Here is a 115,343-nt window from a genome sequence, read left to right on the forward strand (position 1 = left end):
AGACGTCCGGACCGGGCACCGAGGGCGGCGACCGTCCGCGGCGTCGTCGACGTCGCCGTGGCGGGCAGACCTCGGGCGGCGCCGAAGGTAACGGCGAGACCGTGAGCAGCACCTCGGAGTAACTGACGGTGCCAAAGCCTGAGCGGCGAACACGGGTCGATCTCGCGGTGGCCGCGGTCATCGTTGTGGTGATCGTCGTTGCAGGCGTTGCCATCTGGTCCACCAGCGCCGTGCGCGGGACCAGCTCGGACCCCGCCCAGAACTCCGCACCTCTTCCGACCTCGGCATCGTCGGTGCCGTCGGGTCTCACCGAGGCCTGGCGCGCTGCCAGCAACGCGACCACAGTGCCCGTTGTGATCGGCCCGGTGGTGGTCACCGGCGACGGTGGGACCGTCATCGGACACGACCCGTCGACGGGACGTGAACTCTGGTCCTACCGCCGTGACCTGCCGCTGTGCGGGGTTGCCGGCTGGCCCGGCTCGGGACGCGACTACGTCATCGCGGTCTATCGCAATGCCCGCGGCTGCAGCGAGGTGACAGCTCTCTACTCCGCCACCGGACAGCGCGCGGCGTCCCGTAGTAGCGACGCCGACAGCACTCTCGACTTCAGCGTCGAGAAGGACTATTTCCTGGCACAGGGCGACACCCGGTTGGAGACGTGGCGCAGCGATCTGGTGCGCACCATCGAATACGGTCGCGTGGACGCACCCGTGAACCCAGGCGCACAACCGCGGTCCGGCTGCGAGTTGCTGTCCAGCGCAATCGGTTCCGGCCGGGTGGCAGTCGTCGAGCGGTGCGGGATCGAACCCGGGTACCGATTGACGGTTCTCGGTGCGACGCTGGACAAAGACGAGAAGCTGGACGAGCAGGGGTCGACGTTGATCACCGCTGATCTCGGTTCACCACCCCGCGTGGTGGCGGTCGGTGCGAACGGCGTGGCCGTGTACGTCTCGTCGCCGAGCCCCATGCTCGAGACCTACGCACTCGACGGCACCCTGCGGGGCCGCACCACCCTGCTGGGGCGTGCGGTGGGTGTCGAGAGCAAGCCGGTCAGTAGCGGCGGGCTCATCACCTTCTGGACCGGCGAGGCCACGCTGGTCCTGGACGCGAGCACGTTGCAAGCCCGGTTCCAGGTACCGGCGACACTGGGGCCCGGCGTGGTGATGGCAGGTTCTCTGCTGCTGCCCAGTGCGTCGGGCATCAGCGAACACAACATCGTCGACGGCCGGCCGATACGGTCGATCCCGGTGCCGCGCAGCGGCTACGGCGGTGGCATCATCACACTCGGCCTGATCGGCGACAACGTCGTCCAGCAATGGGGACCGACGATCTCGGTACTGAAACCCTCCGCGGCCTAGGCCGAGTGGAGATCACTCCGCGTCGATCGTCACCAGGTCGGCTCCCACCTGCCAGTGCTTCCACAGGTTCTCCGCGAGTTCCCGGTAGGCCTCCGACCCCTTGTTCTTGCGACCCCCGAGCACACTGACCCCGGTCGCCGACGCCTCGGCAAAGCGCACCGTGCGCGGGATCGCGGGAGCCAGCACGGGGAGGTCGTACCGATCGGAGACGTCAGCGAGCACATCGCGACTGTGGGTGGTGCGGGCGTCGTACAGGGTCGGCAACGCGCCGAGCAGCGCAAGATCAGGGTTCGTGATCTGCTGGATCTCGGTGACCGTGCGCAGCAGCTGACCGACACCTCGATGCGCAAGCGTCTCGCACTGTAGGGGCACGATCACCTCGTCCGCCGCGGTGAGTCCGTTCAAGGTGAGCACGCCGAGGGACGGCGGGCAGTCGATGATGATCACGTCATAGTCGTCGGCCACCTTTGCCAGCACCCGTTTGAGCGCGTACTCGCGCCCCGGCCGCATCAGCAACAGGGCCTCGGCGCCGGCGAGGTCGATGGTCGCCGGCAGCAACGTCATCTTGTCTTCGGTGTCGAGCAGTACGTCGGCGATCTCCGCTTCGCCGAGCAGCACGTCGTGCACCGAAACGGGCAACTTGTCAGGGTCGTGACCCAACGAAAACGTAAGGCTGCCTTGAGGATCGAGGTCCACGACCAAGACCGACACATCCATCCCCGCCAGCGCCGCCCCCAGCGAGATCACGGTTGTCGTCTTGGCGACGCCACCCTTTTGATTCGCCACGGCAAGTACCTTGCTCATTGCTTGACTCCCTCCGGCCACGCATTTGGAAGAGCTGATCGAGCTTCGCCCTGCTCTGTCTCCGACAGCGCCCACAATTACATGTTCTGTCCGCCGGCCAGGAACAGAAGATGGCTTGCGGTGCCGTCGCAGCCTGTGTTCCCTTGACCCTATGCGCCCACCGAGCAATTTGTCCGCAGAGAACGCTGCGGTTTCGGCAATCCATCGCCTCATCCTCATCCGCCACGGTGAGACGGAGTGGTCGAAGGTGGGAAAGCACACCGGGTCGAGCGATATCGCTCTGACAGAGCTCGGTGAACAGCAGGCCCAGAGCCTGCGGGCGCCACTCGATGAGCTGCTCTTGACCGATCCGCTGGTGCTGTCGTCGCCGAGGCTGCGCGCCCGCCACACCGCCGAATTGGCCGGATTGACCATCACCCGTACGGGCGAGGAGTTCGCCGAGTGGGACTACGGCCGATACGAAGGACTCACCACACCGGAGATCCGCGAGACCGACCCGGGTTGGACGGTATGGAATCGCGGCGGACCCGATGGTGAGTCACCGCAGCAGATGAGTGACCGGATGGACGGTGTGATCGCCGACCTCGTGCAGTACCTGCGCGATCGATCGGTGGTGGTCATCGGCCACGGACACTTCTCGCGGTCGTTGCTCGCACGGTGGATCGGCGCACCGGTCCGATTCGGCGCTCATTTTGCGATGCTGCCCGCATCGCTGGCGGTTCTCGGCTTCGACGGCGAGACCCATCAGATCCAGTCGCTCGGGATCACCGGCTATCGCAGCGCCGATTACGTGGATGCCGGCCGCCCGGCCCATGTGCGAACCGTCACGTGACCGGCCCGGGCGTGTCCTGACCAACCGCCACCCCGATATCGATCTCGGGGAGACACCGAGCGCGGCGCCGCTACCGGCGACGCTTCTTCTTGCGTGACTGCGCGCGCTTTGGCGCCGACTTTTTGTCTGCCACAGCATCTTCCGCGTCGTCGTCTGGACCGTCGATCGCGTATGCGGCAGCGAACCACGTCATCGAGGACGGGCTGAAGAGGAACACCAGTGCCGCCACCAGAGCGATCAGGATCGGCGTACCGAGAACCGGCAGGTCGCTGTCGGTGATCAGCGCAAAGGCGAACGGCAGCAGCAGGACCTGAGCGATGACCGCGATCGCCCTCCCCCATCGCCGGCCCATCAGCAGCGCGAGCCCACCTGCGAAGATGCCGCCGCCGAGGATTGCGAACCACGCTGCGGTGCCGTACCCACTGATCGCCTCCTCTTCGTGGCCCATCAGGCCGCGGACAACGGCGACAATCGCATAGACGATGAAGGCGGCGCCCTCGAGCGCCACGATGGCGCCTGCCCGGCGAACGTTGATCGGAGGAGTTGATTCCGGCACCGGACCAGCCTAGTGGTCCGCGATCGGCCGGACGGTGGAGGATCGCGTCGGCGGTGGATCCCCACATCCCGCTAGGCTCACTTCTCGTGCGCGCGATGCTGATTGTCAATCCCTTCGCCACCTCGACCACCGAGGCGGGGCGGGATGCGCTGGTGGGCACCCTGACTGCGTCACTGCGCCGGCCCGGAGACCACCGGACCCCATTTGTCGAGATCACCGTCGAACACACCACCCACCGAGGACATGCCGGGGAACTGGCGGCGAAGGCTCGGCTCGAGGGTTACGACGTCGTTGTGGTCCACGGCGGCGACGGCAGCGTGAACGAGGTGGTCAACGGCGTCATCGACCCGCCCGGATCGGCTCAGTCGAGCGGCCTGCCCTCACCTGCCGTGGCGGTTGTGCCGGGAGGCAGCGCAAACGTGTTCGCCAGGGCGCTGGGTATCGATCCCGATCCGCTCAAGGCCACCGGCCAGCTCGTGCATCTGCTCGCCGGCGGGGCACGGCGCCGAGTCAGTCTCGGCCACACCGATGACCGCTGGTTTCTGTTCAACGCGGGCCTGGGTCTCGACGCCCAGGTGGTGAAGTCGATCGACGAACAGCGCGTGGCAGGTCACCGGGCCTCCGCCACGAGATATCTGTGGACCGCGGTACGTACTTTCATCGGGGCCGCGGGCGGGCAGCCGACGCTGACCGTCACCCTTCCCGACGCCGAACCTGTAGACGGCGTCCACTATCTGTTCGTCTCCAACTCCCGCCCCTGGACCTATCTGGGCGCGCGGCCCATCGAGACCAATCCGGACACCAGCTTCGATGGACAACTGGGCGTGTTCGCGTCGAGATCGATGAGTCCGCTGCGTAACCTTCCGCTCGCCCGCCAGCTGCTCTCGCGCACGGCACAGCCGAGCGCACGCCACCTGCTCAGGGCCGACGACGTCCCGTCCGTGGTGGTCAGCAGCACGGCACCGATAGACATGCAGATGGACGGCGAATACCTCGGGACGCGTACCGCCCTGACGTTCGGCTGCAGGTCCGGTGCGTTGGAAGTGGTCGCTCCGCCCGAGTGATGTGCCTCTCGTCCGCGTGTTAGCTGATCGTTGGACATCTGTAAAGAGTCCGAGGTCACACCATGTTTGCCTGATAAATCACAGGCAGAACCGTCCGCACAGTAGTACAACGGGAGGTGGACCAATGAAGGCACCCCCTACACAGTGATATTGCACACGTGTTAACGCAACACCATTGACTTCATCTGGATTCGTGAAAGTATTCACAAGCAACAGTGCGGAAACAATAACTACGCACGCATGAACTGACGGTTACGAGCGGCGCGAAGAAGCGCCTGAAGGAGCAGAGGGATGGACTGGCGTCACAACGCAATTTGTCGCGACGAGGACCCGGAGCTGTTCTTCCCGGTGGGAAACAGTGGCCCGGCCATCGCGCAGATTGCTGATGCGAAGCTCGTCTGCAACCGCTGCCCGGTTACAGCTGATTGCCTCACTTGGGCATTGGAGTCCGGACAGGACGCAGGCGTTTGGGGCGGAATGAGCGAAGACGAGCGGCGTGCGCTCAAGCGGCGCAATGCACGCAGTCGCACACGCAGTTCCGTATAGCCCGACCCGGGTGATCACAGCCCACTGATCACCCGACAACAGACAACCCAACCCGGTGGCACCAGCCACCGGGTTTGTGTTGTTTCAGGCTCAAAGGCAAAGAGCGTCAGCGCTTTTCAGCGCAACGGAACGGTGAGCACGGCATCGGTACCACCATCGGTTCCGCTGCGCAGCTCCAACGTGCCGGACAGCTCGATCTGCACCAGCGTGTGCACGATCTGCAGCCCCAGCCGGTCGGACTTCTGCGGATCGAAGTCCGGCGGCAACCCGATCCCGTTGTCGTGCACCGTGATCACGAGTTCGCGGGTGGTGCGGGAGGTCTCGATCAAGACCAGGCCCGATTGTTCGGGCGCGAATCCGTGCTCGACCGCATTCTGGATGAGCTCGGTGAGCACCATCACCATCGGCATCGCGAGGTCACTCTTCACCACACCGATCTTTCCGACCCGGCGCACGACAACGTCACTGCCACCGGACGCCACATCCGCCATCACCGGGACGAGCTGGTCGATGGCGACGTCGAGATCAACCTCCTCATCCACGCTGCCCGAGAGCAATTCGTGAACCAGCGCGATCGAGGCGACCCGGCGCACGGCCTCGCCGAGCGCTTGCCGGGCCTCTTCGTTGGGGGTACGGCGGGCCTGCAGACGCAGCAGCGCCGACACACTTTGGAGGTTGTTCTTCACCCGGTGGTGGATCTCGCGGATGGTTGCGTCTTTACTGATCAAGGCCAGGTCCCGGCGTTTGACCTCGGTGACGTCGCGCACGAGGATCACGGCGCCGACCAGTTCGCCGCGGGGCCGGAGTGGGACAGCGCGGATCAGCACCGTCGCACGGTGCGCGTCCGCCTCGATCCGCATGCCGGCGTGCCCTTCGGCGGCGGCACGCAACATCGCGGCGGCTTCTTCGGATTCGAACGGATCGGTCAGCAGTGACACGGTCACATCGGCGAGGTTGTTGCCGCCGAGCTCGGACGTCCACCCCATCCGGTGATACGCGGACAGTGCGTTGGGACTGGCGTACTGCACGGCGCAGTGTTCGTCGACGCGAATGAAACCGTCGCCGGCACGAGGGGTGGACAGCCCCCGCGGGTTGCCTTCATTTTGCGGGAACGTGCCCTCAGACACCATCTGGCACAAGTCATTTGCGCAGTCCTGGTAGGAGAGCTCCAGCGGTGACGGCAGCCTCGGCTGCGTCAGATTGATGGCCCGGGCGAGCACTCCGACAACTGCTCCCTCGAACCTGACGGGCACCGCTTCACGCCGGATCGCCACCGATCCCACCCACGTCGGATCTTCTTCACGCAAGATACGGCCACTGACCAGTGCACCGAACACCTGAGGATTCTCGTCGACAGTGATCGATGTACCGACCACGTCGGACGGAAAGACGGTGGGCGCCGTGTTGGGACGACACTGGGCGACACAGACCATATGGGTGGTGTCGCCGGACGTACCGTCGTCTGAGGTGTCGTGAGTCCGCTGCGAATGAACCCACATCTGAAGGTCGGCGAACGACAGGTCCGCCAGCAACTGCCACTCGGCGACCACGCGCTGAAGATGGCCACCTGCGGCGCCGGAGAGCTCGGTGTGTTCGGCGAGCAGCTCGGACAGCGTCGACATCAGGACGGACCCCGCTTGTTCGGAGTGTGAGCGGCGCGCGCGTCAGCGTTTGTCGACATCACGACCGCGAGCTCGGCGGTCAGTTGTCGATGACCGCGATGAGGTGTCCGGCCTGGATCACGTCGCCGACATTGACCTTGACCTCGGTCACCGTGCCCGCCTCTTCGGCGAGTACCGGGATCTCCATCTTCATCGACTCCAAGAGGACGATGGTGTCACCGGCTTCCACCACCTGACCAGGGGTGACGACCACTTCGAGAACGCTCGCCACAATCTCTGCCACGACCTCTTCTGCCATGCCGTCCTCCCAAGTTGATGTTCTGCGGTATCAACCTATCGCACGAAGACCGTCCGCGATTCTCGGCGGCGACCCCCTTCGTGTCACAATGGAGCGCTGTCGAAAGGAGACTGTCATGGGAAAAACGTGGACGTAAGAAGCGGGCCCGCAAGAAGAACGCGGCCAACCACGGTAAGCGCCCCAACGCCTGAGCGTTGGGCGCTTCATCGAAGAGTGCCCGAAACAACAATCGATCCACTTATCCGAGGACGATCCGCTTGCACGGCGGACTGTCTTCAGATAAGTGGATCGTTTGCTTGGGGGCTCGTGTGTGGCGGAACTACCCGCGGGTCTCGCGGACGATGACCGTCTTGCGGATCTCCAGGGTCAGGCGTTCGCGCAGGCCTTCTGGCGCCTGATCCCCACCGCATTTGCGGCTCACCAGACTCTTGAGCTGCTTCTCGATCCCGTAGTGCTCGAGGCATGGCGCGCACGAATCGATGTGCGTCTGCAGCCGCGCCCGCGCGTTCTGGTCGCACTCGTTGTCGAGCAGCAGCCAGACATCGGCGATCACCGCCGAACAGTCGAGCCGGTCGTTTTCGTCGATGGCCTCGTCGGCACGCGCGTCGTGTCCCACTCCATCGCCTGCATTCCCGGTACTCATCCGGCAACCTCCTGTTCGTGACCCTTGCGGCCACCGGCCGATCGGCCGCCAGTTCCTCTGTTGAATCCGCGCTCGCGAGCGACGTCGCCGAGCAGGTCGCGCAATTGCTTACGGCCCCGGTGCAATCGCGACATCACGGTCCCGATCGGGGTGTCCATGATCTCGGCGATCTCCTTGTAGGGCAGGCCTTCGACGTCCGCGTAGTACACGGCCATCCGGAAGTCCTCGGGCAGCTCCTGCAGAGCTGCCTTGATGTCGTCGTCCGGGAGGGCGTCGAGCGCCTCGATCTCGGCCGACCGCAGACCGGCCGACGTGTGCTCGGCGGTGGCCGCCAGCTGCCAGTCGGTGATCTCGTCGGTCGGATACTGCGCGGGCTGTCGCTGCTTCTTGCGATAGCCGTTGATGTACGTGTTGGTGAGAATCCGGTACAGCCAGGCCTTCAGGTTGGTCCCGGCACGGAACGACTTGAACGCGGTGAACGCCTTCACATACGTCTCCTGCACCAGATCTTCGGCATCGGCCGGATTACGGGTCATCCGCAGCGCGGCCCCGTACATCTGATCGAGCAACGGCAGAGCGTCGCGCTCGAATCGCGCGTACTGCTCTTCCGGGGTCTCTGGGTGCTCTTCCGGTGTTTCGGCTTCGGTCACGACAATCCCTTCGAGACCTGCGGGAAAATCAGGTCTGTCGAGCAAGCCTACCGACCCGGTATCTGCTGAGTTGCTGTGCACACCACACCTCCTTCGCAGTAAAGAACACCATCACCGCGCACCTTGTTCCGGAAGACGTCAGGTTTCGCCCAGCCTGGGCTTTATCAGTGACTGTCAGGGCACTCTCGTCACGGCAACGGGGTGGCCGGACCGAACACCCATCTCGGGCAGGACAATGGATCCCCATGGCAGCGACTTCGGCATTGCTGGCCCTGCAGACCGCAGGCATCGACCACCGCGTTCACAAATATTCGGCGAGTTCGGACGGGGCCTGGGGTCCTGAGGCCGTCTCGTTCATGACCGACGCGGTGGGCGCCGAACCCGACCAGATATTCAAGACGCTGGTGTTCGATGTGGCCGGCACGCTGGCCGTGGCGGTCATCCCCGTTCCCATGCGGCTCTCGCTCAAGGCCGCCGCTGCCGCCTTGGGGCTGGGCGGCAAAGCATCGATGGCCGAGCCGAAGGACGTCATGCGGGTCACCGGCTACGTCCTGGGCGGGGTGTCACCGATCGGTCAGCGCAGGCCGCTGCCCACCGTCGTCGACGAGACGGCCGAGCTGTGGCCCGTGGTGTTCTGCAGTGGGGGCAAACGCGGCCTCGAGATCGAGCTGTCCCCCGCCGACCTGATCGCCGTCACCGACGCCGTCGTCGCAGACATCACTTCCTGAAGGCGCCGGGACTGCTGAAGCGCCGAGGAACCGTGCTGCGCGGACCCTCAGAGCGGCTGGATCAGATCCGCGCGATTGTTGCGGACGTTGTTCACGTCGGTGGACACCCGGTACGGCACCAGATGCGGCTCGGGCAGGGCTGCCAGCAGGTCTCGGGCCACATCGACCTTGCCGCTCGAGCAATCCAGCCAGTCGTCGCGCATGTCCGGGGTCACGATGACCGGCGTGCGGTCGTGGATGTGGCCCAGCGCATCCGCCGCGGGACGGGTGATCACCGTGGTGGTCCACAACCAGCGGTCCGGATCATCCTTGGCCTTGCCCGGGTCGGGCCACAGTTCGTAGAGGCCCGCGAAACCGAGGATGGGGGTGTCGGGGTCGTGCATGAAGAACGGCAGCTTCTTGCCGTCCTCCCCCTTGGTCCACTCGAAGAAGCCGGCCGCCGGCAAGATGCAGCGGCGTTTCGCGGCGGCCCGTTTGAACGAGGGCTTCTCGGTCAGCGTCTCCGATCGCGCGTTGATCATCCGACTGCCGATGGACGGGTCCTTGGCCCAACTGGGCACCAGTCCCCAGCGCAGTGCCCGCAACTGCCTTTGTACGGCCGGGTCGCCATCGGTGGCATGGACCGACTCCGATCGTCGGAGGGACTGATCGGACTCGGACCGTTCGGCCCGTTCGAGAACGGTCGGGACCGTCGTCGTCGGAGCCACGTTGTAGGACGGAGTGTCGAGTTTGGCCGCGTCCTCGGCGGCCAGAGCAGCGTCGAATGCGGCAACCAGATCTGATGTACTCGCCGTCGTGGCGTATCGCCCACACATGCGGCCCATTATCCCCCCGCGCGAGCGCCGACCGCGGCACTGACGCATGTTCCGGCACACAAGAACACCAGCGCCCCCTCGACAGGTCGAGAGGGCGCCGGTTCGGTCGGTATCAGGCGTTGGCTGCGTCCTGGACGATGGCGATCTGCTTGTTGAGGAGGTCCACCACTGCCGCCTCGTCGGCGCTGCCCCAACTGCCGGCGTCCTCTCCGATGAGCGTCACGTCGACGCTCACGGTGACGCCGTCGACGTAGGCCCCGGTTGACCGAATGGTCAGCGGCAAGGTGTCAGCACCCACGGTTGCGGTGCCGGTGCTCACGACGGTCTTCGCCGGGACGGTGGTGCCCTGGGGGTCTTCGAGCGAGTTCTCCATCTCGGCGACCAACTGCGAACCATCCGGGAGGTCGTCGCGCATGGTCATCGCAGGACAGGACGCGATGTCGTTCTCCAGCTCCTCGAAGGAACCGTCCTGCCCGAGGATGACCTGGGTTTCGATGGTGCTTCCGTCCTCGAGGTCGTACTTGACCTTCGCCCGGTCGAATTGCTTGCTGGCGTCGGTCTCATCGGCGATGTTCGCGCAGCCCGTCGGCGTGACCTCGGGATCGGACTCGTTGTCGGCTTCGATCGCGGCTTTGTCCATGACCACATACGTGCCGCCGCCAGGGAACTCCGACTCGGGGAGCATCAGGTCTTCGGCACGGGCGTCGAGTTCGGCGGCCGTGGGCTCCGAACTCGAGGACGTTTTGCGCGCTCGCGGACGGATCCGCACTGTCCGACGAGTCGTCGGAGCACGCCGAGAGGGTCAAAACGGCTGCGGCACATAGTGCGACGAGCGCGGCGGGGCGAGTTGGGCGAAGGTTCATGGAAAGAACATAGCGGGCAAACGGCCACAAATTCCCGTCTTGTCAGCTATTCGGCAGACCACAATCGCCCGACGGCGCCCCGAGGCCGCCTCAGACCATCGGACCTGCTGCGAAGGCATGAAAGACTGTCTGGGTGAATGCATGGAACGCCCCTCACGCTCCCGCGCCCGTCGACGCCGTTGTCAGCCTCCCCGGCAGCAAGTCGATCACCAACCGGGCGCTGGTGCTGGCGGCACAGGCCGACGGTCCGTCGACACTGACCGGCACACTCCGCAGCCGTGACAGCGACCTGATGCTCGATGCGCTGGCCGAGCTCGGTGTCGGGGTCGACATCGATCCCGACGATCCCGTCACCGTCACCATCACGCCCGCGCCCATGCACAGCGGAAAGATCGATTGTGGGCTGGCCGGCACGGTCATGCGGTTTGTTCCTCCGCTGGCTGCTCAGGCGGACGGCGTCGTGGAGTTCGACGGTGACGAACAGGCCCGCAGCCGGCCGCTGCACACCATCCTCGGGGCACTGCGCGACATCGGTGTCCAGGTCGCGGGCGACTCCCTCCCGTTCACCATCACCGGGACCGGTTCGGTCCGCGGGGGCGAGGTGACCATCGACGCGTCGGCCTCATCGCAGTTCGTCTCGGGCCTGCTGCTCAGTGCGGCCCGCTTCGACAACGGACTCACGATCCTCCACGTCGGTGACCCCGTCCCGTCGACCCCCCACATCACGATGACGATCGACATGCTGACCACAGCCGGTGTCGCTGTGGACGTCTCGACCGCGAACCGTTGGCAGGTGGCGCCAGGCGTGGTCCGCGCCGTCGATTGGCAGATCGAGCCCGACCTGTCGAACGCCGCGGCCTTCCTTGCCGCCGCTGCAGCCACCGGCGGCACGATCTCGGTTCCCCGGTGGCCGGTGACGACCACCCAGCCAGGGGCGGTGATCGTCCAGATCCTCGAGGCGATGGGGTGCCGCAGCCAGAACGAGGAGGGCGTTCTCTCGATCACCGGACCCACTGCGCTGCAAGGAATCTCGTGGGACATGAGCGCCGTCGGCGAACTGACCCCGACCGTCGCCGCACTGTGCGCACTCGCGGAAGGACCCTCGACACTCTCCGGAATCGCCCATCTGAGGGGCCACGAGACCGACCGCCTCGCGGCGTTGACCGCCGAGATCAACCGGCTGGGTGGGCGGTGCAGCGAAACCCCGGACGGTCTTGTCATCGAGCCCAGAACCCTGCACGGCGGGACCTGGCGTGCGTACGCCGATCACCGGATGGCCACTGCAGGCGCTCTTGTCGGTCTGGTCACCGAGGGCGTCTCGGTCGACGACATCGGCACCACCGCCAAGACACTCCCCGACTTCCCGGCGATGTGGGCGAGGATGATCAACGCTTGAGCAAGCGGCAGTACGACGAGACCGATGTCCGGGTACGCCCGGGCCGGGGCACTCGGCCACGCACCAAAACCCGTCCGACACATGAGGATGCCGAGACCGCCATGGTGGTCTCCGTCGATCGCGGACGGTGGGGATGCGTACTCGCCGACGACCCCGACACCAGAGTTGTCTGCATGCGCGCCCGCGAACTCGGCCGTACCCCCATCGTGGTCGGTGACGACGTCTCGGTGGTGGGCGACCTCTCCGGCAAAGCGGACACCCTGGCGCGCATCGTCCGGGTGGCGCCGCGACGAACTGTGTTGCGGCGCACGGCTGATGACACAGACCCGTACGAGCGCATCGTGGTGGCCAACGCCGAGCAACTGCTAATCGTCACCGCCCTCGCCGACCCACCGCCACGCACCGGATTCGTCGAACGAGCCTTGGCCGCAGCCTATGTCGGCGGCCTCACTCCGATACTGTGCCTGACCAAAGGGGACCTGGCCGACCCCGAATCCTTCCGGGCGGCGTTCGCCGACCTCGACTTGCCGGTTCTGATCGCCGGGCGGGACGATCCCATCGAACCCGCGCAGGAACTGTTGCAGGGCAAGCTGACCGCCTTGATCGGGCACAGCGGCGTCGGCAAATCCACGCTTGTGAACAGACTCGTTCCCGACGCCTACCGCGCAACCGCGGTGGTGTCAGGTGTGGGCAAGGGCCGGCACACCTCGACACAGTCGGTGGTGCTGCCGTTACCCGGCGGCGGATGGGTGGTCGACACACCCGGCATCCGCTCGTTCGGGCTCGCCCACATCGGCCCGGAGGACGTCATCAAGGCTTTCGACGACCTGGCCGTCGCCATCGAGGCCTGCCCCCGTGGTTGCACCCACCTCGGTCCGCCCGCGGACCCCGAATGCGCTCTGGACGCGCTCGAGGGCCAGCACCATCGTCGCGCCATGGCTGTGCGCGAACTACTGGCCGCGCTGAGCGTGGCCAACCACTGGGACTAGGCGCGCAACTGCTGTGTGCGGGCCTTGCGCCGTGAACGCGCCTCGGCAAGAGCGGTTTTGAGGCCCTCCCGCTTGTCGGCGGCGAGCCGTCGGCCACTCACCGCAGCGGCGCCACGCAGACCCGCGAACTTCTTCTCCGAGGCGGTTTCCGGCGCATCGTCGGCGGTGTCGACGAGCAGACCGTCGGGCAGCGCGAGCTTGCAGATGGTCCGGAACGTCAACCAGTACTGGTTCGGCAACGATCCCGTGGTGTACGGCAGGTCGTACTTCTCGCACAGCTCGCGGATCCGGACACCGATCTCGGCGTAGCGATTCGACGGCAGATCAGGAAAGAGGTGGTGTTCGATCTGGTAGCAGAGGTTGCCGCTCATGAACGCCATCGCCGGGCCGGCATTGAAGTTGGCGGTGCCGAGCATCTGCCGCAGGTACCACTGGCCGTGCGTCTCGTCGATCAGCGTTTCCTCGTTGAACTTCTCGGCGCCATCAGGGAAGTGACCACAGAAGATGACGAGGTACGCCCAGAAGTTACGAACCAGGTTGGCCGTCAGATTGGCGGAGAGGGTACGACGAGCAGCCTTGCCCGAGAGCAGCGGGAAGATCACATAGTCCTTGGCCAGCTGCTTGGCGACCTTCTTCGAGAAGTCCTTGATCTGCGGGACCGCAATCTCTTTCGGCTTGTTTCCCGCCAGGTACTCCCGGATCTCCAAGTCGTGCAGACCGATTCCCCACTCGAAGGTGGCAGCGAGGAACAAGTTGATGAACGGTTGGGGCAGGTGCTTCCACTGCCACGGTTCGTCGCGCGTCACCCGCAGCACCCGGTAGCCCACGTCGTGATCCATGCCGACCACATTCGTGTACTTGTGATGGATGTAGTTGTGCGAGTGCTTCCAGTGGGTCGAGGCGCACACCATGTCCCACTCCCACGACGTGGAGTGCACCTCCGGGTCGTTCATCCAATCCCATTGGCCGTGCATGACATTGTGGCCGAGTTCCATGTTCTCGATGATCTTGGCGACCGAGAGCATGGCCGTTCCGCCGAGCCACAGCAGCCGGTTGCGGCTTCCCAGCAGTGTCAGCCGACCGCCGACCTCCAGGAATCGCTGTGCGGCGATGGTGCGCCGCAGATACTTGGCATCGCGCTCGCCGCGGTCGGATTCGATCTCGCGTCGCAGTGCATCGAGCTCGTTGCCGAGGGCCTCGACGTCGGCTTCGGTCAGATGCGCATACGCGTTGATGTCAGTGATTGCCATCGCGCCTTGTAACTCCTTGTCGGCGTTGTCCACCGGATGAAGCCGCGTGGACTGGTGGTGTTCCACCATTGTCCACGCCGGGGTTGTCGGGGGCGACCCGGTACGTTCAGGCAGCCCTGACGCCGTCGGTCTGAGTGCGTTTACGGATGGAGATCACCGGTGAACGGCGACCGCGAAGACTGTTGATCGCACTGCGCAATCCACGGCGGCGGCCTGTGGCCGGGTCGATCTCGGCGACGAGTCGCTGCTCGGGATGCGACTTGAAGCGTCGTTCGGACGCCGTTTCAGGTGCGTCGTCGGTGGTCGCCTTGAGGTACTTGTTCGGTAGCGACAGTTTGGCGATGGTGCGCCAGGATTTCGCGTACTGCACCAGGAACGGGCCAGTGGTGTACGGCAGGTCGTACTTCTCGCACAGTTCGCGAACCCGCACGGAGATCTCCGCGAGCCGGTTGCTCGGCAGATCCGGGAACAGGTGGTGCTCGATCTGGTAGCAGAGATTGCCGCTCATGAAGGCGAGGGGCTTGCCCGCATGGAAGTTGGCGCTGCCCAGCATCTGCCGCAAGTACCACTGCGCCTGGGTCTCGTTCTCCATGTCCTGCTTGGTGAACTTCTCGGCTCCATCAGGGAAATGACCGCAGAAGATCACTGCATTGGTCCAGATGTTGCGGATGGTGTTGCCGGCGAGCGTGGCGGTCATCGCCCGTCCCCAGCTCGTCCACGAGCGGTTGGTCGCGCCGGCCAGCGCCGGGTACACGACGTAGTCCTTGCCGATCTGCCGGCCCACCTTGATGCCGACGTCCTTGAGGTCCTTCTTGAACTCGTCGGGGTTGGGGTGTTTGCCCGCGGCGACCCGGCCGAGTTCGAGGTGCTGGACGGCGACGCCGTACTGGAAGAACAGCATGAGGAGCGTGTTGTAGGCCAGGTTGCCCAGGTTGAACGGCTTCCACCGCTGATCCCGGGTCACACGGATCAATCCGTAGCCCACGTCGTCGTCCATCCCCAGCACGTTTGTGTACTTGTGGTGGATGAAGTTGTGCGTGTGCTTCCAGTGGGCGGATGGACCGGTGTTGTCCCATTCCCAGCTGGTCGAATGCACTTCCGGGTCGTTCATCCAGTCCCATTGACCGTGCATCACGTTGTGGCCGAGTTCCATGTTCTCGACGATCTTGGAGACGCCCAGGGCGCCGGCACCGAGTGCCCACAGCTTGCGGTCGCGGGCACCGAACAGCAGCGCGCGGCCCGTCAGCTCCATGCCGCGCTGGAAACGAATCGTGTTGCGGAGGTACTTGGCATCCTTCTCGCCGCGGACGGATTCGATGTCGCGGCGGATCGCGTCGAGTTCCGCGCCGAGCGCTTCGACATCGGCGTCGGTCAGGTGGGCGTACTCGGGGATGTCAGCTATTGCCATCTGAATCAAACCTCTCTTCTCGAGGATTGGGGGGGAGGCCGAACCGGATCGAGAGAGCAACCTACGGGAACGTAACTTACGCAATCGTAGGTTCCGATCCGGAGGCTGTCCAGTGCGGTGAGACTCAGGTCACGCAGGCGCAAATACCCAGAACGCGGCGATCGCGGGCTATAGTTGACGGGTACTCCGCGCCATATGCGCGGAACCGTCGTGGAACTGCTTCCTCGCACCGTCGCACCCGAAGAGATTCGATGCGCATCATGTGCGAGTTGATCAACCCCACCGAGCTTTCACACGGCGATCGTTACTGCCCACCGAATGGTGGCCGAGGTATTCGGCCCTGATCAGCGGCAGTCGCGCCAACCAGCGGTGAATCGAGCTCGGAGCACCGCGTAACACGGAAAACGTGATTTTTTGATGACTTCTGTATCCAGTCCTGCCTCAACCACTTTCGCCGACCTCGGCGTTCCCCCGCGCCTGGTCAAGGTGCTCACCGCCGGCGGCATCACCGCCCCGTTCCCCATCCAGGCCGACACGCTGCCCGACAGTCTCGCCGGTCGCGATGTACTCGGTCGCGGAAAGACCGGTAGTGGCAAGACCCTCGCTTTCGCCATTCCGCTGGTGGCCCGGCTCGCCGAGGGCACCTCGGCCGGTGCCGGCCGACCGCGTGGTCTGATCCTCGCCCCCACCCGTGAGCTCGCCACGCAGATCACCGCAGTGGTGCAGCCCATGGCCGCAGCTCTCGGACTGACCGTGACCACCATTTTCGGTGGCGTGCCCCAGGGCCGTCAGGCCTCCGCTCTGCGCGCCGGTGTCGACATCGTCGTGGCCTGCCCGGGCCGCCTCGAAGACCTCATGCGCCAGCGTCTGGTGCGTCTGGACCGCGTCGAGATCTCCATCCTCGACGAGGCCGATCACATGGCCGACCTGGGCTTCCTCCCCGGCGTCACCCGCATCTTGACCGCGACGCCCGAAGGCGGACAGCGTCTGCTGTTCTCGGCCACGCTCGACAACGGTGTCGACAAACTGGTCAAGCGTTTCCTGAACCAGCCGGTCATGCACTCGGTCGACGAGGCCACCTCGCACGTCTCCGCGATGACCCACCACATCTTCGAGGTCTCCGGACAGGACTCCAAGAAGGGCGTCGTCTTCGCACTCGCCTCAGGACGTGGTCGCCGGATCCTGTTCATGCGCACCAAGCATCAGGCCCGCAAGCTCGCCAAGCAGCTGACCGACGCCGGCATCCCCAGCGTCGACCTTCACGGCAACCTGTCGCAGGGCGCCCGCGATCGCAACCTGCTCGCCTTCTCCAGCGGAAAGGCCCGTGTGCTCGTCGCCACCGACGTCGCGGCACGTGGCGTGCACGTGGACGACGTCGAATTGGTTGTGCACGTGGATCCGCCCACCGAGCACAAGGCATACCTCCACCGTTCGGGCCGCACCGCCCGCGCCGGCAGTGCCGGCGACGTGGTGACCCTGACCCTTCCCGAACAGCGTCGCGACATGTCGCAACTGCTGCGCAAGGCCGCGATCAAGGCCACCCCGATCCGGGTGACCGCCGACTCCGAGCAGCTCAAGACACTGGTCGGCGAACCAGCCGACCTGGTTGCGCCGCCTGCCGTGAGCAACGTCCCGAACCGGACCGCCAAGGCGCCGGGCAGCCGCTCGGCCGGCTCGCGTCGTCCACGCCCCACCGCCAACGGCTCCGCGCCGTATGAGGGTCGTGGCCGTGGACAAAGCGCACGATCCGAAGGTGGCCGCGCCGAGAACGGCCGTACCCGCGGCCACACCGGCCAGGGTGGCAGCCGCCGAAGCAGCACCTCCAGCCGGACCGGCTCCGCACGCTAGAGCCTCTACACGTCCCGACCCCCGATGATGTGCCCTTCTGGCGAACAAACCTCCAGGTGAGTTCCGCCAGAACAGCACATCATCGGGGGTCGGTGCGTTCTACGGGTCAGACCTCGAGAGTGCAATCCCCTGCCGCGACGCTGACGCAGGTCTGAACTCGTTCGCCCTCTACGTGTTCGGCGCCACTGCGCAGGTCTCGTACGCAGCCCTTCTCGAGCATCACCACACAGCTCTGGCAGATACCCATCCGGCAGCCGAACGGCATCTGCACGCCGGCATCCTCGCCGGCCGTCATCAGTGTGGTGGCACCGTCCACGGTCGCCGTCTTGCCGGTACGAGAAAAGGTCACCGTGCCGCCCTCGGCACCGACCTCGCCACGCTCCAACGCGAACCGCTCGATGTGCAGGTGGTCCCGCAGCCCCGCCTGGGTCCACTTGTGGGTCAGCGAATCCAGTAGTGCGGCCGGGCCACAGGCCCAGGTCTGGCGAGACGCCCAATCCGGACACAGAGCGTCGAGACGCTCGATGTCCACCTTGCCCTCGCTGCGGGTGAACTGGATGTGGGCGTCGAGCAGCCCGCCCGCCTGCATCGCTTCGAGTTCCGCGCCGAACATCAGGTCATCCGCCGTGGGCACCGAATGGATCAGTCGCACATCGGTGTGCTGGTGGCGCGACTCCATCGTGCGCAGCATCGACATGATCGGGGTGATGCCGCTACCGGCGGTCACGAACAGCAGCTTCTCGGGCAGGTCGGCGGGAAGGACGAACTCACCCTGAGGCGGCGCGAGCCGGACCACGGTGCCCGGTGCCAGGCCCCGAACCAGGTGCCCGGAGAGGAAACCCTCGGCCATCGCCTTGACGGTGATGGTGACCACCCGGCTACGGGCACCTCCCGAGGTCTGCGGCACCGACGTCAGAGAATACGAACGCCAGGTCCAGCGCCCCTCGACGAGCACCCCGATCCCCATGTACTGGCCCGGAAGGTAATTGAACGAAAAACCCCACCCCGGTTTGATGACGATGGTGGCCGAGTCCGGCGTCTCCGGCCGGACCTCCACGATCTTGCCGCGCAGCTCACGCGCCGACCACAGCGGATTCGCGAGGTGCAGATAGTCGTCCGGCAACAACGGGTGGTGATCCTTGCCGCCACCGCCCGCACGGTGTTAGCCGCCCGGTTGCTGCTGGCGATGCCCCGCACCGGTGCCTCGAAACGTTCTCGCCAACCCATCTGAAGTGCCTCCATTCAACTGCCGCCGTCAATTCTCGGGCGCAAACTTACGCAACCGTAGGTTACGCGTCGAACGGGCGCACAGGGAGGTCGGCGCCGGCGCGCCTAGAGCAGCTCCAGCAGGAACGGAAGCTCTTGCGTTGCATACCAACCCAGGTCGAAATCCTCGACGTCGCCGATCGCCAGCTCGGAGTCCTCGTCGCCGAGGTCGGCCGAGTCCACCAGCCCGACAGCTCGGACCACCTTGTCCTCGGCATCACCACCGTCGATGAGAACCGACGCGATCGCCGAGCGGTCCACCACCGGGGGGACCTTGACCACCGCGACGTCGAGGTCGGGCCGCAGCTTCACCTCGTCGACGTCCGCCGCGATCACCACACGCCGGGAAGGTAGCTGGGCCTGTCCGTCCTCGTCGGACCGATCGTCGTCCTCCGCCGCCAGCAACCGCAGCGACGCCCTGGCCGCTTCACGGATGGCCGCTTCGGCGAGTTCCTCGTCGTCACCGTCGTGGTACGCCTCTCGGAGCGCCGGGGTCAGCGCGAAGGCCGTACCGCCGACCGGCCGGAACTCACCGGACTGGTTGAGCTCGAACAGCATCGACAGTGTGGCGGGCAGATAGATTCTCATGTGACCTTTCTCGAGGGACCGGCACGGGCTCAGCGCGCGCCGGAAAGCAATTCGTCGAACGAGTCGGTGAGGTACTCCGCCATCGCGCCCAGGTCCCACATCACACCGCGATCGGCATTGAGGCCGAAGTAGATCCGGCCGTTGTACGAGGTCAGGCCGACGGCCAGCGCGCGGTTGCGCACCAGGACGGGAACCGGATAGATCGCGAGGATCTCGTTGCCACCAAGATACTGCGCCGCCCTCGGACCCCGGGCGATCGTGATGGGCAGATTGAACGACCGACGCGACAGCGAGGCTGTCGCGCGCGCGCTCATCGCATGGAAGGTCGCCGGCCCGATCTCGGGTATCCAGGGTTCCACGCCCACCGATCCCCGCCGGCCCGACTGCGAGTGCCGTTCGGCCAGCTGCGCGACCTGCGAGAGGCGCACAGCCGGATTGGCTTCTCCCACAGGGAGATCGGTGACAAACCCGTGTAGACCGCCTGCCATCCATTCGGCCGACGTGGCCATGCCACGGGCCTCGATGTCGGCGTCGGACTCCGCCGCGTCGTTGTCGACCGGGTACGCCGAGAGAGGGACCATCGCGCGGATCGTCTCGACCTGGTCGACCGCTTGCTCGCGGGAGAGCAGCCACCGCCGGATGGCCCCCGCGATGGCAGCGAGGATCACGTCGTTGGGTTGGCAGCTGTACCGCTCGGCGATGTCGACGCAGTCCTCGACCGCGAACGAGGCGACCGTGAAACGACGGGTGGGCGCCGTCGCGCCGTTGAGTGGACTCGCGGGCGCGGTGCTGGCCGCCATCTTCATCACCGTCTCCACCCTGCGGGCCGTCGCCGTGACGGCCTGGCCCAACCAGGTCACCTGGTTGGTGGCGGCTCGCACCTGGTCGACCATCTCCCAGGGCCGGGTGATGACGTCGGTGATCGCCCCGACCACCAGCTCGCTGTTGCTCGGCTCCCGGTCGGGAAGCCAGAGGTCTTCGGGCATCTGGGCGGGTTCGCGGGTGTCGTCGACGATGACCTGATTGATCTCGAGCGCTTCGTGCCCGTCGACCAGCGCCCGGTGGGTCTTGGTGAGGATGGCCACCCGGTCGTCTGCGAGGCCCTCCACGAGGTACATCTCCCAGAGCGGCCTACTGCGCTCGAGCGGTCGCGACATCAGGCGCGCCACGAGATCGTGCAGCTGGTCGTCGGCACCGGGGCTCGGCAGTGCCGATCGCCGCACGTGATAGGTGATGTCGAAGTCGCGGTCGTCGACCCATACCGGCCGCGCCAACCCCAGCGTCACCTCGCGGATCTTCTGCCGATATCGGGGTACCAGTTGCAGACGGCACTCGACCGTCGTCAGCAGACTCGCGTAGTCCAGTCCCCCAGGTCGACGTTCCAGGATCAGAAGCGATCCGACCTGCGTGGTGGTGCCGCGCTCATCGAGGTAGTAGTACATCGAGTCCTGGGGCGACAGCCGATTCACAGTTCGATGCTAGCCGTCGGTGGCCGAACGGGCCCACCTGTCCGCCACGCCGGCGTTGCGGCGTCGCGGCAGGCGAGCGCATGGTTGCCGATCATCCGACGGTCACAGCGGTCAGGAGACAGCGCTGCGTTCGGCGGCGTGCTCCCCCCGGTTCGGCTGCGCGCATCACCACCCGGCGGCGCTCCACACGAGCGCCCATCGCGAACACTCTGTCGCCCCGTCCGTAGACGACGGTGATCTCGGCGACGTCCGGCCGGATGCTCTGCGTATGCAGGCGCAGCAACGCCGCAGGCGGGCCACCCCGGTCGGTTCCCGAGGACAGCAGCGTGCGGAACTGGTCGGCGATATGCGGAATTGCCACTGCCGACAACTGCGTCACGGGACGGCGACGATTCATCACCTCGAGCACGAGTTTGATTGCCCCGATGGCGAATTGCCGGATCTCGAGGTCCACACCGTCGGGCACCACGGGTACCGGAGATCGACGGAGCGGCGCCGGCCGGCCGAGTGTGATCACCCGCGGCTTACTTGGATCCACCGGTTCCGGTTCGTATCGAGGTGCAGCGGTCACCCGCAGAAGTGCGCGATCCACGACCTCCGCGGCGGACGAATGGGACTCCCCTGTCGGCCGGGAACATGCGAACGGACCCTCGTGTGCGGGTGAGCTCGACTCTGAGGTCGGGGCGAGCTCCGTGGCCGTCCCGAGCGTTGTTGTTGTCATGGTCCCCCCGGACCCATCGGCACATGACCGGCACTGGTGGCCGGCCCGGTAAACCGGGGAACCCGGATACCAGCAGTACGACGTGCCCTGCGGTATCCGGGTTCCTTTGTCCCGAGAGGTGATGCTGACGGCGACCTCAGATCGCCGTTTGTGTCACCGCTTCTTGCGCGATTTGGCCGGCTTGGGCCCACCTGTCTTGGTGCCTGCGCGTGCGGCAGCGCGCCGCTCCTTGCGCGTGCCGGACGCCTGTCCGTTCGACGAACCGGTCTGGCGGACTGCGGTGCCACCGGTCTCCGACGGACCGCTGTACGTCAGTGCGGCATCGTCAGAGTCGTCGATCCCCTTGGCGCGCAGGGCTGCCGGAGCAGGCTTACGCGCCGGGGCCGGCTGTTCGGTCGGCAAGGGGGCCGGCGCGGTGGGGGCAGCAGGCGCGGCGGGAGCAGCTGGTGCAACCGCGGCAGCCGGTTGCGCAGGTGTCGCCTCGACAGCCACGTTGAACAGGAAGCCGATCGACTCCTCTTTGAGGCCTTCGAGCATGCCGGTGAACATGTCGTAACCCTCGCGCTGGTACTCGACTACGGGATCACGCTGCGCCATCGAGCGCAGGTGGATACCTTCGCGCAGATAGTCCATCTCGTAGAGGTGGTCACGCCACTTGCGGTCGAGGACACTGAGCAGGATGGTCCGCTCGAGCTGGCGCATCGCGTTCTCGCCGGCGATCGACTCGATCTCCTTCTCACGCTTCTCGTACGCAGCATGCGCGTCGGCGATCAGCATGTCGCGAAGTTCCTGCGCGCTGATCTCCTTGCGCTCGCCGAACTCGTTCTCCTCGACCAGTTCCTTGTAGTCGATCTCGATCGGGTACAGCGTCTTGATGGCGGTCCAGAGCTGCTCGAAGTCCCAGTCCTCGACGTACCCCTCGGCCGTGGCGGCATCGACGTAGGCGCCGACGACGTCGTCGATCATGCGCTGGACCTGCTCGCGGTGGTCTTCGCCCTCGAGGATGGTGCGACGCTCGGCATAGATCACCTTGCGCTGCTGGTTCATCACCTCGTCGTACTTGAGGACGTTCTTACGCACCTCGAAGTTCTGCTGCTCGACCTGGGTCTGTGCGCTGCGGATGGCCTTGGTGACCATCTTGGCCTCGATGGGCACGTCGTCCGGGAGGTTGACCCGGTTCATGATCGCCTCGAGGGCTGCGCCGTTGAATCGGCGCATCAGCTCGTCACCGAGCGACAGGTAGAAACGGGATTCGCCGGGATCGCCCTGGCGGCCCGAACGACCACGGAGCTGGTCGTCGATACGGCGGGATTCGTGCCGCTCGGTACCCAGTACGTAGAGCCCGCCGGCTTGCCGGACCTTCTCCGCGTCGTCGGCGACCTCGCTCTTGACGAGCTCGATCATCTCGTCCCACGCGGCCTCGTACTCCTCGGGAGTGTCCACCGGATCCAGCCCCGCCTTGCGCAGGCGGATGTCGGCCAGGATGTCGGGGTTGCCGCCGAGCACGACGTCGGTGCCACGGCCGGCCATGTTGGTGGCCACCGTGACCGCACCGCTGCGGCCGGCCTCGGCGATGATCTGGCTTCCTGCTCGTGGAACTTGGCGTTGAGCACGTTGTGCGGAACGCCGCGCTTTTTGAGCTGCCGGGCGAGGTACTCGGACCGCTCGACACTGGTGGTACCGATCAGAACCGGCTGGCCCTTCTGGTGACGCTCAAGGATGTCGTCGACCACCGCATCGAACTTGGCCTCCTCGGTCTTGTAGATCAGATCCGTCTGATCCACGCGCACCATCGGCTTGTTCGTCGGGATGGGCAGCACACCGAGTTTGTAGATCTGGTCGAGCTCGGCGGCCTCGGTCTGCGCCGTACCCGTCATGCCCGACAACTTGTCGTACATGCGGAAATAGTTCTGCAGCGTGATCGTGGCCAGGGTCTGGTTCTCGGCCTTGATCTCCACCCGCTCTTTGGCCTCGATCGCCTGGTGCAGACCTTCGTTGAAACGCCGACCCTCGAGCACGCGGCCGGTGAACTCGTCGACGATCAGGACCTCGCCGTTGCGGACGATGTAGTCCTTGTCACGCTCGAAGAGTTCCTTGACCTTGAGCGCGTTGTTCAAGTAGCTCACCAGCGGCGAGTTGGCTGCCTCGTACAGGTTGTCGATGCCCAGCTGGTCCTCGACGAACTCGACACCCTCCTCGTGCACACCGATGGTGCGCTTACGGATGTCGACCTCGTAGTGCACGTCCTTCTTGAGCAGCGGCGCGATGCGTGCGAACTCGGCGTACCACTTGCTCGACGAGTCGGCGGGACCGGAGATGATCAGCGGCGTCCTGGCCTCGTCGATGAGGATCGAGTCGACCTCGTCGACGATGGCAAACGGATGCCCGCGCTGCACCAGGTCGTTCAGCGAGTGCGCCATGTTGTCGCGGAGATAGTCGAAACCGAATTCGTTGTTGGTTCCGTAGGTGATGTCGGCGTTGTAGGCCTCGCGGCGCTGATCAGACGTCATCCCGGTCAGGATGACGGCCGTCTCGAGCCCGAGGAAGCGGTGCACACGGCCCATCCACTCGGAGTCACGTTTGGCGAGGTAGTCGTTGACGGTCACCACGTGCACGCCGTCGCCGGCCAACGCATTGAGATAGGCGGGCAACACACAGGTGAGGGTCTTGCCCTCACCGGTCTTCATCTCGGCGATGTTGCCGAAATGAAGGGCAGCGCCGCCCATGATCTGAACGTGGAAGTGTTTCTGCGAGAGCACCCGCCAGGCGGCCTCCCGGGCGACCGCGAACGCCTCCGGCAAGAGATCGTCGAGCGCCTCGCCACCGGCGTAGCGCTCCTTGAACTCGTCGGTCTTGGCCCGCAGCTGCTCGTCGGTCAGCGCCTCGGTCTCGTTGTCGAGCGTCTCCACATGCGAAGCGATGGCATCCAGGCGTTTGACCATCCGGCCTTCGCCGACGCGCAGCAGCTTGTTGAGCACTGGTTTTATCCTCGATCCAATTGACTACACACGAAATCCGACCTGCAGATTCGGAGCAGGTCGGATTCCATGGTAGCCACGGTCAGCGCCATCGCGGTCACGCGAGGCGGATCAGGTGCCTCTCGATGGTCAGGACAGACGGATCAATCCGTAATCGAACGCATGGCGCCGGTACACAACCGTGGGTTTGTCGGTTTCCTTGTCATGGAACAAAAAGAAGTCGTGACCGACCAGTTCCATCTCGTAGAGCGCGTCGTCCACGGTCATCGGAACCGCGTCGTGTTCCTTGATCCGGACGATCTGACCGGGGCCCGCGGCCTCGGGACTGTGGTCGGCCCATCGGTCGTCTTCGACCTCGCCGGCCGGTGCGGCCGCATTGCCGTTCAGGAGCGGATCAGCGGCGGCGGTCGCTTCGGCAACGGAGATCGGGGTGCGCAGACCGTGGTGGACCTTGCGCCGGTCCTTGGTGCGACGCAGACGGGATTGCAGCTTGGTGAGTGCCGCGTCCAGGGCGGCGTAGAAGTTGTCGGCGCAGGCCTCGCCTCGAACCACGGGGCCCTTGCCGCGTGCGGTGATCTCGAGTCGTTGACAGATCTTCGACTGACGGCGGTTGCGTTCGTGGTGCAGTTCCACGTCGAAGCGGAAAATCGTGGGATCGAAACGTTCCACCCGGGAGAGTTTGTCCATCACATGGATGCGGAAGTGGTCGGGGATCTCGACGTTGCGGCCACTGACCTGGACTTCGGCATCAGGTCGCGACGGCGCGTCAGAGGATTCGGTTCGTATGTATATGCCGGGATCAAACGGGTCGTGCGCGGCGGATTCGGGGGCACCTGCGGCTTCGGGGTCGACACTCGCCTGCTTGTCGACGCTGGATTCGGAAACGGCATTCCTGCCGACACTTGTCGTCACTTGCGATACCTCCTGGATCGGTGAACAGGACTTCCGGTACCGCGGCCGCAAGCGACCTGGTACCGGTCTGAATGTTCGGCATCACCTCCCCCCGTCGCCACCGTCGGTGGCCTTGGGTCTGGCAATCAGATCGCACCCCTGACGTTAGTCCGCCCGGCAGGTGTTCGCCACAGTTTCGTCAACAGGTGTTCACCTCCGATGGCGCGCCGCCCGACTTCAAGACCCCTACCACTGCGCCACGAAACATGTTCGGCGACAACGGATGAACGCACGGAAAACCCCGTCACACCGCTGCGATCACGAGCACCAGGTGTACACCGATTCCTGCTCGATCAAGAACCCTGATCGATTCGGCGGCCGTCGCTCCGGTGGTCACCACGTCATCTACCAAGACGACAGCGGTGTCGCCGGCCCTCGCGGTCGCGACCTCCCGGCGGCCACGCCCGCCGATGCCTATCGCGCCGGCCAGGTTCGCGCTGCGGGCAGACGCCGACAGTCCGGCCGAATCCCGGGCCCACGGTGACGTCGTCAGGACCGGGAGGACCACCACCGCCGACCCCAGGTGCGCCGCGGCGGACCGACAGACCGCGGTCACGGGATCGCCACCGCGCCGCCGTGCCGAGAGCTTCCTCGTCGGAGCCGGGATGAGGACCAGGCTCGTGGCCATCGGCAACTCCGACCAACCATCGAGGATCCGGAGTGCGTCGGCGAGCGCCCGTCCCAGCGGCGCGGCGAGATCGACGCGGCCGTGTTCCTTGAGTTCGAGGATCGCCCGGCGGCGCGGCCCGGTGTAGGGACCAACGGCATAGACCGCCACCGGGAGTGGCACACGGGTCTGCACAGCCGTGGGTGCGTCGGCGAGAAGGAGTGCGCACTGCGCACACCAGTTCAGGCCGGGTCGTCCACAGCCGCCACACAGTCGCGGCACCACCAGGTCGGCGAGGGCATCGACCACACGTCTGACCATGCCGCCATCATCGCGGCGACAGCCACTCTCACAACGGCCGCGCCACTGTGTCGGCAGTGGCTGTCCACAGCCCGGTGGTTGTCCACAGCAAGACTCAGTGAGGTAGGACGGGGATTGCGCCCGACCCCATCGTCGGGGTGACCTCACTCCAGTACTGGTCGGGTTCATCGTTGGTGCTCCCGAGCCTGAGCACTCCGCGACTGTCCGCGGCATAGATGGTCGATTGGCCGGCCACCACCGCGGTCACCGGCGGACTGAGGTTGCCGCTCGGCAGCGCCCCGGGTGGCGTGCCGTCGATCCGCAACTGCACCACCGGTCCGTCGGAAGCATTCCTCGCGATCACGAGCATCTCGCTGCTCAACCAGTCGAGCGACACCGCACCCGAGATGTTGAGCGCCGCGGCGCCCTGCGCGTTCGTGAGCACCGGCCTGCCGTCGGCCCGGTCCTCGATGACGGCGAGTACCACCTGACCGTTCACGATCATCGCGGCCCTGGCACCGTCCTGCGACACCTGCAGTTCGGTGATCGGCCCCTGGGCCACCGCCCTGATGGCCGACGAGTCGACCTCCGTCTCGGTGATCTGTCCACCACCGGCACCCTGGGTCACCTGCGTGACCCGGGTTTCGTCGACAACTGCCCACATCGTCTGGTCGTCGCCGGCGAACGACGGCCGGGTGATCATCTCGCCCTCGAGCACCGGGGTGACGGCGGCGCCGTAGTCCCCGACCGCGAGCGCCAGGCGGGGCGCCGGACCCGGCGCAGTATTCTGCGACACCACCGCCACCCGCCTGCCGTTGGCCGAGATGTCGGCTGACAACAGACTGCGCGTCGACCCGAGCGCCCCGGGCACCGGTGTGACCGCATTGTCGGCCACCAGCGACAACGATCCGCCGCGGATGATGTGCAGTCCCATCGGTGAGTCCGGTGCCGGGCTGGGATCGAGCGACTCCACATCGCTGGCCTGCCATCCGCCGGAGTGTCGTTCGTCGAGCGGTGCGCCGTCGGCGTCGATCACGTACGGCCCGGTGATGTCGGACTCGCTGAGCGTCCAGATGATCTGTGCCGCAAGCCGATTACGTTCGGCGTCGCCCACACCGTTGAGCCCGGCGAGATCGAGTCGGATCCCGCCCGTCGGCAGCGACTCGATCGAGCCGTGCAGCGACGACCGGGCCGGGAATTCGTTGGTGACGGCGCCTCGTAGGTCGTCGACCGGTCCGGCGATCAACAGACCGATGAGCTGGTCGGCGAGCTGATCGCCGCCGGAGTACATCCACCGGGGATCGGCCACCAGGTGCTGGTCGTCGGTGCTCGGGTAGTAGAGCACGTGCGGCCGGTACGACGACTCGAACTGTTCGCGGTCCATCACCACCCCGACCGGGAGCGGACCGTCGATGCGCCACTGCCCGTCCACCTTGCGAAGCGACAACCGGGTCTCGATCCGTCCCGAGCTCGGGATCAGTTGGCCGCTCGGCTGTAGTTCACCCGTGTTCTCGCCGTTCACCCGCACCGTGATGGTGTCGTCGGTGCGGTTGTCACTGAGCACGTTGATCTCGTCGAGCAGCAGTGCCCCGCCCTGGTCGTCCCAGGAGTTCGACGCCTCCTGCGTGAGGAACTGACGTGCCGCGAGATGGCCCGATCCCGGCTGCACCGACGCCTTGAGGAAGTCGCGGACCAAGGCCTCGGGGTCCATGTCGGGGCGCGGTGTGGGGACGTTGCGGGTGGGCTGATGCCGTTCGAGCGACCCCAGCGGCTGCGGACTGGAGTTGTTCGGGATCGACACACACGACGACAGCAGGGCCGCCGCAGCGATGATCACCGCCAGTACGATCCCGGTCCGCAGGGTCCTCGATCGCTCATACATGGGTCTGCCCCGAATCCCGGCTGCGTCGCATCGACGGCGGCTTGAGCGGCAGCGGACTGCCGAGCACCTTGTGTCCACGGACCAGCGGAAGCGTGAGCCTGAAACAGGCGCCCTGCCCCGGCTCTCCCCAGGCCTCGAGCCGGCCCTGGTGCAGTCGCGCATCTTCGACGCTGATGGCCAATCCGAGGCCGGTGCCACCCGACCTCCGGAACCGCGAGGGGTCAGACCGCCAGAATCGGTTGAACACCAACTTCTCTTCACCGGGTCGCAGACCGATCCCCTGGTCTCGCACCGTCACGGCGACGGCATCGCCGTCGCTGCGCATCGTCAGCGTCACCGGCCGCTGTTCACCGTGGTCGATGGCGTTGGCCAACAGATTTCGCAGAATACGTTCCACTCGTCGTGGGTCGATCTCCGCGATCACGGGTTCGTCGGGGAGATCGAGGATCAGTTCGGTGTCCGTCTCGTCGGCAAGATGCTGCACCGTCCTCACCGCGGCATCGATGGGGATCGACATGTTCAGCCTGTCGGCGGCGAGTTCCGCCACACCGGCGTCGTGGCGGGAGATCTCGAGCAATTCGCTGAGCAGCGTCTCGAATCGATCGAGCTCTTTGTCCAGGAGTTCTACCGATCGCTTGAGGACCGGCTCGAGCTGTTCGCGACTCTCGTAGAGCACGTCAGCGGCCATTCGCACGGTGGTCAACGGGGTGCGCAGTTCGTGGGAGACATCCGAGGTGAACTGACGCTGCAGACCGCCGAACTCCTCGAGGTGGGTGATCTGCTTCGACAGGCTCTCGGCCATGTCGTTGAAAGACATCGCCAACCTGGCCATGTCGTCCTCGCCGCGCACCGGCATGCGTTCTTTGAGGCGTCCGTCCGCAAACCTCACCGCGATCCTCGACGCCGATCGGACCGGGATCACCACCTGCCGCGACACCAGGATCGCGATGGCCGCGAGGAGCCCGAGCAGAACGATTCCACCGGTGAAGATCGTGCCCCGCACCAGCGAGACGGTGTTCTCCTCATTGGTGAGCGGGAAGACCAGGTACAGCTCGAGGCCGGGGATGTCGGAGTTCGTGGGGCTGCCGATGATGAGCGCGGGACTCTGGTGCCCACTCGACCCCGTCACCGACGAGTATCGGTAGGCGATCTGGCCGCCCTGCACCATCTGGCGCAGGTTCTCCGGGATCTCCCCCACCGGCCCGACGCCTGTCGGTTCGGTGGGTCCGGAGCCTGGTGCGAGCAACACCGTGTCGAAGGTACCCACCACACCCGATGAATCGCCCGAGTCGACATCGCGGTCGGTGAGGATCGATCGGGTCTGACGCAGCCGGTTGACCAGTGAGGTGTTCGGATCGGCGCCGGAGAGGTCGCGTTCCACGGCGACCCGGGTGCGGTCGAGTTCTTCGGTGGCGGCCTGCAACTTGAGGTCGAGCAGCCGATCGGTGATCTGACTGGTCAGGACAAACGCCAGGATGAGGAGGACCACAAAAGACAGAGCGAGCGTGGACACGACAACACGCAGCTGCAGCGAACGCCGCCACAGCTGTCCGACGATCCTTCCGACCGCGCCCACCCGACGCATCCAGGGCCCGAATGAACCATTGATGCGGCGCCGAGGGCGTCCGATCACGGTGGTCCGGCCTTGTAGCCGACCCCCCTCACCGTGAGAACCACTTCTGGGTTTTCCGGATCGTGTTCGACCTTGGCCCGCAGGCGCTGTACGTGCACGTTGACCAGCCTAGTGTCGGCCGGGTGCCGGTAGCCCCACACCTGCTCGAGCAGCACGTCCCGGGTGAACACCTGACGGGGTTTGCGAGCGAGCGCCACCAGGAGATCGAACTCCAGCGGGGTCAGCGAGATGGGCACGCCCTCACGCGTCACCTTGTGCGCGGGAACGTCGATCTCGACCGGGCCGATCGACAGCAATTCGGCGGGTTCGTCTTCCGTACGACGTAGGCGGGCACGCACCCGCGCGACCAGTTCCTTGGGTTTGAACGGCTTGATCATGTAGTCGTCGGCGCCGGATTCGAGCCCGAGGACCACGTCGACGGTGTCCGACTTGGCGGTCAGCATCACGATCGGGACTCCCGAGTCCGCCCGGAGCACCCGGCACACGTCGATCCCGTTCATCCCAGGCAACATCAGGTCCAGCAGCACCAGATCCGGCCGGATCTCGCGGACCGCCGTCAGCGCCTGAGTGCCGTCGCCGACCACAAAAGGCTCGAAACCCTCTCCGCGCAGCACGATGGTGAGCATCTCCGCCAATGCCGCATCATCATCGACAACCAGAATCCTGGGTTTCATCGTCTCATCGTGTCACCGAATGGCCCATATTTGTGGTTGACGCGCCGACCGGCCCATCCCACCGGGCTGCGGCGTTTGGTCGCCGAACGCGGCTACCCTGCAGGAGTGGGCGTATTGATAGCGGTGGAAGGTCTCGACGGCGCCGGCAAACACACGTTGGTCACCGGGCTCGTCAACCGTTGGGCCACACAGGGTTATCGGGTGCAGACGTTGACGTTCCCGAGGTACAGCGAGTCCGTCACCGCCGACATCGCCGCCGAGGCACTGCACGGAGAGCACGGCGATCTGCGTTCGAGCGTGCACGCGATGGCGATCCTGTTCGCCCTCGATCGCCGCGACGCCGCGGAGCATCTGCGAAAGTTGTTGGCTGCCAACGACGCCGTGATCCTCGACCGCTACGTGGCGTCGAACGCCGCCTACAGCGCAGCCCGTTTGGGGCAGGATGCCGATGGCGAAGTGGTGCAGTGGGTGACGACTCTGGAGTTCAGCAGGTTCGGACTACCGGTACCCGATCATCATCTGCTGCTCGACGTTCCGACCGATGTCGCCATCGGCAGGGCCAAGTCGCGCGCCGAACTGGATGCGTCACGCCTCCGCGACCACTACGAGCGCGACCACGAGCTCCAGGAACGCACCGGGCTCGTCTACCGCGCACTCGCCGAGATGGGCTGGATGTCGCCGTGGTCGCGCCTCGGCACCGAGGCAGATCCCGAGCTCGCGGACCGATTGATCGCCATCTAGCGACGACCTCCCCGGGTTGCGCGATAGCCAAGTGCCGACCAGCGATCACAACTCGGTCAAGACACTGCAACGACAGCCGTTATGTCCGCTGCCGCATACCGTCGCATCACTAGCCTCTCGACCAGAGACCTAGGTCGTCCCCGAGGAGCACCCGCGCGGGACGATCCAGGTGGAGGGAGGTCAGCGCATGAGCCTGACGCTGCCCCACCCGACTCAGTACGTACCCGTCCGCACCGCAGCCCTGCTCGCCCTGGTTGTCCTGGTCCTCAACATCGTGCTGGTGTGGTCCGCTCTTGCTCTGCGACCGGCCGCGGCCGGCAACGAGAGCCAGATCCGCGAACTGGTCCACCGGCAGATCGACGCACTCAATCGCCGCGACCCGGCCGCGCTCTCGCTCACGTACTGCGATCAGCAGGGCGTCGTGGCCCACCAGATCGTCCAGGCCCTCGGGCCGCCTGAGCGAGGAGCGCTCATCCGTGTCACCCGCATAGCCGACATCCAGTTCATCGGATCGGACGACAACCAGATGGCAACCGCACACGTGACGCTGGCGTTCGCCGGGCCGACGAACGGGGCCATCTCCGCCCGACCTGCCGAACTCACACACTTCAGTCGCGAACAAACCGGCTGGAAGATGTGCCAACCAAGTGATAGTGAATCACCCATCCATTATCTTTGATTTCACGGAAACCGCCTCTCACTACCATCACATGTCGGCAACGACCCGGCGTGTGGTCGACTCCCCTGTTGGTGGGTGCCGGTATCCCCAGTAATGTTCGAACACAGCAAACCGCCGCTGCGCAAACGCTATTCACCACACACCGAGCTGACACCCCAGCCGCTCCCGAACTCGCCCGGAGGCCCCGATGACGCAACCACCGCAAGGCCCCTACGGCTCGGGCGACAACCAGGGCGACCCTCGTTGGGGTTCCGGCCCGGGCGAACCGACCTGGGGCGGGCAACCGGGGCAGCAGCCGAATTGGGGCCAGCCCGGCGAACCCACCTGGGGCGGTCAGGCCGGACAACAGCCCGGCTGGGGACAACCCTCATCGCCCGGCGGCGGCGGACAACCGCAGTACGAACCGACAAGCGAGTACCGCCCGGGTGAGTACAACTCCGGCCAGTACGGCGGCTACCAGCAGCCGTACGGCGCCACCCCGCCGACACCGGGAGGCGGCCCCGGGGGCCCGGGATACGGCCCGCCCTCCGGGCCGAAGCCGTCGAAGACGCCCTGGATCATCGGGATCGGGATCGCGGCGGCCGTGGTCATCGCCCTGGGGGTTGTGCTGTTCCTGGTTCTCGGCGGCGACGACGACGACCCGAAAGCCTCGCCGACGAGTTCGACAAAGACCTCGGAGACCACCGGATCGTCGGACACCACCGACAGTTCGCAGACGTCGACCGCCGACGCCGAGGAGCAGATCGAGACGGCCGTGCGCGAGTACACGACGGCGTTCACCGCGCGCGACTGGGACGCGGCGATCGCGGTCACCTGTGGCGCCGAGGAGGCGACGATCGAGGACATCCAGGCCAAGGACACCGCCACCGTCGGAATGAAGCTGAACTCGGTCACCGGTATCGATGTCACCGGCGACAGCGCGCAGGCAACCGTGTCATTGACCTTCGTCGACCCGGACAACCAATCCGACCTCGACACCAATCGCTATACCTTCGACATGGAGAACCGCTCCGGGGACTGGCTGATCTGCTCGACCCGAGAAATCTGAGCGGTCCTCGGGAAGGACTCCTTGACCCACCCACCACCGGGCTCGTCGCCCTGGCGTGACCCAGGTCCGTCGGAGCCCTACGGACGGCCCGGCACATACGGTCAGCAGCATCCCGGTCAAGGCGGCTCACAACAGCCCGGCCCACCGAGCGGCCGGCATGGTGCCGGCAACGGACCAGGACAGAACGGTCCATGGCAGGCACCGGGGCGGGGGCAGTCGGCGTCCGCACCTTCCGGTCAATGGAACCCGTCTCCCCCGCCGGCCCAGCCTTTCGGCCAGCCGGCTCCATGGGGATCGCCTCCACCCCCACCTCCACGAGGTTCACACACCGGACTGATCGTCGCCGGAGTCATCGGCATGGTGGTCGTGCTGGCCGTGGCGTTGGCCGCCGTCCTCTCGTTCAACGGCGGCAACGACAGCGACCCGTTCGCAGCACCGTCCTCATCCACCCAGGGCCCGGTCACCACAACCGGCCGACTGGACGGTACGGCCGAGGAAAATGCCGTCCAGGCCGCTGCGGAAAAGCGTGTTCAGCTCATCAACGACCAGGACGCGATCGGGCTGCACGACATGGCCTGCGCCGCGGACTCACGAACCGAGTCCGTGGCCGGGTATCAGCAACTCTTCGACCGCAACGGGTCGATCACCGCCCGCATCGACATCCAGGACGTCACGGTCAGCGGCATCGTCGGCAAGATCGACGGCGTGATGACGATCGAGTCCGAGACAGGCGAGGTGCATTGGGCATTCCGCAACGAAGAGGAGCAGTGGCGCTTCTGCCCCAGCCTGTCCGAGCGTTCCACCGCCGACGAACCAGAAGGCGGCGGGATCATCACCGGCTGACCGCCATCACAGCCCCGACAACAAAAATGGTGGGCCCCGAGGCGATCACTGAGTGATGCCCCTGGACCCACCATTTCGGTGGTCGTTACCTGTTCAGATGTAAATCAGTACCGGTAGTGCTCGGGCTTGTACGGCCCTTCGACATCGACATTGATGTACTCGGCCTGCTCTTTGGTGAGCTTGGTGAGCTTGCCGCCGAGCGCTTCGACGTGAATCTTCGCGACCTTCTCATCGAGGGCCTTCGGGAGCCGGTAAACCTCGTTGTCGTACTCGTCGTTCTTGGTCCACAGTTCGATCTGGGCGATGACCTGGTTCGAGAAGCTGTTGCTCATCACGAACGACGGATGGCCGGTGGCATTACCCAGGTTGAGCAGACGACCCTCGGACAGGACGATGATTGCCTTGCCGTCGGGGAAGATCCACTGGTCGACCTGCGGCTTGATGTTGATCCGGGTCATGTCCTTCGACGCTTCCAGGCCGGCCATGTCGATCTCGTTGTCGAAGTGACCGATGTTGCCGAGGATGGCGTGGTGCTTCATCTGCCTCATGTGCTCAAAGGTGATGATGCCGAGATTGCCGGTGGAGGTGATGATGATGTCGGCGGAGCCGATCGCATCCTCGACCGTGACGACGTCGTATCCGTCCATCAACGCCTGCAGGGCATTGATCGGGTCGATCTCGGTGACTTGCACGCGAGCCCCCTGGCCTGCGAGGGATTCGGCGCAGCCCTTGCCCACGTCGCCGTAGCCGCAGATCAGCACCTTCTTGCCGCCGATCAGGACATCGGTGCCGCGGTTGATGCCGTCGATCAACGAGTGGCGGGTGCCGTACTTGTTGTCGAACTTGCTCTTGGTGACCGAGTCGTTGACGTTGATGGCGGGGAAGGTCAGCTCACCGGCAGCGGCGAACTGGTACAGCCGCAACACACCGGTGGTGGTCTCTTCGGTGACGCCCTGAACCGACTCCGCGATCGCCGACCACTTGCCCTTGTCGGTTTCGAACCGCTCGCGCAGCAGCGCCAGGAACACCTTGTATTCAGCCGAATCGGTGTCGTCGTCGGTGGGTGGCACGGTCCCGGCCTTCTCGAACTGAGCGCCACGCAGCACCAGCATGGTGGCGTCGCCGCCATCGTCGAGGATCATGTTGGCCGGTTCGCCGGGCCAGGTGAGCATCTGCTCGGCAGCCCACCAGTACTCCTCGAGGCTCTCGCCCTTCCACGCGAACACGGGGACGCCCTTGGGCTCGTCCACGGTGCCGTGAGGTCCGACGACGATGGCCGCGGCGGCCTCGTCCTGGGTGGAGAAGATGTTGCAGGAGGCCCAGCGCACTTCGGCGCCGAGAGCCACCAGGGTTTCGATCAGCACAGCGGTCTGCACGGTCATGTGGAGAGACCCGGAGATCCGAGCTCCCTTGAGCGGCAACACATCTGCATATTCGCGTCGGAGTGCCATCAAGCCCGGCATCTCGTGTTCGGCCAGGCCGATCTCTTTACGCCCGTATTCTGCAAGCGAAAGGTCGGCGACCTTGAAGTCGATACCGTTGCGGTTGTCCGCCGTGAGCGAACCGGTCTGGACCGATGTCATTAACCACTCCTCAAGTCCAACTTGGATGATGGGTACCAGGCTAACGGGTGGATGAACCGACTCGGCCCCCGGCTGCGGCATCCACCACCGGCCCAAAGATCTCGGCCAGATCGTCTGCGACGTCGCGGTCGGCCTCGGGAGGCATCGACACATAGCTCAGCGCCATCCGGACGATGGCACGGGCGATCCTCACCGCCGCTGTCTCGTCCGCCTGGACCCAGCTCGTCTGCAACAACACCACCACCCTGGCGCTGGCCTGCGTGATCAACGGCCCCGCATCAGTGGTGATCAGCCGGAGCAAATCCGGTTTCGCCTGCCCGGTGAGCAACGACTGGATGAGTGGGTCCTCGGCCGCAGTCGCGAAGAAGTCCGAGAACCCTTCGGCCAAGGCGACTTTCGCCTCCCCTTCGTGCGCCAGGATCGCGGCTGACACGAGGTCCACGAGTTCGTCGGCCAACCGCAGCGCGTACGCCGAGGCAAGGCCCTGTCGCGAACGGAACTCGTTGTAGACGGTCTGCCTGCTGACCCCGGAGGCCGCCGCAACATCGGCCATGGTGACAGCCGACCAGTCCCGGGTACGCAGGAGATCACGCATCCCGTCGAGCAGGCTGTCCCGCAACAGCTTCTTGCTCGCCTGTGCGAAGGGGGTCTGCGGGGCCGGGACCGAACCGACGTCCGTTGACGCTGTGCCCCGTGGTGCGTGGCGTGCCGACGCCGGCTCGACATGGGGTTCAGACATGCGGTCAGGATATCGGTCGGCGGCAGTGCGCCCGTCGGCCCGTGTGCGCGTGCCCGCGCGCACCGCGACACCGGGCCGCAACGGCACCACCGCATCGGCGGTCAAGACCGGGTTACTTCCTCCATGTAGAAATCGGCCTTGGCGGCACCGCAGTCCGGGCAACTCCAGTCATCCGGGATGTCGTCCCAGCGGGTTCCCGGCGCGATTCCGTCTTCGGGCCAACCCTTTTCCTCGTCGTACTCGAACCCGCATTGCATACAGACGTACAGCTTGTAGTTCATGGTGATGTCCTTGGTGATGAGGTATTTGTCGCGTTGTCATCGGTGATATTCGGCCGTTGCGGTCAGCGCCCAGGGGCTGGTTCGAAGTCGACCTTCTCGCGGACCCCGCAATCGGGGCACGGCCAGTCGTCCGGAACGTCGTTCCACGCTGTGCCCGGCCGGAAACCCTCGCGCGGCGCCCCGGCCGACTCGTCGTAGACGTAGTCGCAGACCGGGCATCGGTACGCGCTCATCGCTGCTTGCTCCCAGCCGCTCGGGCGAGCACCTTCTCCCGTTTGCCGGGTACGACGTTGAGCTTGGTGAGGTCGCCGTCGTAGTGGTCGATCACCCTGTGGTCCATCACCTTGCGCCAGATCGGAGGGAAGTACGCCAGCGTGATCATGCTCGCGTAGCCGCTGGGCAGATTCGGGGCGTCGTCGAAGCTCCGCAGAACCTGGTAACGCCTGGTCGGATTGGCGTGGTGGTCGCTGTGACGCTGCAGGTGATAGAGGAAGATGTTGGTGCAGATGTGGTCGGAGTTCCAGCTGTGCTCGGGTGCCGCGCGTACGTACCGGCCACTCGGAAGCTTCTGGCGCATCAGTCCGTAGTGCTCGAGGTAGTTGACCGTCTCGAGCAGGCTGAACCCGTACACCGCCTGAATCACCATGAAGGGCAATATCTCCCAGCCGAAGATGATCGTCAGCGCACCCCAGAGCACCACTGACATCAGCCAGGCGTTGAGCACGTCGTTGCGGATGTTCCAGACAGAGTGCTCCAGGCGGTTCATCCGGGTGCGTTCGAGCTTCCACGCCGAGGTGAGCGAACCCCAGACGCTGCGTGGCAGGAACGCCCAGAACGTCTCACCGAACTTGGCGCTGGCCGGATCCTCGGGCGTCGCGACACGGACGTGATGGCCCCGGTTGTGCTCGATGTAGAAGTGACCGTAGAACGTCTGCGCGAGAGTGATCTTCGAGAGCCAGCGTTCGAGCGAATCCTTCTTGTGGCCCAGTTCGTGAGCGGTGTTGATGCCGATGCCACCCATGACACCGATCGACAGCGCCACACCGATCTTGGAGATGATCCCCAATCCGCCGTCGACACCCAGCCAGCTCAGATCGCTGGTTGTCCACAGGTGGCAGGCAAAGATCAGGCTTGCGAACTGGAACGGGATGTAGGCGTAGGTGCAATACCGGTAGTACTTGTCGTTTTCCAGTTGCTCCATCAGCTCTTCGGGTGGGTTCTGACCGTCCGGTCCGAAGAAGATGTCGAGGACGGGCAGCAGACCGTAGACGAGCAGGGGTCCGATCCACCACCACACCGGTGACACCGCGCTCCATCCGAGTGCGTTGAAACCGGCGATCAGACCGGCCGCGAGAAACAGTGCCGTCGGGGGGATCAAGCCGAGCAACCACAGGTATCGCTTGCGGTCTCGCCACTCGAGAGACGGCGACACCCCCTGGCCACCTTGTGCCGTGAGATCGGTGCTCATCAACTACCTCCTCGTCGAGTAGAACGTGATGAGTTTGACAATAGCCAGTGTCACGTCGGTTGTCTATACATACGAGGTTATTTGTAAAGTGCCCCAGTTCATAAAAGAGCCCCGGTCGAGAGTCGCACTCTCGGCCGGGGCTCTGTGTGAGTCAGCCGCTAGGGCCGATTCGGCCCCGCCCTCTTCGCTTCCGCGGCCAACGCCGCGTCGCCGACAGCGTCGTCTATCTCGCCACGCTGACGCTTGCCCACCATGGAGTGACGCTGGCTGTAGAGGAAGTAGACCGCTACGCCGATGACCATCCAGATCAGGAACCGGATCCACGTCAGCGCCGACAGGTTCAGCATCAGCCAGAGGCAGGCCACGATTGCCGCTATCGGCAGGATCGGCATCAGGGGCACCTTGAAGCCGCGAGGCAGATCCGGGCGGGTGCGTCGGAGAACGATGACTCCGGCCGCGACCACAACGAAGGCGAACAGCGTGCCGACGTTGACCATCTCCTCGAGCTTCTCGATCGGGAAGAACGCCGCGACAACCGCAACTGCGATGCCCACGATGATCTGGATTCGGGCAGGTGTGCCGAACTTGCTCGTCTTCGACAGCGAGCGCGGCAGGAGTCCATCTCGGGCCATCGCGAACAACACCCGGGACTGACCCAGCATCAGGACCATCACAACGGTTGTCAGTCCGGCCAGGGCACCGATCGAGATCGCCTTCTCTGCCCAGGTGACGCCGTTCTGTCCGAACGCGTACGCCAGGTTCTTCGGTTCGCCGTTGCCCGCCGATGTTGCCAGTTCCTTGTAGCTCAACATGCCGGTCACCACGATCGTGACCAGGATGTACAGCACCGTCACGATGGCCAGGGAACCGAGGATGCCTCGCGGAACGTCCTTCTTCGGATTCTTGGTCTCCTCGGCAGTTGTTGCCACCACGTCGAATCCGATGAACGCGAAGAACACGATCGATGCCGCTGCCAACACGCCGTACCAGCCGTAGCTCGAGTCGCCACCACCGGTGATCAACGAGAAGAGCGTGGAATCAACGGACTTGCCACCCGATTCCGATGGCTGCGACTCCGGGATGAACGGCTTGTAGTTGTCGGCCTTGATGTAGAAGAAGCCCACCACGATGACCAGCAGCACAACCGTCACCTTGATGGCCGTGATCACTGCGCTGAACGTCGACGACAGTTTGGTGCCGAGCACGAGCAGGACGGTGATCACCGAGACGATCACCAACGCACCCCAGTCGACGGTGTGCCCCGCTATTTCCGTTGTGCCACCCGCGAATCCGAAGACCGTGCCGAGATAGCTCGACCACCCCTTCGACACCACCGCGGCGCCGACGGCGAACTCCAGGATGAGGTCCCAGCCGAGGATCCAGGCCAGGAACTCGCCGAAGGTGGCATACCCGAAGGTGTAGGCAGACCCGGCCACCGGAACCGTGGAAGCGAACTCGGCGTAACACAGGGCTGCCAATGCGCACGCCACTGCGGCCATCACAAATGACAGCGAGATCGCCGGTCCGGCCTTGTTACCCGCGGTGGACGCGGTGATCGTGAAGATGCCGGCACCGATGACGACCGATACACCGAAGACCGTGAGGTCCCACCAGGTCAAACTCTTCTTCAGCTGCGAACCGGGTTCTTCGGTGTCAGCCATCGATTGCTCTACGGACTTTGTCCGTGTCAGCGGATTACCCATGCAGGAACTCCCTCACTCGAACGCGGCGTGCCCCAGCGTGCAGCCTGTCTGCAAACTATCGGACGCAACCGGCGTAGATTGCCCAATCCGCCGCGATGCACACGAAGATTCTTACGGCAACGAAATTGGTGGCTCTGAGGCACCCGGTCGATCGGCGTGGTTTGGTCGGCAGCGGTACGGATCGCCGCACCTCTCAACCCGCCTGCCAGCCGCCGAAAACCCGCCGACTCGGGTGGCCGGCGGGTTTCGGGTTGTTCGAGGTGGTCCGACGATCAGCTGAAGTAGCCGGCCGTCCGCTGATCGGCGGCCTGCATGTTGCTCGATGCCTCGGTGACCTTTGACGACAGCGCGGTGAGCAGCGCGCGGGAGTCGGTGAAGCTGGTGTCCCACGACTGCTGCGCGGCGCCATAGGCCTGCGATGCCTGCTGTGACTGCCAGTTCTCGTGCAGCCGGGACACCTCGGACTTCAAGGTGGTGGCGAGGTGTTCGAGCTGGTTGAAGTTGCTGTTGAGCTGAGATGCCAGCTCTTCCATCCGCGGGTAGTTGTACTGGATGATGCTCATGGTTTGTCTGCTTTCTGACTCGATGGAAGTTGGAGCGCTCAGAGCTTGAGCGCGGGTCCGGATCCGGCGACGTTGTTGAAGATGCCGGCGTTGTCCTGGTCGTCGGCGTCGTAGCCGTTGAAGCCGGTCGACAGCGACGTCTTGAGCGTGTCGAGAGCTGTCTGCAACTGTGTCGCCTCGTCCTTCCATGCGGTCACCGCGCCCTGGAAGGCCCCACTCGCGTTGCCTTTCCACAGTGCAAGCGCCTCTTCGGCGTCTGCGGTGATGCGGGCCAGGACGGTGCCCATGTCGTCGACGATGTCCCCCACCGATTTCGTCGAGGCCAACCCGGCCGCGACGTCGAGATCGAGACCGTTGGTTCCGGTGCTCATGATGCTTCCCCTTTTGTGTGTGATTGCCGCGGAATCAGATGACGTCCGCGTGTACAGCGACTGACTCCCGGTCGTCGATCAGCCTCGACGGCCGGGATCTGCTCCCCCTCTCGATTCCCCCCGATCACGGCATCCATCTGCCGGTCGGCAACGTCTCCATCAACAGGTCGGTTGCCTGCGCGATGCGGTGCGGTGTGCCCGCGGACAGCGTCGTCCAGATCCGGCCATCGGGCGACATGGTCGGACTCGCCACGATCCGGCCACGGGCGGTGCCGTACACCGCGACCGCGCCTGACGTTCGTAGATTTCTGCCCGGGCCTGCCTCCCGCGCGATGATCTCGGCATGGCCGACACACGATTCGAATGCCGCCGCGTACCTGGCTGCGTCAGCGTGCGTCGCACCGACGGCGTACAGCGCATCCGCATAGTCCGCCGCCGTGGCCGCGCGATCGAGTCGTTCGCGGAGTTCGGCCGCGGGCGCGCTGATCGACTGCACGTCCGCCGCCGACATCGCCCCGAACTCAGCGGCGATCAGCGACCCGACCTCGCTCGCGTCTACCGTCCCGAGCATCCGGATGGCGAGTCCGTCCGATCGTCGATGTGCCACAACATGTCTGCCGCCGCTCCGGGCCAGACACATACGCGCCGACATCTCGATGCCATATCCCCGGAGTTCCACAACGGCCTCGGGGTTGGCAAGCACGGCCAGCGCGTCCGCCAGCGGCTCGGTCACGCCGGCTGTCGAACAGGCATCTCTGCTCATCATCCCGGCATCCAGCAGCTTTCGTGACGCGGAGGAATGCGCCGCGGCTCGCTCCACTGCGGTGTCGTGAATCGGCGTCACATCGAGCACTGTTGGCCACGTCTGGATATCGAGACGCCTTGCGAGATAATCGATATCGCTGAGGGTCACGTGATACTCCGGTGCGATGTCCTTGATCCACATCGTTGTCATCGTCCTGTGTCCGGGGCACCGAGGACCGCTGGGACCGACGTCGCCGGCGGCAAATCGAGTGCACCCGTGCGGTATCGAGCGTCGATGACCTCGGCTGCCCGCCCCGATTCGTCACCGAACCGACCGGTCGGCTCCTGGGTGACGGCCGCTGCGTCGATACCCGCGCCCTGCGGCGACCGGGCCGCACGTGCCGGCTCCTGGCCGACCGTCGCGAGCGGCGAGACGGGGGGCGCAGGCGTCATCGCAGTTGTCGACCGCTGCGGTGTCGGCTGGCCCGCAACTTCGGCCGCCGCGGACGGAGTTGTGGTACCGGCCAGAACCGTTGTGGCAAAACGCGTCTTCTCACGTGGAGCCTGAGGGGCCAGCGCGAATCCGCCCAGGAGCAGTGGCCCGGGGGATGTCGTCGAGGTGGGCGCCGATACCGGCGCGACATGCGCAGGCGGGCGTGACGTCTGTTCGCCTGCCAGCGCGGTGGACGAGACGACCTCCGTCAGACGCGGCGGAAGCCACGGTTCGGCCAGAGGTGCACTCGCGGCCTCGTACGTGTCCATGACCCGCGCAGCACGCTGCTTCTGGTCGTGCAGAGCGCGTTCGGCATCTGCCGCAACGCCGCCGATCGGCGCGCCCAGGGCGGCACCCACGGTAGCCGCTGTGTCCCGAATACCCTTTGTCACAGCGATCTCAGGCAGATTGGGCATGTTGGCATGAGCAACGGTGGTGGCGGCGCACTGAGCCGTGGCCTTCCCCGCGTTCTCCACGGCGGCCGCGGAAACCTCGGTGAACCAGGTCGCGAAGTGGGCGAGCCTGGCGAACGCGTGGTCGGATGTCGCAGACTCCCAACCGGTTCCGAGGCGCGTCAGTATTGCCGCGTAGTCCAATCCCGCGTCGGCGAGCACCCCCGCGACGCAGCCCCAGGCGAGAGCCGCTTGCGCAGACGGTGTCGCCCCGGCGCCGCCTTCGACGAGATCCGCGGCGAGCCGCTGCGCAGGCCGCGCCTCCCAGACCACCCCCGTGAACCCGGTCACAGCCGGAAAGCCTCCTCGATACTCTCTTCGGCACCGCGGTAGCCGCCGGCCTGAGCCCGCAGCACGGCCGCGATCTTTCGTAGTTCGTTCACCCCGGCCGAGGTGGTTGCCGCGAATTCGGCCCCCACTGCCGTCAGGGTCTGTGCGGCGACGGTCGACACTTCGTCGCGGCCGGCCGGAGCGACGGACAGCGTCGGCAGGTGCTGTGTCAGAGCACTGCCCAACTGATCGGCCAGCCGATCCAGATCTGTTGCCGCGCGCACCAACTCGTCGGGATCGACGTTCAACTGTGATCCGGTCATCGTTTCTCCGTTGTTCATCGGTGTCATATCTCCTGGTCTCTGCCAGACGGTCCCAGGCGCAACCGCACGTCAGGTGAGGACTCCCGGTCCTCGGTCTGCACTTCTCCCAGCACAGGGGGCGCGACGTCCGGGATGTCCCCGATGATCTGAGTCCCGTTGAGCTCGGTGACGAGGTAGTCCGCGGTCTCGTGCTGGTCGTCTGACGCACCGGCTCCGCGACCGGCTCCCATCGCACCCATCGGCGCCATCGGGCTTCCCATCGCAGCCGGAACCACCGTGCTCTGATTGCGATTGTTCGTTGCCGGAAGACCTTCCGGCCCAACGCCGCTCATCAGTCCTGGGGTGGTACGGGCGCTCAGCGCACTGGGTCCGCCACCTCCTGGACCCAGGCCGCCGCCGCCTCCGCCACCACCGCCGCCTAGGCCACCCGCAAGGCCGGCAGGCATGGTTCTCGCGGGATCCATTGATGGATCGGTAGCCGACTTCTTCAGTTGCGCCTCATGGGTTCTGAGCAGTTTAGAGCCCGCCGGACCTGCCATCCCACCGAGCTGCCCGACGCCGGCGACCATGGGCTTGCCGACACTGTCGAGCACCGTGCCGGCGATGGAGAACGGCGATGGACCCGCCATCGGTGCCCCGGTCACGGGCACCGGTTGTCCGTTCACGACCATGTGCCCCGTCGGCGCCAACAGCTCTGCACGCGTGGCCGCTACCACGGCGGTGGCCTCGGCGAGACCATCAGCAGCGGCACCGAGAGCCACTGCCTGTCCCGGAGGAGTCACCAGGAAAGGGGCCGAAGCGGCAATGATGGCAACAGTTTTCGCGATGATGCCCTGAACCAGCGCCAGGCCGGTGCCGACGATCGCCGCGGCACCCTGGGTGTCGGCCGTCATCGTGGTTCCCTGGGCGGACAGAGCGGCCGTATCAGCGCTTGCCTGCACACTTTTGGCTGCGGTGGCAGTGGCCGCCTGGCCCGTCCAGACCTGGTCGAGTGCCTTGAGAGCCCCCGAACCCATGGACATCGACAGGTCGAGGATCTGCGAGAGCCCTTGGAGTATCGCGGTCGGATCGAAGTCCCCACCGCCGAGGTTCCCCGTTCCGAAGCCACCGAGCAGGTCGGTGAGCGGCTTGACGAGGACGTCCAGATCAAGCGGCGGCAGCGGCGGCAGTCCAGGCATCGGCGGAGCTGGCGGAAGTTGCGGAAGACCGGCTATTCCCAGGTCTTTGAGCACCTGACTGACCGGGGTGTCCAGGATGGGGCCCAGCGGACTCGCCTGCAGGAGGTCATTGATGGTGGGGTCGACAGGAGGAGATGAAGCCGGCGGGGCAGGCTCGGATTCGGTCACTGGTCGCGCTTTCTCACAGAGCCGACTGGATGGCTGTGAACTCTCGGCCGGCCCCATCATCGGTGTCCGTGAACTCCGATGCCGTTGCGAGCGCAGCGGCTGCGGTACCCGCATGCACCGCTGCGAGCTGCCCGACCCCGAGCAGGTGGCTGGCCTGGGCCCCGGCGAACGCCAGGAGGAACTCTTGGCCGATCAACCCGAAGACCGGCACCATCTGAGCGATGTTCGCCGCGGCATTGATGGATCCCGCGCTGGCCACGGCAGCGGACATGAGTGCCGCCGTGTCACCGAACGCCTCGATGGCAGCAGGAACAGCAGTGATCTCGGACATCGAACCCCCGTTGATGTGAATGGTGAAGCGTGTACGTGCAGAAGCGGACCGGCCGACGCCGGTCGTGCTGATGACTGCGTCGCGAACTAGGACGCCGACGAATACGGTGTGGTTCCGATCGGCGACCGGGGACGCTCGCCGCCCGGCCGGCTGGCGACGAGCTCGGTGAAGGACTCGTTGAAGTCCTCGAGCACAGCAGCACGCCGCGCAAAAGCGTGAGCGGCAGCGGTGGACGCGGTGGCGACCACGAGATCACCGAGCTCTGTCGCCCCGATGGCGTGCGCGGTGGGGCTGAACCACAAGCCGGTCAGCGCACCGACCCCGTCGACCTCGGCGGTGACACGATCATCGGGTGAGGTCTCCCGAACCGAGATGGCAGCGAGCTTCTCGTTGACCTCGCGGAGTCCGTCGAGCTGCGCCCGCGCCCGCGCCTCGAGTTCGTCCATGGCCGAACTCATACCGACCTCATCCAGCTACCGGGCGCACCGGCGACCGCGTCGTCCTCGTACTCGGCCCGGGCGAGGTCGTCAGGACGCGGCAGGTTCATCGCATCGATGATCTCGCTACTCACCCCACCGGCACGCAGCTCGTCACGCCGCGCGACACCGGCTTTCATCGCGGCCTGCTGACACAGCCTGAGCACCTCGGCGGCCAACAGGCCCGGGTCTTTCCGGAGCTCAGCGGGCTCGATCCTGACCGATGTGGGCAAGCCTGATCGGTGGTCAAAACGGCAATGTTCCCGGTGCGCGAAGTCGCGGCAGCCACGTTCCCCCCCTAGATTTCTTCTCCCCTGTGGTTGCAGATAGTACCCACAAGCGCCGACAACGCCAGTCCAGAACATCCGGTGAACCGCCCGTTGGTCTATAGTCCGTGCAGGCGGTGTGCAAGACAGGGCCGGCGATGTCGTCGGCGCCGTGAGCACGCCGGGGTGCGGGGCAGTTCGGGGAGATCGAAGAACTGTGTCCGGGGGTTCGATCGTGCAACAGGGGGCAGTACTTTGAGTTTCGACAATGCCGACGTGCCGGCAGCTCCGCCGTGGCTGCAAGACGCCGCAGAGGTGGATGTCGCCGCGTTCGGTACGCCCCGAGGCGCCGATCCCGCTGTACCACAGCATGATTCGTCAACCGTACCCGACGCCCGTTTGCAGGAACCGTCGAGCGAACACGTACCGGGCAGGCATGGACAGGCTCCCGCAAGCGCCCCTGAGCCTCCAACAGATGAACGACAATCGACTCAGGACGGGCACCCAACGCCCACGCCGCACAACCGTCCATCGCCGGACATGGTGCCGACAGCAGTTCCGCAGCAACACTTCAGCGCTGCGCATGACGGACCCGCGCCCACGGCATTCGATCCTCTGATGTCACAGAGCAATTCGCCGGCCCCGGCACCACACCCCGGCCCGCCACATTCGGGCCCGCCGCACCATCCCGGTCCGCCCCAGTATCCGACCCCGGATCAGCAGCCCGCCCAGCACTTCGCCACTCCGCCCTTCGTCACCGGACCGGGCCCCGCACCGTCTCAACACTTCTCGACGATGCCGCCACCCCACATCTCGCCACCGCAACCGGCATCGCAGACCGGCCCCGGCCCGGCCCAGCACATGCCTCCCCAGCACCATGCGCCACATAGCTACCCCGGCCCGGCGGGGTTCACACCCCAGCCCCGGGCGTCGGGGCCGGCCACCCTCGACGAGGTGGCGCTGCTCCGCAAGGCACGGCGCGCCCCGGCCAGTGGATGGCGACGCACCGTACACAAGTTGTCTGCAGGCGCCATCAACCCCGGCGAGTCGCCGGATGACCTGATCTACAAGCAACTCCTCGATCGGGTGAACCAGCCGGTGCGCGGCGACTACCGCATAGCGGTTCTCTCCCTCAAGGGCGGCGTCGGGAAGACAACCGCAACAGTCGGTTTGGGATCGACCTTCGCTTCCCTGCGCGGCGATCGCGTGATCGCTGTGGACGCGAACCCCGACCTGGGCACGTTAGCTCAGCGCATTCCGCAGCAGACGCGGTCCACCGTGCGCGACCTGCTCTCCGATGAATCGATCTACCGGTACTCGGATGTGCGGGCCCATACCTCCCAGGCGCCGAGCCGGCTGGAAGTTCTTGCTTCCGAACGTGATCCCGCGGTTGCCGAGGCGTTCAGCGAGACCGATTACCGCGGCGTGATGACGGTCCTGCAGCGGTTCTACAACATCATCATCACCGACTGCGGCACCGGGTTGAGCCACTCGGCGATGAACGGTGTGCTCGACATGGCCAATTCACTCATCCTCGTCACCTCGCCCGCCATCGACGGTGCCCGCAGCGCGGGCGCCACCCTGGACTGGTTGCAGGCGCACGGTTTCGGGCATCTGGTCTCCGGCGCGGTGGTGGTACTCAGCTCGTCGCGCCCAGGGGCCTCCACCATCGACACCGGCCAGCTCAGCGCCCACTTCCTCACCCGTTGTCGCGCCGTGCAGCAGATCCCGTTCGACGACCACCTCGCCGAGGGCGCGGAAGTCGACCTCGATCTTCTCGGCAAGGCAACCCGCAGGGCTTTTGTCGAGTTGGCGGCCACGGTCGCCGAGGACTTCTCGACCACCGCATCGCGACGGGGCGAACCCTTTTACAACTCCTGACCCATCCGGTCGACCAGCGAGGTACGAGAATGAACTATCCCATGCCATACGACGATTCGGGCGTTCCTGATCCATACGGTCCGACGCGGCCGGCGAACCCGTCACAGCCGTGGGATCAGACGCACCATCAGCAGCAGCCGTTCCCGGCGCCGCAGTTCGCTCCGCAACCGTTCTACAACCAGCCGTACGGGCCCGGCTACGGTTTCGGCGGCGATCCGGGCGCGCCGTTCGGTCGTGACCCATTCACCGGAGAACCGTTGTCGGACAAGTCGAAAGCGACGGCCGGCCTGCTGCAGCTTTTTCTGGGAGGCTTCGGCGCCGGCCGCTTTTACCTCGGCTCGAACGCTATCGCCGTCACTCAGCTCATCACGCTGTTCGTCGGTTGGCTGCTGACCCTCGTCCTGGTCGGCTGGCTGGTGCTGTTCGGCCTCGGCATCTGGGTGATCATCGATGCGATCATGATGTTCACCGGCGCGGTGCGAGACCCGCGGGGATTCAAGCTGCGTCCCTGACCATTGGGCGGCCTGAAGGTGCACGGGCGACCCGTGGAAGCGGTCAGTCGCCGCAGCACCCGGCCGGGTCGATCGCCGATCTGACCTCACGGGTCACGGAATTGCGTTCGGCGACTTCCTCATCGGGAGGGTAGTCCACACCGACGAGACTCAGGCCGCACGCCGGTGCAACGGGCACCTCGCTGGAGCGAACCCGTTGTCGGAGTAGTCCGGCGCACCATTCGGGTGTGCGTCGGCCCTCCCCCACCACGGCGACCGCACCCACGAGTGAGCGCACCATCGACCAGCAGAAGGCGTCGGCACTCACCTGGGCCACGAGCACGCCATAGTCGTCACGCACCCATTCGAATCGCTGTAGGTCACGAACGGTGGTCGCCCCCTCACGCCGGCGACAGAAAGCGGCGAAATCGTTCAGACCCACCAGTTCTGCTGATGCCTGCTGCATCCTGTCCACGTTGAGGAGCCGTGTCCATGCCGCCGTGGTGCGGGCAGCCACCGGCTCGGCGCCCCAGGGATCATCGGCCAGCCGGTATTCGTAATGCCGGCGCAGCGCCGAGAACCGGGCGTCGAACTCGGCAGGTGCGGTCTCGACATCCTTCACCCGGACGTCGGGCGGCAACATCTTCGCCAGCCGCCGAACGAGGTTCGCGGGTTCACCGGCGATCGACCTGGTCTGCAACGCCTCGCCGGACACGTCGAAGTGGGCGACCTGACCGGTGGCGTGCACGCCGGCATCGGTGCGTCCGGCGACCGTCAGGGCGACGGGCTCTCGGACGATGGTGGACAATGTCTGCTCCAGAACCCCGCACACCGTGCGCTGTCCGGGTTGCCTGGCCCATCCAGCGAAATCTGTTCCGTCATAACCGATCTGCATACGCAGCCGGACCGGCGAGACGAAATGACGAAGCCCGCCACCGGAAACTCCGGTGACGGGCTCGTCAGACATGTTCTCGCTCAGGCGTCAGAATCTTTCTCGGCCGACTTCTTGTCGTCGGAGCCTTCGGCCTTGCCTTCGTCGACGATCTCGGTGGCGCTCTCCGCGGTCGTCTCCTCGGTGAAGCCCTCGGCGACGGCGTCGGCGTTCTCGACCTGTGCGTCGGTGGCCTCATCCAGGGTGGCCTCGACGACATTGTCGCCTTCGGACACCTCGGCGGGAACCTCGGCGACAGGCTCGGAAGCCTTCTGCTTCGAGGCAGCAGCGCGGGTGGCCCGATCGGCCTCCGACGAAGCCGTCTTCTCCCGAACCAGCTCGATCACTGCCATGGGGGCGTTGTCGCCCTTGCGCGGCAGGGTCTTGATGATGCGGGTGTAGCCACCGTTGCGGTCGGCGAAGAACGGGCCGATCTCCGCGAACAGGGTGTGCACCACGTCCTTGTTGCGAATGTCCTTGAGGACCTCACGACGGTGGGCGAGGTTGCCGGCCTTGGCGTGCGTGATCAGCTTCTCCGCGTACGGACGCAGCCGCTTAGCCTTGGCTTCGGTGGTGGTGATCCGGCCGTGCTCGAAGAGCGAGGTGGCCAGGTTCGCCAGCATCGCTTTCTGGTGCGAAGCCGACCCACCGAGGCGGGTACCTTTGTGGGCTTGGGCATTTCGAACTCCTAGGGTTAACTCTCGGCCTCTCGGCCGTGAGCTGGGTTGCGATTAAAGCTGTTCGGTTTCCGCGAAATCCTCGCCGGCATCGGCATCGGAGAAAGCGGCGTCATCTGACCACGTGCCGGTGGCCACGTCGTATCCGGCCACCTGGGACGGATCGAAGCTGGCCGGGCTGTCCTTGAGTGCCAGGCCGAGTGCGTGCAGCTTGACCTTGACTTCGTCGATCGACTTCTGGCCGAAGTTGCGGATGTCGAGAAGGTCCGACTCGGTGCGGGCCACCAGTTCGCCGACCGTGTGCACTCCCTCGCGCTTGAGGCAGTTGTACGAGCGGACGGTGAGCTCGAGATCCTCGATCGGAAGGCTGAACGATGCGATGTGATCGGCCTCGGCGGGCGAGGGTCCGATCTCGACACCTTCTGCTTCGATGTTCAGCTCACGAGCGAGCCCGAACAGCTCGACGAGGGTTTTGCCGGCCGAGGCCAGCGCATCCCGCGCGGTGATCGAGTTCTTGGTCTCGACGTCCAGGACCAGACGGTCGAAGTCGGTGCGCTGCTCGACGCGGGTGGCCTCCACCTTGTAGGTGACCTTGAGGACCGGCGAGTAGATCGAGTCGACCGGGATACGGCCGATCTCAGCGCCCGAGGCCTTGTTCTGCACGGCCGGGACGTAACCGCGACCGCGCTCGACCACGAGCTCGAGCTCCAGCTTGCCCTTGTCGTTCAGGGTGGCGATGTGCAGATCGGGATTGTGCACGGTGACACCGGCCGGAGGCACGATGTCGGCACCGGTGACTGCACCCGGGCCCTGCTTGCGCACGTACATGGTGACCGGCTCGTCCTCTTCGGAGCTCACGACCAGGCCCTTGAGGTTCAGGATGATGTCGGTGACATCTTCCTTGACCCCGGGAACGGTGGTGAACTCATGCAGCACACCGTCGATGCGGATGCTGGTGACAGCAGCGCCGGGGATCGACGAGAGCAGGGTGCGGCGAAGCGAGTTGCCGAGCGTGTACCCGAAACCCGGCTCGAGCGGCTCGATGACGAACTTCGAGCGATCGCCGGAGATGACCTCTTCGGAGAGTGTGGGTCGCTGTGAAATGAGCATAGATTTTTCCTCCTGTGTGAACGTCCGCTATATGACGCTCGACTGCGACAGCAGACCCTTGTGTCTGTTGCCAGGGGCCGACCAGACGCTGGGCAGGGCGAACCCTGCCCAGCGACGAACGGCGGTTACTTCGAGTAGAACTCGACGATGAGCTGCTCGGTGAGCGGCACATCGATCTGCGCGCGCTCAGGCTCCGAGTGCACCAGGATGCGCAGCGTGTCAGGGACAACCTGCAGCCAGCCCGGCGCCTTGCGATCGGCCTGGATTTCCCGGGCGATCTGGAACGGGGTGGTCTGCAGCGACTTCGGGCGGACATCGATGATGTCGAAGCGAGAGACGCGGTAGCTGGGCACATCGACCTTCACACCGTTGACGGTGAAGTGGCCGTGGCTGACCATCTGACGCGACTGGCGACGCGTGCGGGCCAGGCCTGCGCGGTACACCACGTTGTCGAGACGGGTCTCCAGCATCTTCAGCAACTCGTCACCGGTCTTGCCGTTGCGACGGTTGGCCTCTTCGTAGTAGCGACGGAACTGCTTCTCCATCACTCCATAGGTGAAGCGGGCCTTCTGCTTCTCCTGGAGCTGCAGCAGGTATTCGCTCTCCTTGATCCGCGCGCGGCCGTGCTGGCCGGGCGGGTAAGGGCGACGTTCGAACGCCTGGTCTCCGCCGACGAGGTCGACGCGGAGGCGACGTGATTTACGGGTGACGGGTCCGGTATAACGAGCCATTTTCTAGTTCTCTCTTTCCCGTTAGACCCGGCGCCGCTTGGGCGGGCGGCAACCGTTGTGCGGCTGCGGGGTGACATCGGAAATCGTGCCGACCTCGAGGCCGGCGGCCTGCAGTGAGCGGATCGCGGTCTCACGACCGGAGCCCGGTCCCTTGACGAACACGTCGACCTTCTTGACACCGTGCTCCTGCGCCTTGCGGGCAGCGTTCTCGGCAGCGAGCTGCGCGGCGAACGGGGTGCTCTTACGTGAGCCCTTGAAGCCGACGTGGCCCGAGGATGCCCATGCGATGACGTTCCCGGCGGGGTCGGTGATCGAGACGATGGTGTTGTTGAACGTGCTCTTGATGTGCGCGCTGCCGTGCGGGACGTTCTTCTTCTCGCGACGGCGAGTGCCCTTCTTCGGGCCAGCGCTACGTGACTTAGGAGGCATGGATTACTTCTTCTTCCCGGCGATGGTCTTCTTCGGGCCCTTGCGGGTCCGAGCGTTGGTCTTGGTGCGCTGTCCGCGGACGGGCAGGCCACGACGGTGGCGCAGGCCCTGGTAGCAACCGATTTCGATCTTGCGACGAATATCGGCCTGGACCTCGCGGCGCAGGTCACCTTCGACCTTGACCGAGGCTTCGAGGTACTCACGAAGCTTCAAGACGTCTTCGTCGGTGAGGTCCTTGGCGCGCAGATCCGGGCTGAGCCCAGTGGCGTCGAGGATTTCCTTGGAGGTGGTGCGGCCAACTCCGTAGATGTAGGTCAGTGCGATCTCCAGGCGCTTCTCGCGCGGAAGATCAACACCAGCAACACGTGCCATGTGGCGTTTCCTTTGGTTCTCGGAGGTCTGCTCCCAGTCCGTCCCCTACTCTGCGAGGGGCCCCGGCCTCCGTGCCGGGGGTAGGCGGTCATCCGTTTATGGCCGCTGGTGCTGGAAGGTCTTCTGTCGTGCCTGTATTGAGTTGTGTCGCTCTCACAAGCGATCTCCTACAAGTGCTGATCAGCCCTGGCGCTGCTTGTGGCGCAGGTTTTCGCAGATCACCATGACTCGGCCGTTACGCCGGATCACTTTGCACTTTTCGCAGATCGGCTTGACGCTCGGCTGAACCTTCACGTCAGTGATCTCCTTCAAAGCCTGCGGCGTGGCCCTGGGGCCACGCCTGTCGTTGGTGTTCACACCCGGCGGTACCGGGCATGTTGCACTGGCCCTCTCGCCCGCATCAGCGGGCCGAGGTACCGGTCGATTACTTGTAGCGGTAAACGATGCGGCCGCGGGTCAGGTCATAAGGCGAGAGCTCCACGACCACGCGGTCCTCGGGCAGGATGCGGATATAGTGCTGTCGCATCTTGCCGCTGATATGGGCAAGCACCTTGTGGCCGTTCTCCAGCTCAATGCGGAACATCGCATTGGGCAAGGGTTCGACAACACGGCCCTCGACCTCGATCGCGCCTTCTTTGGCCATAGCCTCCACGATTCTGGTGTGTTGACCACACCTGAACAGTTCTGTTCGGTTACCTTCTTGGCACGCACTTGTCCCGGGCTTTCGAGTCTCAGTTGGCAGGGGACTCGAACGAGCTCTGCGGATCTGGGCACAAAAACAACCCGGCGCGCGGGCGCACCGTTGATCTACATTACGCGTTCGCGCAGCTCAGGACAAATACGCCCAGTTCGAGCCGCTCAGATCCCCGCCGACCGGGCGTTTTCAGCACCTCGCCGCGTCGCCTTTTCGCCCACAAGGGCAGTGGCCCGGATTCCGAAGGCTCACGACGTCACCTCTTGACGGCCATCCCCCATCAGTTTACGGTGACTCCAATCACATCGATTTGAAACGTTTCAAAGACGTTCATCCCCGTCTCATCCGCCGGCTTCCCGGCCGGATGCCCGATCAGCTCAAGGACCCACGATGGCTCCCACCCCGAACACTCATCTCACGGACTCCCGGGCAGGAGACGGACCACCGGCACGCCGGCGAGTGTGTTTCACCATGAACCTGCGACCCGAACGCGTGGACGACTACCTCGCGGCACACGAGCACGTCTGGCCCGAGATGCTCGATGCCCTGCGCGCCGCCGGCTGGCACAACTACTCGCTTTTCCTGCGACGCCGCGACGGACTGGTTGTCGGCTACCTCGAGACCGACGACTTCGACCGTGCGGTGGCCGAGATGGACGCGACTGATGTCAACGCCCGCTGGCAGTCCTCGATGGCCGAGTACTTCACCGACCCCGCCGGTCGCGGACCGGATCAGACGCTCGAACGACTCACCGACTACTTCCACCTCGACTGAGGGGAGATCCCCTGCCCATCCCGTCGCGGCTGCGTCTCATCGGCATCCGCCCGATCGCATCAACCAATTACCCTGCACAAGACTCACCCCACAAGGAGTACCCATGAAATTGGGGGCCAAGAAGACCACGGGATGGAAAGCAACCATCTCCGTGGCCATGTCCAACTACATCGAGGCCGGCTCGATCATCGCGATCGCCACGAGCCTCGGATTCTGGCAAGACGAGTTCGGGATCAGCAACTTCGCGGTCGGCCTTCTCGCCGCGCTGAGCGCCAACGCCTTTGGTGCGGCCGTCGGCGCAGCAATCGGTGGGCCACTGTGTGACCGGTACGGCCGCAAGGCGATCTACACCTACGACCTGCTGCTGTACATGGTCGGTGTGCTCATCGCCGCGTTCGCGATGAACTTCACCATGCTGCTACTGGCATTCGTCGTGACCGGCCTGGCGGTCGGTGCGGGAGTCCCGGCATCGTGGACGTACATCGCCGAACAAGCACCCTCCAATGCGCGAGCCCGCCATGTGGGAACAGCACAGTTGGCGTGGTCCGTCGGGCCACTGATCGGCTTCGCCCTGGCCGCCGCACTGGCGCCGCTGGAGTTGCTGGGTTCGCGGTTGATCTTCCTGCATCTGTTTGTGGTCGCGGCCATCGTCTGGTGGATCCGGCAAGGCCTCGTCGAATCGAAGATCTGGACCGAAGAGGGCCATGACACCACCTCAGACCAGGCACAGCGCGTCAGCGGTGGCAACGGTCTGCGCGGATTGTTCTCGCGCAAGAAGAACATCACGGCACTGCTCGTCCTGATCGGCATCTACGGGTTCTGGAACACCGTGGCGGGCCAGGCGGGCATCTTCATGCCGCGGGTGTACGAGACCGCAGGCCTCGACAGCGAGGTGCAGCAGAACCTGCTACAGGTCCTGGTGTGGGGAATGACCGTTCTGGCAACCTATTTCGGGTTCATGCGCTACGGTGACCGCGTCTCGCAGCGCACGCTGTATGTGGCCGGCGCCGTCCCCGGCATCATCGGATGGGGCGTGTTGGTGTTGTTCACCGACGGCGGTCTGCCCACGCTGCTCATCTTCGCGATCTGCTGGGGCATCTCGAGCGGTATCGGCGCGCAGGCCTTCTACAGCCTCTGGGCCAGCGAGTTGTTCGCCACCCCGTACCGCGCGAGTGCACAAGGCTTCATGTTCTTCGTGGTCCGCACGGCGACCGGGGCACTGAGTTACTTCTTCCCCACCCTGCTCGCTGCCGTCGGACTGGCCTGGGTCGGCCTGTTGCTCGTAACCCTGCTGACCGTCGCCCTCATCATCGGTGCGATCGCCACCCCGAACACCCGCGGCAAGACACTGCAGCAGATCGAGATCGAGCGTTACGGCGAACCCCTCAGTCCGGAACTGGCGAGCGCATCGAACGTGGCTGCGGATCATCCCGTCCCGTCCGAGCCCGCTGACCGACCGGCGCCCGCCTCGGTGCCCACGGGTGGGGGTCTGTAGCGATGGCATCACCTCGACATGCAAATATTGAAACGTTTCAAGAACCCGACGATCGCAAGGACTCCACACCGATGACAGCTGTGAACGCACCCGGGTCCCTCCTGGAGAACCTCGCAATCGAGTTGCCGTCCTGGGCATTCGGGAACTCCGGGACCCGCTTCAAGGTCTTCGGTACGCCGGGCACGCCTCGCACCGTCGAGGAGAAGATCGCCGACGCCGCCGTCGTCAACCGCCTCACCGGGTTGGCACCCTCGGTTGCGCTGCACATCCCCTGGGACATGACCGACGACTTCTCGGCGTTGGGACGGTACGCCGCCGACCACGGCGTGCGGCTCGGCACCATCAACTCGAACACCTTCCAGGACGACGACTACAAGTTCGGCAGCCTCACCCACATCGACAAGACCGTGCGCCAGAAGGCAATCGACCACCACCTGCGATGCATCGAGGTGATGAACCAGACCGGGTCGCGGGACCTCAAGATCTGGCTTGCCGACGGCACCAACTACCCCGGCCAGGGCGACATCCGGGGCCGGCAGGATCGCCTCGCCGAATCGCTGGCAACCATCTACCAGCACATCGGAGAAGATCAGCGACTCGTGCTCGAATACAAGTTCTTCGAGCCGGCGATGTACATGACCGACGTGCCGGACTGGGGTACCTCCTACACGCAGGTCAGTGCTCTCGGCGAGCGAGCGATGGTCTGCCTCGACACCGGGCATCACGCACCCGGCACCAACATCGAGTTCATCGTGGCCCAGTTGCTGCGCCTGGGGAAGCTCGGGTCGTTCGACTTCAACTCGCGTTTCTACGCAGACGACGACCTGATCGTCGGGGCGGCCGACCCGTTCCAGTTGTTCCGCATCATGTGCGAGGTGATCCGCGGCGGCGGTCTCGACGCCGACTCCCCGGTGGCCCTCATGCTCGACCAATGCCACAACGTCGAAGAGAAAATCCCCGGGCAGATCCGCTCCGTACTCAATGTGCAGGAGATGACAGCACGAGCTCTGCTCGTCGACACCGACGCGCTGGCCGCCGCACAAGAAGCGGGAGATGTGTTGGGTGCCAACGGAATAGTGATGGACGCGTTCTACACGGACGTGAGACCGATGCTGGCCCAGTGGCGCACCGAACGTGGACTGCCCGCCGATCCGATGGACGCGTTCGCGGCGTCGGGGTACCGAGAACAGATGGCGACCGAGCGGGCCTCGGGCACCCAGTCGTCCTGGAACGCATGAGACCGAAGGAAACCCGATGACAACAGCAAGCCCGAGTACCAACCCCACCGTCAGCGCGCTGATCAAGCGGTCCAACCGACTCGGTTCCGACCCCAAGAACACCAACTATGCCGGCGGCAACACCTCTGCCAAAGGCACCGACATCGACCCCGTCACCGGCGCCGACGTCGACCTGATGTGGGTCAAGGGATCCGGCGGCGACCTCGGCACCCTGACCGAGAAAGGCCTGGCCGTTCTGCGCCTGGATCGACTCCGGTCCTTGGTCGACGTGTACCCCGGTGTCGAGCGCGAAGACGAGATGGTCGCGGCGTTCGACTACACGCTGCACGGGCGCGGTGGCGCTGCGCCGTCGATCGACACCGCCATGCACGGTCTCGTCGACGCCGCCCATGTCGACCACCTGCATCCCGACTCCGGAATCGCAATCGCGACCGCTGCAGACGGTGAGGCCATCACCAAGCAGATCTACGGCGACCGGGTGATCTGGATCCCGTGGCAGCGACCGGGTTTTCAGCTCGGTCTCGACATCGCCGAACACAAACGTCGCAATCCGCAGGCCATCGGCACCATCCTCGGCGGACACGGCATCACAGCGTGGGGCGAGACGTCCGAGGAGGCCGAGGCGAACTCACTGGAGATCATCAGGGCGGCCGAAGAGTACATCGCCCGCAACGGGCGACCGCAGCCTTTCGGCCCGGCGCTGCGTGGGTTCGGGCCGCTGCCCGACGACAAGAGGCGGGCCAAGGCGGCGGCACTGGCGCCTACACTGCGCGGCCTGGTGAGCACCGACAATCCTCAGGTCGGTCACTTCACGGACACCGATCCCGTCCTCGAATTCCTTTCTGCTGCAGAGCATCCACAGCTGGCAGCTCTCGGCACCTCCTGCCCCGATCACTTCCTGCGCACCAAGGTGAAGCCGATGGTGCTCGACCTGCCTGCCGACGCATCCGTGGACGACTGCATCGCCCGATTGAAGGAGCTGCACGCCGCGTACCGCAAGGACTACACGGCCTACTACGAGCGGCACGCCACACCCGACTCCCCCGCCATGCGCGGTGCCGATCCGGCGATCGTGTTGATCCCCGGGGTCGGGATGTTCAGCTACGGAAAAGACAAACAGACCGCGCGGGTTGCCGGTGAGTTCTACCTCAACGCCATCAACGTGATGCGCGGCGCCGAGGCCATCTCGCACTACCGCCCCATCGACGAGGCCGAGAAGTTCAGGATCGAATACTGGGCGCTGGAAGAGGCCAAGCTGGCCCGGATGCCGAAACCGAAGCCGCTGGCGACACGCATCGCGCTTGTCACCGGGGCAGCTTCGGGTATCGGCAAGGCCATCGCGCAGCGCCTGGCCGCCGAGGGTGCCTGTGTGGTGATCGCCGATCTCGACGCCGACAAGGCACGGGCAGCCGCCGAGGAGATCGGCTCGTCCGACGTGGCAATCGGTATCCGTGCCGACGTCACCGACGAAGAGCAGGTGCAAGCGGCGGTCGACGCGTGTGTGCTGGCCTTCGGAGGTATCGACCTGGTGGTGAACAATGCCGGCCTCTCACTGTCGAAGTCGTTGCTGGACACCACTGCCGCGGACTGGGACCTGCAGCACAACGTGATGGCCCGTGGTTCCTTCCTGGTGTCGAAGGCGGCCGCCAAGGCTCTCATCGAGCAGCAGATGGGCGGTGACATCCTTTACATCTCGTCGAAGAACTCGGTGTTCGCCGGCCCGAACAACATCGCCTACTCGGCGACCAAGGCCGACCAGGCACATCAGGTTCGCCTGCTCGCGGCAGAGCTCGGCGAACACGGCGTGAAGGTGAACGGCATCAACCCCGATGGTGTTGTTCGCGGCTCGGGGATCTTCGCCGGTGGATGGGGCGCCAAACGCGCTGCGGTGTACGGAGTGCCGGAGGAAGAGCTCGGTGAGTTCTACGCGCAGCGCACCTTGCTCAAACGTGAGGTGCTGCCGGAGAACATCGCCAACGCGGCGTTTGTCCTGTGCAGCGCGGACATGTCGCACACGACCGGCCTGCACGTGCCGGTCGACGCCGGTGTGGCGGCGGCCTTCCTGCGATGACGAGGTCAGGGCCGACACGGCAGCTGGTGGCGGTGGATCTCGGCGCCACCAGCGGCCGGGTCATGCTCGCCGAGGTCGGTGGCGGACAGCTGCGCATCGAGCAACTCACCCGCTTCGCCAACGGGCCCCTACCGATCTGGGACGGGACCCGGACGGGCCTGCACTGGGATGTGCCCGGGCTTTTTGCGCACATCCGAGAGGGGCTGGCACTGGCCGCGAGGCGGCGCCCGACCTGACGGGCATCGGGATCGACTCGTGGGCGGTGGACTACGGACTGCTCCGCGATGGACGCCTGCTCGGTCTGCCCTACCACTACCGCGACGACCGATCGTCCGTCGGCACCGAGATCGTGCACAACGCCGTATCGCCGGAGATCCTTTACTCGCGCAACGGCCTTCAGTTCTTGCCGTTCAACACCGTGTACCAGTTGGCCGCGGAGAAGGCGTGCGGCACCCTGGAGTTGGCCGACCACGCACTGCTCATCCCCGACCTCATCGGATACTGGCTGACCGGTCAGATGCGCACCGAGCGCACGAACGCCTCGACAACCGGGCTGCTCGACATCCACGGGCACTGGGACGACGACCTGATGTCGACCCTGGGCGTCCCGACAGACCTGTTCGGTCCGCTGATCGAGCCCGGTTGCGAACTCGGGCAGGTGTTGCCGTCGGTCGGTTCGGGTCTGGGTGTGACAGGGGGTGTGACCGTGAACGCGGTCGCATCCCACGACACCGCGTCGGCTGTCGCCGCTGTACCGATGAATCCCGACAATGCCGCCTACATCTCCTGCGGCACGTGGGGCCTGGTCGGTGTGGAACTGGCCCACCGGGTGGTGGATCAGGCCGCCCGCTCGGCGAACTTCACCAACGAGGTCGGTGCCGATGGTCGTATCCGCTTCCTGCGCAACGTGATGGGTTTGTGGTTGCTCAGCGAATCGGTCCGGCAATGGGAACGCGAGGGCACCGTGATCGACCTCCCCGACCTGATCGACGGGGCCACCTTCGCCCAACCTCCGGCACAAGTCTTCGACACCGACGCCGACGAGTTCCTGACCCCTGGCGACATGCCTTCGCGCATCTCGAGGTGGTACACCCAGCGGGGCCTACCGGCCCCGAACGGGCATGCCGAGATGGTGCGCGCCATCTTGGAGAGTCTGGCCGCCGCTTTTGCCGAACGCGTGCAACAGGCCGCGCAGCTCTCGGCAACCGAGGTACGAACCGTGCACATGGTCGGCGGTGGAGCCCAGAACCGCCTGCTGTGCCAGCTGACCGCCGACCGGCTCGGCCTGCCGGTGCTCGCCGGTCCGGTGGAGGCCACCGCCATCGGCAACGTACTGATCTCGGCTCGCACACAACAACTGATCGGCGCCGATCTCGCCGCTGCTCGCGCGATGGTCGCGGCAGCCTTCCCCCCACAGCAGTATGATCCGCGACCAGCGGCTCTGAGAAAGGCATGACGATGAAGCGGCAGATTCCCAAGCCCCACGACCTCGCCCCCTTGATGCAATTCAAGAAGCCGGAGTTCAACGGCAAGAAGCGACGTCTCGAGGCCGCGCTGACCATCGAGGACCTGCGCGCCATCGCCAAACGCCGGACCCCGCGCGCAGCGTTCGACTACACCGATGGGTCGGCCGAGGCGGAGCTGTCCATCACCCGGGCCCGTCAGGCCTTCGCCGACATCGAGTTCCATCCGGCGATCCTGCGGGACGTGTCCAAGGTCTCCACCGGCTGGGACGTGCTCGGCGGCCCGGTGCAGCTGCCGTTCGGTATCGCACCCACCGGCTTCACCCGGATGATGCAGACCGAAGGCGAGATCGCCGGTGCCCACGCCGCCGCGCGCGCAGGCATCCCGTTCTCGCTGTCCACCATGGGGACTGCATCCATCGAGGATGTGAAGGCCGCGAACCCGCTCGGCCGCAACTGGTTCCAGCTGTACATGTGGAAGGAACGCGAGCGCTCGATGGCGCTTGTCGACCGCGCAGCCAAGGCCGGGTACGACACCCTGCTGGTGACCGTGGACGTACCGGTCGCCGGGGCCCGCCTGCGGGACAAGCGCAACGGGATGTCGATACCGCCGGCCCTGACACCCGGCACCGTCATCAACGCACTGCCCCGCCCCCAATGGTGGATCGACTTCCTGACCACCGAACCGCTGGCCTTCGCGTCCCTGGACCGATGGTCGGGGACGGTCGCGGAACTGCTGGACACGATGTTCGACCCCACGGTCACCTTCGACGACCTGGCCTGGATCCGCGCCCAGTGGCCCGGCAAGCTGGTGGTCAAAGGCATCCAGACGGTGGCCGACGCCAAGGCCGTCGTCGACCTGGGGGTGGACGGGCTGGTGCTGTCCAATCACGGCGGCAGGCAACTCGATCGGGCCCCGATCCCGTTCCACCTGTTGCCCCACGTCGCAGCCGAGGTAGGCCGCGACACCGAGATCATCCTCGACACCGGCATCATGTCGGGCGCGGACATCGTGGCGGCAGTTGCGCTCGGCGCCCGGTTCACCCTCATCGGCCGCGCCTACCTGTACGGCTTGATGGCGGGCGGCGAGGCAGGCGTCAACCGTGCCGTCGACATCCTCGCCGAGCAGATCGAACGCACCATGCGACTGCTCGGTGTCACCTGTCTTGAAGAGCTCAATCCCGGGCACGTCACCCAACTCGTCCGGCTCGCCCCGATGCCCGCACACGCCCCGTCGCCGGAGACGACCCGATAGCCTTTCGGGCAGTACCCGTTCGACCGATCACCCGGTCTGCGGTCCCGTGGGCGATGTCGAAAGGAGCGTACGGCGATGGCGGTGAGCGTTCGCGACGTCGCCGCTGCGGCGGAGGTGTCCGTCGGGACGGTCTCCAACGTCCTCAACGCACCGGAGAAGGTCGCCCCGACCACCGTCGATCGGGTCCATCGAGCCATCGCCGACCTCGGATTCGTCCGCAACGATGCGGCCCGGCAGCTCAAGGCGGGCCGGTCACGGTGTGTCGGGCTGATCGTCCTCGACGTCGGTAACCCGTTCTTCACCGACCTGGCGCGGGCGGCCGAACGCAGGGCCGCCGAGAACCGGCTCACCGTACTCCTCGGGACCTCCGACGATGACCCGGCACGAGAACGCGCATACGTCGAAACCTTTGACGAACAACGCGTTTACGGCGTCCTGGTCTCCCCCGTCGGAGACGACCTGAGCCGTCTCGCCGAGCTCCACCGACGCGGGACCCCGGTGGTCCTGGTGGACCGTCGCGGCGAGGGAAGCCCGTTTTCGTCGGTGGCGGTCGACGATGTCGCCGGGGGCAGACTCGCCTGCGAACATCTCTGCGCCATCGGTCGCCGGCGCATCGCCTTCATCGGCGGACCGGCAGGTCTTCACCAGGTCGCCGACCGGTTGCGCGGGGCACGCGAGGCGGTCGCCGAGGTCCAGGGCGCCCAGCTCGAGGTCATCACGACGGGCGCCTTGAGCGTGCTCGCGGGCCGCGCTGCCGGCGAGGGCATCCGCTCGCGACCGGCGGCCGACCGTCCCGACGCCATCTTCTGCGCCAACGACCTGTTGGCCATCGGCGTACTGCAAGCACTGACGATGCTCGGAGATGTGTCGGTTCCCGGCGACATCGCGCTGATCGGGTACGACGACATCGACTTCGCACAGTCCGCCGTCGTCCCCCTCTCGTCGATCCGTCAGCCCAGTGGTCAGCTCGGGACTCACGCCGTGGATCTGCTGCTCGCCGAGACGGACAGGGCTCCGGGCGCCGGTCCCGAGCACATCCTGTTCCAGCCGGAGCTGGTCGCCCGCGCCTCCACCGTGGGCGCGACACCGAGCGATCAGGCCCTCGACGTCTGACACCGCTGGCGCACGCCCCGCAATCGTGAAACACTCGTTGTCAGATGTGAACGGGGTCACAAGGAGGCAGCGCGTGAAAGAAGAGAAAACCACCTATTGCCGGATCTGCGAACCGCTCTGCGGGATGATCGCCACCGTTGAGGACGGGAAGCTGCTCTCGCTGCGGCCGGACAAGCAGAATCCGTTGTCCAAAGGCTTCGCCTGCCCCAAGGGCATAGCCTTCACGGAGATAGTCAACGATCCCGACCGCGTTCTGCACCCTTTGCGCAAGAATGAGTTCGGCGAGTTCGAAGAGGTTTCCTGGGACACCGCGATGTCCGACATCACCTCTCGCCTCGGCGCGATCCACCGCCGTGACGGTGCCGGCAGCATCGGATGGTATTTCGGCAATCCGGCAACATTCTCCACCGGCCACACACTCTGGGTGGCCAACTTCACGACGCTGCTGGGCACACCGCACGTCTACTCGGCCGGGTCGCAAGACGTCAACAACCGATTCGTGGCGAGTCACTTCCTCTACGGCACCCCGGTTGCCGCACCCATTCCCGACATCAACCGGGTGCAGTTCCTGGTGATCATCGGCGCCAATCCCGTTGTCTCCCACGGCAGTGTGATGAGTTCACCGCGTATCCGTGAAAGCCTGCAGGCCATCACGAACCGCGGTGGACGCGTGCTGGTGATCGACCCTCGCCGCACCGAGACCGCCCGCGAGTTCGAATGGCAGCCGATCGTCCCGGATACCGACGCGCTGCTGCTCCTGTCGCTCCTGCACGTCATGTTCGCCGAGAAGCTCGCCGACGAGGATCAGCTGGCCGAGCAATCCACCGGTCTCGAGTCGATCAAAGAGCTGGCCGCCGGTTTCGCTCCCGAGATGACCGCCGATAGCACAGGCATCGATCCCCAGACCGTGCGCGATCTGGCCCGCACCCTGGTGGTCACCGACCGCGCCGCGATCTATGGCCGGATCGGGACGTCGCTGGGTCGCGCAGGCACCCTCACCACCGCGTTGCTCGACATCGTCAACCTCGTCGCCGGCAACCTCGACGTCGCCGGCGGATCCATGTTCGGCGATCTGGGCATCCCCGGACAACGCCTGGGTGTGGCAGCGCTGCAACATGTCTCGCGGTTCGCGTGGAACGGACGACGCAGCAGGGTCGGCGATCTGCCGCAGGTTCTGGGCACCGCTCCGGCCTCGGTGATGGCCAAGGAGATGCTCACCCCGGGCAAAGGACAACTCAAGGCCCTGTTCGTGAGCGCCGGCAATCCGGTTCTGTCGGTGCCCAACGGCGACGAACTCTCCAAGGCGCTCGACGACCTGGAGTTGATGGTGTCCCTCGACTTCTATCAGAACGAGACCAACGCTCACGCCGACTACATCCTGCCCACCACCACGATGTACGAGCGGTCCGACTTCCTCCTCCCCTTCCAGGCCCTGTTCACCACGCCGTTCAAACAGGCCACCGAAGCCGTCATCCCGCCTCGCGGGGAAGCGCGCGAAGAATGGGAGATCATCAACGAGCTCGTGGCGTCGCTTGCCAAACAGGCACCGCTGTTGGGCGGGCTGCACCTGTTCAACAAGTTCGCCGATCTGGTCGGTAAGCCGTGGACTCCGACGACGCTCTCCGATCTGGTGGTGCGCATCGGGATGGGCGGTGACCGTTTCGGTCTTCGTCGCGGGGGCCTCACCTTCGAGAAGCTGATCAACAAGTTCCCGCACGGCAAGATAGTCGCGGACAATCTCGAGCCCGGCCAGCTGCGCAAGATCGTCACCCATCGAGCGCGCAAGATCCGGCTGGACGCGCCCGAGTTGCTCGCCGAGATCGACCGCCTCGAGCGTGACGCCGACCCCGGCTACCCTCTACGGCTCATCGGCATGCGCGAGATCCGTTCAGAGAACAGCTGGCAGCACAACGCCCCGATGTTGTTGCGCGGAGGCAGGACTCATGCGGCCCGCATGCACCCCACCGATGCCGCCGACCGAGGAATCGCGGAGGGCGAGCTGATCAGTGTCGCCTCGCGGCACGGTCAGATCGCGCTCCCGGTGACGCTGACGGACGACATCAAACAGGGCGTCGTCGCCATCCCACACGGCTGGGGCCACAACGGGAACGGCGGGTGGACCAGAGCGAACGACGCCGCGAGCAACGACCTCGGCACCGGCGGGGTCAACGTCAACAAGCTCATCTCCTCGGACCCCGAGGATCTCGAGCGCCTGGCAGGGATGGCCAACATGACCGGCGTGCCGATCCAGGTTGCCGCCCTCTACCGCACGTCCGACTCCATCCGCGACCGGCTGAGCGCGTCATCGGACATGGTCGCCTCCGGCGAGTAGCGCAGGGCCCGCCCCGAGGTCAGATCAGCTTGGCGAGGTCCTCGACGATGTCACCGTCACCGAGTACGTGCACGGCGACATGGTCGGCTCCCGCCGACAGATGCGCGTCGAGCTGTTCCCGGACCACTTCTGCGGTGCCGTGCGCCACCAGGGCGTCGATCAGCGCATCGCTGCCACCATCAGCGATGTCTGAGTCGGTGAAGCCGAAGCGTTTGAGGTTGTTGGTGTAGTTCTGCAGATGCAGGTACGGCTGGTCGACGAAAGGTCGACCCACCGAACGGGCCAGCGCTGCGTCGTCGGTAAGCACAACCTTGTGCTCAGGTGCCAGAAAACTACCCGGCCCCAGGATCTCCCGCGCGTACGCCGTGTGGGCGGCCGGCACCAGGTACGGGTGCGAACCGAGGGCGCGGTCGCGAGCCAGGCGCAGCATGCGCGGCCCGAGTGCAGCGATCACCCTCCGGTCGACCGGCACTCCACCTTCGTCGAGAACGTCGAGGTATTCGACGAGCGAGTCGTACGGACTGCGATATTCCGCGATCGCCTCGGGGTGGCTCACGCCCACGCCGAGCAGAAACCGACCGGGGAAGTCAGATTCGAGCTCTCTGTACTGCTTCGCGATCTCGGCCGCATCGGTGTTCCAGATCGCAGCGATGCCGGTGGCGACGTGGACCGTCTCCGTGGCAGCCAGGAGCTTGCGCACCGGGGCCAGCGATGTGGGCGAACCACCCAGCCAGATGGTGCCGTACCCGAGCTTCTCGATCTGCCGTGCTTGATCCGGGGAAATCGCCGAGAACCCGGCCCACACCCCATAGTTGCCGAAGTCAGTCATAGCCCGTTCAACCCTGAGCGGTCCGGTGCCATTCCATCGGGTGGTCGGCCGCCCGCTAAGTTGGCCGGGTGAGAGCACTTCTGCAGAGGGTCACCGAAGCGTCGGTCGAGGTCGAAGGTGAGGTGGTCGGCCGGATCGAACCCGGCGATGGTCGCCATGGCCTGGTCGCGCTCATCGGGGTGACGCACACCGATGGCGCCGACGACGCCAGGACCCTCGCCGACAAGATCTGGCGGCTCCGGATTCTCGACGGAGAGAAGTCAGCTGCCGACCTCGGCGCACCAATTCTCGTGATCAGTCAGTTCACCCTGTACGCCAACACTGCCAAGGGACGTCGGCCGTCGTGGAATGCGGCAGCGCCGAGTTCGGTGGCAGAGCCACTCGTGGCAGAGGTGGTCGCAGCGCTGCGGTCGTCGGGTGCCGAGGTGGCGACCGGCCGGTTCGGGGCGCACATGCAGGTCAGCCTGGTCAACGACGGCCCGGTGACCATCATGTTGGAGGTCTGAGACCCGATTTTGGTGGGTTCCGGTGAACCTGACCTGCAGGTTTACCCACCCGAACCCACCACTATGGGATTACGGGCGGACGGTGAGGATGCGAGGACCGTCGGAGGTGACCACAACGGTGTGCTCCCAATGCGAGGCTCGGGTGCCGTCGTTGGTGATGACGGTCCAACCGTCGTCGAGCACGGTGGTTTCCACCGTGCCGAGGGTGAGCATGGGTTCGATCGCGAGCGTGGATCCGATCACCAGCTGCGGGCCCCGGCCCGCCTTGCCCTCGTTCGGCAGGAACGGGTCCAGATGCATCTCGCGTCCGATGCCGTGACCGCCGTATCCGTCCACGATGCCGAAGGTCCGGCCGTAGGTCTTCTCCGCAGCACGGGTGGCCGTCTCGATCGCATGCGAGATGTCGGTGAGCCGGCCGCCGTCGACCATCGCGGCGATACCGGCCTCCATGGCCAGGCGGGTCGCGTCGTTGAGGTCCTGATCTGCCGCCGACAGGTCACCGACCCCGAAGGTCCACGCGGAGTCACCGTGCCAGCCGTCGAGAATCGCACCACAGTCGATGGACACCAGGTCATGCTCGGCGAGCACCACGTCCTTGGACGGGATGCCGTGCACCACAACGTCGTTGACCGACGAACAGATGGAGCCGGTGAACCCGTGGTAGCCGAGGAACGATGGGACGGCCCCGGCCTCGCGGATCACCGTCTCGGCGACCTCGTCCAGTTCCAGGGTGGAGACACCTGCCTTGGCGGCTTCGCGTACGGCGACCAGCGCGCGGCCGACAACCTCACCGGCAGCGGCCATCGCATCCACCTCGCCCGCCGAACGGAACGGAACGGGCTTGGGTCTACGAAACCCCATCAGAACCTACAACTCTCAGATGCTCAGGCGCCGATGGCCCGCAACACGCGCTGGTGTACCTCGTTGACGTCGCCCATGGCGTCGATGGTCTTGACCGTGTCGGCGTAGTACTCGAGCAGCGGCGCCGTCTCCGTGAGGTAGACCTGCATACGGTTGCGGATCACTTCTTCGGTGTCGTCCGCACGTCCGCGAGCCAGCATCCGCTTGACCACAACATCTTCGTCGACGCCGAACGACAGCACCGCATCCAGCTTGGTGTCGAGCTCATCGAGGATGTGTGTGAGCGCATCGGCCTGGTCGGTCGAACGGGGGAAACCGTCGAGGATGAAACCTTTGGCGGCATCCGGCTCGGCAACGCGAGCGCGAACCATGTCGATCGTGATCTCCGACGGCACCAGATTGCCGGCATCAAGATACTTCTTCGCTTCGAGCCCGATCGGGGTGCCCTGCGAGATGTTGGCGCGGAACAGGTCTCCGGTGGAGATGTGCGGGATTCCCAGGCTTTCCGAGATGAGTTCTGCCTGCGTACCCTTGCCGGCGCCGGGCGGGCCGAGAATCACCAGTCTCACTTGAGAAACCCTTCATACTTGCGCTGCATGAGCTGCGAATTGACCTGCTTGACGGTGTCCAACCCGACGCCGACCATGATCAGCACCGCGGTGCCGCCAAACGGGATGTTCTGCACCGATCCCGAATTGCCGATCTCCAGGAAGAGGTTGGGCAACACGGCGATGGTGCCGAGATAGATGGAGCCGGGCAGAGTGATTCGGCTCAGCACGTAGCCGAGGTAGTCCGCCGTTGGCTGACCCGGGCGGATGCCCGGGATGAAGCCGCCGTACTTCTTCATCTCGTCCGCACGCTCTTGTGGGTTGAACGTGATCGCGACATAGAAGTACGTGAAGAAGATGATCATCAAGAAGTAGACGAGGATGTAGACCGGATTGCTCGGGTCCACGAGATACGTCTGGATCTGACGCTGCCACCACGAGGGTTCCTCGGTGGAACTCTGCGTCAGCTGGAGGATCAGGTTCGGCAGGTACAGCAAGGACGACGCGAAGATGACGGGGATGACGCCTGCCTGGTTCACCTTCAACGGGAGGTAGGTGGACGAACCGCCGTACATTTTGCGGCCGACCATCCGCTTGGCATATTGCACCGGGATACGGCGCTGCCCCTGTTCGATGAACACCACGCCGGCGACGATGGCCAGTGCGGCCAGCAACACCAAGAAGAAGACCAGGCCACCACGGGTGTCGAGGATGGTCTTGCCCTCGGACGGGATGCGGGCGGCGATACCGGCGAAGATCATCAGCGACATACCGTTGCCGATGCCACGCTCGGTGATCAATTCACCGAACCACATCACCACGAGCGCGCCCGCAGTCATCACGAGGACGATGATGAACAGCCCGAAGATCGATTGATCCCGAAGGATCTGATCACCGTTCTCACACTCGGGGAGCAGATCGCCACGGTCGGCGAGAGCGACGATGCCGGTGGACTGCAACAAGGCCAGGGCGAGCGTCAGATACCGCGTGTACTGCGTCATCTTCGCCTGGCCGGACTGGCCCTCTTTACGCAGCTGCTCGAAACGTGGGATCACCACGGTCAACAGCTGAACGATGATGCTGGCGGTGATGAACGGCATGATGCCGATGGCGAACACCGACAGCTGGAGCAGGGCTCCACCGGAGAACATGTTGATCAGGGAGTAGATGCCGGCCGAGTCGCCCTGAGACGCCGCGTCCAGACACTGCTGAACCTGCTTATAGTCCACGCCGGGCGACGGAATGGTCGCGCCGAGACGATAAAGAATGATGATTCCCAGTACGAAGAGAATCTTCCGCCTCAGGTCGGGTGTCCTGAAGGCCGATATGACGGCGGAACGCACTAACTCCTCCTGGGCAATGTCGCTCCGGCAGCAGCGTTGCACCGGGCTACAAACAACTCTTGGACTCTAACAGTCACGCGCCGGGGATCCGGCGTGCGACCACTGAAGTGGCGAGCGGCGCGCGCAGTTGCAAACGCGCCGCCCGCCACTGTAGCGAGTCCTGGGTGGTGGGTGATCGACGTCTGCCCTACAGGACAGTCGTGGACCCGCCCGCAGCAGCGATCTTCTCGCTCGCGGACGACGAGAACTTGTTGGCGGAAACCTGCACGGCCACCGACAATTCGCCCTCGCCGAGAACCTTCACCAGCTCGTTCTTGCGAACGGCACCCTTGGCGACCAACTCGTCGACACCCACGGTGCCCCCTTCGGGGAACAGCCGGGCGATGTCACCGATGTTGACAACCTGGTACTCGACCCGGTTGCGGTTCTTGAAACCCTTGAGCTTGGGCAGCCGCATGTGGATGGGCATCTGCCCGCCCTCGAAGCGGGCAGGCACGTTCTTGCGTGCCTTGGTGCCCTTGGTGCCACGTCCCGAGGTCTTACCCTTGGAACCTTCACCGCGACCCAGGCGGGTCTTCTCTGTCTTCGACCCGGGGGCGGGCCGCAGATGATGCAGTTTGATTGTCATGGAACTAAACCTCTTCGACGGTCACGAGGTGCCGGACCGCATTGATCAGGCCGCGGTTCTGGGCATTGTCCTCGCGGGTGACGGTCTTGCGGATGCCCCGGAGTCCGAGGGTCCGCAGGCTGTCACGCTGGTTGCGCTTGGAACCGATGGTGCTCTTCACCTGGGTGATCTTCAGTTCTGCCATTTCACTACGCTCCCTGTCCTGCTCGGGCTCGCAACATACCGGCCGGTGCGACGTCTTCGATTGGCAGGCCACGACGTGCAGCCACCTCTTCGGGACGCTGCAGCAGCTTGAGCGCTGCCACGGTTGCGTGCACGACGTTGATGGCGTTGTCGCTGCCCAGGCTCTTGCCGAGGATGTCGTGGACACCCGCGCACTCGAGCACGGCACGCACCGCGCCACCGGCGATCACACCGGTACCGGGGCTGGCCGGACGGAGCATCACGACTCCGGCCGCAGCCTCACCCTGAACCGGGTGGGTGATGGTCGCGCCGATCATCGGGACGCGGAAGAAGTTCTTACGAGCCTCTTCGACACCCTTCTGGATCGCCGCGGGAACTTCCTTGGCCTTGCCGTAACCGACACCGACCAGGCCGTTGCCGTCACCGACGACCACCAGAGCGGTGAAGGAGAACCGACGTCCACCCTTGACCACCTTGGAGACGCGGTTGATGGCTACGACGCGCTCGAGCTGGTTCTTGTCTTCCCGGCCGCCGCCGCGCTGGTTGTCGCGACGGTCACGGTTGCCGCCGCCACCGCGGCGGTCGCCGCCCGCGTTGTTGGCGTTGGGGTCATTGCTGGTACTTCCGGCGGGTCCGCTTCCGGTACCGCCGTCACGACGCTGACGTCCCGGCATCAGATGGTCCTTCCGTTGCAAGTATTCGTATCAATCATCAGAACTCGAGCCCTCCCTCGCGGGCGGCATCCGCCAGAGCAGCGATACGACCGTGGTAGCCGTGGCCACCGTGGTCGAACACCACGGCCTGCACACCGGCAGCCTTGGCGCGGGCGGCGATCAGTTCGCCGACCTTCTTGCTCTGTGCCGACTTGTCGCCACCGGCACTGCGGACGTCGGCCTCGATGGTCGAGGCTGCGGCCACGGTGTTGCCGGCGAGGTCGTCGACCAGCTGCACGTGGATGTGGCGCGAGGAGCGCTTCACCACGAGCCGCGGCCGTTCGGGAGTGCCGCTGATCTTCTTGCGCAGCCGGAAGTGCCGGCGGGCGTGGAGACACGACGACGGGTGGACACGTCCTTGCCCAGGGGCAGACGCTTGGTCTTCACAGTTTCACTCATGTCACTTACCCGTCTTTCCGACCTTGCGACGGATCTGCTCACCCTCGAAGCGAACGCCCTTGCCCTTGTAGGGGTCCGGACGGCGCAGGCGGCGGATGTTCGCCGAGATCTGTCCGACTTGTTGCTTGTCGATTCCCGAAACCGAGAATTTGGTGGGCGATTCCACCGCGAAGGTGATGCCCTCGGGCGCCTTGATGGGCACCGGGTGGCTGTAACCGAGCGCGAACTCGAGGTCGCTGCCCTTGAGCGCCACGCGGTAACCGACACCGAAGATTTCCATCTTGCGCGTGTAGCCCTCGGTGACACCGGTGACCAGGTTGGCCACCAGGCTGCGGCTCAGGCCGTGCAGTGCACGGTTCCGTCGCTCGTCGTTGGGACGGGTCACCACAACGGTGCCATCTTCGACTGCGACACTGATCGGCTCCGAGATGTCAACTGACAGTTGCCCCTTGGGGCCCTTGACGTTGACGGTCTGGCCGTCGATCTTCACGTCTACTCCGGCCGGGATTGCGACCGGGTTCTTTCCAATACGCGACATTAGTTTTGCCCCTTACCAGACGTACGCGAGGACTTCGCCGCCCACGCCCTGGTTGGCGGCTTGGCGGTCGGTCAGCAGACCCGAGGAAGTGGAGATGATCGCCACGCCCAGGCCGCCGAGCACCTTTGGCAGATTGGTGGACTTCGCGTACACGCGCAGACCCGGCTTGGACACGCGCCGGAGACCGGCGATGCTCCGCTCGCGGGTGGGGCCGTACTTCAGCGTGACGACGAGGTTCTTGCCGACCTCGGCATCTTCGCTGCGGTAGTCCGTGATGTAGCCCTCGCGCTTGAGGATCTCGGCGATGTTGGCCTTGATCTTCGAATGCGGCAGGCTCACCTCATCGTGAAACGCCGAATTGGCGTTGCGCAGACGGGTCAAGAAGTCTGCGATCGGATCAGTCATGGTCATATCAGACCGTCAACCTTTCTCGCGGCGGTTCCCATTCAGCATGCGCATACCGGTTCCGTTGACCTCCAGGCGATCGCCTGGCCGTCGCGGGCCTTGCACGTCACATCGTGGGCCTACTACGAAGTGAGTTACGTGTCCCTGACCGACCGTTGCCGGTCAGGGCAGTTCAGTCCGACTGGCAAGCCAGTCGGGGGTAGTGCTCCCCCGAATGCACGGATGCACTCCGGAGTTTTCAAAGCCGGAAGCCAAGAAAAGTGGTCACCTGGGTGTTTCTGACCGACCGAAGGCACGGGTCAGCCGAGGCAACCGTTCTAGTGTAGGGAACGGCGCTGCTCAGGCCAAATTGTCGGCCTTCTCCTGCGCGGTCGGCACCCTCACGATTCCAGTGTGAATCCGTCGGTCGCGGCTGCGCCGAGCACGTACCTGGAACAATGGCACACACCATGAGAGAACTCGCTCCAGGAGAGAACACCGCGATCCCGTCGCCGCAGATCAGCGTGTCGGTGACCTGCGCATCTCCGGTGAACACGTCGGCGGTCATGCTGGGCCGTGACGGCCGGGTGCGTTCGGACGACGACCTGATCTTCTACAACCAGGCGTCGGGGCCCGGTGTCAGCTACCGCGACGCCGGCGCGTCCGATGTCATCAGCATCGACACCGGCCGGGTGCCGGCCGACATCGAGACGATCGCCATCACCGCCAGTCTCGACGGCAAAGGTCCGACCACCTTCGCCACCGCGGGAACGCTGCGTGCCGAACTGCGCGATGGTGCAGGAGTGCCGTCCGTGTCGTTCACCCCGGCACGTCTGACCACCGAGGCCGCGGTGGTGTGCATGGAGGTGTACCGGCGCGGCGATGCATGGAAGGTGCGGGCCGTCGGCCAGGGGTACGACGACGGACTCGCCGGACTCGCGAAAGCCTTCGGTATCCAGGTCGACGACGATCCGGTGACCACTCCCCCCGCGCCCGACCCCATGCCCTGGCCACCGGCCGGGCAGCCCACCCCGCCCACGCAGCTCCCGGCTGCATCGTCATACGCGCCGGTGCAGCCGGTGTCACAGCCGACGAACTCGCCATCACCCCAGAACCAGGGAGTCCACGCCATGAACAGTGACCTTTTCGCGCCGGCACATGCCGAGGTGTCGGGCACCGGAATCCAGAAGCAGGGCAGCAAGATGTGCCGGGTCGGCATGAACGGCGAGGTGATGGCCCGATCCGGGTCGATGGTTGCCTACCAGGGGGATCTGAAGTTCGAGGCCCTCGGATCCGGGGGTATCGGCCGGGCCATCCGCAACACCCTCACCGGCGAGGGTGTCCCGCTGATGAAGGTCACCGGACGCGGCGATCTGTTCCTTGCCGATGCCGCGAGCGACGTCCATCTGATCGACCTCGACGGCACCGACGGCCTGACCATCAACGGCGCCAACGTCCTCGCCTTCGACTCCACGCTGAGCTATGACGTCAAACGGATGCAGGGCGCAGCCGCACAGAGCAATGCCGGTCTGTTCAACTGCGTCTTCACCGGCCGCGGCCGGATCGCCATCACCACCGACGGCAACCCGGTGGTGCTGACCGTCGATCAGCAGACCTATGCCGACCCGAATGCCGCGGTCGCGTGGTCGTCGAGCTTGCAGACCAGCGTCAAGCGCAACGACTCGTTCAATCTCGGAACCCTGATGGGACGCAGCACCGGCGAGCGATTCACACTCGCGTTCAGCGGCCACGGCTTTGTGGTCGTTCAGCCGTCCGAGCTGCCGCCGGGTGGACTCATCGGCGGGACCGGCGGTGGACAGCAATCGGGTGTCCAGGGCGGGCTCGGCGGGCTTCTCGGCCGCTGATCCCACCACCTTCATCCCCCAACACGGTCACCGAGGGCAAATAGCCCTTCGTCGCCAGTGACGGGGACGTTCCTGGTGCGGATGCGATGGCGGTCGGCCCGGGTGATGGACCGGATGTCGGCGAGGACGTCCTCCCAGCCGTACAGGACGTCGTCGTAGGTGATGCGCATCGTCATCCACCTGTCCAGCAGAGCCTGTCGGTCGCGACGACGATCGTTGCGGTAGTTCTCCAGGCTGGTGTGGTGGCTCTGGCTGTCGCACTCGATGAGCAGTCGGCCCACCCGCATGTCGACTCGGCCGACCCCGACGATCACCGGTTGCACGACCACGGTGAACCCCGCCGCACGAAGTCGCAGGCGCGTGATCGATTCGGTCCCCGACTGAGCTTCTGGTTCGCACTTGTCCATCAGGTTCGAAACCCGTTGTGTCACAGTGCCCATCGCCAATTTGAGCCCGGCGATCGTCAGGCCGCCCGAGTTCAGCGCGGAGTCGCAGACGACAATCCAGTCCTCGGCACTCATACACCGGGCGGCGCAGTCGAGCGCCACCGGAATCGGGTCGACCGCGGTGGTGACCGGCATCGGCCGCCCATGACCCTGACACGACCGGGTGCCGTGCGCTTTGTTGTGTTTACTGGCCCGCACGTGAACACGGTCATAACCCGGGGGCACCCACAGTCCGTGGTGGCGCAGGGCCGACACACAGCTGAGCGCTCCGCCGCGGCGAACAGCCTCGACAACAACGGCATTGGCCGTCTCCGTTGCGTACCAGCCGGTGCGCAGCCTGATCAGCGAACCGTCGCGAACCTGTGTGCGCAGTTGCCACCCGTCCAGCCCCCGCGACTGAAGCTCCGGACGACTGTAGACACCGATCTCCATGGCGATCAGACGCACCAGCAATGTGGACGGCCCCAGCCGCACCAGGATCATCCCCCTGGCCTGCAGTGAAGGGCATATTTCCCTCGGCTGCCACGCAGCGGGCCGATCGTGGTGACTTGTCCGACTCCACTGCTCTAGTGGTCGCAACCGAACGAAGGAGCGAACATGTCCGACCACGCCGCAGCCATCCGAGGACTTCCACGCTGGCACCGCGATCCGCGAGTGAACGCCACCATTTCGAGGATCCGCGCCCACGGCTGGGCCGTCACAGCCGTGAGCGAAGAGTGCGAGTGCAACTCACCCGAGTGCGAGCCGCCCGACTGCTCGTTCGCCTACACAACCGGCCTCGGCCTGCATTCACTACCCGAACTCGTCGTGTACGGGCTCGACGCCAGGACAAGCGGTTCGGTTCTCAACGAGCTCGGCAACGTGCTCCACCGATACGAGTGGACCGACATCGTCGACCAGAGGGTCGACGTGCCATTGCAATCGATCGATGTCCCTGTCCGCCTCATCGAGCTGATCGACAAGGACGATCTGATCATCACAAACGAACTGTTCCCCGATTCGCCTGCGCTGCAGGTCGTTTGGCCGGACGAGTATGGGCAGCACCCGTGGGAGGAGGGTTACGCTCTGCGTCCCGAACATCAGCTGCTCAAGGGTGTCCTCCCGAGCGATGACACCCGACCGCGGGGCCCGCGAGTCATCACCCCACACACCGGACCGAACCGAGCCCAGCGACGTCACACACAGCGACGCAAGAACAGACCTTGACCCGCGCTCCCCACCGACGCGAAAGGCGCCCCACCCGAAGGTGGAGCGCCTTTCGTAAAGCCTGACGGTGAGCCTGGTGGCTACCAGATCACCAGCTGCTCTTCTGCACGCCGGGCAGCTCGCCCGCGTGTGCCATCTCGCGCAAGCAGATTCGGCACAGGCCGAACTTGCGGAACACCGAGTGCGGGCGACCGCAACGGTTGCAGCGGGTGTAGCCACGCACGGCGAACTTGGGCTTCTTGTTGGCCTTGTTGACCAGAGCCTTTTTTGCCATGTCAGTTGTCCTTCACGTTGGGGTCTTTGAACGGGAAGCCGAGCTGACGCAGCAGTGCCCGACCTTCGTCATCGTTGGTCGCGGTGGTGACGACGGTGATGTCCATGCCACGCGGACGGTCGATGTTGTCGATGTTGATCTCGTGGAACATCGACTGCTCGTTGAGACCGAAGGTGTAGTTGCCGTTGCCGTCGAACTGGCGATCGCTCAGGCCACGGAAGTCACGGATACGCGGAAGTGCGATCGACACGAGGCGGTCGAGGAACTCCCACATGCGGTCGCCACGCAGGGTGACGCGGGCGCCGATGGGCATGCCTTCACGCAGCTTGAACTGTGCGATCGACTTGCGGGCCCGACGAACTTCTGGCTTCTGACCGGTGATCAGTTCCAGGTCCTTGATGGCGCCGTTGATCAGCTTGGCGTCACGGGCGGCGTCGCCGACACCCATGTTGACCACGACCTTGACGACGCCGGGGATCTGCATGACGTTGTCGTAGGCGAACTCTTTGTTCAGCGCGTCTTTGATCTCTTCGCGGTAGCGAAGCTTCAGTCGCGGCTGGATCTTCTCAGTTGTGCTCATGTCAGATGTCCTTCCCGTTCTTGCGGGAAATGCGCACGCGCTTGCCGTTGTCGTCGGTGCGGTAGCCGATGCGCGTCGGGGTGCCGTCGGAATCGACGACCATCACGTTCGACACGTGAATGGGGGCTTCCTGGGTGACGATGCCGCCCGAGGATGCGCCGCGCTCGTTCTGCGAGGCCGAGGTGTGCTTCTTGATGCGGTTGACGCCTTCGACGAGGATGCGGCTGCGCTGCGGGTAGGACTCGATGACCTTGCCCTTGGCGCCCTTGTCCTTACCGGAGACGACGATCACGGTGTCGCCCTTGTGGATCTTCATGTCAGAGCACCTCCGGAGCCAGCGAGACGATCTTCATGAACTTCTTCTCACGCAGCTCACGGCCGACCGGGCCGAAGATGCGGGTTCCGCGAGGATCGCTTTCGTTCTTGATGATGACGGCGGCATTCTCGTCGAAACGGATGTACGAACCGTCCGGACGGCGGCGCTCCTTGGTGGTGCGCACGATGACCGCTTTGACAACCTCTCCCCGCTTGACGTTTCCGCCGGGGATGGCGTCTTTGACAGTGGCGACGATGACGTCACCGATGCCGGCGTAGCGCCGTGACGAGCCTCCGAGCACGCGAATGCACAAGATTTCCTTGGCACCCGTGTTGTCGGCGACCCGCAGGCGTGACTCCTGCTGGATCACTTTGTAGTCTCCTTGACCTGGTTTACTTCTTGCACGCCGAATTTCCGACCCGACGCACGCGGTCTCGCCGCCAGGGCACAACTGTGCCCAGGCAACCGCTCAAGTGTAGAGAACCAGCAGGTGGAAACCAAATTGCTGCGAGAAGGACCCGAGACACAACACTGACGTCGGGTTTTCACCAGTCGTCGAGGTGCGTGTACCCGTCTTGGATGGCCCGCGCGAGCAGCTGCGCTTTCGTACGGGCCGGTCGGCCGACGAGATCGTACTTGCCCCGGATCCGGGTGATGTGGGTGCTGACGGTGGCCGGCGTGATGAACAGCGATGCTGCCGCCTCGACTTTGGAGTCGGCCGCAAACCAGGCCAGGAGCACCTCTACCTCCCGCGGCGACAGGGCGGGTACGGCCACCGAATCCGCCTGGCCCCCCGCGCCGGGAGTGCGCCCCGGATGCACATCTTCGACTGTCATGGACTTCGCTCCCCCTTCCGTGATGACCGTCGCAGCGCACGCCGTGTCGACGACGACCGGCCGCGATGGTGTGCACTGCGCCGACCGCAACCCCCTCCTCGGATGGCGACCGGCACCGCAAATCTAGCGCTTGATGCCGTAAAAGGCTCAATCACAACATCTTTCGCAAGGGTCACTAGTCGTCCGCACCGGTCAGACCGAACTTGCCGATGAAGCACCCGCACTGCCGATCGAGGCATCGAAACTCGCCGGACGGGCACCTGACCTCGTCGGACACGTCGCGCGCACCTAGGTTAGTGTTGGCTTACTTAATCGGTTCTAGGAGTGCATATGAACTTTCGCAAGAGTGTGGCCGGCATCGCGCTGGTCGGCCTGACCGTCTTCGGAGTCGCCGCGTGCAGCGACGACAGCGAGTCCGAATCCGCATCCTCGACCACGGCCTCGGCGACATCCCAGAGCTCTGCGGACACGTCCGGCACGGCCACCGAGTCGGGGTCGACCCTCGAGAGCTCCACCGCACAGGAGATCTTGCGCACGGTCCTCACGCCCGAGACCGCGCCTGCCGACTCGGCGAAGCTGGTCGACTCGACGGATCCGTCCATCGGCGCACAGCTGACCGGATTGTCGCGCGGCTTCACCACCGCCGGTTACACACCGGACAAGTTCACGGTCACCACGGTGACCGTGAACGGAGAGAACAAGGCCACCGCGAACGTCGAGGTGGCGAGCCCGCACACCCCGCAGCCGGTGGCCATGCCCATCGACTACGTCTACGCCGACGGCACCTGGAAACTCGCGGGATCGTCCATCACCGACCTCGTCTCCATGGGGTCCACGCACGGCGGCTGACGCGACCGCAACCTGATCGGAACCGATGCGCGGTGTCGGGCCACTTCGGTGGCCGGCACCGCGCTTCGTCGTCCCACGCGACCGCCGAACGCGCCACTGATCTCGCCGGCTCCCGGTGGGCGACGCATAAGCTGGCACGAGAAGGCGATGGACAGCCGAACGAGCGGAGCGCACCGATGACACAAGGCCAGGAATCCGATCGTCAACGGCCTGATCTCACCAAGCCCACGCCCGCCGGTCGAACGCACAGCACGGAGCCCATCGCCACCGAGCCCTGGTCGTCTCCCCACTGGTCATCTGGCGACTGGCAGTCGTACGACCCCGAAGGATCGGGTGGATTCCGAGATCCCCTGGCGAGCCTCGACCCCCCGTACCCCGGCGCCTATCCGCCGCTGACGTATCCGGGCGGTTCACCCGGTCTCCACGCGTACCCGGTCAACCCGTATGCGACCGCCCGCCCCCGGACGAACTCGATGGCCAACGCGGCCATGATCTGCGCCCTCATCTCCGTACCCGCCACGTTCATCTGTCTCGGAGCGCTGCTCGCCCCCGCAGCGGTGATCATGGGATTTGTCGGCTTGGGTCAGATGAAGAACACCGGGGAGACAGGCGAGGCCCAGGCGTGGACCGGCATTGCCATCGGCGGCCTCATGACGTCTTTTGTCCTCATGCTCTTCATGGCACTCGCGCTGGCGATCGGTTCCTGAGGTGAACGTTGCCGACGGGCCGATCTTTCAGGTCGCGTGGGTGGTGGCCGACATCGACGCCGCCGAAAAGGAGTTCACCGACCGCTACGGTGTCCGATCGTGGTTGCGCATCCCGGACGTGGCATTCGGCCCAGGCGCATGCTCCTACCGCGGTGCGCCCGCCGACTACACGATCCACGTGTCGCTGGGATACGCCGGCGGCCAGCAGCTCGAATTGATCCAGCCCGTCTCAGGAGTGAACCTCTACACCGAATTCCTCGATGCGCACGGGCCCGGCCTTCACCACATCGCCTGGCTCCCAGACGATTTCGACGCTGCCATCGCCGACCTGAAGGCTGCGGGCACACAGATCCTCCAGGACGGTGTGTTCGAGGGCGTCGGGATGGAGTTCGCCTACATCGCAGGCGGCCCGATCGGGTCCTACGTCGAACTGATGAAACTGTCCGACGACATGCGTGCGATGTTCGACGGGCTGATCCCCGACGGCCACACCAATCCGTGGCAGCGGACCGACGACTGAGTCAGTCCGCGGACCGACCGTTGTCGGCCGCGTACACCGCACCGTGCACGGCCGTGGCGTCGTCGCCGGCGAGGAACGCGATCAATTTCGCGACGTCCGCGGTGTCGGCGAATCCACGCGGTGACGCCGCTCGCATCACCAGGCTGAAGTCGGCGTTCGAGGGCGGCGCGAAGTCTGTCACCTGAGGGGTCAACATCCCTCCCGGGCACACCGCATTGACCCGCAGTCCCGTGTGGGCGTACTCCACGGCGAGCGCCCGGGTGAGGCCGACGAGACCGTGCTTGGCAGCGCAATAGCCGGCTGAGTACGCCTGACCCTGGACCCCCGCCACCGACGAGACGTTGACGATGCTCCCCCGGTTCTCGATCAGCTGAGGCAATGCCGCCTGGATCAGATGAAAAGGACCACTCAGATTGACAGCGAGATCGCGCTGCCAATCGTCGTCGGTCACCTCCGTGGTGTGACGCATGGTGTGTGCGCCCGCCACGTTCACGAGCGCGTCGATCCTGCCGAACCGATCCACACAGGCCTCGATCGCACTCCGGCACTGCTGCGCATCGACAAGGTCGCCGATCTGGAATCGGCCGTCCGGCACGCCCTCGAACACTTCCGCCAGCCGGTCGGCATCGCGCGCGAAGCCGAACACCTCTGCGCCGCGCGCAGAAAACAGTTCGACCACAGCGGATCCCAGACCAGACGAGGCGCCAGTGACAAAGACCACTTTCTTGTGCAGCGGGTCGGTAATCATCGTTCAATATAAGCATGGCCGCTTAACGATGATGTGGCTTACGAACTTCATTCGGGCCGACGCGGCGGAATGGGACGGGAGGGGCCACAGTGACGGACACCGGAACCGACCGCGGCAAGCGAGAATTGCTCGACGCCGCCGAGAGATTGATCGCCACCCGCGGCTACGAGGTCCCACTCCGCGACATCGCGATCGAGGCCGGACATCGCAACAACTCAGCAGTGCAGTATCACTTCGGGAACCGCGAAGGATTGATCGCCGCGATCGTCGCCCGACGTCTCGGACCCATGGAAATCGTGCGATCCCAAATGTTGAAAGACCTTGCCGCACAGAACAAAGAGCCCAGCATCCGCGACCTGATCAGCGTCCTGGTCCTACCCATCCTGCAGATGAAGGGCACCCACTACGCACGCTTTCTCGAGGTCATCAGAACGGCCTGGCCGGACGAGACACTGCAGCGCCATGACACGGAATGGCCGAAAGTACTTGAACGACTGACCAAATCGATCAATGCCGATCGAGCAGCCCGCAACCGGCGGGTCGCAGCCGTCGCCACGGCGATGTTCGCGTTGATCGCCGACTACGAGCGACGCACCGAAGCAGGCATGCAATCTGACTCCGAACCAGACGAAATCATAGAGATACTAACGGCAATCGTGACCGCGAAGATCATTCGATAACAGCTGTGTGCAAACCCCCGGTGTCCATGTGGCGAACGCTCCTCGTTTATTGCGTTGCGACCGTGGGTAACTAGCTCGCCGAGCGCGGAACCGCCCCTGTAACAAAGTATTTCCGACCAGCGATAGGGCTGTCACCAGGCCAGACGCCACCGGGGCGAGAAAAATAGTCAGTCTGACCAATCTGATGCAGCGTCAGTACCGAACAACTAGGCAAGACACTGCACAACGAGCGACCAAGTTACGGGAGGGGCGTTGTGAAGCGAGCCTTTAGCGGTACAAGCATGCCTGAAACCATCGGCATCGATCAGAATCTGGTCGTCCCAGAGTTCACTTTGGGCAACGAGGACAGGCCGGCACCAGAGGCCCCTACACAACCGTCATTCCCGATGACTGCCGCTCAGCGCGGGATCTGGTACGCCCATCAGTTCGATTCCGAGGTTCCGCTGTCGGTCTCGGCGTACGTCGAACTGCGCGGGCCCGTCGACCTCGATGTCCTGGCCGACGCCGTACACAAGACCGCCCGAGACACCGAGTCGGCGCTGTTGCGCGTGATCGAGACCGACGACGAGCCGGTACTGACCGTCGATCGCGACCGGGAGGTCGAGCTCGGCTACGTCGATCTACGAGACGATGCCGATCCCCATGCCGCAGCTCTGAATTGGATGAAGATCCACCGACTCAAACCGGTGGATCTGGTCACCGACCACCTGCTCGAGACCTACGTGCTCCAACTCGCCGACGAGCATGTGATCTGGTACTGCTGGGGCCATCACCTGGCCTTCGACGGCTACGGCGCAATGTTCATGCTCACCGCCGTCGCCGCGCATTACGGTGCGATCGTCGAGGGACGCGACTACACACCCCCAACCTCCGCATCGATGTTGCACATCTCCGAGATGGACCGCGAGTACCGCGCGTCAGAGCGGTTCGAGATCGACCGCCAATACTGGAAAGACCAGCTCGACAGCATCGACCCCGACGTCGCTGCGACCGCGCGGGCATCACTCACCCGCAGCGAGGTGCTGCGGCGTGGCGCCGAGACCGATGACCTGACCGCCGCCCTCACCGCCATCATCGCCTCTTCTGAGCTCAGCGAGGAACTCGCCGCGGACCTGCGTGCCGCGGCCAAGGCCTGTGGCGTGCGGCCGGCCTCTGCGATCACTGCCATTGTCGCCCTGTACCTTTCCGGACTGACCGGCCGGAATGAGACGGTCATCAGTCTCCCCGTGGCCGCGCGCACCTCGGACATGCTGCGCGTGAGTGCCGGGATGACGTCCAACGTCCTTCCCATCGAGGTCCAGACCGACCCGGCCATGACGATCCGTGAACTCTTCGCCCAGGCGAATCTGCACATCAAACACGGCCTCAAGCATCAGCGCTTCCGCCACGAGGACATCAACCGGGAGCTGCTCGGCGACACCGGCACCGAGCGGGACTTCTACGGGCCGATGGTCAACGTGATGCTGTTCTTCAGCCACATCGACTTCGGATCGGTCAGCGGTGAGGTGCACCTGCTGTCCACAGGACCTGTCGAGGATCTGTCGTTCAACGTCTACGAGAACTTCGGCAATCAGCACATCATGCTCGACCTCGAAGCGAATCCCAACCGGTACTCGCCCGACGAGGTCCATGATCACCACCGGCGTATCGAGGCCCTGCTCACCGACATCGTCCGCGGCGACCTCGACCGCACCATTGCGCAGGTCAGCACCGTACCCGCCGACGAGCGCAGACAGCTTCTGCACGTCTGGAACGACACCTACCGGGAATTGCCGGCGCAGACGCTGACGGAACTCCTGGATCCGGCAGCCGAACACCACGCCGACCGACCCGCCCTTCAGTCGGCCGGGAACGCCACGCACCCACTCACGTACGCAGACCTGGCGCGGCATACGAACCGCCTCGCACGACGTCTGATCGCGGAGGGAGCGGGGCCTGAGTCGGTGGTGGCGGTGACGTTGCCCCGCAGCGTCGAACAAGTGGTCGCCATCCATGCGGTCATCAAATCGGGCGCCGCGTATCTGCCGATCAATCCAGACGACCCTGCCGACCGCATCGAGCACATCCTGGGTACGGCCGCTCCGACGATCGTGCTGGTCGCCACCGATCAGCAGGCTCCCGAGACCACCGCGACCGTTCTCGACGTCGGCCTCGATGACACATCGGACGTCGACCACCGGGCGATCACCGACGCCGACCGCCGCGCACCCTTGCGGCCGGAGCACCCTGCGTATGTGATCTTCACCTCGGGCTCAACCGGTAAACCCAAGGGCGTCACGGTCAGTCATCGAGCGATCACAAACCGGCTGCAGTGGATGCAGCACGAATATCACATCGACCAGAACGACCGTGTCATCCAGAAAACCCCGGCCACCTTCGACGTATCGGTGTGGGAGTTCTTCTGGCCTCTGGCGGCAGGCGCGCATCTCATCGTGCCCACCCCTGACGGACACCGGGATCCGTGGTACTTGCGCGACGTCATGTCGGCGCATGCCGTGACGGTCGCTCACTTCGTCCCGTCGATGCTCGCGGCCTTCGTCTCCGCGTTCGAGTCCGATCCGCAGACCGCAGAAGGTCACGATGGGCTCGACAACCTGCGGCTGGTCTTCACCAGTGGCGAGGCCCTCGCCACGGCGACTGCTGTGCGGTTCCGCCGCGTCAGCAATGCTCCGGTCAACAATCTCTACGGTCCCACCGAAGCCGCCGTCGACGTCACCTTCGAGAACGACAGTGCCTCGAGCACCGGCGCCTCCGTGCCGATCGGACGCCCGGTGTGGAACACAGCGGTATATGTTCTCGACCAGCAGCTTCGCCCCCAGCCTGTCGGCGCGGTCGGCGAACTGTACTTGGCCGGAACACAATTGGCCCGTGGATACGTCGGACGCCCGGACCTGACGGCCGATCGGTTCGTGGCCGATCCCCATCAGCCGGGTCGACGGATGTACCGCACCGGCGACCTCGTCCGATGGCGTGCGGACGGCACTCTCGACTACATCGGGCGCAGCGACTTCCAGGTGAAGATCCGTGGCCAGCGCATCGAACTCGGAGAGGTCCAGGCGGCGCTGACCGGCGCCGGAGGCGTCGGCGAGGCCGTGGTGGTCGTCCGCGTGGACCCGGGCACAGGCGATCCCATGCTCGTCGGCTACATCACGCCGTCGGGCGGGGCATCCCCCGACACGGTCGACATCCGCCGCGCACTCCGAAGGACATTGCCCGAGTTCATGATCCCGTCGGTGATCGTGGAACTCGATCAGATCCCCACCACGTCGAACGGCAAGCTCGACAGCCGGGCGTTGCCGGATCCCGTGTTCGTCCCCACCCAGGACACAGCGGTCGCGCCTCGCGACGACCTCGAACTCGCCCTGTGCCAATTGTTCTCGGGCATACTCGGTCGAGAGACCGTCAGCGCCGAGGCATCATTCTTCGATCTCGGGGGCAATTCACTGCTCGCCACCAAGATCGTCGCCCGGTTGACCGCGCTGGCCGGACGGCGCATCGGCATCAAGACCCTGTTCGCCGCGCCCACACCCTCGGATCTGGCGGAGGCGTTGCGGGACATGGGCGTCGACGAGTCACTGATCCGACCCGATCGAGCCGTCACCACCATCAAGGCGGTCACCACCGATCACACCCGGATCCCACTGTCGGCGGCTCAGCAGCGGGTGTGGTTCATCAACCGGTCAGATCCCGAATCCGGCGCGTACAACATCCCATTCCGCCTGACCCTTCGTGGCACGCTCGACCACGACGCACTGGCCCAGGCACTGGCCGATGTCGCCGAACGTCAGCAGGTGTTGCGGACGGTGTTCCCACTCGACGACGACGGACCGTTCCAGCGCGTTCTGCCGGTGGACGAGGTGGACCTCGACCTCGCCGAGACCGACGTCAGCCGATCAGACGTCGAACGCGTGAGCCGTGATCTGGCTGGTGAGGGCTTCGACCTCGGGGAACAGATCCCGATCCGTGCGCGGCTGCTGCGCATGTCCGACACCGAGCACGTGCTGGTCGTCGTCCTGCACCACATCGCGGCCGACGGCCTCTCGCTTGCCCCGCTCGCGGGCGACCTCTCGATCGCCTATACCGCCCGCTCGGCCGGGCACCAACCCGACTGGCAGCCGCTACCCGTGCAGTACAGCGACTTCAGCATCTGGCAGGCCGAGCAACTGGCCGATGACAGCAGCCCCGAATCGATTGCGGCGCAACTTCGTTACTGGTCTCTCACACTCGCCGGCATGCCGGCGCAGACCGATCTGCCGACGGACCGGCCGCGGCCGGCGAACCCAACCATGCGCGCCGGTGGCCACACCGTCGAACTCGATGCCGACGTGCATCGCGGACTGCTCGCTGCCGCACAGGCGCCGGGTGAGCAGACGCTGTTCACCGTTGTCCACGCATTGGTCGCGACGTTGCTGCGTCGGATGGCCAACGACGACGACGTCGCGGTCGGCACACCGGTGGGTGGCCGCGGCGACGACGCCCTCGACCAACTGGTCGGCATGTTCGTCAACACCGTCGTACTGCGCGCATCGATCAGCAAGTCGGACAGCTTCGGCGATCTCGTATCGCGCCTGCAGGCCATCACGGTCGATGCGCTGGCACACGCCGACGCCCCGTTCGAACAGGTGGTGCAGGCAGTCAACCCCGACCGTTCGAATCCGGCACATCCGCTGTTCCAGGTGAGTATTGCTCTCAACGAGAACACCGACATATCCCTCGAACTGCCGGGTCTCACCGTGTCGGCTGCACCGATCAGCGCCGGGGTCATCAAGTTCGACCTCCAGTTCACCGTCACCGAGCAGTACACGGCGGACGGCAAGCCGGCCGGCCTCGATGTCGAGATCGATTACGCCGCAGAATTGTTCGACCACGCGACGATCCGCACACTGGGCAAACGACTGCAGCAGGTCGCCCGCGGCGTGCTCGCCGACCCCACCCGGCCGATCGGCGACATCAACATCCTCGGTCGCGCGGAGGAAATGGCGCTTGTACCGGCCACCGGTCCCACCCCACGACGCGCGCGGGTGCTACCGGACATCCTCGCCGAGGCGGTCTCGGTGAATCCCGACGCGGTCGCGGTCCGCGAAGCCGGCCGCGAACTCACCTATGTCGAACTCGACACCCGCTCGGACGCCCTCGCCCACCTCCTCATCGCGGAGGGAGTCGGCCCGGAGGACTTCGTGGCCATTGCGGTCCCCCGTTCGCTCGAATGGATCATCGCGCTGTGGGCCACCGCCAAGACAGGCGCTGCCTGGGTGCCGGTGGATCCGCGGTATCCGGCCGAGCGCATCGACCACATCCTGGCCGATTCCGGGGCGAAACTGTGCCTCACCGTGCGGAACTCGCCGGTGGCGCCCCCTGGAACCCCTGCGATCGCGGTCGACCACCCCGAACTGCTCGAGCAACTGCGTGCAGCCCCGGACAACCCGGTCCGGTCACACCACCGGGTCGGCCCACTGACGCTGGACAACCCCGCGTATCTCATCTACACCTCCGGGACCACCGGTGTGCCGAAGGGTGTGGTGGTCAGCCATCACGGCCTGGTCGACTTCACGTCCGAACAGGTGCAGCGGTTCGGTGTCGAGACCGACAGCGTCACACTGCATTTCGCATCGCCGAGCTTCGACGCCTCGGTCCTCGAGGTCCTGATGGCCGTCGGCGGAGCCGCCACCATGGTGATCGCTCCGCCACATGTTCTCGGCGGCAACGAACTCCAGGACGTACTCGCCGACCAGTCGGTCACGCACGCGTTCGTCACGCCGTCGGTGCTGGCAACCATGGAATCGGACGCCCTGCCTTCCCTGTCCACGGTGATCGTCGGTGGCGAGCACCCCAACCCCGAGGTCATCTCTCGATGGGCCCGCGGCCGCCGGTTGTTCAACGCCTACGGCCCCACCGAAGCCACCGTTGCTGCCACCATCACCGACCCGATCGCACCCGATGAGACCTTGAGCATCGGCGGGCCGGTACGGGGCATGGATCTGCTGGTCCTGGACGAACGGCTTCAGCCGGTACCGACCGGCGCCGTTGGCGAGTTGTACCTCGCAGGCGGACACCTGGCGCGCGGATACCACCGACGGGTACGGCGCACGTCGGAATCGTTCCTGGCCAACCCATTCGGGCGCGACGGCGACCGCATGTACCGCACCGGCGACCTCGTGCGATGGACATCGGCCGGTGAACTGGAGTTCCTCGGGCGTGCCGACAGCCAGGTCAAGGTGCGTGGCTTCCGGATCGAGCTCGGTGAGATCGATGCAGCCCTCATTCGTGACGACCTGGTGGCCGAGGCCGTCACTGTCGCCCGGCCGGGCCGCGACGGCACCACGGAACTGGTGTCGTACGTCAGCCCGGTGACCGCTCACACGTTGCAGGCCGATTCGCTCCGAGAACGGTTGTCAGCTCAACTCCCGGGTCACATGGTGCCGCGCTCCATCATGGTGATCGATCGGTTGCCGGTGACCCCCAGCGGGAAGATCGACTACCGGGCGCTTCCCGAACCGTCGCGTTCCGCGGACAGCCCGACAGACAACGGCGGCGGACCGCGCGGCCTCCGCGAGCAGCAGATCGCCGCCATGTTCGCGCAGGTGACCGGCCGCGATGTCGCCACCGTCGGCCGCAGCGAAGACTTCTTCGAGATGGGCGGCAACTCGCTGATGGCCACTCAGGTGGTGGCGCGTCTCGAGGCCTTGCTGGGACGCCGCGTCCCGGTCCGCACCCTCTTCGACAACCCCACCACCGCGCGCCTCGCCCGGGCCTGTGCAGCAGAGCCCGACGACGACGCGACCGCACCTCTGCCCGAACTCGTGGCCCGTGAACGCCCGGCGTTCGGGCGTGACTCCGTTCCCGCGCTCGCTGCCTCACGACTCTGGTTCCTCAATCGACTCGAACCCGAATCCGGCGCGTACAACATCGCCTTCGCCGTCACCTTGCGCGGCGCCCTGAATGTGGCGGCGCTCGAACTCGCACTCACCGACGTGGTCGCCCGCCATGAACCGCTGCGCACCATCTATCCCGAGGACGACGGCAGGCCACAGGTCGAGGTGCTCGAAGCCCCGCGGTTCGAGTTACCGGTTTCTGAGTCGGTAGGCGATCAACTGGCCGAGCGGCAAACAGCATTGGGCGTCGAAGGATTCGATCTGCGCACCTCGCCGCCGATCAGGGCCGAACTCGTCCGCACGGATGTCGACACCCACGTGCTGACGATGGTGATCCATCACATCGCCGCCGATGGCTGGTCGTTGCGTCCACTCGCAACCGATCTCGCCGTCGCATACGAAGCGCGGTGCGCCGGACGAACACCCGACCTGGCCCCGCTGCCCGTTCGTTTCCGTGACTTCGCCGAGTGGCAGCGGGCTGCACTCGGGGACGACCAGGATCCGAGCAGCCGGATCAGCGGTTTGCTGAGCTGGTGGCGCGACACCCTGTCAGGGGTGAGCCGTGAGTCTATTCTCGCTCACACCGACACCGGCGAACACGGCAGTGGAACGGTCGACTTCCAGATCGCCCCCGAGGTCCTGGACGGACTGTCCAGCGTCGCCCGCTCGCGTGACGCAAGCCTGTTCATGGTGATGCACAGCGCGTTTGCCGCGCTACTCCACCGCTTGAGCACCCACTCCGACGTCCATCTCGAGGGCGCCGATTCCGATGTGGTGATCGGTAGCCCGGTCGCCGGACGCGACCACCCCGATCTCGCCGACTTGGTCGGCATGTTCGTGAACACCGTTGTGCTGCGCACGCCGGTGACGTCCGGTGCGCAGTTCACCGAGCTCATCGACCGCGTTCGCGACACCGACATCGACGCGTTCTCACACGCCGACGTTCCCTATGACCAACTGGCCACCGCGGTCGCGGACGACCGCCGTCAGCAGGATCCCCTCGTCCGGGTCGCCCTGGCGTTCGCCGACGAATCCGGCCCTGCCCTCCAACTCGGGGAGCTGATCGCCGACGTCACAGAGATCGACACCGCGGGAACACGTTTCGATCTGGAGCTCCGGGTCACCGGGCACATGATGCGGCTGACCTACGCGCGAGACAAATATCCCGCAGCCGTCATCGAAGCCATGGCGCAGCGCTTCGTCCGCGTTCTCGAGAGCGTCGTCGCAGACCCCGAGATCACCATCGGCGACCTCGATGTGCTGACCGAGAACGAGTGGCCCGAGGGTGTGGCCGCGGGAACCGACGAGGCGGGCAATGCCTGGTCGGACCAGCAGACCCTGTTGCCCGATCTGCTCGCCGATGCCGTGAGCCGCAACCCGGACGCGCCGGCGATCGTCTTCGACGCGGGCCAGTGGCCCGCGTCGGAAGCCGGTCCAGGCACGCTGACCGACGACGGTCGCCAAGTGCTCACCTACCGGGAACTCGACGAGTGGTCGAACCGTTGGGCCCGTTACCTTCTCAGCCTGGAGATCGGGCCCGAGGACATCGTTCCCATCGCCCTGCAGCGCGGTGCCACCTCCGTGGCCGCGATGTGGGCGATCACCAAGACCGGCGCAGCCTTCTTGCCGGTGGACCCGGGCTATCCGGCTGAGCGCATCGAACACATGGTGACCGACAGCAAAGCCGTCGTGGGCCTGACCGACCAGGCGACCGCGCATGGTCTTCCCGTCGGTGTCCGGTGGATCAGCCTGGACGGCCAGCTCGGTGCAGCCGTGGACACCATGAGTGGTCGTCGACTCACCCGTCACAGGTGGGCCCAGCCGGACAACATCGCGTACGTGATCTACACGTCGGGCTCCACGGGAGTGCCCAAGGGCGTGGCGGTCACCCACCGTGGTCTGGCACCGCTGGCGGCCGAACAACGTGAGCGGTACGGGGTCGACAGCGATTCGCGCACGCTGCATTTCGCGTCACCGAGCTTTGATGCCTCGATGCTCGAACTGCTGCTGGCCGTCTCGGCCGGTGCCACCATGGTCATCGCCCCACGAATCTATGGAGGGTCCGAACTCGAGCAGTTCCTGCGGTCGCAGCGCATCACCCACGCGTTCATCACACCCGCGGCCCTCGCCACCGTTCCGAGCGCAGATCTGCCTGATCTCCGCACGCTGGCTGTGGGCGGCGAGGCATGCGGTCCCGACCTCGTCCGTACCTGGGCCCCCGGACGTACGTTCCTCAATGCCTACGGCCCCACCGAGACCACTGTCGTGTCCGTGATGGCAACGATCAACGGCGACGACAGCCGGCCTCTGCCGAGCGGACCCATTCCGATCGGCACGCCCGTCCGTGGTGAGGGCGCAGTGGTCCTCGATGCCGCCCTGCGGCCGGTGCCCGCGGGTGTACCCGGCGAGCTGTATCTCAGCGGGGCGGGTCTCGCACGCGGATACGTCCGGCGTGCGGGTCTGACAGCCACGCGGTTCGTCGCGAACCCCTACGGCGAACCGGGCGGATTGCTTTACCGCACCGGCGATGTGGTGACTGTGAGTCCAGACGGCGTGATCACCTACCTCTCACGCAGTGACAACCAGGTCAAGCTCCGCGGGTTCCGGATCGAGCTCGGTGAGATCAACACCGCACTCACCGAACGACCCGACATCCGCTTCGCGGTGACGGTGGTGCGCGGTCGCGGGGAGGGTGCCACGCTGGCGAGTTATGTCGTCCCCGTCGAAGGCGAGGTGGATCTCGACGACGTGAGGCGCCACCTGCAGGCCCGACTGCCGCGCCATCAGGTGCCTGCTTCGATCACACCGATCGACTCGATCCCGTTGACCGCCAACGGAAAACTGAACAGCGCTGCCCTCCCCGAACCCGTGGTCGGCGGAACCGACACCGAGCGCCGCCCCGTGGCGGGCGATGCCCAAGAGTCCCTCGCCACGTTGTTCGCCGAGGTGCTCGGCGTACCGGCCGACCAGATCGGTGCAGACGACGACTTCTTCGAACTCGGCGGTACCTCGCTGACCGCCACCCAGTTGATCAGCCGGATCAACCGGGCATTGGGTACCGAACTGCCGGTGAGGGTGGTCTTCGACCATCCGACGGTCTCCGACCTCGCCGGGTTTGCCGCCACTGGAGACGTGGCTGCGGACCGAGGTGAGCGAGCGACGCTGAGCCACCGCGACCACGCCACGTCGGCACCGCTGTCACTGGCGCAGCGGCGCCTGTGGTTTCTCTCCCGCACCGATCCGGAGTCGGCGGCGTACAACGTGCCCTTCGCGGTGGAGTTCCACGGCGAATTGTCCGTCGACGCATTGCATTCGGCGTTGATCGACCTGGTCGAGCGGCACGAGAGTCTGCGGACGCTGTTCCCCGAGATCGACGGGGAGGCCACCCAGGTGCCCGAGCCCGACGCCGCGAAGGTGATCGGTCACCGGCTGCTGGTGGAGAATCATGACATCGCAGACCTGGAAAGCCTGGTCTTGACCACCGCTGCACAGGGTTTCGACCTGTCGAACCAGCCGCCCATCCGCGTCCGATTGCTGCGTACCGGGCCCCTGAGCCACACGCTGGTGGTGGTGCTGCACCACATCGCCGCGGACGGATGGTCGTTGCCGACGCTGCTCGGCGATCTGATGCTCGCCTACCGCGCGCGCAGCTCGGGCGAGACACCGCAGTTCGACCCGTTGCCTGTCAGCTACATCGACCACACCCTGTGGCAACACACCACCGTGGGTTCACCCGACGATCCAGGCAGCGCCGCGGCCCGGCAGATCGACTACTGGCGGGGTGTACTCGCCGATGCCCCCATCGATTCCACGATCCCGTCGCAGGAAGAGACAACCAAGGCCCAAGACGGCGCCGCCGAACACAGTGGCGGACACACGGTGCTGACCATCGACGTGATCTGCGCGGCGCCATCGCCGAACTCGCACGCCGAGAAGGTGTCAGCCCGTTCATGCTGATGCACGCCGCGCTCGCGGTTCTGATGTACCGCATGGGCTCGGGGTCCGATGTACTGATCGGCACCCCCGTGGCCGGCCGGTTCGAGCCCGAATTGCAAAGAGTCGTGGGCATGTTCGTCAACACCCTCGCACTGCGCAGCACACTCGATCCCGCGGCGTCGTTCACCGAGCTGTTGTCGTCGATCCGCGAGAGCGATCTCGAAGCACTCGCACACGTCGACGTACCGTTCGACGATGTCGTCAGCGCCGTCAACCCTCAGCGGGTGCCCGGACGTCATCCCCTCTTCCAGGTCGCTCTGTCGGTTCACGACTGGTCCGAGACCAGCCTCGGCGGAAACCTCGATGCCGGCGCCGGACTTCTGGCCCAGGTCACCGAGGTCGACACGGAGTCGGTGAAGTTCGACCTGCAGTTCACCGTCACCGGTATCAACCCCGGCGCCGAAGGTCAGGCGCGGATCAAGATGACCTACGCACGGGCGCGCTACGACCAGCGGACCGCCGAGGCCATCTCGGCCCGATTGATCCGTGTTCTCCGGGCGGTCACCGACTCACCGACGATGCCCGTCGCGACACGCCGGTCACCGATTTCGTCGAGGAGGCCACCCTGGCCCCGGTGCGCGGTCTGCCCGCCCCGAAGCCGAGATCACTGGTGGAGCTGTTCACCGCGGCGGTCAACGACAATCCCGACGGCACCGCGTTGATCGACGCGCACACGAGTGTGAGCTACCGGCAGGTCGACACCCGATCGAACAAGCTGGCCAGGCTGTTGCTACGGCGCGGACTCGGCCCGGATTCGTTGGTGGCCATGGCCATTCCGCGGTCGGTGGACGCGATCATCGCGACCATCGCCATCAGCAAGACCGGCGCGGCATTCCTGCCCGTTGATCCCACGTACCCGGCAGGCCGCATCGAGCACATGCTCGCCGACAGCCGGGTGCGCGTGGGTATCACCATCGAGCAGTACGCACAGTCGATGCCACCTGCGGTGGACTGGTTCGTTCTCGACGACTCCGCGGTGCAGGGGGCGACCGTCTCGATGTCGGCACTGCCCCTCACCCCAGCCGAGGTCGGGCACGGTACGCGGCACGATCAGCTGGCGTACATCATCTACACCTCCGGTTCCACCGGCAGGCCCAAGGGTGTGATGGTGCCCCATCGAGGTCTGGCGGCGGTGCACGACGAGCTGAAGGCGAAGATGTCGCCCGAATCGGCCTCGCGGGTACTGCATTTCGCATCGCCGAGTTTCGACGCGTCGATCCTCGAGATGTTGCTGGCCATCTCGGGGCGCTCCGCGCTGGTGGTCAGCCCGACCGATGTCTTCGGTGGCGACCAGCTCGCCGACTTCCTCGAGCTCGGCGCGGTCACCCACGCCTTCATCACGCCCGCGGCACTGGCCAGTCTGGATCACCGGCGGGTCCGCGGACTGCGCACCATCGCGGTGGGTGGCGAGGCATTCGGCAGCGATCTCGTCCGCCGGTGGTCCGCTGACCGGTTGATGCTGAATGTGTACGGCCCCACCGAGACCACCATCATCACCACCAGCAGTGAACCGATGGCGCCTGACACCCCGATCACGATCGGGGCGCCCAACCGCGGCGTCCGGGCGCTTGTGCTCGACTCCCGCCTGCACCCCACCCCGGTGGGGGTGGCCGGTGAGCTCTACCTCATCGGGGATCAGGTGACCCGAGGCTATTTCGGGCGCCCCGACCTCACAGCGGCCCGCTTCGTTGCCAACCCGACCGGTGTCGGTGGCGAACGGATGTACCGCACCGGCGACGTGGTGCGCTGGACGGCAACCCGCACACTGCAATACGTCGGCCGCAGTGACGATCAGGTTCAGGTGCGCGGGTTCCGTATCGAGCTCGGTGAGATCGACGCCGTCTTGTCCGGCCTCGAGCAGGTACAGCATTCGGTGACCATCGTGGACACCGGTGAGGAAGCGGGCAATTCCGCACGGCTGCTCAGTTATGTGGTGGCCCATGACGGTGCGGACATCGACACCGCCGCTCTCCGCGACAAGCTGGCCCACAAGTTGCCTCGTCACATGGTGCCGTCGGCGATCACGGTCATCGACGCGATGCCTCTGACACCGGTGGGCAAACTCGACAAGAACGCGCTCCCCAAGCCAGAGTTCTCGTCCGAGCCCGGACGCGAACCGGCGCCGGAACGGAAACCATTGTGGCGCAAGCCTTCGCCAAAGCCCTCGACGTCGAATCGGTCAGCGCTGTCGACGGGTTCTTCGATCTCGGCGGCAACTCGCTCCTGGCCACCAAGGTGATCGCGACCCTCCGCGACGAGGCCGGTATCGCAGTTCCGGTCGGCTGGATGTTCAGCGACTCGTCCCCGGAGGAGCTCGCGGCGCGGATCGACGAGCAGGGCGCCGACAGCGATCCCGCTGACACCGAATCCGCGCCGGGTATCGACCCGGCGCTGGCTCCGCTCATCGGCCTGCGGGCGCAGGGAACCCGGGCTCCGCTCTTCGCGGTGCACCCGGCTCTCGGTGTCGCGTGGAGCTACACCGCACTGCTGCCGCATCTCGATTCCGACCGGCCCTTGTACGGACTGCAGAACCCGGCGCTGTCGGGCGGTCCCCGACTTCGGTCGGTGCCCGACCTCGCTGCGTACTACCTGCAGCAGGTCCGGGCCGTGCAACCCGAGGGTCCGTATCACCTGATCGGCTGGTCGCTGGGCGGTTCCATCGCGCATGAGATGGCGGTGCAACTACGGGAGCAAGGCCACCAGGTCGAGACGCTGATGCTGCTCGATTCGTATGTGATCCCAGGCCGTCCCGAGCTCGATGTGACACCGTCGGTCGGAGAGTTGCTGACGGAGTTCGGCTTCGGCGACGGTGAGCTGACCGGTGATGTGGGCGGCGACATCGGCCTCGACGAGGCGACCGAGATCATCCGCGCTTCCGAGGGCCCGTTGGCACATCTGTCGGTCACGGATCTCGAGTCGTTGTACGACGCCTACGTCGCTGCCACTGCGGTGGCCCGCGAGTGGACACCGCGGGTGTACGACGGCGCAGCCTTGTTCGTCACCGCGTCCGAAGACCCACCGCCCGGACGGCCCGCTGTCGATGACTGGCGTCACCACGTCACCGGGGACATCGGGCACACCGTCGCCTACTGCCGGCACAGCCAGCTACTCGACGGTGATCACGTCCATCCAGTCGCCGGGGCACTCGGCGATCACCTTGCAACACTTGATGAAAGGACCAATGATGATCAATCCATTCGATGACGAGCGGGGTACCTTCCGCGTCCTGGTCAATCACGAGGGTCAGCATTCGCTGTGGCCCGATTTCGCTCCCGTACCGGGCGGGTGGACCTCGCAGCACGGGCCGTCCGGACGCGAGGACTGCCTGCAGTTCGTCGAGCAGAACTGGCGCGACATCGCGCCGGCGAGCTTGAAGCGATCCATGCCTGAACGCAAGGCCGTCGCCGCTTCGGCTCGCGACGGCGAGTGGTGGATCAATGGGTGAGGAGACGCAGACGCATCTCGACCACCCGGTGATCGAGGGGCCCGACGGTGAGGCGCCCGACAACACGGTGGGTGACGGGTCCGAGTTCGCCATCGAGGTGTCGGGCCTGTTCAAGACATTCGGGAGCCGCTTCGGGCGCGGCGCATCCCATCAGGCACTCGGCGGCGTGGATCTGAAGGTGCGTCGAGGAACCGTGCACGCGCTGCTCGGTCCCAACGGCGCGGGCAAGACCACCACCGTGCGCATCATCTCCACCCTGCTCAAGCCGGACGCGGGCACGGCCCACGTACTCGGCATCGACGCGCTCGCGCATCCGGCACAGGTGCGCCGCAGCATCGGCGTATCGGGTCAGTACGCGGCCGTCGACGGCAACCTCACCGGCTGGGAGAACCTCCGGATGGTCGCGCGTCTCTACGGGATGACCAAACGTGCAGCCGGCACCCGTGCCGACGAACTGATCAACGACTTCCGGCTCGAGTCAGCGCGCGACCGCCCGGCGCGCACCTACTCCGGTGGCATGCGCCGCCGTCTCGACCTGGCCGGTGCCCTGATCGCGCAGCCTGGTGTGGTGATCCTGGACGAGCCCACCACTGGACTCGACCCGCGCGGACGCCGCGAGATGTGGGCTCTGATCAATCAGCTCGTGCGCGGCGGCACCACGGTGCTCCTGACGACCCAGTACCTGGAAGAAGCCGACGCACTGGCCGACACCATCACCGTCATCGATCACGGCGAAGTGGTTGCGATGGGCTCGGCCGCCGAGCTGAAGGCGGCGAGCCAGTCGACGTTGCTGACCGTGGAGGTCGGGCTCGACATCGACCGGGATCTGGTGCACCGCGTCTTGTCCCAGCACGGGTCTTCAGAACCGCACGGAACCGCACACTCCACCGAGTGGCAGGTTGCCGTGAGCGACGGAACTGCCAGCGCCGCAACGATCATCCAGGCCCTGTCCGAGGCCGGTGTCGCGGTGCACGACTTCTCCGTGGAAGCACCGACGCTCGACGACGTGTTCCTTTCCCTCACGTCCAATCCCACGCCCGATCCCGAGGAGAACGCCGCATGACCGCGACCACCGAGGCCCGATCCGCCAGGACCGGCGCACCGCGTGCCGCTTCCTCGAAGTCAGCACCGACGATGTCCGGTGGCGGGCTCTTCTCCGACAGCTCGGTGATGGCCGGACGCAACCTGCTCACCATCCGCCGCGTCCCGACCCTGCTGGTCTCCGCGACCGTTCAGCCGTTCATGTTCGTGTTCCTCTTCGCGTACGTCTTTGGTGCAACGCTGGGCGGGGCGTCCTATCGTGAGTTCCTGATGGCCGGCATCTTCACGCAGACGGTCGTTTTCAACTCGGCCTTCACCACCGTCGGACTGGCAGGCGATCTGCAGTCGGGCTTGGTCGATCGGCTACGGACCCTGCCCATGTGGTCGCTGGCGGTGGTCCTCGGCCGAACCCTCTCCGATCTCGTGGTCAGCATCGTCAGCGTTGCCGTGATGGCCATCACCGGACTGGTCATCGGATGGCGTATCCGCGGCAGCTTCGCCGATGCCCTGCTCGCGCTCGGTCTGATCCTTCTGCTCGCCTTCGCCATGTCGTGGGTGGGCGCCTTCACCGGATTGATGGCGCGCAACGTCGAGGTGGCGCAGAGCGTCGGCTTCGTGTGGATGTTCCCGGCGACGTTCTTGTCGAGTGCGTTCATCTCGGCTCAGAGCCTGCCCGGACCACTCAAGGCGATCGCCGAATGGAACCCGATCACGGCGGTGGCCACGGCAGCTCGTGATCTGCTGGGCAACTCCGCGCCCCCGGACTTCCCGCAGGCCACCGGCTGGGTGGCCGACCATGCCGTCGAGTACTCACTGGCCACCTCGCTGGCAATCCTGCTGGTGTTCGTCCCGCTGTCGCTGTGGCGCTACCGGACCGTCGCCAGCCGCTGACCGGTGGACGACTGTCAGTAGTCGGCCTCCGCGGCCAGGATCTCGGCCAGGAACGCGTCCGGCCCTGGCACACCGAGCCGTCGGCGCGCGAATGCTCGCACCCGGTCCCGGGTTTCACGTGTCTCCTCGACGGGGACCCCGACCGTGACCGACGTGGACGACCAGTCGTGGGACCACGCCCTGTCGTCGTTCATCGGCTCGCCGTCGATGTCCACAAGCGGGACATGCGCCTGGCCATCTGATCCCAGGACCGCCGAGCCGCTGACACCGGCGGCGCGCACCGACACATCGATGCCCGCCGGGTCGGCCCCGGGTACCACCGCCGCCGCGACGATCACGGTGGCTGCCGGGTCGGCTCGCACGTACCAGTCGACGGTGTCTTCGGCAGCATCGAAGATTCCCGCAGGCACACCACCCCAGCGAATCGTGTCGGTGCCGGCGGCGATCGCGTCGGTTCGAGGCGCTGAACCACTTCCCGCTGCCAGGGCGTAATCATCCTGATGTCCTCGTGGGGGCGTATCGAGTGCGTCCATGTGCGCAGCGAGTGCCGAGAGCTCAGCCCACTCGGACCGGTGTGCCGGATCGCCGATCCCCACCTCCTCCACCAGGTCCACGCATCGACGCACCATCTCGACCACACGTGGATCGCCTGAACGCACATGTTCGGTGAGCGCTGCGGCGTGTGGCGAGAGCAGTTCGGCGACACCGGAATCGATGGTGTCGTCGGTGAAGAAGATCTCCGCGGCGGAGGTGAGAATCGCGATCTCCGCGTCGAGCAGAGGCAGGTCGAGAGCAGGGATGCCCTCGCCCACACCGGCGGGCCACCATCTGCGCAGCCAATGTCCCAAGGCGAGTCGTCGGGGGATCTCGACGGACTCTGTGTCCACGTCGATGCCGTCGAGTTCGATCGCCACCGCGGAATCGGTCGGGCCGTCGGTGACCGCCGCGACCGCGACATGGCCGCGTTCACCGACCACTCGCCACAGCCAGTCGGCACGCGATGCATCGGTGAACTCGATCTGTGGCGTGCTCTGCTCGTCGAGCGTCCAGGACATCACCGCGCCGCTCACCTCGAGCACCGTCACCAGCGGTAGTGCACGCTCCACCTCGCCGGTGGTCCACAGCCCCGACTCGACTCCGATTCTCATGACACGACCCTCACCCGGTCACCTCGATCTCGGACCCGCTCACGTCCGCCAGCATGGCCTTGATCCGCTGCCGCTGGTCCAGACTCGCCGACCGGGCGACCCCATCGAGCAGTGATCGGATGTCCTCGACATCGTCGCAGGACTCCTGCCACACATCACGACCGTGCAGCCGGGCCCACAGCCGGCCGAGATACGGGCGGCGAAACGCGCGTAGGTCGTCGACGACCCGCTGCTGACGCGGATGAACGGGGGCGCCGGCGGCAAGGCACCGGCGGGCGTGCAACACGTAGGCCTCCTTGCGCAGCCGGGCCTGGATCAGCGCCGCCAATCCGTATCGGGCGCTGTGTTTTTCGTCCAGCGGCATCAACTCCACAGCCACCTCGATGCCGGCAACAAGAGTTGCCTGGATATCCTCTGCCAGCAGACCCCAGGGGGAACACGCACGGTCCACCTCTTCGGCACACAACAGCGGGATGTCGGGGAGTTCCTCGCGGTCGAGCGCTCGACGCAGTGTGGCGCGGACACGGTCCACCACGGCCCGGTCGAGCGGCCGCTCCCCGGAGAACCTCTCCGTAAGATGCGGACATCGTTGCGGCTCAGTAGATGTCAGACCGAGGTCCACCAGCCGCCAGGGCAACGCGGCAGGATCGACCCGTGCACCCGCCCCCAGATTGAATGGCGTGTCGTCGGCAACCAGGGCCGTCCACACCCGTTGCCGTGCCGCCCGCGCCCGATGGTCGCCCGTCTCCGCCAGTACGGTGCTCAATCCCGACAGGAACGGCCCGGTGATCGCCCCGCCGGGACGCACGTCGCGCCAGCTCCTCTCCAGTTGTCGAGTGAGGGTCGAGATGGTCTGGGACGCAGCCAGATGCTTGTCCAGAGCTGCGGTCGCGGTACGGTCCCGATCCGAGTGGACGTCACGGAGAACGGCATCGGCGACAGCCTCCACGTCCCCCGTCGGCGCACCGTGGGTGACGGCCAGCTCGTACGAGATCGGGAAATAGAGTTCCTGCGCATTACCGGTGGTGATGCGCAGCCGCCTGCGACTCTTCTTGAGCACCTCGAACCACTGTGCGGTGCAGAGCAATTGATCGCCGTGAGCGATGATCACGTCATGTAGGTCGCGCGCCACGTCAGGGGCGAGGATCGCCGCCGAGAACTGAGGATTCACACGAAGCCGCAGCACCAGCGGATCGAGAATACGTTTCACGGTCCGGCGCAGCGGGCCACCGTCGCTGCCGCTGAGCACCTCCACACCGGGACCGAGCCGGCGCCAGGCCTCGTCGATGACCGCCCGACGTGGGCGGGCGAGGGCGACCTCCGTCGCCACGTCGTACCCGGTAGTCACCAGGTGATGCTAGACGAGGCACTGTGCGCTCGACCAGAGCCGCGTGGCTCGAGAAGTTGGGTTCGGTAGCCGGCACCTGCAGTGACCCTTGATCCATGAAACCAGCACCCCGCCCCGTAAATGGTCCGATGTCGACTCCCGCACTGGCGACCCTGGCGTCGTGCGCGACGGTCGCGCTGATCGCGACCGTTGCATTCCTCCTGCCGAGCGCCGCAGTGTTCTCGGTCGGGGCCGTTGCCCTCGCCGGCGCGGCTCTGGTGTCGGTGGGCGAGATGCGTCCGTCGTCCCGCATGAGCCGTTGCTCCCACCACGAGCCGAGGTCCGTGCCTCTGGACGAACCGGGTATCGGCATCGCAACAGTCCATGCCGTCGAGGAAGCGCCGTCGGTCGGTGACAAGGCTCGGGTTGGCGACAGGGCCTGGGTTGACCACAGTGAAGCGGCGGCACCCACGATCATCGTCGACGTCGAAACGGTGTCCGGACAGCACTTTCGGGGGCATCTGAATCATCACGGATTCGATGCAGGAGGCTCACGTGCCACCCTGTGGCCGGGTGTGGTGCTCGCCGTCCGATTCGACCCGCAGCGACCGTCCGAAGTCATCCTGGCCGACGACATGACCGCAGCGCGAGCGGCTTTCGACACCATGCTGATCCGGAAGGGATTGACCACGGCGGACAAACTCGACCTCATCCGGCGGGGCGTCAAGTCACAAGCGGTGGTGACGGCCATGAAGCCGACCGGCCAGGTGTGCGAGGACTACCGTCAGGTCGAGCTCGACGTGATCGTCAACCGTCCCGAAGGGGGCCAGTTCCCCGCACACGAGGTGACGTTCATCCCGGCCACTTCCGTGGCGAAGGTCGAGCCCGGCAGCATCATCGACACCTATTACCGCTCCACTGATTCCTCCCGTGTCGCGGTCTGCGTCCCACGCAGTTGAGCCGGCGCAGCGCCGACCTCACGCTCGGTGATCGGGCACTGCGAAGGTGACCAGGGATGCCCAGAACACCGGGTGCGCAGTGACATCCCCTGAACGCCAGCGTCTCATCTGCGCACGCTGCCACCGACCGAGTACCACCACCGGGTCATCACTCTCGTGGGCGCTGTCCACAGCTGCGATCAACTCCCCCATGGGATCGATGGCGGTATCACCGTCGGCCAGGCTTCGATATCCGGCCGTTGTCGGCAACGACCACAACGTCGCCGTCACCAGCTCCGATCCGGCCAGGATCATGGCCGCGACCAAACCGTTCGGCTCGTCGAAACGGTGATCGGTGCCCGATGCGCACGCCACCAGGGCCACTCGCGGAGGCATCGGCCAGCGCCCGGTATCGGCGAGGAGGTCGGCGGCCGTCCACGGTCGATGGCTGCCCACCGGATCCGCCAGTCCGGGGTGCAGAGCTGTACACGACAGGTGCAACGCCGACCGCTCGGCGTAGCCCACCTCGCTCGAGGCCGCACTGGCATGACCGACGAACAGCATCCTGCTCGGCTTGTCCTGCAACACAACCGACAACCAGTTCCGGTCCGTGTCGCGGCGCCTGAACAACTCCACCGTGTCCGATACCGGCGGATACACGGTATGGCGCGCCAGTGCGCCGGCGAAGTGTTCTGACACCAGGCTGTCCGGCGACGGTCTGCCCAACACCGAGCCCAGAGGCGAGGAAGGTGTCTGCCCGGGCACGCGGGGATCGAGGATGAGAACCGGGGGTGAGGTGCGGCGCTCCTCCCAGCGCGCCGGGCGTCTCGGGGCGTTGACGATGTTCGCCGGGGGCGACATCACGAGATCCACCAGTTCCATCAACCGATAACCCTCGGTGTACGCGGTGAGATCGTCTGCCTTCCAGGGCAGTCGCGCGAGTACCTCCCCGGTGGCCGACACAGCCCCGGCCTTGGCACGCACCAACTGGTCGGCGGTGGGATATACCGATGGCAACGCGAGCAGGGCGAACGGGATCTGTGCCAGACGCGCCGTGGGAGTGAGATGCAGAACCGGACGAACGGCCGCCACACATTCGAGCAAAAGAGACCATGCCTGTTGTGAGAGCAACAGCAGCCCGAGATGGTACGACGCACGCAACTCGGTCGACGGATCGGAAAATGGGCCCGACAGGAGTGACCGCCGAAGGGCATCCACCATCGTCTCGCCGTCGCGCGGCGAGGGCAGTGCATCGGCCACCTGCTCGATCGCGGCCAACACAAACGGCTCCTCCACCACCCAGGTGACGGTGCGTGCGGGCTCGCCCACCACCCGCAGGCTGGCGTATGTCGCAACTCCCACGTCGGCAAACCGCAGGACCAATCTTGTTGGTGGCGCGCTGGTCATCTCCACGTGGGCCACATCGGCTCGCCGCTCGTGACCGTGCGTCCGTAGCGTTCGGCGGCCAGCCGTCGATACTCCGCCAGGATCGCGCCGGCACCGCGGTCCATCTGCAGCGGGGGCAACGGACCCAGCCGGGTCAGACCGCCGGTGACCGCAGTGGTCGTGGCCCCGGCAGCCACCGCACGGTTCTCGTCGATGCCGGCATCGGAATCGGCGACGGAGTGCAACGGTGTCGCCCCCGTGGCGGTCAGTGCCCACTCACCGCCGACAGCATCGGACACTCTCGGGTCGAGGCCGAATGTTCCCCGTGCACTCACGTATTCGATCATCTCGGCGACCAATGAGGTGTTGTCCCATTCCCACGCCGCAGCGAAGGCGCCGGCCATCACCGGGGCCGAGACCGACTGGGCCCAGCGCGAACGAGCCTCGGCGTCGGGCATCGAATGCCGCACACTGTCGACCGCAAGCGCCGCGGGTATTTTCAGCGCGGCGGCTTGTTCGAATTTGGGCTGGGCCGAGAGATGGCCGGCCGACCCGTCGGCCGCCGTGGTGATGCCCTCCGACATGGCAACCCGCGCCTCCACTGCATTCCAGTCGGCGAGAGGATCACCGATGCCGTCGAAACCCATGTCGGAGAGGGCCTCTGCTCGCCATATCGATCCCATGAGGTCATCGAGGCGGGCGTGGTGCAGCCAGGTCGCATGGGGGGTCGCGTCCAGGAGCATCCGGGCCTGCCCGACCATCTCCCGGGCGCGGTCGAATTGTCCGCGGAACACCGGTATCCAACTGCGCTGCATCAAGATCCGGTGACGATGAAGGGGTATACCCAATTCGTCCCAGTGCCGCTGCGCCTGTTCCCAGCAGTGGTCGGCTGCCTGCAGTTCGCCCGCGGCCATCCGGGTGAGCCCCAGGTACAACCAGCATCTGGAGACGTCATGCGCGACCGCATACGTGGCCAACACCGGGTACACCGCCTGGGCCAGGCGTTCGGTGTCCGCATGGTCGGACCGAGCCCAGGCGAGAGCCGCACGTTCGAGTTCGCTGCGCGCCGATGCCAGAGGCCAGCCGCGTTGCGACGCAAGCGCACCCGCACGACGAAGATGCGAGCCGGCCTCCTCGAGCCGTCCGGTCTGCACACAGAATCTGCCGTAGCCGATCCCAGCGTCCACCGCAAGCCGGTCGGCTCCTACCGAGCCCGGCCGGCTCCAGGCATCGGACGGTGGGGGCGGGCCGGGTTCCGACGCGGTTCGTCGCACGATGATCAACTCTTCGAGACCGAGTTCCCACAGGGGCGCGGCAGCAACGTGTTCGTCCACATCACCGAGCGCGATCGCGCACAGGATGCGTGCGTGTGCCACATGGAACCCATGGTCGGGGTCGGGGTCCGAATCGGGCTCGCCCACGGCGTTGCCGGGCAGATGCGCAAGCCGCCGCGCCGCTTCGTCGTGGTCACCGCGAGCTGATGCCAGGCCGATGTCGAGGACATCGGCACGCCCGGTGTAACGGACGACCATCCGGGTGATGTCGTCGGGTGACATCGTCACCTGCGCCGCGGCCTCGGGCATCTTCCCGGCGAGGATCTCCGAATAGATACCGACGCAATCGCGAATCCTGCGGACACATTCCACGACCCCGTCGTGAGCGCCGCGGGTCAGGTAGATCGTTCCGAGCTGGGCGAACACCTCGAGTATCAAATCGTCTCGGTCGAGCTGTTCGATCTTCGGCATCAGCGACAGCAACAGGTCGCGGGCGGCAGCGTGGTCGTCGGCACAGGCGAGGTTGCGCGCACGCTCGAGATCACCGGTCACCGACATGGCTGCATCATATTGATCGCGGACCAGCGGGCAACCGCTTACACGGGCACCACGCACGAAAGCGGCGGACGTGCGATGCACGTCCGCCGCATTCTCACCGGTTCAGATCAGTTGCAGCTCACCTTGATGCTGAACTCCTTCTTGATCATTCCGGCCGTCGGGTTCTTCATGTCAGCGCCTTCGGCCTCACCGGTGATGGTGTACGTGTCACCGTCTACCGAGACCTTCGCCGAACCGACCGACATCCCCATCCCGTTGGTCACAGCCAGTGCGTTGCCGTCGACCACCAGTCCCAGCGACTCGACCTTCGGGGTGGCCTCATCCGTCATCACGATGCCCAGGCCCTGCTGTCCACCGGTGGAGCCGCTGCCGACGTTGATCTTGCCGCCCTGCTTCACGCAGCTCACAGAGTTGAGGTCCACGCCGGCGAGATCCTTGCCCTCCACCTTGACCTCGGTGTCGCCGCCGGTGGAAACCTCTGTTCCGTTCGACTGGCTGGTTGCGACCGGGTTCGCCGCGGGGCTGCTGTCTGCGTTGCTGCTGCTGTCGTCCGAGCAGGCCATCAGCAGGGTTGCGCTGGCGATCAGTCCGAGGGTGGCTGTGAGGACTCGTTTCATTGGTCTTCCCTTTCGTTGTGCGGCGCCTTCGGTGTGGCTCCGGCATGGGATAACTAAAGCCCGGCCGAGCGGCTACCGATCCCAATTTCTGGCGCTTGTCCACCATTCGCCGACGCGATCGAATCGCCCATGTCGATCGAAAGGCCACCGCTGACCTCGCACATCCGGTGTCCAGCGCTCTGACGCGAAAGCGCCCCCGGCAATGGTGCCGGGGGCGCTGATGCCAGGAACATTGTGTCCGTGGCCGATCACGCGATCAGTTGGGTTGGTGGAAGGACTCCCCCAGCAGCCGAGCAAAGTTGGCGATCCCGGCTTCGTCATCGTCAACCGGCGATGGCGTCGGACGGGTGCCGCCGAGCAGCGCCACCAATTCTCCGGCGGCACGATCCACCCGGTCGGCAAGCGTGGCGGTGTCCCCGGAGGTACCCGCCCAATCCTCGGACGCGGCATATACACCGGTCGGGACCACCACAGCGCGCAGATACGAGAACATCGGCCGCACAGCGTGATCGAGCACCATCGAGTGTCGCGGACTACCACCGGTGGCAGCGATCAGCACCGGCTTACCGGCAAAACTGTTCTTGTCGATGATGTCGAAGAACGACTTGAACAATCCGCTGTAGGACGCGTTGAACACCGGCGTCGCCGCGATCACGGCATCGGATTCGACAACAGCCTTCACCGCGGGATCCGCAGCACCCACCGGGAATCCGGCGATCATGCTCTGGGCGATGTCCACCGCGATCTCCCGCAGATCGACGGTCTCGACCGCAACCGAATCACGTTGCGCCTGAACCGAAGCGGCGAGCCTGTCGGCGAGCAGCCGAGTCGAGGACGGTTCACCGGCCCCGGCACTCACGACCACCACACGAGTCGGATTCATCGGCTGATCGCCTCCGCCTCGACTGTGCCCTCCTCGGCGACAGCAGCGCTTCGTGCAGCCACCAGCGATGCATGGGTGGGCGCGTCCGGAACATCTGAGGGGCGCCCCTCGGCGAATCCCGCCCGCAGTTGCGGAAGCACCTCACCGAGTTGATCGAGTTGTTCAAGAACGGTTTTCAGCGGCAGTCCGGCATGGTCGACCAGGAACAGCTGGCGTTGGTAGTCGCCGAAGTGCTCACGGAAGCTCAGCGTCTTGTCCACGAACTGCTGTGGGCTGCCGACGGTGAGCGGTGTGTCCGCGGTGAACTCCTCGAGCGAGGGGCCGTGACCGTAGACCGGCGCGTTGTCGAAGTACGGCCGGAACTCGTTGACCGCATCCTGCGACTTGGGGCGGATGAAGAACTGCCCGCCGAGTCCCACGACGGCCTTGGACGCGGTGCCGTGACCGTAGTGCTCGTAGCGCTCACGGTAGAAACCGATCAGCTGCTGGAAGTGCTCCTTGGGCCAGAAGATGTGGTTGGCGAAGAAGCCGTCCCCGTAATAGGCGGCCTGCTCGGCGATCTCCGGGCTACGGATCGACCCGTGCCACACGAATGGAGCGACGCCGTCGAGCGGTCGCGGCGTTGAGGTGAACGAGGTGAGCGGCGTACGGAATTTGCCCTGCCAGTCCACCACCTCTTCGGTCCAGAGTCGGTGCAGCAGATGGTAGTTCTCGATGGCAAGAGGGATGCCCTGTCGGATGTCCTTGCCGAACCACGGATAGACCGGGCCCGTGTTGCCGCGGCCCAGCATCAGATCGACACGACCGTCGGCCAGGTGCTGCAACATCGCGAAGTCCTCGGCGATCTTCACCGGGTCGTTGGTGGTGATCAGTGTGGTCGACGTCGACAGCTGCAGAGTCTTGGTCTGGGCCGCGATGTAACCGAGCATCGTTGTGGGAGACGAGGGCACGAACGGCTTGTTGTGGTGCTCGCCGGTGGCGAAAACGTCGAGCCCGACGTCTTCCGCCTTCTTGGCGATCGCGACCATCGCCTTGATCCGGTCGTTCTCGGTGGGTTCGACACCGGTGGTGGGGTCGACGGTGACATCGCCGACGGTGAAGATTCCGAACTGCATGGCTACCTCCTCGGTAGAAGCTACGATCATCATAACCGGACCGTGGTCCGAATTATTTCGTCGCGCCGGCCGAGGCTGCCGAGCGGTTGTCACAGAACAACCGGGACCCAGAAGCCGAAGAACCAGAAGCCCCAACCACGCTTGTATCGGTCGTAGGCGGGGGTGACCTCCTGCCCGCGGAAGGTGAATGTCGCAAGATCCGGGCGTTTGACCGCGCCCGGGGACGATGAAGTCGTCCGGTTGGGGCCGTCCTGCGTCGTTGTTGATGATGTCGCCGACGGCGCTGCCGTCGCCTCGGCCACTGCCCCACCGACTCCCAGCGAAGCCAGGCCGATTGCCCCCGTTGCGACCGTCCGCGTGAACGCCTTCTTGACCTGCATGTTGTCCTCCCTTCCTGAAGCCCGACCTGTTCTGCCCGGGCCGACTCTTCACAAGGTAGAAACGCGAACTCGTAGAACTCTGGCACCTGGCTGTGAGCTTCCTGGATGCCCGAGAAATCCGGGTTCGCTCATCACGGGAACATTCGGGCCCTGACGCCGATCCAATCGACAATGGATCTCATCGAAGGGAACAGCCATGGGTGAAGGCGATGCCGAATACAGCGCGCAGGACAGCTCGACAGCGTCGGCGGCCGACGACTCCGGCGCACTGGACGAACTCGAGTCGGTGCTGAGCGAACTGTGGCCCGATCAGGATGCGGCTCCGCCGGACGAGCCCGCAGAACCGTCTGACGGGGTCGGCGGCGGCGATGCCGACGAATACTCCGAGCACTGGTTCCAGCAAGCCGTGAACGGCACCTGCGTGCCGGCGAGTGTTGCCCAGATCGTCGCGGAGTACACCGGCGAAGACATCCAGAGCGAAGACGCCTTTGTCGAGATGGCCCAGGACAACGGCTATTTCCTCGATGGCGAGATCGAGAACGGCATGCCCATCTACGCTGCGGCGGACCTGCTCGAACAGAACGGGATCCCGGCCACCGTCGAGACGGGCACGATGGACGACCTCGCGACAGCTCTGGACGAGGGCCGCGGCGTCATGCTGTACGTCGACTCCGGTGAGTACTGGGACCCGGAGCAGGAGGAGCGCGACGAAGCCACGGGTCGCGACCAGGGAGGCGATCACTGTGTGGTGATCAGCGAGATCGACACCGAGAAAGGTGTTGTCTACCTCAGCGACCCAGGCCATCCCGACGGCGACCGCATGGAAGTCCGACTCGACGAGTTCGAGGAGGCATGGGGCGAGGCCGACAACACGATGATCGTGTGCGACGAACCCTCGCCCAATGCCGGTGTGTCCGAGGACGACCCCACACGGGATCCGCTTCTCGACGACCTCGATGCCGACGAGACACCTGGGCTCTCCAACGTCATCGACTGGCTCACCGACCGCCCGTGGAACCTGCTGCCGGTGGTGATCGGCGGCAAGTAGCGCGCGCCCGCCACCAACAACGTCCCCGTCGACATGTAGGGAGGGCACTATGCCCCCGCACACGGTCACGGGGACGTTGTCGGTGCACAGCAATCAAAAGCGGCCCGCCCCAACAAAGGGACGGGCCGCTTTCGTGAAACTGCTTGGCTTACTTGGCCTTCTCGAGGACCTCGACCAGACGCCAGCGCTTGGTGGCACTGGTCGGGCGGGTCTCCATCAGGCGAACGCGGTCGCCGATGCCGGCGGTCTCGTTCTCGTCGTGAGCCTTGACCTTGCTGGTGGTGCGGATGATCTTGCCGTAAAGCGGGTGCTTCACACGATCTTCCAGCTCGACCACGATGGTCTTCTGCATTTTGTCCGAGACGACGTACCCGATCCGCTCTTTGCGGCGTGCACGCTCCTCGGTGGTGGACGTTTCAGTCACTTTTTGGTCCTCGCTCATGCGTCGTCACCGCTCTCGGCTTCGGGTCCTGAGGCCAGGCCGAGCTCGCGCTCCCGCATGACGGTGTACACGCGCGCGATCTCGCGACGCACGGTACGCAGCCGGCGGTTGTTGTCGAGCTGACCGGTGGCCATCTGGAACCGAAGGTTGAACAGCTCTTCCTTCGACTCACGCAAACGTTCGACCAGTTCTTCGTCACTGAGCTCGCGGAGCTCGGCGGCGGCGATTCCGACAGACATCAGAACTGCTCCTCCCTGGTCACGATGCGGGTCTTGATCGGGAGCTTGTGCTGCGCGCGACGCAGGGCCTCGCGAGCGGTCTCCTCATTGGGGTAGCTCATCTCGAACAGCACGCGACCCGGCTTGACCGGCGCGACCCACCACTCGGGCGAACCCTTACCTGAACCCATGCGGGTCTCGGCGGGCTTCTTCGTCAACGGGCGGTCGGGGAAGATGTTGATCCACACCTTGCCGCCACGTTTGATGTGCCGGTTGATCGCGATACGAGCTGACTCGATCTGACGGTTGGTGATGTACGCGCTCTCCAGTGCCTGGATGCCGTAGTCACCGAACGTCACCTTGGTGCCGCCCTTGGCCTGACCTTTCAGGCTGGGGTGGTGCTGCTTGCGGTGTTTGACCCGACGAGGGATCAACATGCCTCAGCCCTCCTGGTTCTCGGCCTGCGCGGGGGCAGGCGTTGTCGCTGGAGCGTCGACAGCCGCAGGTGCATCTGCGGTCGCGGTGGCCGCGCGTCCAGCTTCGGTGCTGGTCGCTGTGGTACCCGACGAACCGCTCCGCTTCGGGCGGGCCGGACGACGCGGACGACGATCTTCAGCCGGAGCAGCCGACGAGGACAGAGCCTCGCGCTTGCCACCGACGATGTCGCCCTTGTAGATCCACACCTTCACGCCGATACGGCCGAAGGTTGTCTTGGCCTCGTAGAGGCCGTAGTCGATGTCTGCGCGCAGCGTGTGCAGCGGCACCCGACCTTCGCGGTAGAACTCGCTGCGGCTCATTTCCGCACCGCCGAGACGACCCGAGCACTGGACCCGGATTCCCTTGACGTTGGGCTGACGCATGGCCGACTGGATGGCCTTACGCATCGCCCGGCGGAAAGCCACGCGGTTGCTGAGCTGCTCGGCGACACCCTGTGCCACCAGCTGAGCTTCCGACTCGGCGTTCTTGACCTCGAGGATGTTCAGCTGGACCTGCTTGCCGGTCAGCTTCTCCAGGTCGCCACGGATCCGGTCGGCCTCGGCGCCGCGGCGACCGATGACGATGCCCGGACGGGCGGTGTGGATGTCGACGCGAACCCGGTCACGGGTGCGCTCGATCTCCACCTTGGCGATGCCGGCGCGCTCGAGGCCGGTGGCCAGGAGCTTGCGGATGGCGACATCCTCTTTGACGTATTCCGCATACTGCTTGTCTGCGTACCACCGGGACTTCCAGTCCGTGGTGATACCGAGACGGAAGCCATGCGGGTTGATCTTCTGGCCCACTACTGAGCTCCCTTCCGGCGATTGCGGCCGGCGGCCGCGTCGCTCCTGGCGATGCTTTCCACCACGACGGTGATGTGGCTGGTCCGCTTACGGATCCGGAAGGCACGCCCCTGGGCGCGCGGACGGAACCGCTTCATGGTCGGACCCTCGTCGGCGAACGCCTGCGACACCACGAGGGTGCGACGGTCGAGGTCGAGGTTGTTCTCCGCGTTGGCCACGGCGCTGGCGAGCACCTTGGCAACCGGCTCGCTCGCAGCCTGGGGCGCGAACTGCAGGATGTCGAGGGCCTCGTCCACGTTCTTGCCGCGGACCAGGTCGATGACACGACGCGCCTTCATCGGCGTGACACGCACGAACTTCGCGGTCGCCTTGGCGGTCGGATTGGTTGTTTCAGTACTCATCTACCGACGCTTCGCTTTCCGGTCGTCTTTGATGTGTCCCTTGAAGGTGCGCGTCGGCGCGAACTCGCCGAGCTTGTGACCGACCATGGACTCCGAGACGAACACCGGTACATGCTTGCGGCCGTCGTGGACGGCGAAGGTGTGACCGATGAAGTCCGGAATGATGGTGGACCGACGGGACCAGGTCTTGATGACCTGCTTGGTGCCCTTTTCGTTCTGATTGTCGACCTTGCTCAACAGGTGGTCGTCGACGAAGGGGCCCTTCTTGAGGCTGCGTGGCATTCTCTAACTCCCTCCTGTTATCGCTTGTTCTTGCCGGTGCGCCGGCGACGGACGATCAGCTTGTCGCTGGCCTTGTTCTTGCGGGTACGGCCCTCGGGCTTACCCCACGGGCTGACCGGGTGGCGACCACCGGAGGTCTTGCCCTCGCCGCCACCGTGCGGGTGGTCGACCGGGTTCATCACGACACCACGGACGGTCGGGCGCTTGCCCTTCCAACGCATACGGCCGGCCTTGCCCCAGTTGATGTTGCTCTGCTCAGCGTTGCCGACCTCGCCGACGGTGGCGCGGCAGCGCACGTCGACACGACGGATTTCACCGGAAGGCATACGCAGCGTGGCGTAGGGGCCTTCCTTACCGAGCAACTGGATCGAGGCACCGGCGCTACGAGCCATCTTGGCGCCGCCACCGGGACGCAGCTCCACAGCGTGGATCTGGGTACCGGTCGGGATGTTGCGCATCGGGAGGTTGTTGCCCGGCTTGATGTCGGCGGTCGGACCGCTTTCCACCACGTCGTGCTGCTTGAGTCCCTTGGGCGCGATGATGTATCGCTTCTCACCGTCGACGTAGTGCAGCAACGCGATCCGCGCAGTGCGGTTCGGGTCGTACTCGATGTGAGCGACCTTGGCGTTGATGCCGTCCTTGTCGTGGCGACGGAAGTCGATCAGACGGTAGGCACGCTTGTGGCCACCACCCTTGTGACGGGTTGTGATGCGGCCGTGGGCGTTTCGTCCACCGCGGCCATGCAGCGGACGAACCAGCGACTTCTCCGGGGTGTCACGAGTGACTTCGGAGAAGTCCGCGCCGGAAGCGCCACGACGACCGGGGGTCGTCGGCTTGTACTTACGAATAGCCATGAGTCTTCTTGTCCTCTACTTCTTCGGTGGAGTCCGAGCGGCGTCAGCCGACCGGGCCTCCGAAGATCTCGATGGGCTTGCTGTCTGCGGTCAGTGTCACGATCGCGCGCTTGGTGTCCTTGCGCTTGCCGTAGCCGAAGCGGGTGCGCTTGCGCTTGCCCTGACGGTTGGCGGTGTTCACGCTCGAGACCTGCACGCCGAAGATCTCTTCGATGGCGATCTTGATCTGGGTCTTGTTCGACTCCGGATGCACGAAGAACGTGTACACGTTGTCCTCGATCAGTCCGTAGGACTTCTCGGAGATGACCGGCGCCAGGATGATGTCGCGGGGGTTTGCCTGAACTGTCATGTTTCTCAGGCCTCCTTCTCATCTTTTTTGGCGCCGTCGATGAAGACGCCGAGTGCCTCACGGCTGAACACGACCTCGTCGGCATCGAGCACGTCGTAGGTGTTCAGCTGGTCGGGTGCGATGGGCAGAACATGCTGCAGGTTCTGCACGCTCTTCCATGCGGCGACGTCTTCACGTCCGACGACCAACAGGAACTTGCGGCGATCCGACAGTTCCGCGAGGAACTGACGAGCGTCTTGGTCGACGGATCCTGTCCGGCGACCAATTCGGTGATCACGTGGATGCGCTCGTTGCGGGCCCGGTCCGAGAGGGCTCCGCGCAGGGCGGCGGCCTTCATCTTCTTGGGGGTGCGCTGGCTGTAGTCACGCGGCTGTGGTCCGTGAACGGTGCCACCACCGACGAACTGCGGCGCCCGGGTCGAACCCTGACGAGCCCGGCCGGTTCCCTTCTGGCGGTACGGCTTTGCGCCACCACCGCGAACCTCGGCACGAGTCTTGGTGGCGTGCGTGCCTGACGGGCGGCACCCTGCTGCGCGACGACGACCTGGTGCATCAGCGAGATGTTCGCCGGAGCATCGAAGATCTCGGCCGGCAACTCGACGGTGCCGTCGGTCTTGCCACCGAAGGCCTTCACGTCAACCGTGCGGGTCTGCTGCTTTTCAGTGTTGACACTCATCGGCTACGCACCGCCCTTCATTGCGTCACGAACGATGACAACAGCGCCCTTGCGACCGGGGATTGCTCCCTTGATCAGCAGCAGGCCTGATTCGGCATCCACCTTGTGAACCTTGAGGTTCTGAGTGGTGACCTTGTCGTTGCCCATCCGGCCGGCCATCCGCATGCCCTTGAACACGCGACCGGGAGTGGCGCAACCGCCGATGGATCCCGGCGAGCGGTGCACGCGGTGCACGCCGTGGCTGGCGCCCAGGCCCTTGAAGCCGTGGCGCTTCATGACACCGGCGAAGCCCTTGCCCTTGGAGGTCCCGGTCACGTCGACCAGTGCTCCGTCGGCGAAGATCTCGGCGGTCAGTTCCTGTCCGACGGTGTAGTCGGACACGTCGTGGACGCGGATCTCGGTCAGGTGCCTGCGCGGGGTGACCCCGGCCTTGGCGAACTGACCGGCGACAGGCTTGGTGACCTTGCGCGGGTCGATGGCACCGTAGGCGAGCTGCACGGCGGTGTAACCGTCGGTCTCTTCGGTGCGGATCTGGGTGACCACGTTGGGTCCGGCCTTGACGACGGTCACCGGGATCACCCGGTTGTCTTCGTCGAAGACCTGGGTCATCCCGAGCTTCGTGCCCAGGATTCCCTTCACATTTCTTTGAGTCATCTGATGATTCCCGCCACTCACTGGATGTTGACGTCGACGCTCGCCGGCAGATCGATGCGCATCAAGGCGTCAACGGTCTTCGGCGTCGGGTCGAGGATGTCGATCAGTCGCTTGTGTGTACGCATCTCGAAATGCTCGCGCGAGTCCTTGTACTTGTGCGGCGAGCGGATGACGCAATACACGTTCTTTTCGGTGGGCAACGGCACAGGGCCGACCACACGTGCACCCGTACGGGTCACGGTCTCCACGATCTTGCGCGCCGACGCGTCGATCGCCTCATGGTCGTAGGCCTTGAGCCGGATGCGGATCTTTTGTCCCGCCACGCTGTGTCCTCTTCCGTCAATTTCGGCTGCACAGATGAACACCTCGAACGACGCAACTGTGTAGTCGCATCCCCGTGACCAGAACCTTGCGGTGGTGATCGACGCTGTTCATCTGTCGTTGTTCAGTGCCTGCTTCCGCAGGCCCGTCCGGTCCACGCAGTCGGGCGTGTCGCAATCGCTACACATACCTCTGCGCATGCGCAGAACCCGTGGTGCCGGTGTGCGTCCAGGTGGACGCGGGTCGTACTTGCTTGTTGTGCACCACAACGGAAGCTCGAACCAGTTCGTGACCGCTTAGTTCGTCCGGTGATGCTCTCTGATCGACGGGGGCCTGTCACCTGGTCTGGACGTTCGCACGCTCAGACGACAGACATACAGGGCCGCGCTGCCGATCAAGGCAACCCGACAAGTATGCAATAGATCCGGCCCAGGTCCAAATTGCCCCGGCCCAGGTCACGACCCTGCCGTCACGACCGCGCATTCTCCGCACAAAACCTTCGCAGACTCTTCACAACATCTGCGCAGGGTGCGGACATCGGAGCACTACCGTCGCAGTCATGACCCCACACCCGCAGACGCCATCGGTGCTGGTCGTCGACGACGAGCCACTGATCCGTCAGTCGATCGCGGACCGCCTTGGCGCGGAGGGCTTCGCGGTGACCACGGCCGACACGGGGCCTGCTGCCATCGACGCCCATCGCAGCACCAATCCGGACGCGGTGATCCTCGATCTGATGCTCCCTGGGATGGACGGCCTCGAGGTCTGCCGGCGCATCCAGGCACATTCGGCGACCCCGGTACTGATGCTCACCGCCCGCTCCGGCGAGACCGACCTCGTCATCGGACTGGGAGTGGGCGCCGACGACTACCTTGCCAAGCCGTTCTCGATGCGCGAGCTCGTGGCGCGCACCCGCGCCTTGCTCCGGCGTGCCGAACGCTACGGCCCGTTCACCGACTCTGCCGTCGAGCCCGCGGCGGATCCGGCCGGCGAGGTGAGGGACGGGCTGCGCATCGACGAGGCCGCCCGGCAGGTGACGGTCGAAGGGCAAGAGGTACATCTCACCCGCACCGAGTTCGACCTCCTGGCGTTCCTGGCCCGCCACCCCGGCGCCGTGCTCAGTCGGGAACAGTTGCTCGACGCGGTCTGGCACTGGCCCGCCGCCGGAGAGACCCGCACGGTCGACAGCCACATCCGTTCCCTTCGCAAGAAGGTGGGGTCGTCTCGGATCCGGACCGTGCACGGCATCGGCTACGCGCTCGAGGTCCGCGCGGCGTCGGGAACCGAGGGACCGCCGTGATGCTGCCCCGGCCGCTGGACCCGCTGCACTCGTTCAAGTTCAAGACAGCGGTTGTGGTCGGTTGCGCACTGTTCACCTCCAGCGTGTCGTTCTGGATCACCGCGCAGTGGCAGTTCCGGTACGCCTTGCTGATGGCACTGCTCGTCGCGATCGTCGTCACGTTTGTGCTCGCCCACGGGATGACGTCTCCGCTGCGCGAGATGACGGGGGCGGTGCGCCGGATGTCCCGCGGCGACTACACCGCCCGCGTCCGAGCGACGTCCCGCGATGAGATCGGCACGCTGGCAACGGCTTTCAATCGGATGGCCGATGACCTCGCCGGCGAGGACCGCTATCGCCGCGAGGTCATCGGAAATGTCGCCCACGAGCTGCGGACACCGGTCGCCGCACTGCACGCAGTGCTGGAGAACATGGTCGACGGCGTGCGGACGCCGGACCAGGAGACCCTCGAACTGGCGCTCTCGCAGACGGACCGGCTGGGACGGCTGATCACCGAGTTGCTGGACCTGTCCCGGATCGAAGGCGGGGTCGCCCAACTCGACCACCAGCGCATCGACCTCGCATGCTTCGCCGAGACCGCCGTCGCCGAATGCCGGCTCCGCTCACCGGGCGACATCTCGTTTGCGATCGACGTCGCGGCGGCGCTCCACGTCAACGCCGACGAGGGCCGTCTGCACCAGGTGCTCGCCAATCTCCTCGACAACGCGGCCCGCCACTCCCCGCCCGGCGGCGTCGTGGAGGTCAGCGCCTGGCCGGAGGGCGAGATAGTTGTCATCGACGTGGCCGACCAGGGCCCGGGTATCGCGCCCGCCGAGCGACTGCGCATCTTCGAGCGGTTCAGTCGAGGCGGATCACGCGACGGCGGAACAGGTCTGGGTCTGGCCATCGCCCAGTGGGTGATCACACTGCACGCCGGCGACATCGGTGTGGTCGACGACCCCGAGGGATGCCGGATCCGGATCCGGCTACCGCTCGTGCCCCCCGACTGACGACCACCGACTGACGACTGCTCGAACGCGCACACCATCGCCGCAGATCGCGGCTCAATTTTGATCCATCGTCTCCGAGAGGTGCTACACCCATGCCCAAAACCGACAGTTCGGATGCTCCGCAGGCTTACCAATCGGTGGTGCTGACCAAGGAACCGGCCAAGGTCCGCCGGGTCACCCTCTC

General features: G+C 65.5%; 115 protein-coding genes and 6 pseudogenes (1 of these 121 running past the window's edge). 42 read left to right on the forward strand and 79 right to left on the reverse strand.

Annotated features, from left to right (window positions below):
* The first annotated feature begins 128 nt into the window (after positions 1–128).
* Entirely contained in the window at positions 129–1,358 is a 1,230-nt protein-coding gene (locus W823_RS37005; protein WP_369792584.1) for a hypothetical protein, read from the forward strand.
* 12 nt (positions 1,359–1,370) lie between these two features.
* Here W823_RS37005 and W823_RS37010 read toward each other — a convergent pair whose 3' ends face one another.
* Complete coding sequence (locus W823_RS37010; protein ID WP_023955871.1) at positions 1,371–2,162, reverse strand: ParA family protein; 792 nt, start codon at positions 2,160–2,162, stop codon at positions 1,371–1,373.
* 151 nt (positions 2,163–2,313) lie between these two features.
* Here W823_RS37010 and W823_RS37015 point away from each other — a divergent pair, with 151 nt between their 5' ends.
* On the forward strand, positions 2,314–2,994 hold the full coding sequence (locus W823_RS37015; RefSeq protein ID WP_023955872.1) for an acid phosphatase: 681 nt from the start codon (positions 2,314–2,316) through the stop codon (positions 2,992–2,994).
* 70 nt (positions 2,995–3,064) lie between these two features.
* Here W823_RS37015 and W823_RS37020 read toward each other — a convergent pair whose 3' ends face one another.
* On the reverse strand, positions 3,065–3,550 hold the full coding sequence (locus tag W823_RS37020) for a hypothetical protein (RefSeq protein ID WP_023955873.1): 486 nt from the start codon (positions 3,548–3,550) through the stop codon (positions 3,065–3,067).
* A gap of 95 nt (positions 3,551–3,645) precedes the next feature.
* Here W823_RS37020 and W823_RS37025 point away from each other — a divergent pair, with 95 nt between their 5' ends.
* The gene (locus W823_RS37025; RefSeq protein WP_369792585.1) at positions 3,646–4,614 is read left to right on the forward strand and encodes a diacylglycerol kinase family protein; all 969 of its coding nucleotides are present in this window, start codon (positions 3,646–3,648) and stop codon (positions 4,612–4,614) included.
* 291 nt (positions 4,615–4,905) lie between these two features.
* Positions 4,906–5,160 (forward strand): WhiB family transcriptional regulator, encoded by a 255-nt coding sequence (locus tag W823_RS57115; RefSeq protein ID WP_023955875.1) that lies wholly within the window; start codon positions 4,906–4,908, stop codon positions 5,158–5,160.
* 116 nt (positions 5,161–5,276) lie between these two features.
* Here W823_RS57115 and W823_RS37035 read toward each other — a convergent pair whose 3' ends face one another.
* Both W823_RS37035 and W823_RS37040 read right to left on the reverse strand, forming a co-directional pair.
* Positions 5,277–6,782, reverse strand: coding sequence for a sensor histidine kinase (locus W823_RS37035; RefSeq protein WP_023955876.1), 1,506 nt, complete (start codon positions 6,780–6,782; stop codon positions 5,277–5,279).
* 79 nt (positions 6,783–6,861) lie between these two features.
* The gene (locus W823_RS37040) at positions 6,862–7,080 is read right to left on the reverse strand and encodes a biotin/lipoyl-binding carrier protein (protein WP_023955877.1); all 219 of its coding nucleotides are present in this window, start codon (positions 7,078–7,080) and stop codon (positions 6,862–6,864) included.
* A gap of 110 nt (positions 7,081–7,190) precedes the next feature.
* Between W823_RS37040 and W823_RS59520 the strand changes: the two genes are divergently transcribed.
* On the forward strand, positions 7,191–7,271 hold the full coding sequence (locus W823_RS59520; RefSeq protein ID WP_369792591.1) for a 50S ribosomal protein bL37: 81 nt from the start codon (positions 7,191–7,193) through the stop codon (positions 7,269–7,271).
* Between the two features lie 128 nt (positions 7,272–7,399).
* On the opposite strand, the gene rsrA is transcribed toward W823_RS59520, so the two are convergent.
* A complete protein-coding gene (rsrA, locus tag W823_RS37045; RefSeq protein ID WP_023955878.1) occupies positions 7,400–7,723 on the reverse strand; it encodes a mycothiol system anti-sigma-R factor in 324 nt (107 codons plus the stop codon).
* Positions 7,720–8,379 (reverse strand): sigma-70 family RNA polymerase sigma factor, encoded by a 660-nt coding sequence (locus W823_RS37050; protein ID WP_165842425.1) that lies wholly within the window; start codon positions 8,377–8,379, stop codon positions 7,720–7,722. The genes rsrA and W823_RS37050 overlap by 4 nt, the downstream gene beginning before the upstream one ends.
* A gap of 239 nt (positions 8,380–8,618) precedes the next feature.
* Between W823_RS37050 and W823_RS37055 the strand changes: the two genes are divergently transcribed.
* Positions 8,619–9,101, forward strand: a complete 483-nt coding sequence (locus W823_RS37055; RefSeq protein ID WP_023955880.1) for a YbaK/EbsC family protein — start codon at positions 8,619–8,621, stop codon at positions 9,099–9,101.
* A 47-nt stretch (positions 9,102–9,148) separates the two neighbouring features.
* On the opposite strand, the gene W823_RS37060 is transcribed toward W823_RS37055, so the two are convergent.
* A complete protein-coding gene (locus tag W823_RS37060) occupies positions 9,149–9,916 on the reverse strand; it encodes an SOS response-associated peptidase (RefSeq protein ID WP_031331657.1) in 768 nt (255 codons plus the stop codon).
* Positions 9,917–10,028: 112 nt separating this feature from the next.
* Positions 10,029–10,685, reverse strand: a complete 657-nt coding sequence (locus W823_RS37065; RefSeq protein ID WP_023955882.1) for a hypothetical protein — start codon at positions 10,683–10,685, stop codon at positions 10,029–10,031.
* A gap of 227 nt (positions 10,686–10,912) precedes the next feature.
* On the opposite strand from W823_RS37065, the gene aroA reads away from it, so the two are divergent.
* Both aroA and rsgA read left to right on the forward strand, forming a co-directional pair.
* Positions 10,913–12,175 (forward strand): 3-phosphoshikimate 1-carboxyvinyltransferase, encoded by a 1,263-nt coding sequence (aroA, locus tag W823_RS37070; RefSeq protein WP_023955883.1) that lies wholly within the window; start codon positions 10,913–10,915, stop codon positions 12,173–12,175.
* Entirely contained in the window at positions 12,172–13,164 is a 993-nt protein-coding gene (gene rsgA, locus W823_RS37075) for a ribosome small subunit-dependent GTPase A (protein ID WP_023955884.1), read from the forward strand. The genes aroA and rsgA overlap by 4 nt, the downstream gene beginning before the upstream one ends.
* Here rsgA and W823_RS37080 read toward each other — a convergent pair.
* Positions 13,161–14,414, reverse strand: a complete 1,254-nt coding sequence (locus W823_RS37080) for an acyl-CoA desaturase (protein ID WP_031331658.1) — start codon at positions 14,412–14,414, stop codon at positions 13,161–13,163. The genes rsgA and W823_RS37080 overlap by 4 nt on opposite strands.
* Before the next feature lie 106 nt (positions 14,415–14,520).
* Entirely contained in the window at positions 14,521–15,822 is a 1,302-nt protein-coding gene (locus tag W823_RS37085) for a fatty acid desaturase (protein ID WP_023955886.1), read from the reverse strand.
* 417 nt (positions 15,823–16,239) lie between these two features.
* On the opposite strand from W823_RS37085, the gene W823_RS37090 reads away from it, so the two are divergent.
* On the forward strand, positions 16,240–17,670 hold the full coding sequence (locus W823_RS37090) for a DEAD/DEAH box helicase (protein ID WP_023955887.1): 1,431 nt from the start codon (positions 16,240–16,242) through the stop codon (positions 17,668–17,670).
* Positions 17,671–17,776: 106 nt separating this feature from the next.
* On the opposite strand, the pseudogene W823_RS37095 reads toward W823_RS37090, so the two are convergent.
* The 10 genes and pseudogenes from W823_RS37095 to mtrA all read right to left on the reverse strand — a co-directional run bounded on the left by W823_RS37095 (position 17,777) and on the right by mtrA (position 30,739).
* Positions 17,777–18,897: pseudogene (locus tag W823_RS37095) on the reverse strand (ferredoxin reductase).
* Between the two features lie 105 nt (positions 18,898–19,002).
* Complete coding sequence (locus W823_RS37100) at positions 19,003–19,524, reverse strand: hypothetical protein (RefSeq protein ID WP_023955888.1); 522 nt, start codon at positions 19,522–19,524, stop codon at positions 19,003–19,005.
* 29 nt (positions 19,525–19,553) lie between these two features.
* Positions 19,554–20,993, reverse strand: a complete 1,440-nt coding sequence (locus tag W823_RS37105; protein WP_023955889.1) for a wax ester/triacylglycerol synthase family O-acyltransferase — start codon at positions 20,991–20,993, stop codon at positions 19,554–19,556.
* Between the two features lie 91 nt (positions 20,994–21,084).
* Entirely contained in the window at positions 21,085–21,459 is a 375-nt protein-coding gene (locus tag W823_RS56370; RefSeq protein ID WP_161633982.1) for an Rv3235 family protein, read from the reverse strand.
* A 408-nt stretch (positions 21,460–21,867) separates the two neighbouring features.
* Positions 21,868–24,692, reverse strand: a pseudogene (gene secA / locus W823_RS37115) (preprotein translocase subunit SecA).
* 129 nt (positions 24,693–24,821) lie between these two features.
* On the reverse strand, positions 24,822–25,604 hold the full coding sequence (gene hpf, locus W823_RS37120) for a ribosome hibernation-promoting factor, HPF/YfiA family (RefSeq protein ID WP_023955893.1): 783 nt from the start codon (positions 25,602–25,604) through the stop codon (positions 24,822–24,824).
* Between the two features lie 283 nt (positions 25,605–25,887).
* On the reverse strand, positions 25,888–26,571 hold the full coding sequence (locus W823_RS37125; protein WP_031331661.1) for a ComF family protein: 684 nt from the start codon (positions 26,569–26,571) through the stop codon (positions 25,888–25,890).
* A 94-nt stretch (positions 26,572–26,665) separates the two neighbouring features.
* A complete protein-coding gene (gene lpqB / locus W823_RS37130; RefSeq protein WP_023955895.1) occupies positions 26,666–28,432 on the reverse strand; it encodes an MtrAB system accessory lipoprotein LpqB in 1,767 nt (588 codons plus the stop codon).
* Complete coding sequence (gene mtrB, locus W823_RS37135) at positions 28,425–30,065, reverse strand: MtrAB system histidine kinase MtrB (RefSeq protein ID WP_023955896.1); 1,641 nt, start codon at positions 30,063–30,065, stop codon at positions 28,425–28,427. Before mtrB ends, lpqB begins: the two co-directional genes overlap by 8 nt.
* Entirely contained in the window at positions 30,062–30,739 is a 678-nt protein-coding gene (gene mtrA, locus W823_RS37140) for an MtrAB system response regulator MtrA (RefSeq protein WP_023955897.1), read from the reverse strand. Before mtrA ends, mtrB begins: the two co-directional genes overlap by 4 nt.
* Before the next feature lie 105 nt (positions 30,740–30,844).
* On the opposite strand from mtrA, the gene W823_RS37145 reads away from it, so the two are divergent.
* The 4 genes from W823_RS37145 to W823_RS37155 all read left to right on the forward strand — a co-directional run bounded on the left by W823_RS37145 (position 30,845) and on the right by W823_RS37155 (position 34,050).
* Complete coding sequence (locus tag W823_RS37145; protein ID WP_031331663.1) at positions 30,845–31,480, forward strand: dTMP kinase; 636 nt, start codon at positions 30,845–30,847, stop codon at positions 31,478–31,480.
* A gap of 187 nt (positions 31,481–31,667) precedes the next feature.
* Complete coding sequence (locus tag W823_RS37150) at positions 31,668–32,159, forward strand: hypothetical protein (RefSeq protein WP_023955899.1); 492 nt, start codon at positions 31,668–31,670, stop codon at positions 32,157–32,159.
* Between the two features lie 187 nt (positions 32,160–32,346).
* Positions 32,347–33,207, forward strand: coding sequence for a flagellar basal body-associated protein FliL-like protein (locus tag W823_RS56375; RefSeq protein ID WP_023955900.1), 861 nt, complete (start codon positions 32,347–32,349; stop codon positions 33,205–33,207).
* 357 nt (positions 33,208–33,564) lie between these two features.
* On the forward strand, positions 33,565–34,050 hold the full coding sequence (locus tag W823_RS37155; protein ID WP_023955901.1) for a hypothetical protein: 486 nt from the start codon (positions 33,565–33,567) through the stop codon (positions 34,048–34,050).
* 104 nt (positions 34,051–34,154) lie between these two features.
* On the opposite strand, the gene ahcY is transcribed toward W823_RS37155, so the two are convergent.
* From ahcY to W823_RS37220, 15 genes are all read right to left on the reverse strand, one after another.
* Complete coding sequence (ahcY, locus tag W823_RS37160) at positions 34,155–35,633, reverse strand: adenosylhomocysteinase (RefSeq protein WP_023955902.1); 1,479 nt, start codon at positions 35,631–35,633, stop codon at positions 34,155–34,157.
* A gap of 40 nt (positions 35,634–35,673) precedes the next feature.
* Positions 35,674–36,372, reverse strand: a complete 699-nt coding sequence (locus W823_RS0128305) for a TetR/AcrR family transcriptional regulator (RefSeq protein WP_031331667.1) — start codon at positions 36,370–36,372, stop codon at positions 35,674–35,676.
* A gap of 101 nt (positions 36,373–36,473) precedes the next feature.
* Entirely contained in the window at positions 36,474–36,653 is a 180-nt protein-coding gene (locus W823_RS0128310; RefSeq protein ID WP_030164608.1) for a rubredoxin, read from the reverse strand.
* 62 nt (positions 36,654–36,715) lie between these two features.
* Positions 36,716–36,886 (reverse strand): rubredoxin, encoded by a 171-nt coding sequence (locus W823_RS37165; protein WP_023955903.1) that lies wholly within the window; start codon positions 36,884–36,886, stop codon positions 36,716–36,718.
* Positions 36,883–38,121 carry an alkane 1-monooxygenase gene (locus W823_RS37170; protein WP_023955904.1) on the reverse strand — a complete coding sequence of 413 codons (1,239 nt, stop codon included), beginning with the start codon at positions 38,119–38,121 and terminating at the stop codon, positions 36,883–36,885. Before W823_RS37170 ends, W823_RS37165 begins: the two co-directional genes overlap by 4 nt.
* Before the next feature lie 158 nt (positions 38,122–38,279).
* The gene (locus W823_RS37175) at positions 38,280–39,824 is read right to left on the reverse strand and encodes an APC family permease (RefSeq protein ID WP_023955905.1); all 1,545 of its coding nucleotides are present in this window, start codon (positions 39,822–39,824) and stop codon (positions 38,280–38,282) included.
* Positions 39,825–40,096: 272 nt separating this feature from the next.
* Positions 40,097–40,387, reverse strand: a complete 291-nt coding sequence (locus tag W823_RS58030; RefSeq protein ID WP_023955906.1) for a WXG100 family type VII secretion target — start codon at positions 40,385–40,387, stop codon at positions 40,097–40,099.
* A 38-nt stretch (positions 40,388–40,425) separates the two neighbouring features.
* Positions 40,426–40,758 (reverse strand): WXG100 family type VII secretion target, encoded by a 333-nt coding sequence (locus W823_RS37185; RefSeq protein WP_023955907.1) that lies wholly within the window; start codon positions 40,756–40,758, stop codon positions 40,426–40,428.
* Between the two features lie 124 nt (positions 40,759–40,882).
* Entirely contained in the window at positions 40,883–41,713 is an 831-nt protein-coding gene (locus W823_RS37190) for an ESX secretion-associated protein EspG (RefSeq protein ID WP_081729667.1), read from the reverse strand.
* Complete coding sequence (locus W823_RS37195; protein ID WP_051406396.1) at positions 41,710–42,738, reverse strand: PPE domain-containing protein; 1,029 nt, start codon at positions 42,736–42,738, stop codon at positions 41,710–41,712. Before W823_RS37195 ends, W823_RS37190 begins: the two co-directional genes overlap by 4 nt.
* Positions 42,735–43,040, reverse strand: a complete 306-nt coding sequence (locus tag W823_RS37200; RefSeq protein WP_031331670.1) for a PE family protein — start codon at positions 43,038–43,040, stop codon at positions 42,735–42,737. The genes W823_RS37195 and W823_RS37200 overlap by 4 nt, the downstream gene beginning before the upstream one ends.
* Positions 43,041–43,063: 23 nt before the next feature.
* The gene (locus tag W823_RS37205) at positions 43,064–44,386 is read right to left on the reverse strand and encodes a hypothetical protein (RefSeq protein WP_023955910.1); all 1,323 of its coding nucleotides are present in this window, start codon (positions 44,384–44,386) and stop codon (positions 43,064–43,066) included.
* A 13-nt stretch (positions 44,387–44,399) separates the two neighbouring features.
* Entirely contained in the window at positions 44,400–44,717 is a 318-nt protein-coding gene (locus W823_RS37210) for a type VII secretion target (RefSeq protein WP_023955911.1), read from the reverse strand.
* Positions 44,718–44,803: 86 nt separating this feature from the next.
* Positions 44,804–45,175, reverse strand: a complete 372-nt coding sequence (locus W823_RS37215; RefSeq protein ID WP_023955912.1) for a YbaB/EbfC family nucleoid-associated protein — start codon at positions 45,173–45,175, stop codon at positions 44,804–44,806.
* Positions 45,172–45,426, reverse strand: coding sequence for a hypothetical protein (locus tag W823_RS37220; protein WP_038252512.1), 255 nt, complete (start codon positions 45,424–45,426; stop codon positions 45,172–45,174). Before W823_RS37220 ends, W823_RS37215 begins: the two co-directional genes overlap by 4 nt.
* Positions 45,427–45,999: 573 nt before the next feature.
* Here W823_RS37220 and W823_RS37225 point away from each other — a divergent pair.
* Positions 46,000–47,340, forward strand: coding sequence for a MinD/ParA family protein (locus W823_RS37225; protein WP_369792586.1), 1,341 nt, complete (start codon positions 46,000–46,002; stop codon positions 47,338–47,340).
* Between the two features lie 29 nt (positions 47,341–47,369).
* A complete protein-coding gene (locus W823_RS37230; protein ID WP_023955914.1) occupies positions 47,370–47,852 on the forward strand; it encodes a TM2 domain-containing protein in 483 nt (160 codons plus the stop codon).
* Positions 47,853–47,895: 43 nt separating this feature from the next.
* Here W823_RS37230 and truA read toward each other — a convergent pair whose 3' ends face one another.
* From truA to infA, 8 genes and pseudogenes are all read right to left on the reverse strand, one after another.
* A complete protein-coding gene (truA, locus tag W823_RS37235; protein ID WP_023955915.1) occupies positions 47,896–48,798 on the reverse strand; it encodes a tRNA pseudouridine(38-40) synthase TruA in 903 nt (300 codons plus the stop codon).
* Between the two features lie 8 nt (positions 48,799–48,806).
* Positions 48,807–49,441 (reverse strand): annotated as a pseudogene (gene rplQ, locus W823_RS37240) (50S ribosomal protein L17).
* 52 nt (positions 49,442–49,493) lie between these two features.
* Entirely contained in the window at positions 49,494–50,549 is a 1,056-nt protein-coding gene (locus tag W823_RS37245; RefSeq protein WP_023955917.1) for a DNA-directed RNA polymerase subunit alpha, read from the reverse strand.
* Positions 50,550–50,674: 125 nt separating this feature from the next.
* Positions 50,675–51,280 (reverse strand): 30S ribosomal protein S4, encoded by a 606-nt coding sequence (gene rpsD / locus W823_RS37250; protein ID WP_023955918.1) that lies wholly within the window; start codon positions 51,278–51,280, stop codon positions 50,675–50,677.
* 21 nt (positions 51,281–51,301) lie between these two features.
* Entirely contained in the window at positions 51,302–51,709 is a 408-nt protein-coding gene (gene rpsK, locus W823_RS37255; RefSeq protein ID WP_023955919.1) for a 30S ribosomal protein S11, read from the reverse strand.
* 3 nt (positions 51,710–51,712) lie between these two features.
* A complete protein-coding gene (gene rpsM, locus W823_RS37260) occupies positions 51,713–52,081 on the reverse strand; it encodes a 30S ribosomal protein S13 (protein ID WP_023955920.1) in 369 nt (122 codons plus the stop codon).
* 180 nt (positions 52,082–52,261) lie between these two features.
* Positions 52,262–52,375, reverse strand: coding sequence for a 50S ribosomal protein L36 (rpmJ, locus tag W823_RS37265; RefSeq protein WP_005207978.1), 114 nt, complete (start codon positions 52,373–52,375; stop codon positions 52,262–52,264).
* Positions 52,376–52,505: 130 nt separating this feature from the next.
* Positions 52,506–52,724, reverse strand: a complete 219-nt coding sequence (infA, locus tag W823_RS37270; RefSeq protein WP_020109371.1) for a translation initiation factor IF-1 — start codon at positions 52,722–52,724, stop codon at positions 52,506–52,508.
* 441 nt (positions 52,725–53,165) lie between these two features.
* Here infA and W823_RS0128325 point away from each other — a divergent pair, with 441 nt between their 5' ends.
* The 8 genes and pseudogenes from W823_RS0128325 to W823_RS37305 all read left to right on the forward strand — a co-directional run bounded on the left by W823_RS0128325 (position 53,166) and on the right by W823_RS37305 (position 64,516).
* Complete coding sequence (locus tag W823_RS0128325) at positions 53,166–53,549, forward strand: L-rhamnose mutarotase (RefSeq protein ID WP_023955926.1); 384 nt, start codon at positions 53,166–53,168, stop codon at positions 53,547–53,549.
* A gap of 103 nt (positions 53,550–53,652) precedes the next feature.
* Positions 53,653–55,044 carry an MFS transporter gene (locus W823_RS37275; RefSeq protein ID WP_023955928.1) on the forward strand — a complete coding sequence of 464 codons (1,392 nt, stop codon included), beginning with the start codon at positions 53,653–53,655 and terminating at the stop codon, positions 55,042–55,044.
* Positions 55,045–55,115: 71 nt separating this feature from the next.
* Positions 55,116–56,282 carry an L-rhamnose isomerase gene (rhaI, locus tag W823_RS37280; protein ID WP_023955930.1) on the forward strand — a complete coding sequence of 389 codons (1,167 nt, stop codon included), beginning with the start codon at positions 55,116–55,118 and terminating at the stop codon, positions 56,280–56,282.
* Positions 56,283–56,298: 16 nt separating this feature from the next.
* Positions 56,299–58,353, forward strand: a complete 2,055-nt coding sequence (locus W823_RS37285) for a bifunctional rhamnulose-1-phosphate aldolase/short-chain dehydrogenase (RefSeq protein WP_023955932.1) — start codon at positions 56,299–56,301, stop codon at positions 58,351–58,353.
* Positions 58,350–59,809, forward strand: a pseudogene (locus tag W823_RS37290) (rhamnulokinase family protein). Before W823_RS37285 ends, W823_RS37290 begins: the two are co-directional and overlap by 4 nt.
* A gap of 2 nt (positions 59,810–59,811) precedes the next feature.
* Positions 59,812–61,071, forward strand: a complete 1,260-nt coding sequence (locus W823_RS37295; RefSeq protein ID WP_031331680.1) for an alpha-hydroxy acid oxidase — start codon at positions 59,812–59,814, stop codon at positions 61,069–61,071.
* Positions 61,072–61,146: 75 nt separating this feature from the next.
* Positions 61,147–62,184, forward strand: a complete 1,038-nt coding sequence (locus W823_RS37300) for a LacI family DNA-binding transcriptional regulator (RefSeq protein WP_023955936.1) — start codon at positions 61,147–61,149, stop codon at positions 62,182–62,184.
* A gap of 73 nt (positions 62,185–62,257) precedes the next feature.
* On the forward strand, positions 62,258–64,516 hold the full coding sequence (locus tag W823_RS37305) for a molybdopterin-dependent oxidoreductase (protein ID WP_023955938.1): 2,259 nt from the start codon (positions 62,258–62,260) through the stop codon (positions 64,514–64,516).
* A gap of 19 nt (positions 64,517–64,535) precedes the next feature.
* Here W823_RS37305 and W823_RS37310 read toward each other — a convergent pair whose 3' ends face one another.
* Positions 64,536–65,345 carry an LLM class F420-dependent oxidoreductase gene (locus tag W823_RS37310; RefSeq protein ID WP_023955940.1) on the reverse strand — a complete coding sequence of 270 codons (810 nt, stop codon included), beginning with the start codon at positions 65,343–65,345 and terminating at the stop codon, positions 64,536–64,538.
* Positions 65,346–65,413: 68 nt separating this feature from the next.
* Between W823_RS37310 and dtd the strand changes: the two genes are divergently transcribed.
* Positions 65,414–65,851 carry a D-aminoacyl-tRNA deacylase gene (gene dtd / locus W823_RS37315; protein WP_023955941.1) on the forward strand — a complete coding sequence of 146 codons (438 nt, stop codon included), beginning with the start codon at positions 65,414–65,416 and terminating at the stop codon, positions 65,849–65,851.
* Positions 65,852–65,920: 69 nt separating this feature from the next.
* Here dtd and map read toward each other — a convergent pair whose 3' ends face one another.
* The 9 genes and pseudogenes from map to rpsH form a co-directional block, all read right to left on the reverse strand.
* Positions 65,921–66,712 carry a type I methionyl aminopeptidase gene (map, locus tag W823_RS37320; protein ID WP_023955943.1) on the reverse strand — a complete coding sequence of 264 codons (792 nt, stop codon included), beginning with the start codon at positions 66,710–66,712 and terminating at the stop codon, positions 65,921–65,923.
* A 23-nt stretch (positions 66,713–66,735) separates the two neighbouring features.
* Entirely contained in the window at positions 66,736–67,281 is a 546-nt protein-coding gene (locus W823_RS37325) for an adenylate kinase (RefSeq protein WP_023955945.1), read from the reverse strand.
* A complete protein-coding gene (gene secY, locus W823_RS37330) occupies positions 67,278–68,603 on the reverse strand; it encodes a preprotein translocase subunit SecY (RefSeq protein ID WP_023955947.1) in 1,326 nt (441 codons plus the stop codon). Before secY ends, W823_RS37325 begins: the two co-directional genes overlap by 4 nt.
* 187 nt (positions 68,604–68,790) lie before the next feature.
* Positions 68,791–69,231, reverse strand: a complete 441-nt coding sequence (rplO, locus tag W823_RS37335) for a 50S ribosomal protein L15 (RefSeq protein WP_023955949.1) — start codon at positions 69,229–69,231, stop codon at positions 68,791–68,793.
* Positions 69,232–69,235: 4 nt separating this feature from the next.
* Positions 69,236–69,415 carry a 50S ribosomal protein L30 gene (gene rpmD, locus W823_RS37340; RefSeq protein WP_023955951.1) on the reverse strand — a complete coding sequence of 60 codons (180 nt, stop codon included), beginning with the start codon at positions 69,413–69,415 and terminating at the stop codon, positions 69,236–69,238.
* A gap of 4 nt (positions 69,416–69,419) precedes the next feature.
* The gene (gene rpsE / locus W823_RS37345; RefSeq protein WP_023955953.1) at positions 69,420–70,088 is read right to left on the reverse strand and encodes a 30S ribosomal protein S5; all 669 of its coding nucleotides are present in this window, start codon (positions 70,086–70,088) and stop codon (positions 69,420–69,422) included.
* Positions 70,089–70,125: 37 nt separating this feature from the next.
* Positions 70,126–70,526: pseudogene (gene rplR / locus W823_RS0128335) on the reverse strand (50S ribosomal protein L18).
* A 1-nt stretch (position 70,527) separates the two neighbouring features.
* Positions 70,528–71,064: a 50S ribosomal protein L6 gene (gene rplF / locus W823_RS37350; RefSeq protein ID WP_023955957.1), complete on the reverse strand. Its 537-nt coding sequence runs from the start codon at positions 71,062–71,064 to the stop codon at positions 70,528–70,530.
* A gap of 12 nt (positions 71,065–71,076) precedes the next feature.
* Positions 71,077–71,475, reverse strand: a complete 399-nt coding sequence (gene rpsH / locus W823_RS37355) for a 30S ribosomal protein S8 (RefSeq protein ID WP_023955959.1) — start codon at positions 71,473–71,475, stop codon at positions 71,077–71,079.
* Between the two features lie 443 nt (positions 71,476–71,918).
* Here rpsH and W823_RS37360 point away from each other — a divergent pair, with 443 nt between their 5' ends.
* Positions 71,919–73,313, forward strand: a complete 1,395-nt coding sequence (locus tag W823_RS37360; RefSeq protein ID WP_031331683.1) for an AIM24 family protein — start codon at positions 71,919–71,921, stop codon at positions 73,311–73,313.
* 11 nt (positions 73,314–73,324) lie between these two features.
* Here W823_RS37360 and W823_RS37365 read toward each other — a convergent pair whose 3' ends face one another.
* Positions 73,325–74,242 carry a hypothetical protein gene (locus tag W823_RS37365; protein ID WP_023955962.1) on the reverse strand — a complete coding sequence of 306 codons (918 nt, stop codon included), beginning with the start codon at positions 74,240–74,242 and terminating at the stop codon, positions 73,325–73,327.
* A gap of 114 nt (positions 74,243–74,356) precedes the next feature.
* Between W823_RS37365 and W823_RS37370 the strand changes: the two genes are divergently transcribed.
* Complete coding sequence (locus W823_RS37370) at positions 74,357–74,965, forward strand: DUF4262 domain-containing protein (RefSeq protein ID WP_023955964.1); 609 nt, start codon at positions 74,357–74,359, stop codon at positions 74,963–74,965.
* A gap of 88 nt (positions 74,966–75,053) precedes the next feature.
* Here the strand turns inward: W823_RS37370 and W823_RS37375 are convergent, their stop codons facing one another.
* From W823_RS37375 to W823_RS37395, 5 genes are all read right to left on the reverse strand, one after another.
* Complete coding sequence (locus W823_RS37375) at positions 75,054–75,239, reverse strand: type Z 30S ribosomal protein S14 (protein ID WP_023955966.1); 186 nt, start codon at positions 75,237–75,239, stop codon at positions 75,054–75,056.
* Between the two features lies 1 nt (position 75,240).
* Positions 75,241–75,819 (reverse strand): 50S ribosomal protein L5, encoded by a 579-nt coding sequence (rplE, locus tag W823_RS37380; RefSeq protein ID WP_023955968.1) that lies wholly within the window; start codon positions 75,817–75,819, stop codon positions 75,241–75,243.
* Position 75,820: 1 nt separating this feature from the next.
* Positions 75,821–76,135, reverse strand: a complete 315-nt coding sequence (gene rplX / locus W823_RS37385) for a 50S ribosomal protein L24 (protein WP_023955970.1) — start codon at positions 76,133–76,135, stop codon at positions 75,821–75,823.
* A 1-nt stretch (position 76,136) separates the two neighbouring features.
* Positions 76,137–76,505 carry a 50S ribosomal protein L14 gene (gene rplN / locus W823_RS37390; RefSeq protein WP_023955972.1) on the reverse strand — a complete coding sequence of 123 codons (369 nt, stop codon included), beginning with the start codon at positions 76,503–76,505 and terminating at the stop codon, positions 76,137–76,139.
* A gap of 175 nt (positions 76,506–76,680) precedes the next feature.
* The gene (locus W823_RS37395; protein ID WP_023955974.1) at positions 76,681–76,971 is read right to left on the reverse strand and encodes a helix-turn-helix transcriptional regulator; all 291 of its coding nucleotides are present in this window, start codon (positions 76,969–76,971) and stop codon (positions 76,681–76,683) included.
* A gap of 330 nt (positions 76,972–77,301) precedes the next feature.
* Between W823_RS37395 and W823_RS58040 the strand changes: the two genes are divergently transcribed.
* The 3 genes from W823_RS58040 to W823_RS37410 all read left to right on the forward strand — a co-directional run bounded on the left by W823_RS58040 (position 77,302) and on the right by W823_RS37410 (position 79,047).
* Positions 77,302–77,820 (forward strand): hypothetical protein, encoded by a 519-nt coding sequence (locus W823_RS58040; RefSeq protein ID WP_023955980.1) that lies wholly within the window; start codon positions 77,302–77,304, stop codon positions 77,818–77,820.
* Positions 77,821–77,996: 176 nt separating this feature from the next.
* The gene (locus W823_RS58045; RefSeq protein WP_161633984.1) at positions 77,997–78,527 is read left to right on the forward strand and encodes a DUF4190 domain-containing protein; all 531 of its coding nucleotides are present in this window, start codon (positions 77,997–77,999) and stop codon (positions 78,525–78,527) included.
* Position 78,528: 1 nt separating this feature from the next.
* Positions 78,529–79,047: a VOC family protein gene (locus W823_RS37410; RefSeq protein ID WP_023955984.1), complete on the forward strand. Its 519-nt coding sequence runs from the start codon at positions 78,529–78,531 to the stop codon at positions 79,045–79,047.
* A gap of 1 nt (position 79,048) precedes the next feature.
* Here W823_RS37410 and W823_RS37415 read toward each other — a convergent pair whose 3' ends face one another.
* Positions 79,049–79,795: an SDR family NAD(P)-dependent oxidoreductase gene (locus W823_RS37415; RefSeq protein WP_023955986.1), complete on the reverse strand. Its 747-nt coding sequence runs from the start codon at positions 79,793–79,795 to the stop codon at positions 79,049–79,051.
* A gap of 89 nt (positions 79,796–79,884) precedes the next feature.
* Between W823_RS37415 and W823_RS37420 the strand changes: the two genes are divergently transcribed.
* From W823_RS37420 to W823_RS37440, 8 genes are all read left to right on the forward strand, one after another.
* Positions 79,885–80,475, forward strand: coding sequence for a TetR/AcrR family transcriptional regulator (locus tag W823_RS37420; RefSeq protein WP_023955988.1), 591 nt, complete (start codon positions 79,885–79,887; stop codon positions 80,473–80,475).
* Positions 80,476–80,756: 281 nt separating this feature from the next.
* A complete protein-coding gene (locus W823_RS37425; protein ID WP_051406397.1) occupies positions 80,757–91,304 on the forward strand; it encodes a non-ribosomal peptide synthetase in 10,548 nt (3,515 codons plus the stop codon).
* Positions 91,298–92,005, forward strand: coding sequence for a condensation domain-containing protein (locus tag W823_RS59235; RefSeq protein ID WP_051406398.1), 708 nt, complete (start codon positions 91,298–91,300; stop codon positions 92,003–92,005). The genes W823_RS37425 and W823_RS59235 overlap by 7 nt, the downstream gene beginning before the upstream one ends.
* On the forward strand, positions 91,918–93,582 hold the full coding sequence (locus W823_RS56385; RefSeq protein ID WP_161633985.1) for an amino acid adenylation domain-containing protein: 1,665 nt from the start codon (positions 91,918–91,920) through the stop codon (positions 93,580–93,582). Before W823_RS59235 ends, W823_RS56385 begins: the two co-directional genes overlap by 88 nt.
* Positions 93,483–94,547 carry a thioesterase domain-containing protein gene (locus W823_RS56390; protein ID WP_051406400.1) on the forward strand — a complete coding sequence of 355 codons (1,065 nt, stop codon included), beginning with the start codon at positions 93,483–93,485 and terminating at the stop codon, positions 94,545–94,547. Before W823_RS56385 ends, W823_RS56390 begins: the two co-directional genes overlap by 100 nt.
* Entirely contained in the window at positions 94,528–94,788 is a 261-nt protein-coding gene (locus W823_RS37430) for an MbtH family protein (protein WP_030164721.1), read from the forward strand. The genes W823_RS56390 and W823_RS37430 overlap by 20 nt, the downstream gene beginning before the upstream one ends.
* Complete coding sequence (locus tag W823_RS37435) at positions 94,781–95,851, forward strand: ATP-binding cassette domain-containing protein (protein WP_023955992.1); 1,071 nt, start codon at positions 94,781–94,783, stop codon at positions 95,849–95,851. The genes W823_RS37430 and W823_RS37435 overlap by 8 nt, the downstream gene beginning before the upstream one ends.
* 71 nt (positions 95,852–95,922) lie before the next feature.
* On the forward strand, positions 95,923–96,720 hold the full coding sequence (locus tag W823_RS37440; RefSeq protein WP_031331692.1) for an ABC transporter permease: 798 nt from the start codon (positions 95,923–95,925) through the stop codon (positions 96,718–96,720).
* Positions 96,721–96,734: 14 nt separating this feature from the next.
* Here W823_RS37440 and W823_RS58050 read toward each other — a convergent pair whose 3' ends face one another.
* Together W823_RS58050 and W823_RS37450 are read right to left on the reverse strand one after the other, a co-directional pair.
* Positions 96,735–97,868 carry a hypothetical protein gene (locus W823_RS58050; protein WP_023955996.1) on the reverse strand — a complete coding sequence of 378 codons (1,134 nt, stop codon included), beginning with the start codon at positions 97,866–97,868 and terminating at the stop codon, positions 96,735–96,737.
* Between the two features lie 10 nt (positions 97,869–97,878).
* On the reverse strand, positions 97,879–99,216 hold the full coding sequence (locus W823_RS37450; protein ID WP_081729670.1) for a hypothetical protein: 1,338 nt from the start codon (positions 99,214–99,216) through the stop codon (positions 97,879–97,881).
* 95 nt (positions 99,217–99,311) lie between these two features.
* Between W823_RS37450 and W823_RS56395 the strand changes: the two genes are divergently transcribed.
* The gene (locus W823_RS56395; protein WP_152538004.1) at positions 99,312–100,154 is read left to right on the forward strand and encodes a hypothetical protein; all 843 of its coding nucleotides are present in this window, start codon (positions 99,312–99,314) and stop codon (positions 100,152–100,154) included.
* An 18-nt stretch (positions 100,155–100,172) separates the two neighbouring features.
* On the opposite strand, the gene W823_RS37455 is transcribed toward W823_RS56395, so the two are convergent.
* The 6 genes from W823_RS37455 to W823_RS37480 form a co-directional block, all read right to left on the reverse strand.
* On the reverse strand, positions 100,173–101,540 hold the full coding sequence (locus W823_RS37455; protein ID WP_031331696.1) for a CHAT domain-containing protein: 1,368 nt from the start codon (positions 101,538–101,540) through the stop codon (positions 100,173–100,175).
* Positions 101,537–103,351 (reverse strand): hypothetical protein, encoded by a 1,815-nt coding sequence (locus W823_RS37460; protein WP_023956004.1) that lies wholly within the window; start codon positions 103,349–103,351, stop codon positions 101,537–101,539. Before W823_RS37460 ends, W823_RS37455 begins: the two co-directional genes overlap by 4 nt.
* Positions 103,352–103,458: 107 nt before the next feature.
* Complete coding sequence (locus W823_RS37465) at positions 103,459–103,968, reverse strand: lipoprotein LpqH (protein ID WP_023956006.1); 510 nt, start codon at positions 103,966–103,968, stop codon at positions 103,459–103,461.
* Between the two features lie 256 nt (positions 103,969–104,224).
* A complete protein-coding gene (locus W823_RS37470) occupies positions 104,225–104,851 on the reverse strand; it encodes an FMN reductase (RefSeq protein WP_023956008.1) in 627 nt (208 codons plus the stop codon).
* Complete coding sequence (locus W823_RS37475; RefSeq protein ID WP_023956010.1) at positions 104,848–105,966, reverse strand: LLM class flavin-dependent oxidoreductase; 1,119 nt, start codon at positions 105,964–105,966, stop codon at positions 104,848–104,850. Before W823_RS37475 ends, W823_RS37470 begins: the two co-directional genes overlap by 4 nt.
* Positions 105,967–106,055: 89 nt before the next feature.
* Positions 106,056–106,346, reverse strand: a complete 291-nt coding sequence (locus W823_RS37480; RefSeq protein WP_023956012.1) for a hypothetical protein — start codon at positions 106,344–106,346, stop codon at positions 106,056–106,058.
* Positions 106,347–106,542: 196 nt separating this feature from the next.
* Between W823_RS37480 and W823_RS0128355 the strand changes: the two genes are divergently transcribed.
* On the forward strand, positions 106,543–107,394 hold the full coding sequence (locus W823_RS0128355) for a C39 family peptidase (protein ID WP_023956014.1): 852 nt from the start codon (positions 106,543–106,545) through the stop codon (positions 107,392–107,394).
* A 148-nt stretch (positions 107,395–107,542) separates the two neighbouring features.
* Here W823_RS0128355 and rpsQ read toward each other — a convergent pair whose 3' ends face one another.
* The 11 genes and pseudogenes from rpsQ to rpsJ all read right to left on the reverse strand — a co-directional run bounded on the left by rpsQ (position 107,543) and on the right by rpsJ (position 112,872).
* A complete protein-coding gene (gene rpsQ, locus W823_RS37485; RefSeq protein ID WP_023956016.1) occupies positions 107,543–107,836 on the reverse strand; it encodes a 30S ribosomal protein S17 in 294 nt (97 codons plus the stop codon).
* Entirely contained in the window at positions 107,833–108,075 is a 243-nt protein-coding gene (rpmC, locus tag W823_RS37490; protein ID WP_023956018.1) for a 50S ribosomal protein L29, read from the reverse strand. Before rpmC ends, rpsQ begins: the two co-directional genes overlap by 4 nt.
* On the reverse strand, positions 108,075–108,491 hold the full coding sequence (gene rplP / locus W823_RS37495; RefSeq protein WP_023956020.1) for a 50S ribosomal protein L16: 417 nt from the start codon (positions 108,489–108,491) through the stop codon (positions 108,075–108,077). The genes rpmC and rplP overlap by 1 nt, the downstream gene beginning before the upstream one ends.
* A gap of 3 nt (positions 108,492–108,494) precedes the next feature.
* Positions 108,495–109,334, reverse strand: a complete 840-nt coding sequence (gene rpsC, locus W823_RS37500) for a 30S ribosomal protein S3 (protein ID WP_023956022.1) — start codon at positions 109,332–109,334, stop codon at positions 108,495–108,497.
* Positions 109,334–109,735 carry a 50S ribosomal protein L22 gene (rplV, locus tag W823_RS37505; RefSeq protein ID WP_023956024.1) on the reverse strand — a complete coding sequence of 134 codons (402 nt, stop codon included), beginning with the start codon at positions 109,733–109,735 and terminating at the stop codon, positions 109,334–109,336. The genes rpsC and rplV overlap by 1 nt, the downstream gene beginning before the upstream one ends.
* Entirely contained in the window at positions 109,736–110,017 is a 282-nt protein-coding gene (rpsS, locus tag W823_RS37510; protein ID WP_023956028.1) for a 30S ribosomal protein S19, read from the reverse strand.
* Between the two features lie 17 nt (positions 110,018–110,034).
* The gene (rplB, locus tag W823_RS37515; RefSeq protein ID WP_023956030.1) at positions 110,035–110,871 is read right to left on the reverse strand and encodes a 50S ribosomal protein L2; all 837 of its coding nucleotides are present in this window, start codon (positions 110,869–110,871) and stop codon (positions 110,035–110,037) included.
* 43 nt (positions 110,872–110,914) lie between these two features.
* A complete protein-coding gene (gene rplW, locus W823_RS37520; RefSeq protein WP_023956032.1) occupies positions 110,915–111,220 on the reverse strand; it encodes a 50S ribosomal protein L23 in 306 nt (101 codons plus the stop codon).
* Positions 111,221–111,225: 5 nt separating this feature from the next.
* Positions 111,226–111,680: pseudogene (gene rplD / locus W823_RS37525) on the reverse strand (50S ribosomal protein L4); the annotation flags it as partial.
* Between the two features lie 218 nt (positions 111,681–111,898).
* Positions 111,899–112,549 carry a 50S ribosomal protein L3 gene (gene rplC / locus W823_RS37530; RefSeq protein WP_031331700.1) on the reverse strand — a complete coding sequence of 217 codons (651 nt, stop codon included), beginning with the start codon at positions 112,547–112,549 and terminating at the stop codon, positions 111,899–111,901.
* Between the two features lie 17 nt (positions 112,550–112,566).
* Positions 112,567–112,872 carry a 30S ribosomal protein S10 gene (rpsJ, locus tag W823_RS37535; protein ID WP_003938093.1) on the reverse strand — a complete coding sequence of 102 codons (306 nt, stop codon included), beginning with the start codon at positions 112,870–112,872 and terminating at the stop codon, positions 112,567–112,569.
* Between the two features lie 557 nt (positions 112,873–113,429).
* Between rpsJ and W823_RS37545 the strand changes: the two genes are divergently transcribed.
* The 3 genes from W823_RS37545 to W823_RS58055 form a co-directional block, all read left to right on the forward strand.
* Positions 113,430–114,170 carry a response regulator transcription factor gene (locus W823_RS37545; RefSeq protein ID WP_023956044.1) on the forward strand — a complete coding sequence of 247 codons (741 nt, stop codon included), beginning with the start codon at positions 113,430–113,432 and terminating at the stop codon, positions 114,168–114,170.
* The gene (locus W823_RS0128365) at positions 114,170–115,159 is read left to right on the forward strand and encodes a HAMP domain-containing sensor histidine kinase (protein ID WP_031331705.1); all 990 of its coding nucleotides are present in this window, start codon (positions 114,170–114,172) and stop codon (positions 115,157–115,159) included. Before W823_RS37545 ends, W823_RS0128365 begins: the two co-directional genes overlap by 1 nt.
* Positions 115,160–115,251: 92 nt before the next feature.
* Positions 115,252–115,343 carry the 5' end (the start) of a DUF4153 domain-containing protein gene (locus W823_RS58055; RefSeq protein WP_051406402.1) on the forward strand. It continues 778 nt past the right edge of the window, so only the first 92 of its 870 coding nucleotides appear in the window; its start codon is at positions 115,252–115,254; its stop codon lies off the right edge, out of view.

It is taken from the genome of Williamsia sp. D3 (assembly GCF_000506245.1).
GTDB lineage: Bacteria > Actinomycetota > Actinomycetes > Mycobacteriales > Mycobacteriaceae > Williamsia > Williamsia muralis.

Coding starts and splice junctions, on each gene's coding strand:
- W823_RS37010 (WP_023955871.1), bottom strand. CDS start 2,162: ATGAGCAAGGTACTTGCCGTGGCGAATCAAAAGGGTGGCGTCGCCAAG.
- W823_RS37015 (WP_023955872.1), top strand. CDS start 2,314: ATGCGCCCACCGAGCAATTTGTCCGCAGAGAACGCTGCGGTTTCGGCA.
- W823_RS37025 (WP_369792585.1), top strand. CDS start 3,646: ATGCTGATTGTCAATCCCTTCGCCACCTCGACCACCGAGGCGGGGCGG.
- W823_RS57115 (WP_023955875.1), top strand. CDS start 4,906: ATGGACTGGCGTCACAACGCAATTTGTCGCGACGAGGACCCGGAGCTG.
- W823_RS37035 (WP_023955876.1), bottom strand. CDS start 6,782: ATGTCGACGCTGTCCGAGCTGCTCGCCGAACACACCGAGCTCTCCGGC.
- W823_RS37040 (WP_023955877.1), bottom strand. CDS start 7,080: ATGGCAGAAGAGGTCGTGGCAGAGATTGTGGCGAGCGTTCTCGAAGTG.
- rsrA (WP_023955878.1), bottom strand. CDS start 7,723: ATGAGTACCGGGAATGCAGGCGATGGAGTGGGACACGACGCGCGTGCC.
- W823_RS37055 (WP_023955880.1), top strand. CDS start 8,619: ATGGCAGCGACTTCGGCATTGCTGGCCCTGCAGACCGCAGGCATCGAC.
- W823_RS37060 (WP_031331657.1), bottom strand. CDS start 9,916: ATGTGTGGGCGATACGCCACGACGGCGAGTACATCAGATCTGGTTGCC.
- W823_RS37080 (WP_031331658.1), bottom strand. CDS start 14,414: ATGGCAATCACTGACATCAACGCGTATGCGCATCTGACCGAAGCCGAC.
- W823_RS37085 (WP_023955886.1), bottom strand. CDS start 15,822: ATGGCAATAGCTGACATCCCCGAGTACGCCCACCTGACCGACGCCGAT.
- W823_RS37090 (WP_023955887.1), top strand. CDS start 16,240: ATGACTTCTGTATCCAGTCCTGCCTCAACCACTTTCGCCGACCTCGGC.
- W823_RS37100 (WP_023955888.1), bottom strand. CDS start 19,524: ATGAGAATCTATCTGCCCGCCACACTGTCGATGCTGTTCGAGCTCAAC.
- W823_RS37125 (WP_031331661.1), bottom strand. CDS start 26,571: ATGGTCAGACGTGTGGTCGATGCCCTCGCCGACCTGGTGGTGCCGCGA.
- lpqB (WP_023955895.1), bottom strand. CDS start 28,432: ATGTATGAGCGATCGAGGACCCTGCGGACCGGGATCGTACTGGCGGTG.
- mtrA (WP_023955897.1), bottom strand. CDS start 30,739: ATGAAACCCAGGATTCTGGTTGTCGATGATGATGCGGCATTGGCGGAG.
- W823_RS37150 (WP_023955899.1), top strand. CDS start 31,668: ATGAGCCTGACGCTGCCCCACCCGACTCAGTACGTACCCGTCCGCACC.
- W823_RS56375 (WP_023955900.1), top strand. CDS start 32,347: ATGACGCAACCACCGCAAGGCCCCTACGGCTCGGGCGACAACCAGGGC.
- W823_RS37155 (WP_023955901.1), top strand. CDS start 33,565: ATGGTGGTCGTGCTGGCCGTGGCGTTGGCCGCCGTCCTCTCGTTCAAC.
- ahcY (WP_023955902.1), bottom strand. CDS start 35,633: ATGACATCGGTCCAGACCGGTTCGCTCACGGCGGACAACCGCAACGGT.
- W823_RS0128305 (WP_031331667.1), bottom strand. CDS start 36,372: ATGTCTGAACCCCATGTCGAGCCGGCGTCGGCACGCCACGCACCACGG.
- W823_RS0128310 (WP_030164608.1), bottom strand. CDS start 36,653: ATGAACTACAAGCTGTACGTCTGTATGCAATGCGGGTTCGAGTACGAC.
- W823_RS37165 (WP_023955903.1), bottom strand. CDS start 36,886: ATGAGCGCGTACCGATGCCCGGTCTGCGACTACGTCTACGACGAGTCG.
- W823_RS37170 (WP_023955904.1), bottom strand. CDS start 38,121: ATGAGCACCGATCTCACGGCACAAGGTGGCCAGGGGGTGTCGCCGTCT.
- W823_RS37175 (WP_023955905.1), bottom strand. CDS start 39,824: ATGGGTAATCCGCTGACACGGACAAAGTCCGTAGAGCAATCGATGGCT.
- W823_RS58030 (WP_023955906.1), bottom strand. CDS start 40,387: ATGAGCATCATCCAGTACAACTACCCGCGGATGGAAGAGCTGGCATCT.
- W823_RS37185 (WP_023955907.1), bottom strand. CDS start 40,758: ATGAGCACCGGAACCAACGGTCTCGATCTCGACGTCGCGGCCGGGTTG.
- W823_RS37190 (WP_081729667.1), bottom strand. CDS start 41,713: ATGACAACGATGTGGATCAAGGACATCGCACCGGAGTATCACGTGACC.
- W823_RS37200 (WP_031331670.1), bottom strand. CDS start 43,040: ATGACCGGATCACAGTTGAACGTCGATCCCGACGAGTTGGTGCGCGCG.
- W823_RS37210 (WP_023955911.1), bottom strand. CDS start 44,717: ATGTCCGAGATCACTGCTGTTCCTGCTGCCATCGAGGCGTTCGGTGAC.
- W823_RS37215 (WP_023955912.1), bottom strand. CDS start 45,175: ATGAGTTCGGCCATGGACGAACTCGAGGCGCGGGCGCGGGCGCAGCTC.
- W823_RS37225 (WP_369792586.1), top strand. CDS start 46,000: ATGGTGCCGACAGCAGTTCCGCAGCAACACTTCAGCGCTGCGCATGAC.
- W823_RS37230 (WP_023955914.1), top strand. CDS start 47,370: ATGAACTATCCCATGCCATACGACGATTCGGGCGTTCCTGATCCATAC.
- truA (WP_023955915.1), bottom strand. CDS start 48,798: ATGTCTGACGAGCCCGTCACCGGAGTTTCCGGTGGCGGGCTTCGTCAT.
- W823_RS37245 (WP_023955917.1), bottom strand. CDS start 50,549: ATGCTCATTTCACAGCGACCCACACTCTCCGAAGAGGTCATCTCCGGC.
- rpsD (WP_023955918.1), bottom strand. CDS start 51,280: ATGGCTCGTTATACCGGACCCGTCACCCGTAAATCACGTCGCCTCCGC.
- rpsK (WP_023955919.1), bottom strand. CDS start 51,709: ATGCCTCCTAAGTCACGTAGCGCTGGCCCGAAGAAGGGCACTCGCCGT.
- rpsM (WP_023955920.1), bottom strand. CDS start 52,081: ATGGCACGTGTTGCTGGTGTTGATCTTCCGCGCGAGAAGCGCCTGGAG.
- infA (WP_020109371.1), bottom strand. CDS start 52,724: ATGGCCAAAGAAGGCGCGATCGAGGTCGAGGGCCGTGTTGTCGAACCC.
- W823_RS0128325 (WP_023955926.1), top strand. CDS start 53,166: ATGGCTCCCACCCCGAACACTCATCTCACGGACTCCCGGGCAGGAGAC.
- W823_RS37275 (WP_023955928.1), top strand. CDS start 53,653: ATGAAATTGGGGGCCAAGAAGACCACGGGATGGAAAGCAACCATCTCC.
- rhaI (WP_023955930.1), top strand. CDS start 55,116: ATGACAGCTGTGAACGCACCCGGGTCCCTCCTGGAGAACCTCGCAATC.
- W823_RS37285 (WP_023955932.1), top strand. CDS start 56,299: ATGACAACAGCAAGCCCGAGTACCAACCCCACCGTCAGCGCGCTGATC.
- W823_RS37295 (WP_031331680.1), top strand. CDS start 59,812: ATGAAGCGGCAGATTCCCAAGCCCCACGACCTCGCCCCCTTGATGCAA.
- W823_RS37300 (WP_023955936.1), top strand. CDS start 61,147: ATGGCGGTGAGCGTTCGCGACGTCGCCGCTGCGGCGGAGGTGTCCGTC.
- W823_RS37310 (WP_023955940.1), bottom strand. CDS start 65,345: ATGACTGACTTCGGCAACTATGGGGTGTGGGCCGGGTTCTCGGCGATT.
- map (WP_023955943.1), bottom strand. CDS start 66,712: ATGGGGTTTCGTAGACCCAAGCCCGTTCCGTTCCGTTCGGCGGGCGAG.
- rplO (WP_023955949.1), bottom strand. CDS start 69,231: ATGACAATCAAACTGCATCATCTGCGGCCCGCCCCCGGGTCGAAGACA.
- rpmD (WP_023955951.1), bottom strand. CDS start 69,415: ATGGCAGAACTGAAGATCACCCAGGTGAAGAGCACCATCGGTTCCAAG.
- rpsE (WP_023955953.1), bottom strand. CDS start 70,088: ATGCCGGGACGTCAGCGTCGTGACGGCGGTACCGGAAGCGGACCCGCC.
- rplF (WP_023955957.1), bottom strand. CDS start 71,064: ATGTCGCGTATTGGAAAGAACCCGGTCGCAATCCCGGCCGGAGTAGAC.
- rpsH (WP_023955959.1), bottom strand. CDS start 71,475: ATGACCATGACTGATCCGATCGCAGACTTCTTGACCCGTCTGCGCAAC.
- W823_RS37360 (WP_031331683.1), top strand. CDS start 71,919: ATGAGAGAACTCGCTCCAGGAGAGAACACCGCGATCCCGTCGCCGCAG.
- W823_RS37365 (WP_023955962.1), bottom strand. CDS start 74,242: ATGATCCTGGTGCGGCTGGGGCCGTCCACATTGCTGGTGCGTCTGATC.
- W823_RS37370 (WP_023955964.1), top strand. CDS start 74,357: ATGTCCGACCACGCCGCAGCCATCCGAGGACTTCCACGCTGGCACCGC.
- W823_RS37375 (WP_023955966.1), bottom strand. CDS start 75,239: ATGGCAAAAAAGGCTCTGGTCAACAAGGCCAACAAGAAGCCCAAGTTC.
- rplE (WP_023955968.1), bottom strand. CDS start 75,819: ATGAGCACAACTGAGAAGATCCAGCCGCGACTGAAGCTTCGCTACCGC.
- rplX (WP_023955970.1), bottom strand. CDS start 76,135: ATGAAGATCCACAAGGGCGACACCGTGATCGTCGTCTCCGGTAAGGAC.
- W823_RS37395 (WP_023955974.1), bottom strand. CDS start 76,971: ATGACAGTCGAAGATGTGCATCCGGGGCGCACTCCCGGCGCGGGGGGC.
- W823_RS58040 (WP_023955980.1), top strand. CDS start 77,302: ATGAACTTTCGCAAGAGTGTGGCCGGCATCGCGCTGGTCGGCCTGACC.
- W823_RS58045 (WP_161633984.1), top strand. CDS start 77,997: ATGACACAAGGCCAGGAATCCGATCGTCAACGGCCTGATCTCACCAAG.
- W823_RS37415 (WP_023955986.1), bottom strand. CDS start 79,795: ATGATTACCGACCCGCTGCACAAGAAAGTGGTCTTTGTCACTGGCGCC.
- W823_RS37425 (WP_051406397.1), top strand. CDS start 80,757: ATGCCTGAAACCATCGGCATCGATCAGAATCTGGTCGTCCCAGAGTTC.
- W823_RS59235 (WP_051406398.1), top strand. CDS start 91,298: ATGCTGATGCACGCCGCGCTCGCGGTTCTGATGTACCGCATGGGCTCG.
- W823_RS37430 (WP_030164721.1), top strand. CDS start 94,528: ATGATCAATCCATTCGATGACGAGCGGGGTACCTTCCGCGTCCTGGTC.
- W823_RS37435 (WP_023955992.1), top strand. CDS start 94,781: ATGGGTGAGGAGACGCAGACGCATCTCGACCACCCGGTGATCGAGGGG.
- W823_RS37440 (WP_031331692.1), top strand. CDS start 95,923: ATGTCCGGTGGCGGGCTCTTCTCCGACAGCTCGGTGATGGCCGGACGC.
- W823_RS58050 (WP_023955996.1), bottom strand. CDS start 97,868: ATGAGAATCGGAGTCGAGTCGGGGCTGTGGACCACCGGCGAGGTGGAG.
- W823_RS56395 (WP_152538004.1), top strand. CDS start 99,312: ATGAAACCAGCACCCCGCCCCGTAAATGGTCCGATGTCGACTCCCGCA.
- W823_RS37455 (WP_031331696.1), bottom strand. CDS start 101,540: ATGACCAGCGCGCCACCAACAAGATTGGTCCTGCGGTTTGCCGACGTG.
- W823_RS37460 (WP_023956004.1), bottom strand. CDS start 103,351: ATGTCGGTGACCGGTGATCTCGAGCGTGCGCGCAACCTCGCCTGTGCC.
- W823_RS37465 (WP_023956006.1), bottom strand. CDS start 103,968: ATGAAACGAGTCCTCACAGCCACCCTCGGACTGATCGCCAGCGCAACC.
- W823_RS37470 (WP_023956008.1), bottom strand. CDS start 104,851: ATGAATCCGACTCGTGTGGTGGTCGTGAGTGCCGGGGCCGGTGAACCG.
- W823_RS37475 (WP_023956010.1), bottom strand. CDS start 105,966: ATGCAGTTCGGAATCTTCACCGTCGGCGATGTCACCGTCGACCCCACC.
- W823_RS37480 (WP_023956012.1), bottom strand. CDS start 106,346: ATGCAGGTCAAGAAGGCGTTCACGCGGACGGTCGCAACGGGGGCAATC.
- W823_RS0128355 (WP_023956014.1), top strand. CDS start 106,543: ATGGGTGAAGGCGATGCCGAATACAGCGCGCAGGACAGCTCGACAGCG.
- rpsQ (WP_023956016.1), bottom strand. CDS start 107,836: ATGAGCGAGGACCAAAAAGTGACTGAAACGTCCACCACCGAGGAGCGT.
- rpmC (WP_023956018.1), bottom strand. CDS start 108,075: ATGTCTGTCGGAATCGCCGCCGCCGAGCTCCGCGAGCTCAGTGACGAA.
- rplP (WP_023956020.1), bottom strand. CDS start 108,491: ATGTTGATCCCTCGTCGGGTCAAACACCGCAAGCAGCACCACCCCAGC.
- rplV (WP_023956024.1), bottom strand. CDS start 109,735: ATGAGTACTGAAACAACCAATCCGACCGCCAAGGCGACCGCGAAGTTC.
- rpsS (WP_023956028.1), bottom strand. CDS start 110,017: ATGCCACGCAGCCTCAAGAAGGGCCCCTTCGTCGACGACCACCTGTTG.
- rplB (WP_023956030.1), bottom strand. CDS start 110,871: ATGGCTATTCGTAAGTACAAGCCGACGACCCCCGGTCGTCGTGGCGCT.
- rplW (WP_023956032.1), bottom strand. CDS start 111,220: ATGACAGTTCAGGCAAACCCCCGCGACATCATCCTGGCGCCGGTCATC.
- rplC (WP_031331700.1), bottom strand. CDS start 112,549: ATGACTCAAAGAAATGTGAAGGGAATCCTGGGCACGAAGCTCGGGATG.
- W823_RS37545 (WP_023956044.1), top strand. CDS start 113,430: ATGACCCCACACCCGCAGACGCCATCGGTGCTGGTCGTCGACGACGAG.
- W823_RS0128365 (WP_031331705.1), top strand. CDS start 114,170: ATGCTGCCCCGGCCGCTGGACCCGCTGCACTCGTTCAAGTTCAAGACA.